The 114189-nt window shown below is 69.5% G+C and carries 104 protein-coding genes, 1 tRNA gene and 1 pseudogene (1 of these 106 cut by a window edge); 28 read left to right on the top strand and 78 right to left on the bottom strand.

Going from position 1 to position 114189, the window contains the following annotated elements:
- Positions 1–195, bottom strand: partial view of a glutamine--fructose-6-phosphate transaminase (isomerizing) gene (glmS, locus tag AB0F88_RS07510; protein ID WP_362680563.1) — the 5' portion only. The gene continues 1653 nt to the left of window position 1, outside the view; 195 of the gene's 1848 nt are visible here — the first part of the coding sequence; its start codon is at positions 193–195; the stop codon falls past the left edge of the window.
- Positions 196–381: 186 nt separating this feature from the next.
- On the opposite strand from glmS, the gene coaA reads away from it, so the two are divergent.
- A complete protein-coding gene (coaA, locus tag AB0F88_RS07505) occupies positions 382–1317 on the top strand; it encodes a type I pantothenate kinase (RefSeq protein WP_362678476.1) in 936 nt (311 codons plus the stop codon).
- A 156-nt stretch (positions 1318–1473) separates the two neighbouring features.
- On the opposite strand, the gene AB0F88_RS07500 is transcribed toward coaA, so the two are convergent.
- The 3 genes from AB0F88_RS07500 to AB0F88_RS07490 all read right to left on the bottom strand — a co-directional run bounded on the left by AB0F88_RS07500 (position 1474) and on the right by AB0F88_RS07490 (position 3462).
- The gene (locus AB0F88_RS07500; RefSeq protein ID WP_362678473.1) at positions 1474–1764 is read right to left on the bottom strand and encodes a hypothetical protein; all 291 of its coding nucleotides are present in this window, start codon (positions 1762–1764) and stop codon (positions 1474–1476) included.
- Complete coding sequence (locus AB0F88_RS07495; protein WP_362678470.1) at positions 1761–2105, bottom strand: hypothetical protein; 345 nt, start codon at positions 2103–2105, stop codon at positions 1761–1763. The genes AB0F88_RS07500 and AB0F88_RS07495 overlap by 4 nt, the downstream gene beginning before the upstream one ends.
- A 100-nt stretch (positions 2106–2205) precedes the next feature.
- Positions 2206–3462, bottom strand: a complete 1257-nt coding sequence (locus AB0F88_RS07490; protein WP_362678467.1) for a helix-turn-helix transcriptional regulator — start codon at positions 3460–3462, stop codon at positions 2206–2208.
- Positions 3463–3615: 153 nt separating this feature from the next.
- On the opposite strand from AB0F88_RS07490, the gene AB0F88_RS07485 reads away from it, so the two are divergent.
- Positions 3616–4371 carry a GntR family transcriptional regulator gene (locus tag AB0F88_RS07485; protein ID WP_362678464.1) on the top strand — a complete coding sequence of 252 codons (756 nt, stop codon included), beginning with the start codon at positions 3616–3618 and terminating at the stop codon, positions 4369–4371.
- 253 nt (positions 4372–4624) lie between these two features.
- Complete coding sequence (locus AB0F88_RS07480) at positions 4625–5203, top strand: GNAT family N-acetyltransferase (protein ID WP_362678461.1); 579 nt, start codon at positions 4625–4627, stop codon at positions 5201–5203.
- Here the strand turns inward: AB0F88_RS07480 and AB0F88_RS07475 are convergent.
- Positions 5167–6798 (bottom strand): hypothetical protein, encoded by a 1632-nt coding sequence (locus AB0F88_RS07475; RefSeq protein WP_362678458.1) that lies wholly within the window; start codon positions 6796–6798, stop codon positions 5167–5169. The two genes, AB0F88_RS07480 and AB0F88_RS07475, sit on opposite strands and share 37 nt — an antisense overlap.
- A 310-nt stretch (positions 6799–7108) precedes the next feature.
- A complete protein-coding gene (locus AB0F88_RS07470) occupies positions 7109–7942 on the bottom strand; it encodes an NAD(P)H-binding protein (RefSeq protein ID WP_362678455.1) in 834 nt (277 codons plus the stop codon).
- 89 nt (positions 7943–8031) lie between these two features.
- On the opposite strand from AB0F88_RS07470, the gene AB0F88_RS07465 reads away from it, so the two are divergent.
- From AB0F88_RS07465 to AB0F88_RS07435, 7 genes are all read left to right on the top strand, one after another.
- A complete protein-coding gene (locus tag AB0F88_RS07465) occupies positions 8032–8616 on the top strand; it encodes a TetR/AcrR family transcriptional regulator (protein WP_362678452.1) in 585 nt (194 codons plus the stop codon).
- Positions 8617–8791: 175 nt separating this feature from the next.
- Entirely contained in the window at positions 8792–9382 is a 591-nt protein-coding gene (locus AB0F88_RS07460; RefSeq protein ID WP_362678449.1) for a hypothetical protein, read from the top strand.
- 160 nt (positions 9383–9542) lie between these two features.
- The gene (locus AB0F88_RS07455; protein WP_362678447.1) at positions 9543–10490 is read left to right on the top strand and encodes a DUF389 domain-containing protein; all 948 of its coding nucleotides are present in this window, start codon (positions 9543–9545) and stop codon (positions 10488–10490) included.
- Positions 10491–10574: 84 nt separating this feature from the next.
- Positions 10575–11480, top strand: a complete 906-nt coding sequence (locus AB0F88_RS07450) for an ABC transporter ATP-binding protein (RefSeq protein ID WP_362678445.1) — start codon at positions 10575–10577, stop codon at positions 11478–11480.
- Entirely contained in the window at positions 11473–12351 is an 879-nt protein-coding gene (locus AB0F88_RS07445) for an ABC transporter permease (RefSeq protein ID WP_362678443.1), read from the top strand. Before AB0F88_RS07450 ends, AB0F88_RS07445 begins: the two co-directional genes overlap by 8 nt.
- A complete protein-coding gene (locus AB0F88_RS07440) occupies positions 12348–13262 on the top strand; it encodes an ABC transporter ATP-binding protein (RefSeq protein WP_362678441.1) in 915 nt (304 codons plus the stop codon). The genes AB0F88_RS07445 and AB0F88_RS07440 overlap by 4 nt, the downstream gene beginning before the upstream one ends.
- Before the next feature lie 2 nt (positions 13263–13264).
- Entirely contained in the window at positions 13265–13981 is a 717-nt protein-coding gene (locus AB0F88_RS07435) for an ABC transporter permease subunit (protein ID WP_362678439.1), read from the top strand.
- A 49-nt stretch (positions 13982–14030) separates the two neighbouring features.
- On the opposite strand, the gene AB0F88_RS07430 is transcribed toward AB0F88_RS07435, so the two are convergent.
- From AB0F88_RS07430 to rplM, 5 genes are all read right to left on the bottom strand, one after another.
- Positions 14031–14762, bottom strand: a complete 732-nt coding sequence (locus tag AB0F88_RS07430; RefSeq protein ID WP_362678437.1) for a hypothetical protein — start codon at positions 14760–14762, stop codon at positions 14031–14033.
- An 84-nt stretch (positions 14763–14846) separates the two neighbouring features.
- Positions 14847–26570, bottom strand: coding sequence for a putative Ig domain-containing protein (locus tag AB0F88_RS07425; protein WP_362678435.1), 11724 nt, complete (start codon positions 26568–26570; stop codon positions 14847–14849).
- A 408-nt stretch (positions 26571–26978) separates the two neighbouring features.
- On the bottom strand, positions 26979–28334 hold the full coding sequence (glmM, locus tag AB0F88_RS07420) for a phosphoglucosamine mutase (RefSeq protein ID WP_362678433.1): 1356 nt from the start codon (positions 28332–28334) through the stop codon (positions 26979–26981).
- A gap of 3 nt (positions 28335–28337) precedes the next feature.
- Complete coding sequence (gene rpsI / locus AB0F88_RS07415) at positions 28338–28859, bottom strand: 30S ribosomal protein S9 (protein WP_362678431.1); 522 nt, start codon at positions 28857–28859, stop codon at positions 28338–28340.
- Between the two features lie 69 nt (positions 28860–28928).
- Positions 28929–29372, bottom strand: a complete 444-nt coding sequence (gene rplM / locus AB0F88_RS07410; RefSeq protein WP_344746717.1) for a 50S ribosomal protein L13 — start codon at positions 29370–29372, stop codon at positions 28929–28931.
- Between the two features lie 573 nt (positions 29373–29945).
- Between rplM and AB0F88_RS07405 the strand changes: the two genes are divergently transcribed.
- The 3 genes from AB0F88_RS07405 to AB0F88_RS07395 all read left to right on the top strand — a co-directional run bounded on the left by AB0F88_RS07405 (position 29946) and on the right by AB0F88_RS07395 (position 34094).
- Positions 29946–30647, top strand: a complete 702-nt coding sequence (locus AB0F88_RS07405) for a CAP domain-containing protein (protein WP_362678429.1) — start codon at positions 29946–29948, stop codon at positions 30645–30647.
- Between the two features lie 35 nt (positions 30648–30682).
- A complete protein-coding gene (locus AB0F88_RS07400; protein WP_362678427.1) occupies positions 30683–31621 on the top strand; it encodes a hypothetical protein in 939 nt (312 codons plus the stop codon).
- 94 nt (positions 31622–31715) lie between these two features.
- Complete coding sequence (locus AB0F88_RS07395; RefSeq protein WP_362678425.1) at positions 31716–34094, top strand: hypothetical protein; 2379 nt, start codon at positions 31716–31718, stop codon at positions 34092–34094.
- On the opposite strand, the gene truA is transcribed toward AB0F88_RS07395, so the two are convergent.
- The 50 genes from truA to AB0F88_RS07145 all read right to left on the bottom strand — a co-directional run bounded on the left by truA (position 34084) and on the right by AB0F88_RS07145 (position 73339).
- On the bottom strand, positions 34084–34971 hold the full coding sequence (gene truA / locus AB0F88_RS07390) for a tRNA pseudouridine(38-40) synthase TruA (protein ID WP_362678423.1): 888 nt from the start codon (positions 34969–34971) through the stop codon (positions 34084–34086). The two genes, AB0F88_RS07395 and truA, sit on opposite strands and share 11 nt — an antisense overlap.
- 170 nt (positions 34972–35141) lie before the next feature.
- Complete coding sequence (gene rplQ / locus AB0F88_RS07385) at positions 35142–35696, bottom strand: 50S ribosomal protein L17 (RefSeq protein WP_362678421.1); 555 nt, start codon at positions 35694–35696, stop codon at positions 35142–35144.
- Positions 35697–35873: 177 nt separating this feature from the next.
- On the bottom strand, positions 35874–36890 hold the full coding sequence (locus AB0F88_RS07380) for a DNA-directed RNA polymerase subunit alpha (RefSeq protein ID WP_089210160.1): 1017 nt from the start codon (positions 36888–36890) through the stop codon (positions 35874–35876).
- A 100-nt stretch (positions 36891–36990) separates the two neighbouring features.
- On the bottom strand, positions 36991–37617 hold the full coding sequence (gene rpsD, locus AB0F88_RS07375) for a 30S ribosomal protein S4 (protein ID WP_030912875.1): 627 nt from the start codon (positions 37615–37617) through the stop codon (positions 36991–36993).
- A gap of 20 nt (positions 37618–37637) precedes the next feature.
- On the bottom strand, positions 37638–38042 hold the full coding sequence (rpsK, locus tag AB0F88_RS07370) for a 30S ribosomal protein S11 (RefSeq protein WP_012887860.1): 405 nt from the start codon (positions 38040–38042) through the stop codon (positions 37638–37640).
- A gap of 45 nt (positions 38043–38087) precedes the next feature.
- Positions 38088–38468 (bottom strand): 30S ribosomal protein S13, encoded by a 381-nt coding sequence (rpsM, locus tag AB0F88_RS07365; protein ID WP_362678418.1) that lies wholly within the window; start codon positions 38466–38468, stop codon positions 38088–38090.
- A 210-nt stretch (positions 38469–38678) separates the two neighbouring features.
- Positions 38679–38792, bottom strand: coding sequence for a 50S ribosomal protein L36 (gene rpmJ / locus AB0F88_RS07360; protein ID WP_003956441.1), 114 nt, complete (start codon positions 38790–38792; stop codon positions 38679–38681).
- A gap of 25 nt (positions 38793–38817) precedes the next feature.
- Positions 38818–39039 carry a translation initiation factor IF-1 gene (gene infA / locus AB0F88_RS07355; protein ID WP_012887858.1) on the bottom strand — a complete coding sequence of 74 codons (222 nt, stop codon included), beginning with the start codon at positions 39037–39039 and terminating at the stop codon, positions 38818–38820.
- A gap of 822 nt (positions 39040–39861) precedes the next feature.
- The gene (locus tag AB0F88_RS07350) at positions 39862–40344 is read right to left on the bottom strand and encodes a hypothetical protein (RefSeq protein WP_362678416.1); all 483 of its coding nucleotides are present in this window, start codon (positions 40342–40344) and stop codon (positions 39862–39864) included.
- A 111-nt stretch (positions 40345–40455) separates the two neighbouring features.
- Positions 40456–40905, bottom strand: coding sequence for a DUF1707 domain-containing protein (locus AB0F88_RS07345; protein WP_362678414.1), 450 nt, complete (start codon positions 40903–40905; stop codon positions 40456–40458).
- Between the two features lie 32 nt (positions 40906–40937).
- Positions 40938–41756 (bottom strand): type I methionyl aminopeptidase, encoded by an 819-nt coding sequence (map, locus tag AB0F88_RS07340; protein WP_362678412.1) that lies wholly within the window; start codon positions 41754–41756, stop codon positions 40938–40940.
- Positions 41757–41879: 123 nt separating this feature from the next.
- Positions 41880–42530 carry an adenylate kinase gene (locus tag AB0F88_RS07335; protein ID WP_362678410.1) on the bottom strand — a complete coding sequence of 217 codons (651 nt, stop codon included), beginning with the start codon at positions 42528–42530 and terminating at the stop codon, positions 41880–41882.
- A complete protein-coding gene (gene secY / locus AB0F88_RS07330; RefSeq protein ID WP_362678408.1) occupies positions 42530–43849 on the bottom strand; it encodes a preprotein translocase subunit SecY in 1320 nt (439 codons plus the stop codon). Before secY ends, AB0F88_RS07335 begins: the two co-directional genes overlap by 1 nt.
- A gap of 179 nt (positions 43850–44028) precedes the next feature.
- Positions 44029–44484, bottom strand: coding sequence for a 50S ribosomal protein L15 (rplO, locus tag AB0F88_RS07325; protein ID WP_362678406.1), 456 nt, complete (start codon positions 44482–44484; stop codon positions 44029–44031).
- A 2-nt stretch (positions 44485–44486) separates the two neighbouring features.
- Positions 44487–44669, bottom strand: a complete 183-nt coding sequence (gene rpmD / locus AB0F88_RS07320) for a 50S ribosomal protein L30 (RefSeq protein ID WP_012887849.1) — start codon at positions 44667–44669, stop codon at positions 44487–44489.
- A 3-nt stretch (positions 44670–44672) separates the two neighbouring features.
- Complete coding sequence (rpsE, locus tag AB0F88_RS07315) at positions 44673–45305, bottom strand: 30S ribosomal protein S5 (protein WP_329089955.1); 633 nt, start codon at positions 45303–45305, stop codon at positions 44673–44675.
- Positions 45306–45378: 73 nt separating this feature from the next.
- A complete protein-coding gene (rplR, locus tag AB0F88_RS07310; protein ID WP_344913778.1) occupies positions 45379–45762 on the bottom strand; it encodes a 50S ribosomal protein L18 in 384 nt (127 codons plus the stop codon).
- 2 nt (positions 45763–45764) lie between these two features.
- Positions 45765–46307, bottom strand: coding sequence for a 50S ribosomal protein L6 (gene rplF / locus AB0F88_RS07305; RefSeq protein WP_344746701.1), 543 nt, complete (start codon positions 46305–46307; stop codon positions 45765–45767).
- A gap of 17 nt (positions 46308–46324) precedes the next feature.
- The gene (gene rpsH, locus AB0F88_RS07300) at positions 46325–46723 is read right to left on the bottom strand and encodes a 30S ribosomal protein S8 (protein WP_329089949.1); all 399 of its coding nucleotides are present in this window, start codon (positions 46721–46723) and stop codon (positions 46325–46327) included.
- A 146-nt stretch (positions 46724–46869) separates the two neighbouring features.
- Entirely contained in the window at positions 46870–47055 is a 186-nt protein-coding gene (locus AB0F88_RS07295) for a type Z 30S ribosomal protein S14 (RefSeq protein WP_012887844.1), read from the bottom strand.
- Positions 47056–47057: 2 nt separating this feature from the next.
- On the bottom strand, positions 47058–47636 hold the full coding sequence (gene rplE, locus AB0F88_RS07290; RefSeq protein ID WP_329089947.1) for a 50S ribosomal protein L5: 579 nt from the start codon (positions 47634–47636) through the stop codon (positions 47058–47060).
- Positions 47636–47956 carry a 50S ribosomal protein L24 gene (gene rplX, locus AB0F88_RS07285; protein WP_362678404.1) on the bottom strand — a complete coding sequence of 107 codons (321 nt, stop codon included), beginning with the start codon at positions 47954–47956 and terminating at the stop codon, positions 47636–47638. Before rplX ends, rplE begins: the two co-directional genes overlap by 1 nt.
- Positions 47956–48324 carry a 50S ribosomal protein L14 gene (rplN, locus tag AB0F88_RS07280; RefSeq protein WP_012887841.1) on the bottom strand — a complete coding sequence of 123 codons (369 nt, stop codon included), beginning with the start codon at positions 48322–48324 and terminating at the stop codon, positions 47956–47958. The genes rplX and rplN overlap by 1 nt, the downstream gene beginning before the upstream one ends.
- A 181-nt stretch (positions 48325–48505) precedes the next feature.
- On the bottom strand, positions 48506–48787 hold the full coding sequence (rpsQ, locus tag AB0F88_RS07275) for a 30S ribosomal protein S17 (protein ID WP_326635528.1): 282 nt from the start codon (positions 48785–48787) through the stop codon (positions 48506–48508).
- Positions 48780–49016, bottom strand: coding sequence for a 50S ribosomal protein L29 (gene rpmC / locus AB0F88_RS07270; RefSeq protein WP_030912909.1), 237 nt, complete (start codon positions 49014–49016; stop codon positions 48780–48782). Before rpmC ends, rpsQ begins: the two co-directional genes overlap by 8 nt.
- Positions 49016–49435 carry a 50S ribosomal protein L16 gene (gene rplP / locus AB0F88_RS07265; protein WP_030912912.1) on the bottom strand — a complete coding sequence of 140 codons (420 nt, stop codon included), beginning with the start codon at positions 49433–49435 and terminating at the stop codon, positions 49016–49018. The genes rpmC and rplP overlap by 1 nt, the downstream gene beginning before the upstream one ends.
- A gap of 2 nt (positions 49436–49437) precedes the next feature.
- Positions 49438–50307 (bottom strand): 30S ribosomal protein S3, encoded by an 870-nt coding sequence (gene rpsC, locus AB0F88_RS07260; protein WP_344746699.1) that lies wholly within the window; start codon positions 50305–50307, stop codon positions 49438–49440.
- On the bottom strand, positions 50307–50660 hold the full coding sequence (gene rplV, locus AB0F88_RS07255) for a 50S ribosomal protein L22 (RefSeq protein ID WP_030912916.1): 354 nt from the start codon (positions 50658–50660) through the stop codon (positions 50307–50309). The genes rpsC and rplV overlap by 1 nt, the downstream gene beginning before the upstream one ends.
- Positions 50661–50736: 76 nt before the next feature.
- Positions 50737–51015 (bottom strand): 30S ribosomal protein S19, encoded by a 279-nt coding sequence (gene rpsS, locus AB0F88_RS07250; protein ID WP_012887835.1) that lies wholly within the window; start codon positions 51013–51015, stop codon positions 50737–50739.
- 11 nt (positions 51016–51026) lie between these two features.
- Positions 51027–51863 (bottom strand): 50S ribosomal protein L2, encoded by an 837-nt coding sequence (gene rplB, locus AB0F88_RS07245; protein ID WP_329089941.1) that lies wholly within the window; start codon positions 51861–51863, stop codon positions 51027–51029.
- 91 nt (positions 51864–51954) lie between these two features.
- Entirely contained in the window at positions 51955–52257 is a 303-nt protein-coding gene (rplW, locus tag AB0F88_RS07240) for a 50S ribosomal protein L23 (RefSeq protein WP_030912923.1), read from the bottom strand.
- Positions 52257–52904, bottom strand: a complete 648-nt coding sequence (gene rplD, locus AB0F88_RS07235; protein ID WP_344746698.1) for a 50S ribosomal protein L4 — start codon at positions 52902–52904, stop codon at positions 52257–52259. The genes rplW and rplD overlap by 1 nt, the downstream gene beginning before the upstream one ends.
- Positions 52901–53554 (bottom strand): 50S ribosomal protein L3, encoded by a 654-nt coding sequence (gene rplC / locus AB0F88_RS07230; protein WP_329089937.1) that lies wholly within the window; start codon positions 53552–53554, stop codon positions 52901–52903. The genes rplD and rplC overlap by 4 nt, the downstream gene beginning before the upstream one ends.
- A gap of 14 nt (positions 53555–53568) precedes the next feature.
- Positions 53569–53877, bottom strand: coding sequence for a 30S ribosomal protein S10 (rpsJ, locus tag AB0F88_RS07225; protein ID WP_030912931.1), 309 nt, complete (start codon positions 53875–53877; stop codon positions 53569–53571).
- 334 nt (positions 53878–54211) lie between these two features.
- Positions 54212–55405: an elongation factor Tu gene (gene tuf / locus AB0F88_RS07220; RefSeq protein WP_344913796.1), complete on the bottom strand. Its 1194-nt coding sequence runs from the start codon at positions 55403–55405 to the stop codon at positions 54212–54214.
- Positions 55406–55565: 160 nt separating this feature from the next.
- Complete coding sequence (gene fusA / locus AB0F88_RS07215) at positions 55566–57665, bottom strand: elongation factor G (protein ID WP_362678399.1); 2100 nt, start codon at positions 57663–57665, stop codon at positions 55566–55568.
- 36 nt (positions 57666–57701) lie between these two features.
- On the bottom strand, positions 57702–58172 hold the full coding sequence (rpsG, locus tag AB0F88_RS07210) for a 30S ribosomal protein S7 (protein WP_012887827.1): 471 nt from the start codon (positions 58170–58172) through the stop codon (positions 57702–57704).
- A gap of 2 nt (positions 58173–58174) precedes the next feature.
- Positions 58175–58546 carry a 30S ribosomal protein S12 gene (gene rpsL / locus AB0F88_RS07205; RefSeq protein ID WP_012887826.1) on the bottom strand — a complete coding sequence of 124 codons (372 nt, stop codon included), beginning with the start codon at positions 58544–58546 and terminating at the stop codon, positions 58175–58177.
- Positions 58547–59199: 653 nt separating this feature from the next.
- Positions 59200–63087 carry a DNA-directed RNA polymerase subunit beta' gene (locus AB0F88_RS07200; RefSeq protein WP_362678397.1) on the bottom strand — a complete coding sequence of 1296 codons (3888 nt, stop codon included), beginning with the start codon at positions 63085–63087 and terminating at the stop codon, positions 59200–59202.
- Positions 63088–63114: 27 nt separating this feature from the next.
- Entirely contained in the window at positions 63115–66582 is a 3468-nt protein-coding gene (rpoB, locus tag AB0F88_RS07195; protein ID WP_362678395.1) for a DNA-directed RNA polymerase subunit beta, read from the bottom strand.
- 443 nt (positions 66583–67025) lie between these two features.
- On the bottom strand, positions 67026–67550 hold the full coding sequence (locus tag AB0F88_RS07190) for a hypothetical protein (protein ID WP_362678393.1): 525 nt from the start codon (positions 67548–67550) through the stop codon (positions 67026–67028).
- Positions 67547–68074 (bottom strand): hypothetical protein, encoded by a 528-nt coding sequence (locus tag AB0F88_RS07185; RefSeq protein ID WP_362678391.1) that lies wholly within the window; start codon positions 68072–68074, stop codon positions 67547–67549. The genes AB0F88_RS07190 and AB0F88_RS07185 overlap by 4 nt, the downstream gene beginning before the upstream one ends.
- Positions 68075–68333: 259 nt before the next feature.
- Positions 68334–68720: a 50S ribosomal protein L7/L12 gene (rplL, locus tag AB0F88_RS07180; RefSeq protein ID WP_344746616.1), complete on the bottom strand. Its 387-nt coding sequence runs from the start codon at positions 68718–68720 to the stop codon at positions 68334–68336.
- 84 nt (positions 68721–68804) lie between these two features.
- The gene (rplJ, locus tag AB0F88_RS07175; protein WP_362678388.1) at positions 68805–69329 is read right to left on the bottom strand and encodes a 50S ribosomal protein L10; all 525 of its coding nucleotides are present in this window, start codon (positions 69327–69329) and stop codon (positions 68805–68807) included.
- 309 nt (positions 69330–69638) lie between these two features.
- On the bottom strand, positions 69639–70469 hold the full coding sequence (locus AB0F88_RS07170) for an LppX_LprAFG lipoprotein (protein WP_362678386.1): 831 nt from the start codon (positions 70467–70469) through the stop codon (positions 69639–69641).
- A 144-nt stretch (positions 70470–70613) separates the two neighbouring features.
- Positions 70614–71327: a 50S ribosomal protein L1 gene (gene rplA, locus AB0F88_RS07165; protein ID WP_362678384.1), complete on the bottom strand. Its 714-nt coding sequence runs from the start codon at positions 71325–71327 to the stop codon at positions 70614–70616.
- A gap of 176 nt (positions 71328–71503) precedes the next feature.
- A complete protein-coding gene (gene rplK / locus AB0F88_RS07160) occupies positions 71504–71935 on the bottom strand; it encodes a 50S ribosomal protein L11 (RefSeq protein ID WP_362678382.1) in 432 nt (143 codons plus the stop codon).
- A 146-nt stretch (positions 71936–72081) separates the two neighbouring features.
- Entirely contained in the window at positions 72082–72870 is a 789-nt protein-coding gene (gene nusG / locus AB0F88_RS07155; RefSeq protein WP_344746620.1) for a transcription termination/antitermination protein NusG, read from the bottom strand.
- Positions 72871–72942: 72 nt separating this feature from the next.
- Positions 72943–73191 (bottom strand): preprotein translocase subunit SecE, encoded by a 249-nt coding sequence (gene secE, locus AB0F88_RS07150; RefSeq protein ID WP_329089906.1) that lies wholly within the window; start codon positions 73189–73191, stop codon positions 72943–72945.
- Between the two features lie 75 nt (positions 73192–73266).
- Positions 73267–73339: transfer RNA gene (locus tag AB0F88_RS07145), tRNA-Trp, on the bottom strand.
- Between the two features lie 245 nt (positions 73340–73584).
- On the opposite strand from AB0F88_RS07145, the gene AB0F88_RS07140 reads away from it, so the two are divergent.
- Entirely contained in the window at positions 73585–74790 is a 1206-nt protein-coding gene (locus tag AB0F88_RS07140; RefSeq protein ID WP_362678379.1) for a pyridoxal phosphate-dependent aminotransferase, read from the top strand.
- Between the two features lie 133 nt (positions 74791–74923).
- Here AB0F88_RS07140 and AB0F88_RS07135 read toward each other — a convergent pair whose 3' ends face one another.
- Both AB0F88_RS07135 and AB0F88_RS07130 read right to left on the bottom strand, forming a co-directional pair.
- Positions 74924–76963 carry an NB-ARC domain-containing protein gene (locus AB0F88_RS07135; RefSeq protein WP_362678377.1) on the bottom strand — a complete coding sequence of 680 codons (2040 nt, stop codon included), beginning with the start codon at positions 76961–76963 and terminating at the stop codon, positions 74924–74926.
- Positions 76960–79104, bottom strand: a complete 2145-nt coding sequence (locus tag AB0F88_RS07130) for an AAA family ATPase (RefSeq protein ID WP_362678375.1) — start codon at positions 79102–79104, stop codon at positions 76960–76962. The genes AB0F88_RS07135 and AB0F88_RS07130 overlap by 4 nt, the downstream gene beginning before the upstream one ends.
- Positions 79105–79603: 499 nt before the next feature.
- Between AB0F88_RS07130 and AB0F88_RS07125 the strand changes: the two genes are divergently transcribed.
- Positions 79604–80623 carry an adenosine deaminase gene (locus AB0F88_RS07125; protein ID WP_362678373.1) on the top strand — a complete coding sequence of 340 codons (1020 nt, stop codon included), beginning with the start codon at positions 79604–79606 and terminating at the stop codon, positions 80621–80623.
- Between the two features lie 167 nt (positions 80624–80790).
- On the opposite strand, the gene AB0F88_RS07120 is transcribed toward AB0F88_RS07125, so the two are convergent.
- The 3 genes from AB0F88_RS07120 to AB0F88_RS07110 form a co-directional block, all read right to left on the bottom strand.
- Positions 80791–81756 (bottom strand): hypothetical protein, encoded by a 966-nt coding sequence (locus AB0F88_RS07120; RefSeq protein ID WP_362678371.1) that lies wholly within the window; start codon positions 81754–81756, stop codon positions 80791–80793.
- A complete protein-coding gene (locus tag AB0F88_RS07115) occupies positions 81743–82315 on the bottom strand; it encodes a sigma-70 family RNA polymerase sigma factor (protein WP_362678369.1) in 573 nt (190 codons plus the stop codon). Before AB0F88_RS07115 ends, AB0F88_RS07120 begins: the two co-directional genes overlap by 14 nt.
- A gap of 127 nt (positions 82316–82442) precedes the next feature.
- Positions 82443–84587: a hypothetical protein gene (locus tag AB0F88_RS07110; RefSeq protein WP_362678367.1), complete on the bottom strand. Its 2145-nt coding sequence runs from the start codon at positions 84585–84587 to the stop codon at positions 82443–82445.
- Between the two features lie 397 nt (positions 84588–84984).
- Here AB0F88_RS07110 and AB0F88_RS07105 point away from each other — a divergent pair, with 397 nt between their 5' ends.
- From AB0F88_RS07105 to AB0F88_RS07085, 5 genes are all read left to right on the top strand, one after another.
- A complete protein-coding gene (locus tag AB0F88_RS07105) occupies positions 84985–85695 on the top strand; it encodes a class I SAM-dependent methyltransferase (RefSeq protein WP_362678365.1) in 711 nt (236 codons plus the stop codon).
- A 235-nt stretch (positions 85696–85930) separates the two neighbouring features.
- A complete protein-coding gene (locus tag AB0F88_RS07100) occupies positions 85931–86440 on the top strand; it encodes a hypothetical protein (RefSeq protein WP_362678363.1) in 510 nt (169 codons plus the stop codon).
- A 155-nt stretch (positions 86441–86595) separates the two neighbouring features.
- Positions 86596–87282, top strand: coding sequence for a response regulator transcription factor (locus tag AB0F88_RS07095; RefSeq protein ID WP_362678361.1), 687 nt, complete (start codon positions 86596–86598; stop codon positions 87280–87282).
- A complete protein-coding gene (locus AB0F88_RS07090; protein WP_362678359.1) occupies positions 87282–88691 on the top strand; it encodes a HAMP domain-containing sensor histidine kinase in 1410 nt (469 codons plus the stop codon). Before AB0F88_RS07095 ends, AB0F88_RS07090 begins: the two co-directional genes overlap by 1 nt.
- Before the next feature lie 417 nt (positions 88692–89108).
- Positions 89109–89300: a hypothetical protein gene (locus AB0F88_RS07085; RefSeq protein ID WP_362678357.1), complete on the top strand. Its 192-nt coding sequence runs from the start codon at positions 89109–89111 to the stop codon at positions 89298–89300.
- A gap of 257 nt (positions 89301–89557) precedes the next feature.
- Here AB0F88_RS07085 and AB0F88_RS07080 read toward each other — a convergent pair whose 3' ends face one another.
- From AB0F88_RS07080 to AB0F88_RS07070, 3 genes are all read right to left on the bottom strand, one after another.
- The gene (locus AB0F88_RS07080; protein ID WP_362678355.1) at positions 89558–90703 is read right to left on the bottom strand and encodes an acetyl-CoA C-acetyltransferase; all 1146 of its coding nucleotides are present in this window, start codon (positions 90701–90703) and stop codon (positions 89558–89560) included.
- Between the two features lie 200 nt (positions 90704–90903).
- On the bottom strand, positions 90904–91731 hold the full coding sequence (locus AB0F88_RS07075; RefSeq protein ID WP_362678353.1) for a class F sortase: 828 nt from the start codon (positions 91729–91731) through the stop codon (positions 90904–90906).
- A gap of 13 nt (positions 91732–91744) precedes the next feature.
- Positions 91745–92656, bottom strand: a complete 912-nt coding sequence (locus AB0F88_RS07070) for a hypothetical protein (RefSeq protein ID WP_362678351.1) — start codon at positions 92654–92656, stop codon at positions 91745–91747.
- An 862-nt stretch (positions 92657–93518) separates the two neighbouring features.
- Here AB0F88_RS07070 and AB0F88_RS07065 point away from each other — a divergent pair.
- From AB0F88_RS07065 to AB0F88_RS07040, 6 genes are all read left to right on the top strand, one after another.
- On the top strand, positions 93519–94193 hold the full coding sequence (locus AB0F88_RS07065) for a DUF2291 domain-containing protein (RefSeq protein ID WP_362678349.1): 675 nt from the start codon (positions 93519–93521) through the stop codon (positions 94191–94193).
- Positions 94190–95800 (top strand): sugar ABC transporter ATP-binding protein, encoded by a 1611-nt coding sequence (locus AB0F88_RS07060; RefSeq protein WP_362678347.1) that lies wholly within the window; start codon positions 94190–94192, stop codon positions 95798–95800. The genes AB0F88_RS07065 and AB0F88_RS07060 overlap by 4 nt, the downstream gene beginning before the upstream one ends.
- Entirely contained in the window at positions 95797–96909 is a 1113-nt protein-coding gene (locus AB0F88_RS07055; RefSeq protein ID WP_362678345.1) for an ABC transporter permease, read from the top strand. The genes AB0F88_RS07060 and AB0F88_RS07055 overlap by 4 nt, the downstream gene beginning before the upstream one ends.
- Positions 96910–97144: 235 nt before the next feature.
- Complete coding sequence (locus AB0F88_RS07050) at positions 97145–97735, top strand: 2Fe-2S iron-sulfur cluster-binding protein (RefSeq protein WP_362678343.1); 591 nt, start codon at positions 97145–97147, stop codon at positions 97733–97735.
- Complete coding sequence (locus tag AB0F88_RS07045) at positions 97732–98763, top strand: xanthine dehydrogenase family protein subunit M (protein ID WP_362678341.1); 1032 nt, start codon at positions 97732–97734, stop codon at positions 98761–98763. The genes AB0F88_RS07050 and AB0F88_RS07045 overlap by 4 nt, the downstream gene beginning before the upstream one ends.
- Positions 98760–100862, top strand: a complete 2103-nt coding sequence (locus tag AB0F88_RS07040; protein WP_362678340.1) for a xanthine dehydrogenase family protein molybdopterin-binding subunit — start codon at positions 98760–98762, stop codon at positions 100860–100862. Before AB0F88_RS07045 ends, AB0F88_RS07040 begins: the two co-directional genes overlap by 4 nt.
- A 155-nt stretch (positions 100863–101017) precedes the next feature.
- On the opposite strand, the gene AB0F88_RS07035 is transcribed toward AB0F88_RS07040, so the two are convergent.
- The 3 genes from AB0F88_RS07035 to AB0F88_RS07025 all read right to left on the bottom strand — a co-directional run bounded on the left by AB0F88_RS07035 (position 101018) and on the right by AB0F88_RS07025 (position 105750).
- Positions 101018–102079 (bottom strand): glycerophosphodiester phosphodiesterase family protein, encoded by a 1062-nt coding sequence (locus tag AB0F88_RS07035; protein WP_362678338.1) that lies wholly within the window; start codon positions 102077–102079, stop codon positions 101018–101020.
- 1370 nt (positions 102080–103449) lie between these two features.
- On the bottom strand, positions 103450–104283 hold the full coding sequence (locus AB0F88_RS07030; protein ID WP_362678336.1) for a class F sortase: 834 nt from the start codon (positions 104281–104283) through the stop codon (positions 103450–103452).
- 12 nt (positions 104284–104295) lie between these two features.
- Positions 104296–105750 carry a hypothetical protein gene (locus tag AB0F88_RS07025; RefSeq protein WP_362678334.1) on the bottom strand — a complete coding sequence of 485 codons (1455 nt, stop codon included), beginning with the start codon at positions 105748–105750 and terminating at the stop codon, positions 104296–104298.
- A 260-nt stretch (positions 105751–106010) separates the two neighbouring features.
- Between AB0F88_RS07025 and AB0F88_RS07020 the strand changes: the two genes are divergently transcribed.
- Complete coding sequence (locus tag AB0F88_RS07020; RefSeq protein ID WP_362678332.1) at positions 106011–107156, top strand: acyl-CoA dehydrogenase family protein; 1146 nt, start codon at positions 106011–106013, stop codon at positions 107154–107156.
- 92 nt (positions 107157–107248) lie between these two features.
- On the opposite strand, the gene AB0F88_RS07015 is transcribed toward AB0F88_RS07020, so the two are convergent.
- Positions 107249–107788 carry a hypothetical protein gene (locus AB0F88_RS07015; protein ID WP_362678330.1) on the bottom strand — a complete coding sequence of 180 codons (540 nt, stop codon included), beginning with the start codon at positions 107786–107788 and terminating at the stop codon, positions 107249–107251.
- Between the two features lie 101 nt (positions 107789–107889).
- Here AB0F88_RS07015 and AB0F88_RS07010 point away from each other — a divergent pair, with 101 nt between their 5' ends.
- The gene (locus tag AB0F88_RS07010) at positions 107890–108051 is read left to right on the top strand and encodes a hypothetical protein (protein ID WP_362678329.1); all 162 of its coding nucleotides are present in this window, start codon (positions 107890–107892) and stop codon (positions 108049–108051) included.
- Positions 108052–108076: 25 nt separating this feature from the next.
- On the opposite strand, the gene AB0F88_RS07005 is transcribed toward AB0F88_RS07010, so the two are convergent.
- From AB0F88_RS07005 to pdxH, 5 genes and pseudogenes are all read right to left on the bottom strand, one after another.
- Entirely contained in the window at positions 108077–108853 is a 777-nt protein-coding gene (locus tag AB0F88_RS07005; RefSeq protein WP_362678327.1) for an alpha/beta fold hydrolase, read from the bottom strand.
- Between the two features lie 53 nt (positions 108854–108906).
- A complete protein-coding gene (locus AB0F88_RS07000; protein WP_362680560.1) occupies positions 108907–111132 on the bottom strand; it encodes a SpoIIE family protein phosphatase in 2226 nt (741 codons plus the stop codon).
- A 126-nt stretch (positions 111133–111258) separates the two neighbouring features.
- Positions 111259–111954: pseudogene (locus AB0F88_RS06995) on the bottom strand (metal-dependent transcriptional regulator); the annotation flags it as partial.
- Positions 111955–112085: 131 nt separating this feature from the next.
- Positions 112086–113360: an MFS transporter gene (locus AB0F88_RS06990; protein ID WP_362678326.1), complete on the bottom strand. Its 1275-nt coding sequence runs from the start codon at positions 113358–113360 to the stop codon at positions 112086–112088.
- Positions 113361–113416: 56 nt separating this feature from the next.
- A complete protein-coding gene (gene pdxH / locus AB0F88_RS06985) occupies positions 113417–114043 on the bottom strand; it encodes a pyridoxamine 5'-phosphate oxidase (protein WP_362678325.1) in 627 nt (208 codons plus the stop codon).
- Positions 114044–114189 lie beyond the last annotated feature (146 nt).

The raw sequence follows: 114189 nt of genomic DNA, 5'->3' as shown, positions 1-114189 counted from the left end.
CGGCGGCACGGGCCGCGAGACCAGCGCCGAGCGGAGGTTGGCCAGCTTCCCCGCCCGCTTCTCCACGGCGAGGCCGTCCGCCCCCACCAGGGCGATCCCCGCCGAGTCGTACCCCCGGTACTCCAGCCGGCCCAGACCCTCGACCGCGACCTCGACCGCCGACCGCTGTCCCGTATATCCCACTATTCCGCACATTGTCATACCCCCTCCCTGAGAGATCGGCCGCCGCGTCTATCGAGAACCCCCCGGACAGCCCAAGAATCCCGACCGGTACCCGGCGGGAACCCACTCCCGGCGGATCGACACCCGGCGGAAACCCGCTCCCGGCGGATCAACACCCGGCAGGAGCCCGCTCCCGGCGGATCAGTAGGCTCTCTGAGCATGGCCAACGGTTTGGACACCGCGACACCGTACGTGCAGCTGAGCCGGGCACAGTGGAGCGAACTCCGGAAGAACACCCCCCTCACGCTCACCGTGGACGAACTGGAGGAGCTGCGCGGCGTCGACGATCCGATCGACCTGGCCGAGGTCACCGACATCTACCTGCCGCTCACCCGGCTGCTCAACCTCCACTTCACCGGGGTCAGGCAGCGCAGCGCGGCACTCAACACCTTCCTCGGCGGCGGGCGCCGGGAGGCCCCGTACGTGCTGGGCATCGCCGGAAGCGTCGCGGTCGGCAAGTCGACCACGGCCAGGCTGCTGCACACCCTGCTGGCCCGCTGGCCCGAGCACCCCCGGGTGGACCTGATCACCACCGACAGCTTCCTCCTTCCCAACGAGGTCCTCACCGCCAGGGACATCATGCACAGGAAGGGCTTTCCCGAGAGCTACGACCGGCGGGCCCTGGTCAGGTTCGTCGCCGACGTCAAGGCGGGCCTGCCGGAGGTGACGGCCCCGGTCTACAGCCACCTGGAGTACGACATCGTGCCCGGCGCGACCCAGACCGTGCGCCGCCCCGACATCCTCATCGTCGAGGGCCTCAACGTCCTGCAGCCGGCCCCGCCCACCGCCCTCGCGATCAACGACTACTTCGACTTCTCCATCTACGTGGACGCCAAGGTCGAGCACATCCGCGACTGGTACGTCGACCGCTTCCACAAGCTCCGCCGCACGGCCTTCGAGGACCCGAAGTCCTACTTCAGGTATCTCGCCGACCTGTCGGAGGAGGAGGCGACCGACTTCGCCAAGAACGTCTGGCGCGACATCAACGAGCGCAACCTCGTCGAGAACATCGCCCCCACCCGGGGCCGGGCCGACCTGGTGCTGCACAAGGGCGCCAACCACTCCATCCAGCGCGTCCGCCTCCGCCGAATCTGACCTTCTTCGGCGCTCCGCGCTGTGTTCTGTGGGGCTCCGCCCCACACCCCGGGCGAGGGACCTGCCGGCCCCTCACACTCCCCGGTCACCAACCGGTTCCCCGGCTTCGAGGCGTGGCGGCGCGGGTCCCTCCAGATCCCGCGCCGCCACGCCGGCCTATCGGGCTCTCCCGGACAGCAGGGCCGTCCAGATCGCCCGGGTCTCGGTGATCGACCAACGATGGCTCTCGTGCACCCGGTGATCGCCGTCGAGTTGCGTGGTGCGCCGGATGAAGCCCTGCCCGCCGCCCTCGCACAGCTCGTACACCGTGGCCCGGCACGCGCACGTCCACGCCACCGGCCGCACCCGTTCCGGCATGCCGTACGACGTGCGCCAGTCGAGCCGCGTGTGATCACGCTGCGCCAGCCCCAGGTGAGGGCTCAGGCACGTTTCATCCAGCCGGATCACGGCACCCGCTCCGGGGTCACCTCGGACAGCGGATATGCCCGCTGGAGTTCTTCGCGGCGATGGGCGACGCACCGTGCCGCCGTGATCGGATCGTCCACGCCGTACGCGGTGTAGAGCCGCCGTCCTGTCTTCCACGACAGGTGGCCTGTCCACCACCGGTAGACCGTGCCGTCCGTCCAGACGAGGAGCTCACGCCAGACCGATACCACGGCGACGCCGAACCCGTGGTGGACGTCGGCATGAACACCAAGAGCCGCGAGCTCGATTCGCAGTTTCTCCGCGACGGCGCAGGAGTCGCGGGAAGTATCGAAGCTCACCGCTTCCGAAGAGATGGTGACCATGCCCGCAAGCATCACGGAGAGTTACGGTCGACTCCAGATACGTGATGTGGCAGTTGAAGATCACGATCATGGGATCTGCCACGCGAGGTGGCAGTTCGTGTCAGGACTCGACTCCCAGGAAGCTCGCGATCTCCGCGCGCTCGGGCCGGAGCGCCCGCGATCGGTCCTCGATGAGCTGATCGACCACGCGCCGGGCGAACGACTGGTACCTGAGCCAGTGCGGCACCCGCGTCCTGAGGTCATGGAGGATCGCCCACGATTCGGCCGCGTTGCTCTCGGAGGCGTGAGCGCTCGCCACGTCGAGCATGTGGCGATGCCGGGTGCTGCTCGCCAGCCTGCCCGACGGCCGCACTCCCTCGTGGATCTCCAGAGCCCTGGCATTCCTCCCCTGGACCACTGCGTACTCGACGGCCTTGATCTGGATCAGCTCCGGGGAGAAACCCGCGAAGGTCGCCGAACCCCGAGCCGCCCACAGCGGAGGAGCCTCCAACTCCCGTCCCTCGATGCGATGAGCCCCGGCCCTGGCGAGGGCCAGCATCTCGTCGGCATCGCCGCCCTCGTTGTTCCGTACGGCCGCCGCCGACCCCCACAGCAACAGCCACCCCCAGGTGGCGAACTGCGCCGGGGTACCGGTCGAGAATCGCGGCTCGATGGCCTCGGCGGTCGTCATGGCGGCCCGGCGGGAGTCGTCCAGGCGTCCCTCACGGAGGAACAGCCAGCACTCGTTGAAGACGTTCCACGCGCCCAGCAGCGGATCATCCGCTCGCTCGGCCGCCGCGATCCCCTCGGAGATCGCCTGGTAGGCGAGGTCGTACTGCTGAAGCTGGATCAGTGCCTGCGCGGAGAACTGGAAAGTCTGCGAGAGGAGCGTCAGCGCGGCGCGTTCCTCGCCCCTGCCGTGCGCGTCGGCCAGCAGCGAGCGGGCCTCCAGAAGCAGCGAGGGAATCGTCTGCACGACCGCACGGTAGTCGTCCTCCCGGTAGAGCCGATTCGCCGCCAGGAACGAGGCGCGCACCGACTCGTACGTGACCTGGCCGTCAAGGTCGGGCAGCTGGACTCCGGTCAGCCCGCGCACCGGCTTGAGGGTCCGGCGCAGCGCGAAGAGATCGGCGTGCACGGTCTCGTCCAGTGGCGACACCGGTTCGGGAGAGGGCTGGAACAGGTCGGAGGTTCGCACGTCCAGCGCCTGGGCCAGCTTGCGCAGTGTCGAGACGCGGGCACTCTTGCGGTCGCTCTGTTCGAGCTTTCGGATGGTGGACACACTGACGCCCGAGCGCTCTTCCAGGTCTTCTTGCGTGAGCCCCTTGCTCACCCGGATGCGCGCCAGGTTGTCACCGAGGGCTGGTTCCACCGCCATGATCCAGAACACCTCAATCCGGAGTCGGCCTGCCTCCAGGGTAATCCCGGCCGTTGGCCTCCTTCCGGCGGAAGCGCCACTGTTCCCTCAAGGCGAGTACGCCGGTTACTTGTCGTATACGACACTGGCAAGCATGATGCGTGGAGGAAGCGCATGACCGGCCACGCCTACGAGCACGTCACTGCCGAACTGCGGGACGCGATCCTCCGTGGCGACCACCCGCCAGGTACCAAGCTTCCCCGGCACGCCGACCTCGCCGCCCGGTACGGCGTCTCCGACATCGTGATCAGGCAGGCGATCGACGGACTCAAGACCTCGGGCCTGGTCGACACCAAGGGGCGCGGCGGGACCTGGGTCCGCGAGCGGCCCGTCACCAGGCGCATTTCCATGGACCGCTACCGGGCCGACGCGGGCCCTCAGGAGACACCGCAGACCTCGTTCACCACGGATGCCGGGATCACTTGGGCGGAGTACCGGCTGGACAAGGCGTTCCGGTGGATCGAGGCCGATGAGCGCCTGGCCGGTCTGTTCGGTGTCGAGCCCGGCGCCCGGGTGCTGGAACGCCGGTTCGTCTTCTACGCCAAGGGCGTCCCCTCGCAGATGTCCCGGCCGTGCCTGCTCGCCTCCGATGTGGAGGGCACACCGGTCGCGGACCCGAGGAACGAGCCGTGGCCCGGTGGCACCATCGGCCAGTTGCGCACGCTCGGCATCGAGATCGACGAGATCACGGAGGAGACGGCGGTCCGCATGCCGGCCCCGGACGAGTCCGAACGCCTCGGGATCGGCTCCGGGGTGCCCGTTTTCTCGATCACCCGGCTGATGCGCTCCCGTGGACGCGTGGTCGAGGTCGCGGACCCGATCGTCATCCCCGGGGATCGTGCGGTCCGGGTGGACCACATCGACCTGTAGATCCGAAAAACGACGGCCCCGAGGTTCGGCGTATCGCGCTCGTCGAGCGGCCGGGAAACGAGGAGATCGGCCGGAGCCTCCCCTGGCCCGCGGACCGGATGCGCGACCTGGTCCTCTACCTGGAGCACTCCCGGCAGATCGGATGACCACGGCGATCCGATCCCGGCCCTCGTGACAGCGGCCTTCCCTGCTGTTTCGGGCAAGGCCCCGCGGATAGTTTTCGAGACGAGAGCGGGTGAGGAAGGCGGGTGCCGTGGGCAGGACAGCGAGCGGTCGCGTGATCGTGGAGGTTTTGGGCCCGGAGGAGGGCGAGACGATCACCGAGGAGGTCGGCGCGGCCTACCGGGAGGCGTTCGGTGCCCCGCCCAACGGCGAGGGGCCCGCCGAGTTCGAACACCAGCGAGCCTCCTACGCCGACCTCCTCAGGCGGCGGGGGTTCCGGCTGTCGGTCGCCCGGCAGGACGGGCTGCTGGTCGGCTTCGCCTACGGGGCGTTCCTGCGGGAGGGGGGCCGCTGGTGGAACGGCGTACGCGATCCGCTCCCGGCCGGGTTCACCGACGAGTCCGGTTCCCGCACCTGGCACCTGGTGGATCTGGGCGTACTGCCGGGCCACCGCGGGCGCGGCATCGCCGGACGGCTGACCGAGGCGGTGCTGGCGGGGTGCGGGGCGCAGCGGGCGGTGCTGGCCGTGGAGCCGCGGTTGAAGGGCAACCAGCGACTCTACCGATCATGGGGCTGGCGGCAGGTCGGGAGCGTGGACGCCCCGGCGTCGTCCGTCAACGACGTCTACGACATCTACGTCCTGGAAGACCTTCCCGCGGGCAGACCGTAGGAGCGCAGCCGCTCGTCCAGGCGCACCACGGGGTCGGTGCGGTTCCAGGGTGACAGGGCCTGGCGGGCTTCGGCGGTGGCCGCGACCAGTCGCGGGGACCGGTTGCGGCTGGTGAACTCGGCGGCCAGGGCCAGCTCCGTGCAGGCCTGGCCGATCTCACGTTTCTGGGCGAACGCGCGGCTGAGATACAGGTGACCGAACGCCAGGTTGCGGGAGAAGGCCGTCCCTATCGAGGTCATCGCCTCGCGCGCGCAGGCGATCGCGTCGTCGGGTTCACGCATGTCGAGGTGGCACAGGGCGCGGGTCAGCGTGAGCATGGCCGGACCGAAGAAGTACGTCAGTCTCCGGCCGGGGTCGTCCTGCGTGGAGTCGTCCAGCCCCGAGCGGGCGGCCGACAGCGCGGTACGGCACCGCGCGTGGTCCCTGGCCCGGTTCTTGCCGTTCTCGCGACGCGCGATTCCCGCGTAGGCGCGGGCGCCGACGTCGTTGGCATAGGCGATCAGTATGGGACTGCCGCCCCGCTGCGCCCAGGCGAGTGCCCCGAGGGCGTGCTCGACTCCGAGACGTGGGTCGCCGGACCAGGTGGCCAGGTGACTCCACTGGGCGAGCACGTAACTGGACATGAGGTCGTCATCGGCTTCATGAGCGGCACGCCGGGCCTGGCCGTAATAGTGCTCGGCTCCGGCGAAGTCACCGGAGTTGAACAGCAGCCACCCGATGAAACGGGATATGTCGGCGAGCAGCGACATCAGTCGCCGGCGCAGGTCCTCGTCGGCGGCGCCCGCCAGGAGCCGGCGGACCAGCCCGTGCTGGGCCAGAGCCGTCTCCAGCACGGCCTGGGGACCCAGGATGTCCTCCTGCCTGATGGCGTGACGAAGGATCGTCTCCACGTGCCCGACCACCTCGCCGTCGACCCGGGAGGGCGCCTGGGAGGCCGACGTCAGGCGTTCGAGGGCGTCGCGGTCCAGGTGGGCGAGAAGGGGGGAGGCGTGCGCCGCGGCGGCCGCGGAGGCGACCACGGCCAGTAGGTCGCGGCGTTTCATCCCGTCCGCCCACTGGGTGAGAGCGGCGACCAGATAGCCGAACTCCTGCTCCCGCAGAGCCGCGACCGTGAGAACCCGATCGGCCTCGTGGCCGGGCGGCCGTGTCGGCAACCCGTCCAGAAATGAGGCGATATCGGTAACGGTGAGTACGGGCCGGGGAACGGGCCGGTCCTTGGCCGCCGGGTGCCTGCCGGCGCGGTCGTCGTCACGGCTGTGGTCCTCCCCATGGACCAGGTCCCCGGCCCGGCACCGGTAGATGCGGGCCAGGCGTTCCAGTCCGGAGATGGGAGGCTCGTTGCCGGTCGCCGAAGGCCAGGCCTCCCACGCCCCGAGCCGGCGTTCGCTGAGCACGTCGTCTGGCCAGCGCAGGTTCCATAGTCGGACCACCTCGGACTGCGTGTATCGGTGTGCCTCGCGGAAGCCGCGCAGCGGATTGAGCTTGAAACGGAGCTGGTAGTCCGCGGCGATCTGGCTCCACGTGGCCCCGTGCTCGCGCATCTGGGTCGTGAGAACGTCCATCTGCCGCTTGAGGCTGCGGGGTCTGGGTGGCATCGCTCGCCCCTTCCGGGCGTCACTCCCCCGAGGCGGTTGTTGTTTTCCAAACGCTACGGCATTGGTTACGCCAAGTGACGGCCGATTCAAAAACCGGCGACCAGATCGCCGGTTTTGGTCACGGATCACGCCGGTGGCCGGCGGTCGCGTCATCCGGCCCCGCGAAACCCCCGTTTTGACCGCGTTCTTCGCGGGTCCGCGGTAGCGGACGGTGACAGCGGGGCCGCCGGAGCAGCGGCACGTCAGGAACCCGGCGCCTCCGCCCGAGGAACGCGGATGGGCCTCCCCCGTCGCCGACGCCGCGGGCGGTTCACCTGAAGGCGTCGGCGTTGCGTCGCGCCCACTCGGCGAAGGCGCGGGGGGCGCGGCCGAGGATCCGTTCCACGTCGGGGCTCACCCGCCGCTCGGCGGCCGACGGCTCGCCCAGGATGGCGAGGGTGCCGTCCACGACCGGCTCGGGCATGAACCGCAGCATCTGCTCCCTGGCCTCCTCGCGGCTCTGCTCGACGAACCGCACCGGCGTGCCCAGCGCCTCCCCGATCGCCCGGGCCCGCCGGCGCGGGGTGATCGGCGCCGGGCCGGTGAGCTCGTACGTGTGACCGGCGTGCTCCCCTTTGCGCAGGACCACCGCCGCGACCTCGGCGATGTCGGCCGGGTCGACGACCGGCAGCCCGACGTCGCCGAACGGCGCGGCGACCGTCCGCCGCGAGCGGATCGTCTCCGCCCACGCGAACGCGTTGGAGGCGAAGCCTCCCGGCCGCAGGACGGTCCACTCCAGACCCGACCCCCGGACGGCGTCCTCCAGCACCCGCAGGGGAGCGTGGGAGCCGGACTCCGGCCGCGTCCCCGCGGCCTGGGAGGACTGCAGGACGACCCGCCGGACCCCGGCCGCCCTCGCGACGTCGAGGATGCCCTGCGGGTTCAGGTGCTCTCCGGCACCGGCGACGAGGAGGAACAGCGCGTCGGCCCCGTCGAGGACCGGCCGGAGGCTCTGCGGGTCGGCCAGGTCGGCCCGGTGGTGCGTCACGCCCTCCGGCATGCCGGAAGGCCGTCGCGAAACCGCCGCCACCCGCTCCCCGGCCTCGGCGAGCGCCCGTACCAGCACCCGTCCGACGTTCCCGGTCGATCCCGTAACCACGATCATGAAAGTCCCGCCCGTCGTAAGCGAGTTAGTTGACTGACTAAAAGGACCATAGCCAGCAGCCGCCCCGGTTGTCTACACTCGTTAGTGAGATGACTGACTCAGTGAGAAACGACCGCGCCACGAAGCGGGGCAAGCGGGAACGGCTCGTGGCCGCCGCGTCCCAGGTCCTGCACGAGCAGGGTGTCGAGAAGACGACGCTGGCCGACATCGCCCGCGAGGCCGAGGTCCCCCTGGGCAACGTCTACTACTACTTCAAGACCAAGGACCAGCTCGTCGAGGCGGCGATCGAGGCCCACGCGCTCGGCTTCCGGGCGATGACCGCCTCGCTCGACCTGCACACCGGTCCCCGGGACCGCCTGAAGGCGCTCCTGCGCGGCTGGATCGACCAACGCGAACTCACCGCGCGATACGGCTGTCCCACCGGGAGCCTGTGCTCGGAACTCGACAAGCGCACCGACGGCCTCGACCGCGCCGCGGCCGAGGTCATGCGGTTGCTGATCGACTATGCCGAGCGGCAGTTCCGGGAGATGGGCCGACCCGACTCCCGCGAGCTCGCGGTCGCCCTGGTCGCCGCCTACCAGGGCGTCGCGCTCCTCACGAACACCTTCCGGGACCCCGAGCTCATGGCCGGGGAGGGCCGCCGCCTGGAACGCTGGATCGACTCGCTCACCTGATCGCCCGCGCCGACGACGGGACGTCCTTCCCCGCCGGACGGCTCCACGGAGGAAGGCGCCGTTCCGGCCGCCGCGAAACCAACACCCGCCGAAGGTAAAGCTTTCATCCGCGTGCGTTCATATATCGCGAAATAGTGCCAAAGACCCGCTAGTCAAGGGGGTTAGTATCCAATATGTGAGCATCCCATCCCGTGGGCCGCTGAAGTTGAGCGTTGGCGCGAGCACCGGCATGAAGATCGGCGCCATCCTCCTGACCGTCCCTTTCGTCGGCCTCCCGCTGTCCGCGATCTCGGAGCTCGAACGGGCCGTTCAGCTGTCCACCGGAGGCTCCGCTCTCGGCTTCCAGCTCCTGATGGTGCCCTTCGTCGTGGCCCTGGTGGTCTTCCTCGTCGTCCTCCTCGGCATCTTCCGCTTCCGGGCGGAGCTGGAGGGAGGCGTCGTGGAGGTCCACGGCGCGTTCACGACGCGCAGGGTGGACCTCGCGCGGGCCCGCGTCTGGCTGGACTCCTTCCCCGAGTGCTCAAGGGCCCGCGACCTGACCGGCCGCAGGCTCCCGTACCTGTACATGTACGCCCAGGAGCCGGGAGGCCGCAAAGTCCTGCTGCGGCTGCGCGCGGCGCGCGCCTTCCTGCCGCCGCACGAGCTGGCGGCCCTCGCGGACGCCATCGAGTCGGGCCGCCGGACCGGGCAGGACGCCGAGCGGGCCTCCCGGACGGCCGACCTGCTCCGGCGCCTGAGTGCCGACCCCGCCGTCAGGGTGCCCTGAGAGGTCCCCGGGAGAAGTCCGTTCCCGTTCCGGCAGGACGGCCCCGGCGAGACGACATCCGGTGAACGCCCCGGGTACGACCAGGACAAGGCGACCTCCGGGAGACAGTCCTCCGCTTTCGGGCTTCAGCGGGCCGGGACACAGGTCCTAGGGTTGGCCCGTGCTGCATCTACGCGTGATCAGTCCGCCGGAGCTGTCGGACAAGGTGCTGGAGGTGCTCGACGAGTGCGTCGGCGTCGTCAACATCGTGGTGTTCCCCGGTGCCGCGCGCTCCCCCGCCGGTGACCTCCTCCAGTTCGACATCGCCCGCGAGGCCGCCAACGAGGTGATCGAGCGCTTCCAGGAGCTTGGCCTGCACACGAAGGGCTCGATCGCGGCCGAGGAGGTCGACCTGGCGATCTCGGAGGTGGCCGAGCGCGCCAAGGAGGAGGCGCCGGGCGACAGCGACGACGCGGTGGTCTGGGCGGAGTTCGCCCAGCGGGTCGACGAGGACACCCGGCTCACCTGGGCCTTCCTGGCGTTCCTGACGATCGCCACACTGCTCGCGGCGATCGGCGTGATCGTCAACTCGCCGATCCTCATCGTCGGCGCGATGGTGATGGGGCCGGAGTTCGGCGCGATCGCGGCAGTCTGCTTCGGCCTGCTCCGTACCGACAGGGACCTCATCGGCCGCGCGGCCAGGACCCTGGTCCTGGGTTTCACCGTCGCCGTCGTGATCACCTTCGTCTGCGCGCTGACCGCGCGGGGGCTCGGCTGGATCGGGGTGGGCTCGCTGACCGGGCACGAGGAGATCGAGTTCATCGTCAAGCCCGACAGGTGGTCGTTCATCGTCGCGCTGCTCGCCGGCGCCGCCGGGGTGCTCTCGGTCACCGCGGGCAAGTCCTCGGCCCTGGTCGGCGTCTTCATCTCGGTCACCACGGTCCCGGCCGCCGGATACTTCGCGGTCGCCGCCGCGCTGGCCCGCTGGGGCGACATGACCGCCTCGGCCGTCCAGCTCGGGGTGAACGTCGCGGGCATGGTCATCTCCGGCGTGGTGACGCTCCTCGTGCAGAAGGCCTACTGGTCCCGGTTCGGGATGAGGCTGCCGGCCCGCCCGAGTGGGAGTTAGCGGCTGAGAATTGCCCATTCGGACGAGGCGGGACTCCTTCCCGTGACGGAGGTGCGCGCCTGTGGCGACGGATAGTGTCCGAGCATGACTATCCTCGCCACCGAGGGACTAACCAGACGTTTCCCCCGGGTGACGGCGCTCGACCAGCTCACCGTCACCGTCGGCCCCGGTGTGACCGGTCTGGTCGGCGCCAACGGCGCGGGCAAATCCACGCTGATCAAGATCCTGCTCGGTCTGCTCGAACCCAGCGCGGGAAGCGCCCAGGTGCTGGGCATGGACGCGACGACCAGGGGGGCGGAGATCCGCCGGGTCGTGGGTTACATGCCGGAGCACGACTGCCTGCCGCCCGACCTGTCCGCCACCGAGTTCACCGTGCACATGGCCCAGATGTCGGGCCTGCCGCGCACCGCGGCCCGCGAGCGCGCCGCCGACGTCCTGCGCCACGTCGGGCTGTACGAGGAGCGCTACCGGGCGATGGGCGGCTACTCCACCGGCATGAAGCAGCGCGTCAAGCTGGCCCAGGCCCTGGTGCACGACCCGCGCCTGATCCTGCTGGACGAGCCCACCAACGGCCTCGACCCGCGGGGCCGCGACGAGATGCTCGCGCTGATCCGCAGGATCGGCTCCGAGTTCGGCATCAGCGTGCTGGTCACCTCCCACCTGCTGGGCGAGCTGGAGCGGGTCTGCGACCACGTCATCGTGATCGACGGCGGCAAGCTGCTGCGCTCCTCGTCCATCGGGGAGTTCACCCAGATCACCCAGACCGTGACCGTCGAGGTCGAGGAGGGGCAGGACGCGCTGGCGGCCCGGCTGACCGAGCTGGGCGAGACCGTCACCCCGCACGGCAGGCTGCTGCTCGTCCACGTCCGCGCGCCGGAGACCTTCGACGCGCTCCGCGACGCCGTCTGCGAGCTCGACCTCTGCCTCGTGCGCGTGGAGCAGGGCCGCCAGCGCATCGAGGACGTCTTCAGGGAGCCGGTCAATGTCTGAACCCACGGGTGTCATCCACGACATCGGATACCGCCACTACGAGGGGCCGCGGCTCGGCCGCGGCCACGCCACCGCCGCGCTGACCGTGCACAGCCTGCGCGGGATCTTCGGGCTCGGCCGCACCGCCCGCTCGAAGATCATCCCCTTCGCGCTCCTGGGCGTCATGCTCCTGCCCGCGGTCGTCTCCATCGCGATCATGGCGCTGGCCAAGCAGGAGGGGATGCGCTACACCGAGTACGCCGTCGTCATGCAGGCCGTGCTCGCGATCTTCCTGGCCTCGCAGTCGCCGTACGCCGTCGCGCCCGACCTGCGCTTCCGGGTGCTACCGCTCTACCTGTCGCGCCCGGTGACGATCCGGGACTACGTCGGGGCGAAGCTCGCGGCGATGACGACCGCCATGTTCCTGCTGCTGGCGGCACCCCTCACCGTGCTCTACATCGGCGAGGTGGTCATCGACCTGCCCGGCGACACGCACACTGCCGAATACCTCACCTCCATGGCCGGCGCGGTCTGCTACGCGCTGCTGCTGGCCTGCCTCGGCGTGGCCATCGCCTCGTTCACCCCCAGGCGCGGCCTGGGCGTGGCCGCGGTCATCGCCTTCTACCTGCTCGCCTCCGCCACCTCGACCGTGCTGTTCGCGACGCTGGAGTCGATGGGCGACGACACCACCGCCGCGTGGGCGTGGCTGATCAACCCGTTCTTCCTGGTGGACGCCGCCGTGCACGTCGGGATCTTCGGGGCGACGCCCACCGCGGGCGTCATCTACCCGCCGGACGGCGGATCCCTGGTCGCGGGAGTGATCATGATCGCGCTGATCGCCCTGTCCGTCACGGCCCTGATCGCGCGCTACCGTAAGGCGGCCTCCCGATGAAGATCGAACTGGCCCAGGTGTCCCGCTGGTACGGCAACGTGGTCGCCGTCAACGACATCACCATGACCGTCGGCCCCGGCGTCACCGGGCTGCTCGGCCCGAACGGCGCGGGGAAGTCCACGCTGCTGCACATGATGGCCGGGTTCCTCGCCCCCTCGGGCGGCACCGTCACCCTCGACGGCGACCGCATCTGGCGCAACCACGAGATCTACCGCTCCATCGGCCTGGTCCCCGAGCGCGAGGCCGTCTACGGCTTCCTCACCGGCTGGCAGTTCGTGCTGTCCAGCGCGAGGCTGCACCGCCTGCCCAACCCCGACGACGCCGCGCGCAAGGCGCTCGCCCTGGTGGAGATGGAGAGCGCCAAGGACCGCAGGATCGAGACGTACTCCAAGGGCATGCGCCAGCGCGTCAAGGTGGCCGCGGCCCTCGTCCACGATCCGCAGGTCCTGCTGCTCGACGAGCCGTTCAACGGCATGGACCCGCGCCAGCGCCTGCACCTGATGGACCTGGTCCGCGCCATGGGCACCGCGGGCAAGACCATCCTGTTCAGCTCGCACATCCTGGAGGAGGTGGAGCGGGTCGCCCAGCACATCGAGGTGCTGGTGGCCGGGCGCCACGCCGCCTCCGGGGACTTCCGCGAGATCCGCCGCCGGATGACCGACCGCCCGCACCTGTTCAGGGTCCGCTCCAGCGACGACCGCCGCCTGGCGTCCGCGCTGATCGCCGACGCCTCCTCGGGCTCGGTCTCGCTGACCGAGGCGGGCCTGGAGGTGCACGCCGTCGACTTCCGGCGCTTCACCCGGCTGCTGCCCAGGGTCGCCAAGGACGCGGACATCCGGATCCTGCAGGTCTCCCCCGCCGACGAAGACCTGGAGAGCGTCTTCTCCTACCTGATCAACAGGAGCAGCTGACCATGAACGGTGTCATCGCCGGAATCTCCTACCGGGCGCTCCTCGGCCGCCGCCGGATCTGGCTGCTGATCATGCTGCCCGTGGTGCTGGTCGCCATGGCCGCCCTGCTGAGGTTCATCGGCGCCGCCGACGAGCGGACCGCGGTCACGCTCATGCAGACCTTCGCCATCGGCACCATGCTGCCGCTGCTCGGCCTGATCGCGGGGACCGGGGTGATCGCCCCCGAGATCGACGACGGCACGATCATCCACCTGCTGTCCAAGCCGATCTCCCGCCCGGTGATCGCCCGGACCAAGTTCGTGGTCGCCGCCTCGATGCTCGCGCTGTTCGCCGCCGTGCCGACCTTCGTCGCGGCCTACCTGCTGGTCAACCTCGAATCCGGCATCGCGTACGGCTTCGCGCTCGGCTCCCTCATCGGCGGGATCGCGTACGCGGCGGTGTTCATGCTGCTGGGCGTGCTGACCCGGCACGCGGTCACGATCGGTATCGTCTACGCGCTCGTCTGGGAGGGTGTGGTCGGCAACTTCGTCCCCGGCGCCCGCAGGTTCTCCATCCAGCAGTGGGCCCAGACGATCGCCGACCAGCTGTCGTCCTCCGCGTTCTTCTCCACCGAGATCACCCTCGGCTTCGCCGTCCCCGCCCTCGCCGTCGTCACCGTCGGCGCGGTCGTCTGGGCGGGCATACGCCTGCGGAGCTTCTCCCTCACCGGCGACGAGTAGCCCGTCCGGAGGGCGTGCACCCCGTTTCGAGGAGTGCACGCCCGAGTCGTCACGAGGGCGGCTGCCGCAGGTGGCGGCCGCGCCTGGAACGGCGGACGAACAGCAGCCCGGCCAGCGCCAGGACCAGCAGACCGGCACCCGCGCCCAGGCCCACGTACCCGAGGCGGCTCGACACGGGGTGGGCCCTCGCGTGCGCGGCCTCGGCCGCCGCCGCGCCGGCCGGCAACTGGTCGGAGTGGGTGGCGCAGACGATCGGCCTGTCGCTTCCCTCGGTGTTCGCGCAGGCGATGCTGGCCAGGCGCAGGAGGTCCTCCGGGGTGGCCCCCACCTCCGCGACGGTGTGGAAGGTGGCGTCCTTGCCGGGCGGCACGTCGGCGCTCCAGCGGACCTGCCCCTTCGAGGCCGAGCCCCCGCCGTCCGCCGAGACGAACCTGAGGCCGGTCGGCAGGGTCTGGGTGAGTTCGAGGTCGCGCACGCGGGTCGCCCCGGTGTTGCGCACGGTGACGGCGTAGGTGAGCCGGTCTCCCTCCTCGGCGGCGGTCCGGCCGTTGTCGATGCTGATGCTCAGGCTGGGGACGCCCCCGGTCACCGCCTTACCCGCCTTACCCGCCCTGCCCCCGGCACCCCCGGCGCCCCCGGCGTTCCCGGGGTCCTCGGGGTGCGGTTCGAGGGCGGCCACCGCCGATGACGGTGTGGCGAGGGCGACGACCAGGGCCACGCCGAGCCCGCAGCGGACCGCGGCGCGCAGCGTACCGGTGGAAGGACGGATCATCGATGTCATGGCTTTCTCCTTCACGTTGCTCGCGTACGGGATGAGTGGTGTGCGATGGGACGTCCCCCGGGAACGGCGTGGCGTCATGTGGCGTCATTTGGCCGTCGCGACATAGGTGAGCGTCCCCGAATAGGTGCCGACCTGGACGAAGGGGATGTAAGCCTCGAAGTCGGTGCCGATGGCGTCCCCGTTGGGGGCGGACGCAACCGGCTGGTCGTGGACGAGCACCGGGACGGTGGTCGAGAGGGGCTGGAAGGCCGACGCGCCGCTCTCGCGCACGCGCAGGTTCCCGATCGGGATGGTGGAGTCGTTGCCGGGCTGGTCGGAGGTGAGCTCGGGGGACGCCGCCCGCACGGTGACGGTGTAGCCGTCGAAGCTGTTCGTGATGACCGTCATGGTCACGGCCTGGTTGTCGCGGACCGTCGAGTCCGGTTTGCCGGTCAGGGTGAAGGCGCTGGTCAGGTCGATGAGGGTGATGCTGGTGGGGGTCACGGCGATCTGGACGGAACAGCCGGGGTCGGTGCCGCCGGCGGGGCAGGTGCTGCCGACGGTCGCCGAGGTGACCTGGTTGTCGAGGACCGCGTCGCCGGTGGTCTCGTGGGTGACGACCACGCTGAAGGTGACGACCGCGCTCGCCCCCACCGGTAGCTCTCCGGTCCAGCTGAGGACGCCGGCGGCGTAGGTGACGGTGCCGACGCTGGCCGTCGCGTCGTTGTTGTAGTCGGCGTCGTCGAGCAGCCCGGCCAGCGCGTCGGTGAACGCGGCCTCGGCGTACGGGGACTCACCGGTGTTCGTGGCCGTGATCGTGTACTGGACGGTGACGGCCGACACCACGTCACCGCTGTTGTCCGCGGTCTTGGTGATGGTGAGGCCGGGAGTCAGGACGGTGACGGTCGTGGTGCAGAGGGGGTCGTCTCCCCCCTCGGGACAGGTCGCCCCGGCCGTGACGGAGCTGACGGTGCTGGTCATGGTCTTGTCGCCCGGCGGAGGGTAGAGGGTGGTGACCGAGTAGGTGATCGTCGCGGTGTCCCCGATGGGCAGGGCGCCTCCCCAGCTGAGGACGCCGGCGGCGTAGGTGACGGTGCCGACGGTGGCGGTCGCGTCGCCCGCGTAGACGGCGTCGTCGAGCACCCCGGTCAGCGGCTCGGTGAACGCGGCACCGAGATAGTCGGTCTCGCCGGTGTTGACCAGGGTCACCGTGTACTGGACGGCCTGCCCGGCGACGACGGTGGCGGTGTCGGCGGTCTGCGTGATCGTGAGCTGCGGTACCAGGACGCGTACGAAGGTCGTGCACGCCGGGGCGCTGCCGCCCACCGGGCAGGTGCTGCCCGGTGCGGTGGAGGACACGCTGCTGGTCAGCGCCTTGTCACCGGGGTCGGGGTCCTTCACCGTGACGGAGTAGGTGATCGTGGTGCTCGCGCCGGTCGCGAGGGACCCGACCCAGGTCAGTTTCGGCTCGGTGTAGTCGAAGACGCCGGTGGAGGCGCTCGCGTCGTTGTTGTAGACCGTGTCGGGGAACAGGCCGTCCAGCGCGGCGACGACCGAGGCGCCGGCGTAGTCCGTCTGCCCGGTGTTGGTGAGCGTGATCGTGTAGCCGATCGTGCCGCCGGGGGTCGTGGTCGCCGTGTCGGCGGTCATCACGATGCTCAGCGCGGGGATCAGGACGGTGACGGTCGCGCCGCAGGCCGGGTCCGTGCCGCCTGCCGGGCAGGTGCTGCCGGGCACGGACGAGGAGATGACGCTGGTCATGCTCGTGTCACCGGTGTTGGGGTCGGCGGCCCTCACCGTGTAGGTGACGGTCGCGGTCGCCCCGACCGCCAGGTCGCCGGTCCAGGTCAGTGTGGTTCCTGCGAGGCCGAGCGCGCCGGTGGTGGCGGTCGCGTCGTCGTTGTAGGTGGCGGCGTCCAGCACCTCGGCCAGGGAGTTCACGACGCTCGCGCCGGAGTACGGGGTCTGGCCGGTGTTGGCGATCGTGATCGTGAACCGGGTGACGCCGCCCGGGGTCGTGGTCGCCCGGTCGGCGACGATGGAGGTGGTCAGCCCGGGGATGAGGACGGTCACCGTCGAGGTGCAGGCCGGGGCGCCGCCACCCGCCGGGCAGGTGCTGCCGGGCGCGGACGAGGCGGTGGTGTTGGCGAGCACCCGGTCGCCGGCGTCCGGGTTGTTGACGGTGACCGAGTAGCCGATGGTCACCGTCGCCCCGATCGCCAGGTCGCCGGTCCAGGTCAGGGTCTGCCCGGCGAGGCCGACCGTGCCGGTCGAGGCGGTCGCGTCGCCGTTATAGGCGGCGTCGTCCAGCACCGCCGCCAGCGGGTCGGTGACGCTCACACCGGTGTAGGCCGTCTGCCCGCTGTTGGTGGCGACGATCGTGTAGCCGACCGTGCCGCCGGGGGTCGTGGTCACCGCGTCGGCCGTCTTGACGATGGTCAGCGCCGGGACGAGCACGGTGACGAGCGTCGTGCACGCCGGGACGGTTCCGGTGGACGGGCAGGTGCTGCCCGGCGCGTCGGAGGAGACCCGGTTGTTGATCAGCTTGTCGCCGGGATCGGGATCGAGCACGGTGACCGAGTAGGTGATCGTCGAGGTCGCGCCGATCGCGAGGTCACCGGTCCAGACCAGGTTGGAGCCGGTGAGGGTGACGGTGCCGCTCGTGGCGCTCGCGTCGCCGTTGTAAGTGGCGTCCGTGAGCACCTCCGCGAGGCTGTCGGTCGCCGTCGCCCCCGTGTACGGGGTCTGGCCGGTGTTGGCGACCGTGATCGTGTAGGTGATCGTCCCGCCGGGCGTGATCGTCGTCCGGTCCGCGCTCTTGGAGACGTCCAGGGCGGGGATCAGCACGGTCACCGTCGAGGTGCAGGCCGGGTCGGTACCGCCGACGGGACAGTTGGTACCCGGGGTGGCCGAGGTGGCGAGGGAGGTCATGACCTTGTCCCCCGGGTCCGGGTTCAGCACGGTGAGCGAGAAGGTGGCGGTCGCGGTGGCGCCGACCGCGAGCGGGAGCGTCCACTTCACCGCGCGGTTCTGCGGCACGAGGACGAAGCTGCCCGCCGAGACCGCCCCGTCACCGTTGTAGACCGCGTCGTCCACGGCTCCGATGAGCAGGCCGTCCACGACGAGGTCGACGTAAGGTGTCTGCCCGGTGTTCGTGGCCGTGACCGTGTAGCTCACCACCTGGTTCGGGACGGCCGTGGTGACGTTCGCCACGTTCGTGATCGTGACCCTGGAGATCGGGACGTCGCTGAGGCAGCGGGGGTCGGTGCCGCCGGCCGGGCAGGTGCTGCCGGAGGTGGCCGAGGTGACGGCGTTGACCAGCCGCTCGTCGCCGGTGCCCGGATCGTCGACCGTGACGCTGTAGGTGACCGTGACCGCCTGGCCGGGGTTGAGAGCTCCGGTCCAGGTCAGGTTGGGGCTGGTGAAGGTGACGCCACCCGTCGTGGCGCTCGCGTTCCCGTCGTAGGCGGCGTCGTCCAGCACCCCGCCCAGCGCGTCGGTGAACGTCGCCGCGGCGAAGGGCACCTGCCCGGTGTTGGTGGCGGTGATCGTGTAGGTGACCGTCGCCCCGGGGACGGCCGACGTGGCGCCGGGCGTCTTCACGAGCGTCAGGATGGGGGTGAGGACGAGGACGCTCGCCCCGCACGCCGTGTTCGTGCTGGAGGGCGGGCAGGTGCTGCCCGCCTCGCTGGACGCGACCTGGTTGGCCAGGAGCTTGTCACCCGTAGCGGGATCGGTGGTGGTGACCGAGTAGGTGACGGTCGCGGACGCCCCGACCGCCAGGTCTCCGGTCCAGGTCAGCGTGGTCCCGGCGAGGCCGACCACGCCGGAGGTGGCCGCCGCGTCACCGTTGTAGGTCGCCTTGTCCAGCACGCTCGCCATCGCGTCGGTGACGACGGCTCCGGTGTACACGCTGTCTCCGGTGTTGGCGATCGTGATCGTGTACGCCACGGAGCCGCCCGGGATCACCGCGCTCCGGTCCGCGACCTTGGTGATCGTCAGCCCCGGGGTCAGCACGGTGACCGTGTTGGTGCAGCCGGGATCGGTCACCGCGGGGCAGCTGCTGCCCTGCGCCGTGGAGAGCGTCGTGAGAGTGATCACCTTGTCCCCCAGGTCGGGGTTGTTCACCGTGAGGCTGCCCGTCAGCGTGACGCTGCCGCCCACGGGGACGTCCCCGGTCCAGATCAGCCCCGTCACCCCTCCCGTGCCCAGCGTCAGCGTCCCGGAGCTGGCGGTCTGGTCGCCGTTGGGGACGGCGTCGTCGACGCTTCCGGGCCCGGCGAACAGGACGCCGATCCCGGAGTAGGGTGTCTGCCCGGTGTTGGTGATCACCGTGGTGTAGTAGATCACTTCGCCCGGCAGGTAGGCCGGCTTGTTGGACGAGGTCACGATGGCCAGGCTCGCCACGGTCACCGTCTCCGTGCAACGGGGGTCGGTGCTTGCCACGTCGCAGTTGCCGCCCACCGAGTCCGAGACCAGGGTGTTGGTGAGGATCCCGTCGCCCGAGGCCGGCGTGTTCGTCGTCACCGAGTAGGTGACCGTGGTCGACCCCTCGGCCGGAACGGTCCCGGTCCAGGTCAGGTCGGGTGCATCGTAGGTGACGTCACCGGTGCCGGCCACGGCGTCGTTGTTGTAGGTCGCGTCGTCCAGCACCCCGGCCAGCGAGTCGGTGAACGTCGCGTCGACGTAGGGCGTCAGCCCGCTGTTGCTGATCGTGACGGTGTAGGTGACCGTCTCGCCCTGCGCGGCCGAGGGGGCGCTCGCGGCCTTGTCGAACGTCAGCGTGGTGGCGTCGGTGATCGGGACGCTGTCGACGCAGCGCAGGTCGGTCCCGCCGGCCGGGCAGTTGTTGCCCGGAGTGGCGGAGGTGACGGCGTTCACCAGGTTCAGGTCGCCGGTCGCCGGGTTGTCGACGGTGGCCGTGTAGGAGACGGTCGCGGTCGCACCGGGCGCGAGATTTCCCGTCCAGATCAGGTCGGACCCGGTGAGGCCGACCGTTCCACTCGTGGCGGTGGCGTCCGCGTTGTACGCGGCGTCGTCCAGCACCCCGGCCAGCGCGTCGGTGAACGTCGCCCCCGTGTAGGGGAGCGGTCCGGTGTTGGTGGCGACGATCGTGTAGGTGATCGTGGTCCCCGGCACCGCCGTCGTGGGATTCGAGGTCTTGGTGATCCTCAGCGAGGGGACGAGCACGGCCACGGTGCTGGTGCACCGGGTGTCGCCGCTCGCCGGTGTGCAGTTGACGCCGGTGGTGGGCGAGGAGATCGTGTTGATCATCGCCTTGTCCCCGGGGTCGGGGTTGCGCACGGTGACCGTGTAGGCGATGGTGGCGCTCGCACCGACCGCGAGGTTCCCGGTCCAGGTCAACGTGGATCCGGCGTAGCTCACCGTGCCGGTCGTGGCGGTGGCGTCCGCGTTGTAGACGGCGTCGTCCAGCACCCCGGCCAGCGGGTCGGTGAACGTCGCGCCGGTGTAGGGCGCCTGCCCCGAGTTGACGACGGTGATCGTGTATCCGACGGTGCCTCCCTGGACGGTGGCGGCCCTGTCGGCGGTCTTGGTGATCGTCAGACCGGGGACGAGCACGTTGAGCGTGGCGGTGCAGCGGGGGTCGGAGCCGCCGGACGGGCAGTTGTTGCCCGGGGCGGCGGAGACGAGGGTGCCGGTGACGATCAGGTCGCCGGTGGGCGGGTTCTTGAGCGTGAGGGTTCCGGTGACGGTGACGACTCCCCCGACGGGGATGCTCCCGGTCCAGGTGAGGCTCGTGGCGTTGAGCACAAGCGTCCCCGAGCTCGCGGTCTGGTCCCCGTTGGGGACGGCGTCGTCGAGGGTGCCGGCGGTGAGGACGGAGACGGAGATCCCCGTGTAGGGAACCTGTCCCGTGTTGGTGAACGTGGCGTTGAGGGTGATCGTCGAGCCGGGGGTCGCCCCGGCCTGGGTGTAGCTCTGCTCCAGCACGAGACGCGCCACCGCCACCTGGACGGTGCAGCGCGGGTCGGTGCCCCCCGACGGGCAGTTGCTCCCCGTGGTGGACGAGACGGCGGTGCTGGAGAGCAGGGCGTTCCCGGTGACGGGGTTGTCGACCGTGACGGAGTAGGTGATCGTGGCGCTCGCGCCCACCGCCAGGTCGCCCGTCCAGTTCAGATCGGACCCGGTGAGGCCGACCGTACCGCTCGTCGCGGTCGCGTCCCCGTTGTAGTCCGCGTCGTCCAGCACCCCGGCCAGCAGGTTGGTGACGGCGGCACCGACGTACGGCGTCTGCCCGGAGTTGGTGACGGTCACCGTGTAGTTGACGGTGGCCCCGGGTGCCGTCGTGGCGGTGTTCGCGCTCGCGGCGATGGTCAGCTCCGGCACCAGGACGATCACCGTCGAGGTGCACGCCGGGTCGGTGCCGCCCGCCGGGCAGGTGCTGCCCGGCGTGGACGACACCGCGACGTTGCGCATCACCCTGTCGCTGAGGTAGGGGTCGTTCACGGTGACCGAGTAGGTGACCGTGGCGGTCGCGCCGACCGCCAGGTCACCGGTCCAGGTCAGGTCGGACCCGGTGAGGCCGACCGTGCCGCTCGTCGCGGTCGCGTCGCCGTTGTAGGCGGCGTCGTTGAGCACCTGGGCCAGCTGGTTGACGACCTGCGCCCCGGTGTAGGCGGTCTGCCCGGTGTTGGTGACCGTCGTCGTGTAGGTGACCGTGCCGCCGGGGACGGTCGTCTGGGTGTCGGCGGTGTTCGTGATCGTCAGCTCCGGGATCAGGACGGTGACCACGCTGAAGCAGCCGGGCGCCGTCGCGCCGACGGCCGGGCAGGTGCTGCCGGGCGCGGCGGACGTGAAGGAGCTGCTCATGACCTTGTCGCCGGTGTCGGGGTCGTTGACGGTCACCGAACCCGTGATGGTGACCGTCGCGCCGATCGCGATGTCCCCGGTCCACAGGAGCGAACCTTCCGGGGTCACGTCGATGCTGCCCGAGCTCGTCACGATGTCACCGTTGTAGGTCGCGTCGTCGAACACGTCTGCGACGGTGAACACGGCGCTGATGCCCACGTAGGGGGTCTGCCCGGTGTTGACCATCGTGAGCGTGTACGGCACGACTCCACCCGGGGTCGTGGTGCTCGACGGGGTCGTGACGGTCATCGTCAGCTGCGGGACGAGGACCGTCACGCTGCTGGAGCACCGGGCGTCGCCGCCGCCCGACGGGCAGTTGCTGCCGACGGTGGCCGAGGTGAGGGCGTTGGTCAGCGTCTTGTTCCCGGTGCCGGGGTCGGCGACGGTGACCGAGTAGGTGATCGTGGCGCTCGCGCCGACGGCCAGGTCGCCGGTCCAGGTCAGCGTGGAGCCCGCGAAGCCGACCGAGCCGCTGGTCGCGGCGGCGTTCGCGTTGTAGACCGCGTCGTCCAGTACCCCGGCCAGCGCGTCGGCGAACGTCGCGCCGGTGTACGGCGTCTGCCCCGAGTTGGTGACCGCGACCGTGTAGTTCACGACCGAGCCGGGGGTCGTGGTCAGCGTGTCGGCCGTCTTGACGATCGTCAGGCCGGGGACCAGGACCGTGACGACGGTGAAGCACCCGGGGCCCTGGTTGCCCGCCGGGCAGTTGCTGCCGGGCGCGGTGGAGACCGCGGAGGTTCTCAGGACCCTGTTGCCGGTGTCGGGATCGTTGACGGTGACCGACCAGGTGACGGTGAGCGTCTCGCCGACGGCCAGGTCACCGGTCCAGGTGGCGGTGCCGTCCGGATTGACGACGATGGTTCCCGTCGTCACGGCGAGGTCGTCGTTGGGCGTCGCGTCGTCCAGCATGTCCAGCGGGGAGACGGTGATACTCGTACCGACATAGGGGGTCTGGCCGGTGTTGGAGGCGGTGAACGTGTAGTTCACGACCGAGCCGGGTGTGGTGGTGGCCACGTCCGTGACGCTGCTGATCGTCAGTCCCGGGATCAGGACGGTGACGGTGGCGACGCACTGCGGGCCGGGGTTTCCCGGCGGGCAGGTGCTGCCGGGAGTGGCCGAGGAGACCGTGTTGGAGACGATCCTGTTGCCGGTGTCGGGGTTGCGCACCGTGGCCGAGTAGGTGATGCTCGCGCTCGCGCCGGGCGCGAGGTTGCCGGTCCAGGTCAGGTTGGGGGCGGTGTACGACAGGTTGCCGGTCGTCGCGACGGCGTCGGCGTTGTAGACGGCGTCGTCGAGCAGGCCGGCCAGCGCGTCGGTGAACGTCGCACCGGTGTACGGGGTCTGGCCGTTGTTCGTCACCGTGACCGTGTATCCGATGGTCCCTCCGGGGGTCGCCGTCGAGACGTTGGCGACCTTGACGATGGACAGCCCGGACACGGTCACGGTGGCCGAGCAGCGGGTGTCGGCGCCGCCGGCCGGGCAGGTGCTGCCGACCGTCGAGGAGGTCACCGCGTTGGCCAGCACCTTGTTGCCGGTGTCGGGGTTGTTCACCGTGACCGAGTAGGTGATGGTCACGGTGGCTCCGGCCGCCACGTTGCCGGTCCAGGTCAGGGTCTGGCCGTTCAGGGACACCGAGCCGCCGCTCGCGGTCGCGTCGCCGTTGTAGGTCGCGTCGTCGAGGACGCCCGCCAGCGGGTCGTCCAGCGTCGCGCCGGTGAAGGCGGCGGTACCGGTGTTGTTCACGGTGATCGTGTAGTTGACCGTGCCGCCCGGGACCGCCGAGGAGGCGCTGGCCGTCTTGACCATGACCAGGGCCCCGGCCGCGATCACCAGCGTCGCGGACCTGGTGTCCGCGACGCCGTTCGCGTCGACCACCCGGAAGGTGACCGTGAAGCTGCCCGTCGTGGTCGGGGTGCCCGACAGGACGCCGGTCGAGGCGTTCAGGGTCAGACCCGGCGGCAGGCTGCCCGCGCTGACCGACCACACGTACGGCGTCGTACCGCCGCTGACGGTCAGCGGGACGCTGTAGGCGACCCCGACCTGTCCGGGCGGCGGCGCGGCGAACGTGAACGTCGGCAGCGCCGCGATCGTCACGCTCACCGTCCTGGTGTCGCTCTGGCCGAAGGCGTCGACCACCCTGACGGAGAAGGAGAAGACGCCTCCCGCCGTCGGGGTGCCCGACAGCACGCCGGTGGAGGTGTTCAGCGTCAGACCGGGGGGCAGACTGCCCGCCGTGATCGACCACACGTACGGCGCGGTGCCTCCGGTGACGGTCAGCGGGATGCTGTAGGGGATGCTCACCTCGCCGTTGGGCGGCGCCGGGAACGTCAGCACCGGCGGCGGCGCGATGACCAGGGTGACCGCCCGGGTGGTGCTCACGTTGCTCGCGTCCGTCACCATCGCGGTGAAGGAATAGGTGCCACCCAGCGTCGGGGTGCCCGACAGCACGCCGGTCGAGGCGTTCAGGGCCAGGCCCGGCGGCAGGCTGCCCGCGCTGACCGACCACGTGTAGGGCGTCGTACCGCCGGTGACCGTCAGCGGGACGCTGTAGGCGACGTTCACCTCACCGGCCGGCGGCGGCGCGAAGGTGAAGGCGGGCGAGGCGTTGGGGACGACCGCGGCGGAGGGCAGGGACGCCGGACCCGGGCCCGCCGCGTTCACGGCGGTGACGGTGAACGTGTACGAGGTGCCGGGGGTCAGGCCGACGACACGCTGGGTGGTCGCGGTGCCGGCGAACGTCTGGGTGGGCTGCGCGACGCCGCCGATGTAGGGCGTGACGACGTAGCTCGTGATGGCGCTGCCGTTGGTCGCCGGCGCCGTCCAGGTGAGGTTCGCCGAGGAGGTGCCCGCGGTGGCCGCGGTGATGGTGGGCCGGCCGGGGACGTCGTAGGGGACGACCGCGTTGGAGGCGGGGCTGGCCGAGCCGGTGCCGACCGCGTTCACCGCGGTGACGGTGAAGGTGTAGGTCGCACCGGCGGTCAGCCCGGTCAGCGTCCTGCTGGTGGCCGAGGCGTCGAAGGACACCGGGGTCTGGACCACGCCGTTGCGGATCGGGGTCACGATGTAGCCGGTGATGGCGCTGCCGTTGGCCGCCGGCGCCGTCCAGCTCACCGTCGCGCTGGTCGTCCCGGCCACCGCGGTGGGCGCGGCGGGCGTCCCGGGGACGGAGGTGTAGGTGTAGGCGGCCTGCGCGTCCAGCCCTTCGGTGACGACGTTGACGTTCACCGCGCCGGCCGAGGTCCTGGCGGGCATGGAGGGGATGGTCAGGGTGCCGTTGCCGTTGTTGACGAAGCAGCCGACGGTGACCCCCGAGGGGCACGGCAGCAGGACGACCGGGGTGCCCGCCTGTTGCTGGGCGGTGGTGCCGATCTCGATGGCGGTGGCGTTGGAGATGTTCGTACCGCTCACGGTCACCGTGTTACCGCCGGAGATCGTGCCCGAGTTCGAGCTCAGGGAGATGCCGCCGGGCGTCGCCGGCAGCGTGCCGACGGTCGTCGTCGCCAGGTAGGCCGGATTGGCGTCGTTGGACGACGCGGTGACCACGGTCCCGCTCTGGATCTGCGCCGGCGTGACGCCGGTCCCGGTGACGATGCCCACCACGGTGAGCGGCGGTAACGTCGTCCCGTCCGCGAACGGGGTGGCGAAGTTCGTGCAGGTTATGGAGCGCGACGACGGAGCCGAGCAGACCCACCCGGTGCCGTACGCCCCCACCGGCACCGTCCCGGCGGGCAGGGTCTGGGTGATCGTGATCGGCGCGGTCTCATCGAGACCCGCCGCGACACCCGCGACCACGCTGTAGGTGACGGGGTCGCCCGGCTGCAGCGTCGCGGCGTTGTAGCTGGTCTGGGAGACGGTCAGCTCGGGAACCGCGCTGATCGTGGCCACCCTGGCGTTGTCGACCTCGTGGAAGTCGGTGATGCCGCCGGTGGAGGCCACCCAGCCGAACGCCAGCTGCCGGGGGATCCCGGCCGAGGTCAGCCAGCTCGCCGGGAACAGGCTCGTGGAGACCGCGGGGAGGGTGCCGGTCAACGTCCTGGACGTACCGTTCACCAGGGTGGTTATCACTCGGTAGCTGTTGGCCGGGATGGCCATGCCGGCGGCGGTGGTGAGAATCGTGTTGGTGGGGTTGATGCCGACCTGGACCGGGACGGGCGTGCGGGCGGTCGATCTCAGTCCGAGAACGGGGGCGCTCGTCGAGGTGGCCGTGCTGTTGATCGCGCAGTATCCGACGGTGCCGTTGCCCGGCCCGCGGACGACGACCTGGCCGGGCACCCGGACGCCGCCCGACCCGATGTAGGCGGGGTTCGTGCAGCCACTTCCCTGGTAGGCGCTGTTGCTGAAGTTTCCGTACACGTCGAAGCCGATGCCGAGATAGCCGTACGCCAGGCCGGGGAGGGAGGAGAACGAGGTGTAGCCGAGCGCACCGCCCGACTGGCCGATGTTGGCCGGAGGCGTGGATGTGGCGGGGTTCACCGCGGCCAGGACGAAGGTCATCCCGTCGGCCGCCGACCCGCCGTACTGGTAGGTGTTGAACGTCACGTCCAGCCCCTGCGAGGTCGGCACGCTGGCGGCGCCGAGGAGCCCGCCGACCTTGGTGGTGGCCGCGTCCGTCAGGCGCAGCTTGCCCGAGCCCTGTTGGTCCCGGTTGGCGTCACAGGTGTGCAGGGCGCCAGTGCTGTTGTTGCCGGAGGCGGTCAGGCACGCCATGTTCGTGCCGCCGCTCGGCAGCGCGGGCAGCACCACGGCGCCGAGCCCGTTGGGCGTGTTGTTGTGGAAGGGCTGGTCGAACACGATCGTGCCGGCCGCCGACGCGGCCATGGGAGCCGGCGCGTTCAGCGCGCCGGCGGCCGCGCTCAGGACGAGCAGCTGGGCGAGTGCCCGCCTGTACCTCGGCAGCGGGCCCCCGATCAGGCCTGTGAACCGGCCGGGCGCCCCCGCCGGGCGTGGCACGTCACTCATCACGACCACCGGACGCACACGGGCCGGCCGTCCCCGCCTGATCGGGAATGCCGCCGAGAACAGCGAGAAGCGAAAGCACGGCGCGGCACCCCTTCGATCGATCACGATGTCGGCGGCCTCGCGCCGCGTGGGCATCGTGACGACCGGAGCGGCCGGATGGCCGCCGGGGCTTGTCGCCATTCGGCACGATGAGCGGTTTCCTGGAGGGAACCCCTCCTCAACCACTAAAAGTGTCTGATCAACGACTCAGAGTGTCAATCAATGCGAAGTGTGGCGTGGCGTCGGACAAGCTGGACACAACGGGCCGTGAGCACGAGACGCATCAAGCGCGGCAAAACGGGTGCTACGCGGGCCGCGCACATGACAAAGCACGGCCCGCACCAAAAGTGCGGGCCGTGCTTCGATCGTTCAGACGCAGGCCGTGCGGACGACGTCGGCCAGCCTGCCGGCCAGCTGCTCGGCCTGTTCCGCCGAGGCGGCCTCGACCATGACGCGGATCATCGGCTCGGTGCCGCTGGGCCGGATCAGCACGCGCCCGGTCTCTCCCAGCTCCGACTCCGCGGCGCTGACCGCGGCGGCCAGCTCCGGAGCCGAGGCCTTGGACCGGTCGACGTCCTTCACGTTGACCAGGACCTGCGGCAGGCGGGTCATCACCGAGGCCAGCTCGGCCAGCGACTTCTTCTCCCGCGCCACGACCGCCAGCAGGTGCAGCGAGGTCAGCAGGCCGTCCCCGGTGGTGGCGTGGTCGAGCATCAGGACGTGGCCGGACTGCTCGCCGCCGAGGTTGTAACCGCCGGCCCTCATGGCCTCCAGGACGTAGCGGTCGCCCACGGCGGTCTCGACGACGTCGACACCGGCGTTCTTGAGCGCGATCTTGAAGCCCAGGTTGGACATGACCGTGGCCACCACGGTGTCGCCGACCAGCGTCCCCTCGGCGCGCATGGCCATGGCCAGCACCGCCATGATCTGGTCGCCGTCGATGATCTCACCGGTGTGCGAGACGGCCAGGCAGCGGTCCGCGTCGCCGTCGTAGGCGATGCCCACGTCCGCGTTGCGGGAGACCACGATCTGCTGGAGCTTGTCCAGGTGGGTGGAGCCGACCCCCGCGTTGATGTTGAGACCGTCGGGGCGCGCCCCGATCGTCTCCACGGTGGCTCCGGCCCGCAGCAACGCCTCGGGAGCCACCATGTGGGCGGCGCCGTGGGCGCAGTCGAGGACCACGTTCAGGCCGTCGAGACGGCCGTTCACGGTGGACAGCACGTGGGACACGTAGCGGTCGGCCTCACCGTACGCCTCGCGTACGCGGCCGACCGAGGCACCGACAGGACGCTCCCACTTCTCGCCGAGCCGCTGCTCGATCTCGTTCTCCACCGCGTCGGGCAGCTTGTAGCCGCCTCGGGTGAGGAACTTGATCCCGTTGTCGGGGGCGGGATTGTGGGAGGCGGAGATCATCACGCCCATGTCGGCTCTGAGAGCCGTCGTCAGGTAAGCGACCGCCGGGGTGGGCAGCACGCCGAGCCGGAGAACGTCCACACCAGACGACGCGAGGCCGGCGACCACCGCGGCCTCCAGGAATTCTCCTGAAGCCCGAGGGTCCCGGCCCACGACGGCGACGGGACGGCCCCGCCGCCCGACGCTGGTACTGAACGCCCCGGCATCGCCGAGGACATGAGCCGCGGCCACGGACAGGTCCATGGCGAGCTCGGCCGTGAGGTCGCGTCCGGCGACCCCACGTACCCCGTCGGTGCCGAAAAGGCGCCCCAACGCTTAACGCTTGCTGTACTGCGGAGCCTTGCGGGCCTTCTTGAGGCCGTACTTCTTGCGCTCGGTGGCGCGGGCGTCACGGGTCAGGAAGCCGGCCTTCTTCAGCGGCGGGCGGTTGACCTCGACGTCCAGCGCGGTCAGCGCGCGGGAGAGACCCATGCGCAGGGCACCGGCCTGGCCGGTCACGCCGCCGCCGTTGATGCGGGCGATGACGTCGAACTGCTCCTCGGCACCGAGCACCACGAAGGGCTCGTTGACGATCTGCTGGTGGACCTTGTTCGGGAAGTAGTTCTCAAGCGTACGACCGTTGATCGTCCACTTGCCGGTGCCCGGCACGATGCGGACGCGGGCCACGGACTCCTTGCGGCGGCCCGTGCCGTACGAGTTGCCGGTGGTGATGGGCTTGCGGACGGCGACGTCGCCGCTGGCGGTGGACTCGGAGGTGTACTCGGAGGGGAACTCCTCCGCGGAGTACGACTCCTGCTCGGCCTCGACGGGCGTCTCGACACCGGTGGACTCAGCCACGGTTCTCCTCTAACTTTCCTACTCGGCGTCGGCCATCGGCCAACGCTGCTGGCGACAAGCAGCTAGTGACTACTGGGCGATCTGAGTGAGCTCGAAAGACACCGGCTGCTGCGCCTGGTGCGGGTGCTCGGAACCGGCGTAGACCTTGAGCTTCTTGATCATCTTCCGGCCGAGGGCGTTCTTGGGCAGCATGCCCTTCACGGCCTTCTCGACGGCGCGGTCGGGACGCTTGTCCATGAGCTCGCCGTAGGTCATGGAGCGCAGACCGCCCGGGTAGCCCGAGTGGCGGTAGGCCTTCTTCTGCTCAAGCTTGTTACCGGTCAGCGCGACCTTGTCGGCGTTGATGACGATGACGAAGTCACCGGTGTCGACGTGGTTGGCGAAGGTCGGCTTGTGCTTACCGCGAAGCAGGATCGCGACGTGGCTGGCCAGCCGGCCAAGCACGATGTCGGTGGCGTCGATGATGTGCCACTGACGCTCGACTTCGGCAGGCTTGGGTGTGTACGTGCGCACGGTCGTATGCCTTCTTTGGTCGCGTCTTCGGCGCTGTCGGAGAGGACAGCAACATGGTCGGTAGGTGCGGGCACACGACAGCCCGGACCTTCCGTCTCCAGGAAAAGAGGAGATGACGCCGGACGCGCCGCGTATCGGTCTGCAAGAGGAGACCAATTCGCACACAACGAACTAGCAGGATACCGGCACGGGAGAGTGCTTGCAAAACGACATGACTCTCCGCCGGTACCCCCTGCAGTCTACCCGCCCGGGGGCGGTGCCCGGGAACCGCCACTCGGGACGACGGGATCCGACGGCCGCGCAAGGCGCCGTCACCAGGGCGGGAACCCGGCGGCGCGGCCTCTCCCCGTATCCCCGGGGAAGGGCGTCGGCATCTCCGGGGAAGGACGCCTACGTCTCCGGGGAAGGACCGCCGGACGGCGATCTCGGGACCGCCGCTCCAAAACCTTCACGGAACGGTTCCAACATGTTCTCAGCATTCCCTTCTTCCTCACCGCAAACATCCCTATCTTTGATAGCGGTATGTGGCAGCTTCCTCACCCCGGGCATACCCAGCGAGCGCGCCTGCGTCGCATGGGGGTGTTCGCGTGCCTGCTGGCGGTTCTGCTGGTCGGCTTCATCATCGGCCGGGGCAGCCGCGACGGGAACGTCGCGGACCAGATCTACCTCAACGACACCGGGCCGACGAGGCCCGCGCCCAGCGGCGCCCTGGCCGGACAGGTCGAGCGCGCCCCGCTCGCCCGGGTCGCCCGCGCCTCCGCCGCCCCCACCGCCCCCCAGGACCGGCGCCCGCGCCCCACCCCGAGCGCCGACGCGCCGACCGGCGGCTCCGGCAAGGACGGCCCCTCCCGCTACCTGCTCAACGGCGACGGCGGCGACGGCGCCACCTCCGTCCTCGGCGCGATGGAGCGCGAGGTCGTCCGGCTCGTCAACGTCGAGCGCAGGCGGGCCGGGTGCGCGCCGCTCAGGATCGACAGGCGGCTGACCGCCTCGGCCAGGAGGCACTCGGCCGGCATGGCGGCCGCGGGAAGCCTCTCCCACAACTCCGCCGACGGCACGTCCCCCTGGGAGCGGATGGAGGCCACCGGCTACCGCGACGGCGGCGCGGAGAACATCGGGCGCGGCTACACCTCTCCCGACGAGGCGGTGCGCAGCTGGATGGGGACCAGCGGCCACCGGCGCAACATCCTCAACTGCGAGCTCACGGCCACCGGAGTCGGGGCCTTCCAGGGTCCCGACGGGCCCTGGTGGACCCAGGACTTCGGATACTCCTGAGCCGACAGGCTCCGATACCGGGCTACGCTCGGCGCATGGGTTTTCCCGTGGAGCCGCCGCGCCGCCAGCCTTACAACCGGCCTGACGCGTCGCCGCCCGCACAGGGCCAGCACTGGTTCGACGCCTCGCCGAACAACCGCGCCGCCGAACCCCCCCAGGAGGCCTCCCGGCCCACCGGGCCGCGGGAACGCCCCACGGAACCGTCCGGGGAACGGCCTCGCCGGGAGATGTGGAGCCCGTACGACGAGGGTCCCCGTTCACGCCGCCCGATCTTCATCGCGGCCGGGGCGTTCGCCGCGCTGGTCGCCGCGGGCATCGGCCTGGCCGTGCTGGCCAACTCCGACCCCGACCCGGTGCCCGGCGCGACGAGCCCCACCGCCGAGGCTCCCCTCATCCCGCCCGCCGACACCGCGGAGGGCAAGTTCGGCTTCGCCACCTCCCGCGCCGGCGACCCGCACCTTCTCACCCTGAACGAGGTGTTCAAGCGCAAGAAGGTGAAGATCGGCGGGCAGACCTACCTGATGACCACGCGCAGGACCGACAAGAAGTGCGACAAGGCGGTGGTCGGGGAGAAGCTCCAGAAGGCCCTCACCGCGGCCAAGTGCAACCAGCTCCTGCGGGCCAGCTTCCGCGACGCCTCAGGGAAGATCATCGGCACCGTGGGAGTCGCCAACCTCAAGACGTCGGCGGGGGCGTCCAAGGTCGTCTCGGTCGGCTCCGGCAAGGAGCGGGAGGAATACCTCAAACCGCTGCCAGGTAAGGATAAGGTCACCAAACTTCTCGGCACCGGTGAGGCGTTCGTGGGCGAGTGGCGCCACGGGCACTACGCGGTGATGGTCTGGTTCCAGTACAAGGACGGCCACCTGCCGAAGAAGACCGAGGTCAAGAAGCTGAACCAGGCGGCCTTCGGCGCGGCGGACGCGACCGTCACCCCCGCCCTGGAGGCGCGATCACTGACCGGAAAACGCCCTTGACCATGGGGTCATAACGGCGTTTTACGGCATGAATCCGGCAGACGATACGGCCATACCCGCATGACGATCTCCGGCTGTCGCTAGGCTGCGTCGTATGCGTGGCCAGGAATCCGGGTCCGAGCACCAACGTGAAGCCGAGGGTTCGGCAGCACCGGCGACGCCGCCGCCGAGTTTCGGCCAGCCCTCGCCCCACGTGCTGCGGACCGATCTCACAGGTGACGAGCAGCCCCACAGCCCTCCGGCGTGGCCGGAGGTGACCCCCGGGGCGGCTCAGCCATGGACGGTCCCCGGCGACGGGACCCCCTACGACTGGTACGCCCAGCCGGAGGCCGACCCGCCCGCCCCCTGGCCCGGCCCCTCGCACGCCGCGCCGCGGCCGGAGCCGCTCCCTTCCCCGGAACCCTCCGGCCCCCCGCGGCCCGGGTCCTCCTCCGATCCCGCCGGGCCCGGGTTCCCGCCCGGCCCCTCGGGGAGCGCTCGGCCGGATCTCCCCTCCGAGCTCTCAGGTCCGCGGCCCGGGTTCCCGCCCGCTCCCTCGGGCCCCACCTGGTCGGAGTTCTCCCGGCCCAATCCGGTCCCGCCGGCCCCTCCGGCGTGGATCGACTCCCCCACGCCCCCGGAGCCCTCCCCTCCCGCCTGGCCGGCCCCACCGGCCCAGGGCGACCCCTCGGGCCCGTCCTGGCCCGGCGCCCCCACCCCGGACACGAACTCCCCGGCCTGGCCGCCCCCGCTCCGGGACGAGGCCACCTCACCCGCCTGGCCGACGGAACCGGCCGCCCCTTCGCGGCCCGGCGGGATCGGCGAGGGCGGGCCCCACGAGCACGGGGATTCCGCGCCGCGAAGCGACCAGCCGCTGTCCACCGCGCCCATCGTGCCGGGCGCACCGCCCTGGCAGCCGCCGCCCGCCTTCACGGCCGCGGCCGCGGGCATGCAGGTCTGGCCCTCGTCCGGGCAGGAGGCCCCCTGGCCCGCCGCGACCGGCGAGCCGGTGTGGACCGACCCCGAGGAGAGCGCCGCCCGCCCGGGAGAGCCCGGCGACGTCGCCGTGTGGCCGCCGGACGCCGCCCCCCGTCAGGAGCCGGGTGAGAGCGGCGACACCACGGTCGACGTCCGCGCCACCGGGCCCGTCGCGCCGGGGCATCCCGAGCGGGGAGACCTCCTGGACGACGGCCCCGGCCTCGCACCCCGGCAGGACCCGCCCGCCCCGCAGTTCCCCCCTCAGCAGGCTTCCGCGCCTCCGCAGGGCTCCCCTCAGCAGGCTCCCGCGCCCCCGCAGGGCTCCCCTCAGCAGGCTCCCGCGCCCTCACCGGCCGGCCCGCCGGACGAGACCCCTCCCGTCCTTTCCGGTCCCGCTCCGGCGGTTGTGCCCCCTACGTCCCCCACATCCGCGCCCGTGGCACAGCCCGTCACCCAGCCCGCCGCACGGCCGGGACCGGAGCCGGTCTCGCCGGTGCCCGCGCCTCCCCTCGACCAGGCCGCCCGCGACCGGACACCGTCCCAGGCCGCCGATCCCGGCCCGGAGGCCGCGCAGCCCTTCCCCTCCTCGGACCAGGCGACCCCGCCGGGCGGCATCCCCGTCGTCACCGGCGTCGCCCCGCCGTTCCCGGTCCTCCCGCCCCCGCCGGCGACCTCCGCGCCGGCGGGCGAGCCGACGGCGGTCCTCGGGTCCGGACCGGCGACGACGCGCGGGGCGTTCACCCCGCTCTCGGCGTTCACCCCCGAGCCCCCGCCCCCTCCCCCCGCGCCGGCCCGCAGCAGGGCGAGCACGACGCTGATCGCGGCCGTGGTCGCGGTCGTGGTGGTCGGCATCGGCACCGGCGCCTTCTTCGCCTACCAGTCGTTCAGCGCCAAGCAGTCGGCGAACGCGACGGACCCGATTCCCAGCTCCGGAACCCTCGACCCCACCGACGACCTGGACATCACCGGCGAGCCGGAGCCGATCAACACCACGATGCTCAACTCCGAGAAGACCGACCCGGGCACGATGACCGTGGCCGCCGCCTTCGGCAAGAAGGTGTCCGTGGCCGGGACGACGTTCACCAGGGTCAAGACCGACGTCACCGAGCAGTGCCACAAGGCCGCGTCCGGCAAATTCGCCGGCACCCTGCGCAACCAGGAGTGCCGCCGGGTGCTGCGGGCGACGTACGTGGACAGCAAGCGGCGGTACGCCGTGACCACGGGGATCGCCGTGCTGCCCACCCGCGAGTCCGCGGTCGCGGCCGACAAGGCCAAGAACCTCGGCAGCAACCTCTGGTTCCGCGGCCTGCCCTCGGCCGCCGGCACGGGCGGCGAGCGGGTGCACATCGCGGGCGGCTACGCGGCCGGGATGGTGTGGGGCCGCTACATCGTGTTCAGCTACGCCACCTTCAGCGACGGGCACACGCCGACCGCCAAGGAGAAGGGCCTGGGCAAGGTCAGCGGCGCCTTCCGCGACCAGACCGCGAAGGTCGTGGAGCGCCGCGTCACGAGCTGAGCGTCCGCACCCGGCGGGTCTCCGCGGCCCGCCGGGCGAGCTCCTCGGCGCCGGGATAGCGCACCTCCTCCAGGCAGAGCCCGTGCGCGGGCGCGACGTGCACCCCCGAGTCCCGTACGGCCCTCGCCAGCACCCCGCCCGGCCAGTCGACCGGGAGCCGCCCCTCGCCGACGGGCAACAGCGATCCGACCAGCGCCCGGACCATGGAGTGGCAGAACGCGTCGGCCGTCACCGTCGCGACGACGAGCCCGTCCTCGCGGGCCCAGTCGAGCCGCTGGAGCTCGCGGATCGTGGTCGCGCCCTCGCGTTTCTTGCAGAACGCGGCGAAGTCGTGCTCGCCGAGGAGCGCGGCGGCGGCCTCGTTCAGCCTGTCCACGTCGAGGGGCCTGTTGTACCAGACGACCTCGCGGCGCCGGAGCGGGTCGACCCCGCCCGGGGCGTCGGAGATCCGGTAGGCGTACCGCCTCGACAGCGCCGAGAACCGCGCGTCGAAGCCCTCAGGAGCCACCGTGACGAGACGCACACGCACATCGGGCGGCAGGACCCCGGCGAGCCTCCTGCGCATGGCAGAGAGCCTCTCGGCGAGCTCCGCCGCGGATCCCGGCTCCGGGCCCTCGCCCTCGGCCGCCCCCCGGCGGCCGCGGCCGTCCAGCGCGCCGAGCGCTCCGGGGTCCAGGTCGACGTGGGCCACCTGACCGCGGGCGTGCACGCCCGCGTCGGTCCGCCCGGCCACGGTCAGCGCCGGGGGCTCGGCGAGCCGCAGGATCCTGCCGAGCGCCTCCTCGATCTCCCCCTGGACCGTCCGCCGCCCGGGCTGCTTGGCCCAGCCGGAGAAGTCGGTGCCGTCATAGGCGAGATCCAGCCTCAGCCGTACCACGATGGTTCCTTTCTGGAACTCTCACGGGCTCACGTGTTCACGTGGCCCCCGGGCCTCCCGGGCATTCCCGGGAGAGCGTCCGGAGACCTTCCGGGAGACCGCCTGGAGAACGGAAAGGGCCCGGCGCCCCCGCTGAGGAGGTGCCGGGCCCGTTCACGGGGCCTGAGAGATCAGGCGTTGTCCTTCTTGGCCTCGGTCTCCTCGGCGGGAGCCTCGGTCGTCTCCTCGGAGGCCTTCGTCTCCTCGGTGGTCTCGGCCTTGGCCTCGTCGGCCTTGGTCTCCTCGACCTCGGCCTCCTTGGTCTCCTCCGCCTTGGGCGCGGTGGCCTGGGCGGCGGCCGGGGTCTGGCCGACCTTGACCGCGTTCAGCGGCTCGGACACCAGCTCGATCACGGCCATGGGGGCGGCGTCGCCCTTGCGGAGGCCGATCTTGGTGATCCGGGTGTAGCCGCCGGGACGCTCGGCGAAGGTCGGGGCGATCTCGGTGAAGAGGTGGTGGACGACGCTCTTGTCCTTGACGATCGTCAGCACCTGGCGACGGTTGTGCATGTCGCCCTTCTTCGCCTTGGTGATCAGCTTCTCCGCCACCGGACGCAGACGCTTCGCCTTGGCCTCGGTGGTCTTGATCCGGCCGTGCTGGAACAGCTGGGTGGCGAGGTTCGCCAGGATCAGCCGCTCGTGGGCCGGGCTGCCGCCGAGACGGGCACCCTTGGTGGGCCTAGGCATAACGTTCTCCTTGGGAGTAAACCCGCCCCGGCCGTACGAGGTACCGGGGTCGGGCCGGGGGCCGGAGGGCCCCCGTCATCGTGAAACTCGGTGACACCGGAGGTGACGAGGGTCACCCGGTGTCGCGGGACGCCCGCGAGACGCCGTGAGGCGTGACGCCGTGGGACGTCCCGGAACTCAGTACTGCTCGGTCTCGACGTAGGCGCTGTCGTCGTCGTCGTAGCCGCCGCCGGCCACCGCGCTCGGGTCGAACCCGGGCGGGGAGTCCTTGAGCGCGAGCGTCATCTCGTGCAGCTTCTGCTTGACCTCTTCGATGGACTTGGCACCGAAGTTCCTTATGTCGAGAAGGTCCTGCTCGCTGCGGGCCACGAGCTCACCCACGGTGTGGATGCCCTCGCGCTTGAGGCAGTTGTAGGAGCGGACCGTGAGGTTCAGCTCCTCGATCGGCAGCGCCAGGTCGGCGGCGAGGGCCGCGTCCGTCGGCGACGGGCCGATGTCGATGCCCTCGGCCTCGACGTTCAGCTCGCGGGCGAGACCGAACAGCTCGACGAGGGTCTTACCGGCGGAGGCCACCGCGTCGCGGGGCTTCATGCACGGCTTGGTCTCGACGTCCAGGATCAGACGGTCGAAGTCGGTGCGCTGCTCGACTCGGGTCGCCTCGACCTTGTAGGTGACCTTGAGCACCGGGGAGTAGATGGAGTCGATCGGGATGCGGCCGATCTCCTGGCCCGGCTGCTTGTTCTGCGCGGCGGAGACGTAGCCGCGACCGCGCTCGACGGTCAGCTCCATCTCCAGCTTCGCCTTGCCGTTCAGGGTGGCGATGCGCAGCTCGGGGTTGTGCACCTCGACACCGGCCGGGGGCGCGATGTCGGCGGCGGTGACGTCACCGGGGCCCTGCTTGCGCAGGTACATCACCACGGGCTCGTCGTGCTCGGAGGAGACGACCAGGTCCTTGAGGTTCAGGATGATGTCGGTGACATCCTCCTTGACGCCCGGCACGGTGGTGAACTCGTGCAGCACACCCTCGATGCGGATGCTGGTCACGGCCGCGCCCGGGATGGACGACAGCAGCGTGCGGCGCAGCGAGTTGCCGATGGTGTAGCCGAAACCCGGCTCCAGCGGCTCGATGATGAACTTGGACCGGGTCTCCTCGAGGGACTCCTCAAGGAGGGAGGGACGCTGAGCGATCAGCATGGTGAGATCTCCCTTGCATGGCGGCGCCCGCTATTTGACGCCGCTCGAACAACAGCATAGGTGCCGTACGGCGAATCGCCGCACGGCACCTGAAGAGCCGCTACTTGGAGTAGAGCTCGACGATCAGCTGCTCCTGGACCTGGGTGTCAATCTGCTGACGGACCGGGAGCTGGTGGACCAGGACGCGCAGCGCGTCCGGGACGACGCCCAGCCACGCCGGGTACGTCTTGTCACCGGCGGTGGCGCGGGCCACCTCGTAAGGCAGGAGGTTGCGCGACTTCTCGCGGACCTCGACGATGTCGTGCTCGCGCACGCGGTACGACGGGATGTCGACCTTCTTGCCGTTCACCAGGATGTGGCCGTGACGGACCTGCTGGCGGGCGGCGTCGCGCGACTCCGCGAAACCGGCGCGGTAGACCACGTTGTCGAGACGGCTCTCCAGGATCTGGAGGAGGTTCTCGCCGGTCTTGCCGGTCTTGCGGTTGGCTTCCTCGTAGTAGTTGTGGAACTGCTTCTCGAGGACGCCGTAGATGCGGCGGGTCTTCTGCTTCTCACGAAGCTGGAGCTGGTACTCAGACTCCTTGGGACGGCCGCGGCCGTGCTCACCCGGCGGGTAAGGACGGATCTCGATGGGGCACTTCGCGGACTCGCACTTCTTGCCCTTGAGGAAGAGCTTGGTCTTCTCCCTGCGGCAGAGCTTGCAGTCCGCACCCGTGTAACGAGCCATTTTCTATCTTCTCCTGGGCGTCAGACGCGACGGCGCTTGGGCGGACGGCAGCCGTTATGCGGCACGGGGGTGACGTCCTGGATGGACCCGACCTCGAGGCCGGTCGCCTGCAGCGACCGGATCGCGGTCTCACGGCCGGAGCCGGGGCCCTTGACGAAGACATCGACCTTGCGCATGCCGTGCTCCATGGCGCGGCGGGCGGCGTTCTCCGCGGCCATCTGCGCCGCGAACGGGGTGGACTTACGGGAGCCCTTGAACCCGACGTGGCCGGCGCTGGCCCAGGAGATCACGTTCCCACTCGGGTCGGTGATCGAGACGATCGTGTTGTTGAACGTGCTCTTGATGTGGGCGTGCCCGTGAGCGACGTTCTTCTTTTCCTTGCGGCGCACCTTCTTGGGTGCACCCTGGCGGCTCTTAGGAGGCATTCTTTGCCTTCACTCCTGAGGTCTTCGGTCCTGCGGCTACGCGGACTACTTCTTACCGGGCTTCTTCTTGCCGGCCACGGTCTTCTTCTTGCCCTTACGGGTGCGTGCGTTGGTCTGCGTGCGCTGACCGTGCACGGGAAGGCCACGGCGGTGCCGAATGCCCTGGTAGCACTGAATCTCGATCTTGCGACGGATGTCGGCCTGAACTTCGCGACGGAGGTCACCCTCGATCTTGTAGTTCGCCTCGATGTAGTCGCGCAGCGGCACCAGCTCTTCGTCGGTCAGCTGGTGAACCCGCAGGTCGCCGTTGACGCCGGTGGCCTGAAGGGTTTCGAGCGCACGAGTGCGGCCGATTCCGAAAATGTAGGTGAGAGCGATCTCCAGCCGCTTGTCGCGGGGGAGGTCTACACCAACCAGGCGAGCCATGGTCGGGCATTCTCCTTCGTTATGGCGGAGGTCCTGCGCCTCACTTCCCCTCCCCATGCCCGGGGTGAGGGCCCCGGCCTCCGACCGGGGGTCTCCTGCGGGGTACGGCGCGAGCCGCCGACGCAGGTGTGAGACACGATTACGTGAAAGCCCCACATGGATCGAGTCCGCCTCTTAGGAGCGGACTCTCACGGGGCCTTGTTGGAGCGACTAGCCCTGACGCTGCTTGTGGCGCAGGTTGTCGCAGATCACCATGACGCGACCGTGCCGGCGAATCACCTTGCACTTGTCACAGATCTTCTTGACGCTCGGCTTGACCTTCATAGTCCTATTCGTCCCTCAGACGCGCTTACTTGTATCGGTAGACGATCCGCCCACGACTGAGGTCGTAGGGGCTCAGTTCGACGACAACCCTGTCGTCAGGAAGGATCCGGATGTAGTGCATCCGCATCCGCCCGCTGATGTGGGCCAGGACCTTATGGCCGTTGTCGAGTTGCACCCGGAACATCGCGTTCGGGAGCGACTCAACCACAGTGCCCTCGATCTCGATGGCGCCGTCTTTCTTGGCCATGTCCCTCGCGTTTCACTGATCGGTCGTCTGAGGCTTCGGAACACTAAGCAGCCGCGACCCAGCGCTTCGATGAGAGCGGCGGTTGCGAAACCGCCGATGCGCAATGGTCATAGTGAACCGAAGAAGGAGTGTACGGCACCGGGCGAGGAAATGCGAAACACACGGCCGGTACCTTGACACAACCGCTACAAAGGATACCGCAGATCCCGAGCGGGACGGACGGCACGGCTCGACGCGCGAATACTCGTCCGCCCATTGTGGCATGTCCGGCCAGGTCAGGCCAGCATCCCGGCGTCCACTCCCCGCTCCTGGTCCGCCGCCGGCCCGTTCCCCGTCCGCCCTGACCCTCCCCCGATACGCCGCCGTCCCGCTCCCGGCCGTTCCCCGTCAACCCCGGCCCTCCCCCTGTGCACCACCGGCCCGCTCCCAGTCCGCTCCCGGCCTGTTCCCGTCCGCCCCGGTCCGCGCGGCGGGGCTCCATCCGGGTGATCGCCTCCGTCAAGACCATCCGGCAGGACCCCCGGGGCAGGGAGCCCGCATGAGCGTCCCCGTCGCTCCGTCGTCCCGTCGCCCCTCGGCACCGGGGAACCCCTGGCACCGGAAAACCCCGGGCACCGGAAAGCCCCCCGGCGACCCGGCGCCGGGGGGCTTGCTCGACCAACCTTATCGATCAACGTTTCCCGATCGACTTCTCTCGGCCGACGCTTCTCGACCAACACCCTTTGATCAACACCTCTCGGCCAACGTCCCGCCGAAGGGCCCCCGCCCCCACCGGATGACCTTGACCACTCGGACCGTCCCCCCGGAAGGCGTGGGGAGGGATCAGAAGGCGTCACCCCAGCGGCCGCAGTCGTCGAACTTGTTGCCGCCCTCGCAGACCCGGATCTTGAAGTCGTCGAAGCCGTTGCTCTTCTTGAACCCGCCGAACTTGTTGAAGCCGGAGTTGCCGAAGGTGCTGAACACCTTGCTGTGCGAGCCGAACTTGTCGTGCCACTTGAACCACACGTAGCTGCGCTGGCGGTCGCGGTCGCGGTCGAACAGGTTGCCGTAGAACCAGTAGCGGCCGCCGCTGCTGGTCCAGTAGCCCTTGAAGTAGGAGCGCTTGCCGAAGCTCTCGCCACCGCCGAAGCCCGAGTAGTAGGGGCCGAAGAAGTGCTTGCTCGACGTCTGCGCCTCCTGGACCGCGACGGCGGACCCGGCCGGTGCCTGCGAGGCCGAGGCCATCGCCGACGGGGCGGCGAGGACACCCGCGGCCAGCGAACCTGCCAGCGCCGCTCCGACCAGGGCTGTACGGATCTTGCTCATCGAATCTTCCTCCTGTGAACCGGGGTCCGGCTGTCCGGACACCGCTCACGTTATGAAGATTCAATCCCTCCTTCTGCGGAGGAATGCACACTCAACGCCCAGCGTGCACTATTACGGGTTCCTTCCCCGCCCCAGGACCGTGGCGATCGTCGTCACCAGCAACACCACGCCCCACGGGCCCATGACCCACAGGGGCCACGGGTACGGGAAGTCGTCGCCGGTCGCCCCGACGATGAGCCAGATCATCCAGTTGATGCCGCTGGCCATCGCCCAGACGGACCAGGCGGCCGCCAGACCCTTGTCCTGCGCGCCCTTCACGCTGCTCGCCTTGACGCGCTCAGGGGCCCGGGAAGGGGCCTCGGGGAGGCGGCGCAGGTCGACGTCGGGAAGGTCGGAGGTGAGGACGGCGAGCTCGCCGTACGTCTTGCTGGTGTAGAGCTGTTCGAGGCGCTCGTCGAACTCCTCCGTGGTCAGTCGGCCCTGGGCGTAGTGCTCCCTCAGGACCGAGGCGACCTTGTCGCGATCTCCGTCGGAGGCTCGCATCTCCGGACCAGCCGCCATGTCAACCACATCCGCTCGCCGGCGGGCACGAATCAGCCCGCGTCTCCCAACAGGTCGGCAAGCCGCTCTTTCCCCCCGTCAAGGGCGGTCAATACCCAAGGTCCATTATGTGTCACGGCAACGCTGTGTTCGAAGTGTGCGGAGACCTTTCCGTCGATCGTGACCACGGTCCAGTCGTCGGCCAGCACCTTGGTCCGGTCCGTCCCGAGGTTGACCATCGGCTCGACGGCGAAGCACATGCCCGGCTCGAACTTCGGGCCCCGGCCGGGCTTGCCGTGGTTGGCCACCCACGGGTCCATGTGCATCTCGGTGCCGATGCCGTGGCCGCCGTACTCCTGCGGGATGCCGTAGCGCCCCTGGGAACGGACGTACTTTTCCACCTCGTGCCCGATGTCGGACAGATGGCGGCCCACGGTGAGCGCGGCGATGCCCCGCCACATGGCCTCCTCGGTGACCCGCATCAGCTCGGTCAGCTTGGGATCCACCTCGCCGATCGGGACCGTGATGGCCGAGTCGCCGTGCCAGCCGTCCAGGATGGCGCCACAGTCGATCGAGATGATGTCGCCCTCCTTCAGCGGGCGGCGGTCACCCGGGATGCCGTGGACGACCTCGTGGTTGACCGAGGCGCAGATCGTCGCGGGGAAGCCCTGGTAGCCCTTGAAGGAGGGGATCGCCCCCTCGTCCCTGATGGCCTTCTCCGCGATCGCGTCCAGGTCCAGGGGCGTCATGCCCGGCTGGACGCTCTCCCGCAGGAGCTGCAGGGTACGGCCGACCACGAGGCCCGCCGCCCGCATCTTCTCCACCTGCTCGGGCGTCTTGATCTGGATTCCATGCTTGTTCTTCTTGAACACGTGCACACCCCCTGGGGTGGTTCAACGGGCGGTCCGGGAGCCCAATTCCCCCGATTCTGCCCTAAATGACAGCACGCCACCCATGAGAAACCCATGGGTGGCGTGCTCGGTGCTATCGCTTCGCTAGCCGATGAAGGGGTTCAGAGCCTCCATCGCGCGCTGGGTGACCTCTTCCACCGGACCGGTGGCGTCCACGCCGACCAGGATCCCCTCGTCGGCGTAGAAGGAGACCAGGGGAGCGGTCTGCTCCTGGTAGACCTCCAGGCGGTGCCTGACGGTCGCCTCCTTGTCGTCGTCCCGCTGGTACAGCCGGCCGTTGCAGGCGTCGCAGACGTCGTCCTTCTTGTCATCGAAGTCGACATGCCAGATGCGACCGCACTGGCTGCAGGTCCGGCGTCCCGCGAGCCTGCGGACGACCTCCTCGTCATCGACCACGAGCTCCAGGACGATGTCCAGACCGACCTCGAACTCGGCGAGGATCTTCTTCAGGATCTCGGCCTGGGGCACGTTCCTGGGGAAGCCGTCGAGCAGGAAACCGTCCTGCGCGTCCTTCTCGGCGAGGCGGTCGCGGACCATCGCGATGGTGACCTCGTCGGGCACGAGGTCGCCGCGGTCCATGTATTCCTTGGCAATCTTGCCGAGCTCCGTGCCGCCCGAGACGTTGGCGCGGAAGATGTCACCTGTCGAAATCTTCGGGATCGACAGGTTCGATGCGACGAACTGGGCCTGTGTCCCCTTACCCGCTCCGGGGGGCCCGACCAGGACGAGGCGCACTACTTCAGGAAGCCTTCATAGTTGCGCTGCTGCAGCTGGCTCTCGATCTGCTTCACGGTGTCGAGGCCGACACCAACCATGATCAGAATGCTCGTCCCTCCGAACGGGAAGTTCTGACTCGCGCCGACGAGCGCCAGCGCGACGATCGGCACCATGGAGATCAGGCCCAGATACAGCGCGCCGGGAGCGGTGAGTCGCGTGAGCACGTAGTTCAAGTACTCAGCCGTCGGGCGACCCGGGCGGATGCCCGGGATGAACCCACCGTACTTCTTCATGTTGTCGGCGACTTCAACGGGGTTGAAGGTAATCGACACGTAGAAGTACGTGAAGAAGACGATAAGCAGGAAGAAGGTGATCATGTACGTCGGGGTGGTCCCGCCGCCGCCGAACTCCTGCGAGATCCACTGGATGATCGGGTGCGGCTCCTCCTGGGTGTTCGAGAAGAGCGTCGTGATCAGCTGCGGAAGGTAGAGCAGCGAGGAGGCGAAGATGACCGGGATGATGCCGGCCTGGTTGACCTTCAGCGGGATGTAGGTCGACGTCCCGCCGTACATCCTGCGGCCGACCATGCGCTTGGCGTACTGCACCGGGATCCGGCGCTGCGCCTGCTCCACCATCACGACCAGGGCGATCATCGCGATACCGACGACGATGACCACGGCGAAGACGAAGGCGCCCTTCTGGCGGGCGATGTTCAGCAGCTCGGACGGGAAGACCGCGATGACCTGCGTGAAGATCAGGATGGACATGCCGTTGCCGATGCCGCGGTCGGTGACCAGCTCGCCCAGCCACATGACGACGGCGGTGCCGGCCGTCATGGTCAGCACCATCGTGACGATGGCGAAGACGTTGTCCTTGTCGAGGAGGATCTCCTCGCGACACTGCGGGAACAGCTGGCCGCTGCGGGCCAGGGCCACGAAGGCGGTCGACTGCAGCACGGCCAGGCCGACCGTCAGGTAACGGGTGTACTGCGTGATCTTGGTCTGTCCGGCCTGTCCCTCCTTCTTGAGGGCTTCCAGGCGCGGGATGACCACGACGAGCAGCTGAAGAATGATGCTCGCGGTGATGTACGGCATGATGCCGAGGGCGAAAACTGAAAGTTTCAGAAGGGCGCCGCCGCTGAACAGCTGCACCATTCCGTAGATGTTGCCCGCGTCCCCCGCCTGCGCCTGGGTGAGACAACGGCTGATGTTCTCGGTATGCACACCCGGAGTCGGCAGGACCGACCCAAGTCGGAACAGCGCGATGATGCCCAAAGTGAAGAGCAACTTCTTACGCAGGTCCGGCGTACGGAACGCTCGGGTAAATGCGGTCAGCACGGTCCCTCCTGCGCGCCTGAAAGGCGAGGTCGGTCAGCGATGGTGCGGGGGTGTTCCATCTTTGCCATATCCAGTCAATGAGCCCAAGGAAATGAGTCGAGGCCCACTGTCCAGCGAACTCTAACGCACTACGGGCGCGGGAGCCCATTACGAGCCCCCGCGCCGCGTGATGATAACGCCTACAGCTCGGAGACGGAGCCCCCGGCAGCGGCGATCTTGTCCTTGGCCTTGGCCGAGAAGGCGTGCGCCTCCACGTTCAACGCCACGGAGATGTCACCGGTTCCCAGAACCTTGACGAGCTGGTTCTTGCGAACCGCGCCCTTGGCGACGAGCGTGTCGACGGTGACGTCGCCGCCGTCGGGGAACAGCTCGCCGAGCCTGTCAAGGTTGACGACCTGGTAGGTCGTCTTGAACAGGGCGTTGGAGAAGCCCTTGAACTTGGGGAGGCGCCGCTGCAGCGGAACCTGGCCACCCTCGAAGCCGAGCGGGACCTTGTTCCTGGCCCTCGTGCCCTTGGTACCACGACCCGCCGTCTTGCCCTTGGACGCCTCGCCGCGGCCCTTGCGGACCTTCGACTTGTTGGCGCCGGGGGCCGGACGCAGGTGGTGGATGCGGAGCGGAGTGTTCTCTGCCATGTCTAGTCGACCTCTTCCACGGTGACGAGGTGCGTCACCACGGTGACCATGCCGCGGATCTCCGGGCGGTCCTCCTTGACAACGACGTCGCCGATTCGCTTCAGACCGAGCGAGCGCAGCGAGTCACGCTGGTTCTGCTTGCCACCGATCTTGGAACGGACCTGGGTAATCTTCAGGCGTGCCATGGACTAGCTCACCGCCTTCGCGGCCGCGGCCTCCGCGAGACCCTCGGCGCGAGCCTTGAGCATCCGCTTGGGGGCGACGTCCTCGATCGGGAGACCACGGCGGGCCGCGATCTCCTCGGGGCGGCTGAGGCCCTTCAGGGCCGCCACCGTGGCGTGCACGATGTTGATCGGGTTGTCCGAGCCGAGCGACTTGGACAGCACGTCGTGGATACCGGCGCACTCCAGCACGGCGCGCACCGGGCCACCGGCGATGACGCCGGTACCGGGCGAGGCCGGACGCAGGAAGACGACGCCCGCGGCCTCTTCACCCTGCACGATGTGCGGGATGGTGCCCTGGATGCGGGGCACCTTGAAGAAGTGCTTCTTGGCCTCTTCGACACCCTTGGCGATCGCCGCGGGCACTTCCTTGGCCTTGCCGTAGCCGACGCCGACCATGCCGTTGCCGTCACCGACGATGACGAGGGCGGTGAAGCTGAAGCGACGACCACCCTTCACGACCTTGGCCACTCGGTTGATCTTCACAACGCGCTCGATGTACGAGACGCCCTTGTCAGCGTTTCCACCGCGGCGATCGTCACGACGACCGTCACGCCGCTCGCCACCGGCGGCGCCACCGCGACGCGGAGCTCCAGCCATTAGTGGTTCCTCTTCTCATTCGTAAGACGGGCCATCGGGTGCGATCCTGGATTGCGATCCTGGGACGGAGTCATCAGAACTCCAGTCCGCCTTCGCGTGCGCTGTCTGCCAGCGCCGCGATGCGGCCCGCGTAGCGGTTGCCACCCCGGTCGAACACGACCGCGGTGATCCCGGCTGCCTTGGCCCGCTGAGCGAGAAGCTCGCCGACCTGCTTGGCCTTGTCGGTCTTGGCGCCCTCCGCCGAGCGCAGGGAGGCGTCCATGGTGGACGCGCTCACCAGCGTGTGGCCCTGGGTGTCGTCGACGATCTGCACGAAGAGGTGCTTCGTGGAGCGGTTGACGACCAGGCGCGGACGCGTGGCCGTACCGGCCACCTTCTTGCGGACTCGGCCGTGGCGGCGGGCCCGCGAGACGGCGCGGGCGGCCGTGTGCTTGCCGAACGCAGTCTTGCCAGCCATGCCTACTTACCAGCCTTTCCGACCTTGCGGCGGATAACTTCACCCTGGTAGCGCACGCCCTTGCCCTTGTACGGGTCGGGCTTGCGCAGCTTGCGGATGTTCGCGGCGATCTCGCCGACCTTCTGCTTGTCGATGCCGTCCACGTGGAACAGCGTCGGCCTCTCGACGCGGAAGGTGACACCCTCGGGGGCGTCGACGATCACCGGGTGGCTGAAGCCGAGAGCGAACTCGAGCTGAGTCGGGCTCTTGGCCTGCACGCGGTAACCGACGCCCACGATCTCCAGGGTCTTCGAGTAACCCTGGGTAACACCGGTCACCATGTTGGCGACCAGGGTGCGGGACAGGCCGTGCAGCGCACGGACCTTGTTCTCGTCGTTGGGGCGGGTGACGTTCAGGTTGCCGTCGTCACCCTTGGCGATCGCGATGGGCTCCGCGACCGTGTGTGAAAGCGTGCCCTTGGGACCCTTGACCGTGACGTCCCGGCCGTCGATGGCGACGTCCACTCCGTTCGGTACGGGGATGGGCAGCCGTCCGATTCTTGACATGCTGTTCGTTCTCCCCTCTACCAAACGAAGGCGAGGACTTCCCCGCCCACTCCACGCTTGCCGGCCTGCTTGTCCGTCATGAGACCGCCGGACGTCGAGATGATCGCGACGCCCAGTCCGCCCAGGACTCGGGGCAGGTTGTCCTTCTTTGCATAAACCCGCAGGCCGGGCTTGGAAACCCGGCGCAGGCCCGCGAGGGACCGCTCACGGGTCGGCCCGAACTTCAGCTCCACCACGAGGTTCTTTCCGACCTTGGCGTCTTCGACGCTCCAGGACTGGATGTAACCCTCCTGCTGGAGGATCTCGGCGATGTGCGCCTTGATCTTCGAGTACGGCATCGCCACACTGTCGTGGTACGCCGAGTTCGCGTTTCGCAGACGCGTCAGCATGTCTGCGATCGGGTCCGTCATCGTCATGGCCGGTGGCCTTCCTCACCGCGGTTTCCACAGGGGACCTACGGTGCGGTCATGGGCGCCTGTAGGCGGCGCCCGGTGAATACGACTTCTATGTGCGGCCGGTGCCTCGCGCGGGCCCGTGATCGCTCACGGGGCCGCGCGGAGGGCTACCAGCTCGACTTGGTGATGCCGGGCAGCTCGCCCCGGTGCGCCATCTCGCGGAAGCAGATGCGGCACAGGCCGAACTTCCTGTAGACGGCGCGGGGACGACCACAGCGCGAGCACCGAGTGTACGCCCGGACCTCGAACTTGGCCTTACGAGCAGCCTTGACCTTGAGCGACGTCTTCGCCATGATCAGGCCTCCTTGAACGGGAATCCGAGCTGCTTCAGCAGCGCCCGGCCCTGGTCGTCGGTCTTAGCGGTGGTCACGACCGTGATGTCCATACCACGCTGGCGGTCGACCTTGTCCTGGTCGATCTCGTGGAACATGACCTGCTCGGTGAGACCGAAGGTGTAGTTCCCGTTGCCGTCGAACTGCTTGGGCGACAGACCGCGGAAGTCACGGATGCGGGGCAGCGCCAGCGAGAGCAGCCGGTCGAGGAACTCCCACATGCGGTCACCGCGAAGCGTGACGTGCGCGCCGATCGGCATGCCCTCGCGCAGCTTGAACTGGGCGATGGACTTGCGGGCGCGGACGACCGCCGGCTTCTGGCCGGTGATCACGGTGAGGTCGCGGACGGCGCCTTCGATGAGCTTCGAGTCACGCGCGGCCTCGCCGACGCCCATGTTCACCTTGATCTTGGTGATGGTGGGCACCAGCATGATGTTCTCGAACTCGAACTGCTCGTTCAGCTTCGCGATGATCTCTTCGCGGTAGCGCTGCTTGAGGCGCGGGAGGGCCCGCTGTCCGGTCTCGGTGGTGTTCGCGGTCATCAGTTGTCCTCACCCGTCTCCTCGGAAGCGGCCTTGGCCGACTCCTTCTTGGCGGGCTTGTCGTCCTTGGCAGGCTTCTCATCCTTGAGCTTCTTGACGTTGCTCACGTGGATGGGAGCCTCCATGGTCTGCACGCCACCGGTCTTGGCGCCGCGCGGACCCTGGTTGGTCTCCTTGGCGTGCTTCTTGACCAGGTTGACGCCCTCGACCACCACACGCTCGTCGCGCGGGTGGGCGGCGATCACACGGCCCTTGGCACCCTTGTCCTTGCCGGCGATGACCAGGACGAGGTCACCCTTCTTCACATGAAGCTTCGGCATTACAACACCTCCGGCGCGAGCGAGATGATCCGCATGAACTTCTTGTCACGCAGCTCACGTCCGACGGGACCGAAGATGCGGGTGCCCCGGGGGTCGCCACTGTCCTTGATGATGACGGCGGCGTTCTCGTCGAAGCGGATGTAGGAACCGTCGGGACGGCGGCGCTCCTTGACAGTGCGGACGATGACGGCCTTGACCACATCGCCCTTCTTCACGGTGCCGCCGGGGATGGCGTCCTTGACCGTGGCGACGATGATGTCACCGATTCCCGCGTAGCGCCGGCCCGAGCCACCGAGCACACGGATGCAAAGGACTTCCTTCGCACCGGTGTTGTCGGCGACCTTGAGCCGCGACTCCTGCTGGATCACTTGAACTCCTGTTTGTCTCGCTGGTTCTCACCCGTGGGTGAGCCTTGCGGAACCTGATGGGTCTTTTTCCCCCGGCGACAGCCCTTCTCAGGACCGCCACCGCAGGCGGGGCGAAGATCGCTTCGCCCCCTTGGACGCCGTCGTGGGGGGTGACGGTGTCACCCCCCACGAGGCGCGTTGCCTACTTGGCCTTCTCGAGGATCTCGATGACCCGCCAGCGCTTGCTGGCGGACAGCGGCCGGGTCTCCATCAGGAGGACACGGTCGCCGACACCGCAGGTGTTGGCCTCGTCGTGCGCCTTGTACTTGGTCGTCCTACGGATGACCTTGCCGTACAGGGGGTGCTTGACGCGGTCCTCGACAGCGACCACGACAGTCTTGTCCATCTTGTCACTGACGACCAGACCCTCACGGGTCTTGCGGTAGTTCCGCGTCTCGGTCGTGGTTTCCGTGGCCTCAGCCATCGATCGACTCCTTCTCTACCGTGACGATTCCGAGCTCCCGCTCGCGCATCACGGTGTAGATACGGGCGATCTCGCGGCGGACGGCACGCAACCGCCCGTGGCTCTCCAACTGGCCGGTCGCTGCCTGGAAGCGGAGGTTGAACAGCTCCTCCTTGGCTTCCTTCAGCTTCGTGACCAGGGTGTCCTGGTCTTCCACCCGCAGCTCACCGGCGGTCAGGCCCTTAGCCATCACGCCTCACCCACTTCACGCTTGACGAACCGGCACTTCATCGGCAGCTTGTGCATCGCACGACGCAGGGCTTCGCGAGCCACCGGCTCGGCGACACCCGAAAGCTCGAACATGATGCGGCCGGGCTTGACGTTGGCGATCCACCACTCCGGCGAACCCTTACCGGAACCCATGCGGGTCTCGGCGGGCTTCTTCGTGAGGGGGCGGTCCGGATAGATGTTGATCCAGACCTTTCCGCCACGCTTGATGTGACGGGTCATCGCGATACGAGCCGACTCGATCTGGCGGTTGGTCACGTAGGAGTGCTCAATCGCCTGAATGCCGAACTCGCCGAACACGACCCTGGTGCCACCCTTGGCGGCTCCGTGACGGTCGGGCCGGTGCTGCTTGCGGTGCTTGACCCTGCGCGGGATCAGCATGGTCAGCTCCCTTCAGCACCCGGCTGCGCAGCCGGGCCGGTCTCGGGGGCAGCCTGCGAGGCCGCCTCGTTCCTGGGGGCGGAGGCGCGGTCGCCACGGCCGGCACCGGCGCCACGACGGGCGCCACCGGCGCCGCCGCCACGACGGGGACGGTCGCCGCCACCGGCACCGGGGCCACGACGGTCGTCGCGGTCACGACGCTGGCCGGCACGAGCACCGGCGGCGGCCGCCTCGCGCTCGGCGCGGCTGGTCGGAGCCTCACCCTTGTAGATCCACACCTTCACGCCGATGCGGCCGAAGGTGGTACGGGCCTCGTACAGGCCGTAGTCGATGTCCGCGCGGAGGGTGTGCAGGGGCACGCGGCCCTCGCGGTAGAACTCCGAACGGGACATCTCGGCGCCGCCGAGACGACCGGAGCACTGCACCCGGATGCCCTTGGCGCCGCTCTTCATCGCCGACTGCATCGCCTTGCGCATGGCACGGCGGAACGAGACACGGCTGGACAGCTGCTCGGCCACACCCTGGGCGACGAGCTGAGCGTCGATCTCAGGGTTCTTGACCTCGAGGATGTTCAGCTGGACCTGCTTCTTGGTCAGCTTCTCGAGGTCACCGCGGATCCGGTCCGCCTCGGCGCCGCGGCGGCCGATGACGATGCCCGGACGGGCGGTGTGAATGTCGACCTGTACCCGGTCGGTGGTCCGCTCGATCTCCACCTTGGAGATGCCGGCCCGCTCCATGCCCTTCTTGAGCATGCGGCGGATCGCCACATCCTCGGCAACGTACGACTTGTAGAGCTTGTCGGCATACCACCGGCTCTTGAAGTCGGTCGTGATGCCGAGGCGGAACCCGTGCGGGTTAACCTTCTGACCCACTAGCGGGTCCTCCCCTTCGGCTCGCGGGACTCCACGATCACGGTGATGTGGCTGGTCCGCTTGTTGATCCGATAGGCACGACCCTGAGCACGGGGACGAAACCGCTTCAGCGTCGGGCCCTCGTCGACCCAGGCACGGCTCACGAAGAGCGTGTCACGGTCGAGCTTGAAGTTGTGCTCCGCGTTGGCAATGGCGCTCGAGAGCACCTTGTACACGGTCTCGCTCGCCGACTGGGGAGCGAACTGCAGCACGGCCTGCGCCTCCGAAGCGGGCAGCCCGCGAATGAGGTCCACCACACGGCGGGCCTTCATGGGCGTGTGGCGCGCGAACCGCGCCTGAGCCCTGGCTTCCATCGCTTACTCCTCTTACCCTTCGTTTTGGTCGAGTCCGTTTCGCCCGGTGAGGCTTGACGTCCTCGTCCTGAGGCGCTTATCGCCGGCTGCGGCGGTCTTCCTTGACGTGGCTGCGGAAGGTTCGCGTGGGAGCGAACTCACCGAGCTTGTGGCCGATCATCGACTCGGTGACGAACACCGGGACGTGCTTACGGCCGTCGTGAACGGCGATCGTGTGACCAAGCATGTCGGGCACGATCATGGAGCGCCGCGACCACGTCTTGATGACGTTTTTGGTGCCCTTCTCGTTCTGGACATCCACCTTCTTCTGAAGGTGGTCGTCCACGAAGGGACCCTTCTTAAGGCTACGTGGCATTTTGGCTGCTCCTACCGCTTCTTCCGCTTGGTACGACGGCGGATGATCAGCCGGTCGCTGGCCTTGTTCGCCGCACGGGTACGTCCCTCGGGCTTGCCCTTGGGGTTGACGGGGTGACGACCGCCGGAGGTCTTACCCTCACCACCACCGTGCGGGTGGTCGACCGGGTTCATCGCGACACCGCGAACGGTGGGGCGCTTGCCCTTCCACCGCATACGGCCGGCCTTGCCCCAGTTGATGTTGGCCTGCTCGGCGTTGCCGACCTGGCCGATCGAGGCCCGGCAGCGGACGTCGACCTGGCGCATCTCACCGGAGGGCATACGCAGCGTGGCGTACTGGCCCTCCTTGGCGAGGAGCTGGATCTGCGCGCCGGCGGACCGGCCCAGCTTGGCGCCACCGCCCGGACGGAGCTCCACCGCGTGGATGAAGGTACCGGTCGGGATGTTGCGCAGCGGGAGGCAGTTGCCCGGCTTGATGTCGGCCGTGGGGCCGTTCTCGATGTTGTCGCCCTGCTTGAGGCCGGTGGGGCAGAGGATGTAGCGCTTCTCCCCGTCGGCGTAGTGCAGCAGCGCGATGCGGGACGTGCGGTTCGGGTCGTACTCGATGTGAGCGACCTTGGCCGGGATCCCGTCCTTGTCGTGACGCCGGAAATCGATGATCCGGTAGGCGCGCTTGTGGCCACCACCCTGGTGACGGGTGGTGACTCGGCCGTGGACGTTACGGCCACCCTTGCTGTGCAGGGGTGCAAGCAGCGACTTCTCGGGCGTGCTGCGCGTGATCTCGGCAAAGTCCGAGACGCTGGCGCCGCGGCGACCCGGGGTCGTCGGCTTGAGTTTACGGATGCCCATCTTTTTCGTTCATCCTTCGTCGGTTAATCCGGTCGAATGCCCCTCACCAGGCGGCGAGGGGCTTTCTCCCTGTACTTACTGAGCGAGCGCGTCAGCCGATCTGGCCGAAGATGTCAATCCGGTCGCCCTCGACCAGGCTGACGATGGCTCGCTTGGTGGCCGGGCGCTGGCCGTAGCCGAACCTGGTCCGCTTCCGCTTGCCCTGGCGGTTGATGGTGTTGACGCTGGCGACCTTGACACCGAAGATCTTCTCAACGGCGATCTTGACCTGCGTCTTGTTGGCCGTCTTCCGCACCAGGAACGTGTACTTGTTGTGCTCGTCGATCAGGCCGTAGCTCTTCTCGGAGACAACCGGCTTGATGATGATGTCGCGCGGGTCGGCGATCTTCTCCATCAGGCGTCTTCCTTCCCGCTCTTGCTCAGACGCGCCACGATCTGGTCGTACGCGTCCTGAGTGAAGACGACGTCGTCGTAGCAGAGCACGTCGTAGGTGTTGAGCTGCCCGGCGTCCAGAAGGTGGACCTCGGGAGCGTTGCGCAGGCTCAGCCAGCTGAGCTCGTCACCCTCGTCGACGACGACCAGGACGCTGCGGGCCTTGGTGAGCCTGCGAAGCGACTCGAGAGCCGCCTTGGTCTTCGGGGTCTCCCCCTCGACCAGACCGCTGACCACGTGAACGCGGCCGCCGGTCGCCCGGTCGGACAGGGCCCCGCGCAGGGCGGCGGCCTTCATCTTCTTGGGAGTCTTCTGCGAGTAGTCCCGCGGAACCGGGCCGTGGACGGTGCCACCGCCGGTGAACTGCGGGGCGCGGGTCGAACCCTGGCGGGCGCGGCCGGTGCCCTTCTGGCGGTACGGCTTCTTGCCGCCGCCTCGGACCTCACCGCGGGTCTTCGCCTTGTGGGTGCCCTGCCGGCGAGCGGCGAGCTGGGCCACGACGACCTGGTGGATCAGCGGGATGTTGACCTTCGTGCCGAAGATGTCCTCCGGCAGGTCGACGGTGCCGGCCTTCTCACCGCGTACGTCGAGGACGTCAATGGTGCTCACTTGGCAGCCCCCTTCTTGGCGGCGGTGCGGACCAGGACCAGGCTGCCGTTGGCGCCGGGGATCGCACCCTTGATCAGGATGAGGCCCTTCTCGGCGTCCACGGCGTGGACCTTGAGGCTCTGGACGGTCGTGCGGACGTTGCCCATCCGGCCCGCCATGCGCACGCCCTTGAAGACGCGGCCGGGGGTGGCGCAGCCACCGATGGAACCGGGCGAGCGGTGCTTGCGCTGCGTACCGTGCGAGGCGCCGAGGCCCTTGAAGCCGTGGCGCTTCATGACACCCGCGAAACCCTTGCCCTTGCTCTTGCCCGTCACGTCGACGAACTGGCCGGCCTCGAAGGTGTCGGCGAGGAGCTCCTGGCCCAGGGTGTAGTCGCTCGCGTCGTCGGTGCGGATCTCCGCGAAGTAACGGCGCGGGGTGATGTCGTGCTTGCGCAGGTAGTCGCCGAGCGGCTTGTTGACCTTCCGCGGGTCGACCTGGCCGAAGCCCAGCTGGACGGCGGTGTAGCCGTCCTTCTCGGCGGTGCGGACGCGGGTCACGACGCACGGGCCAGCCTCGACGACGGTCACCGGGACCATCCGGTTGTCCGCGTCGAAGACCTGGGTCATGCCGAGCTTCTTGCCCAGGACGCCCTTGATCTTGTTAGCCATGTCAGTGCGTTCCCTCAGAGCTTGATCGAGATGTCAACGCCGGCGGGAAGGTCGAGTCGCATGAGCGAGTCGACCGTCTTCGGCGTCGGGTCGATGATGTCAATCAGCCGCTTGTGCGTGCGCATCTCAAAGTGCTCGCGGCTGTCCTTGTACTTGTGCGGCGAGCGGATGACGCAGTACACGTTCTTCTCGGTCGGCAGCGGCACCGGGCCCGCGACCTTGGCGCCAGTCCTTGTCACCGTCTCGACGATCTTCTTGGCCGAGACGTCGATGACCTCGTGGTCATAGGCCTTGAGCCGAATGCGGATCTTCTGTCCCGCCATAATGGCCTCGGTGTCCTTCACTGTCGTCTGAAAAAGTTACGTGCGGCCTGTTGCCGCTGTGTCATGGCCGGGTCCGTCCGGGACGGTCCCGCCACGTCGTGCCGGAGCACGTCTCGCCCTGGGGCGGCGTTCTCCGCACATGCCCCACGTAGCAGACGCTGTGAGTCCGCGCTTTCTTCCGTGATCTGGCAATTAGTTCGGTCATCCTTCGGCCGAACCAACTGCGAGATCACGGTTCGTGGGGTCCTGCCGGGGTCCGCGCCCTGCGGCGCGGTCCCCTCGTGGGGAGGCGGTCGGCCCTGCGTCGAGGGCCGACCGCCACTCCGCGATCGTACTACTTGATGATCTTCGTCACTCGACCCGCACCGACGGTGCGGCCACCCTCACGGATGGCGAACTTGAGACCGTCCTCCATCGCGATGGGCTGGATCAGCGCGACGTTCATCTCCGTGTTGTCGCCGGGCATGACCATCTCGGTGCCCTCGGGGAGGTTCACCACGCCGGTCACGTCGGTCGTACGGAAGTAGAACTGCGGGCGGTAGTTGTTGAAGAACGGGGTGTGGCGGCCGCCCTCGTCCTTGCTCAGGATGTAGACCTGGGCCTCGAACTCGGTGTGCGGGGTGGTCGTGCCCGGCTTGATGATGCACTGGCCGCGCTCGACGTCCTCGCGCTTGATGCCACGGAGGAGCAGACCGACGTTGTCGCCCGCCTGGCCCTCGTCGAGGAGCTTGCGGAACATCTCGACACCGGTGACCGTGGTGGTGGTCTTGGTCTCCTTGATGCCGATGATGTCGACAGTCTCGTTGACCTTGACGATGCCACGCTCGATACGGCCGGTGACGACCGTGCCACGACCGGTGATCGAGAAGACGTCCTCGATCGGCATCAGGAACGGCTTCTCGGTCTCACGGGTCGGCTCGGGGACGTTCTCGTCCACGGCGGTCATGAGCTCGATGATCGAGTCGCCCCACTTGGCGTCGCCCTCGAGCGCCTTCAGCGCCGAGACGCGGACGACCGGCAGGTCGTCGCCGGGGAACTCCTGGGCCGAGAGAAGCTCGCGGACCTCGAGCTCGACGAGCTCCAGGATCTCCTCGTCGTCCACCATGTCGGACTTGTTGAGGGCCACGACGATGTAGGGGACGCCGACCTGGCGGGCCAGGAGGACGTGCTCCTTCGTCTGCGGCATCGGACCGTCGGTGGCGGCGACCACGAGGATCGCACCGTCCATCTGAGCCGCGCCGGTGATCATGTTCTTCACGTAGTCGGCGTGACCGGGGCAGTCCACGTGGGCGTAGTGGCGCTTCTCGGTCTGGTACTCGACGTGCGCGATGGAGATCGTGATACCACGAGCCTTCTCCTCGGGCGCCTTGTCGATCTTGTCGAACGGGGTCGCCTCGTTGAGGTTCGGGAAACGCTCGTGGAGCACCTTGGTGATCGCCGCGGTCAGAGTGGTCTTGCCGTGGTCGATGTGCCCAATGGTGCCGATGTTTACGTGCGGCTTGGTCCGCTCGAACTTGGCCTTGGCCACTGCTCTCTCCTTAGAGATTCTGACGTGACTTGCGTCTTCATATTCGGGCTTGGGGAGGCCGGTTCCTCTCGGAACCGGCCGGCGAGAGGTATCTCGCCCCGCACCCCTCCGGTAGCGGGGCGACGATCTCCTCGCCTCCCGCACTCGGAACGGTGCTGAGCTACTCGCCCCGCACCTTCGCGACGATCTCCTTGGCGATGTGCGCAGGCACTTCCGCGTAGGAGTCGAACTGCATGCTGTAGCTCGCGCGTCCCTGCGTCTTGCTACGGAGGTCTCCCACGTAGCCGAACATCTCAGAGAGCGGCACGAGCGCCTTGACGATCCGGGCGCCGGAGCGCTCGTCCATCGCCTGGATCTGCCCGCGGCGACCGTTGAGGTCACCGATGACGTCACCCATGTAGTCCTCGGGCGTGGTGACCTCGACGGCCATCATCGGCTCCAGGATTACGGCGTCCGCCTTGCGCGCGGCCTCCTTGAAGGCCATCGAGCCAGCGATCTTGAAGGCCATTTCGGACGAGTCCACCTCGTGGTAGGCACCGTCCTGCAGGGTGACCTTGACCCCGACCATGGGGTATCCGGCGAGAACACCGAACTCGGCCGCCTCCTGGGCGCCCGCGTCGACCGAGGGGATGTACTCCCTCGGGATGCGGCCACCGGAGACCTTGTTCGCGAACTCGTAACCGTCGTTGCCCTCGCCCAGCGGCTCAATGTCGATGATGACCTTGGCGAACTGGCCGGAACCACCGGTCTGCTTCTTGTGGACGTAGTCGACCTTCTCCACCTTGCGGCGGATGGTCTCCCGGTAGGCCACCTGAGGCCGGCCGATGTTGGCCTCGACCTTGAACTCGCGGCGCATCCGGTCGACGAGGATCTCCAGGTGGAGCTCGCCCATACCCCAGATGACCGTCTGCCCGGTCTCGTCGTCACGACGGACCTGGAAGGACGGGTCCTCCTCGGCCAGACGCTGGATCGCGGTGCCCAGCTTCTCCTGGTCACCCTTGGTCTTGGGCTCGATGGCGACGCTGATGACCGGCGCCGGGAAGTTCATCGACTCCAGGACCACGGGGTGAGCCGGGTCCGACAGGGTGTCACCGGTGGTGGTGTCCTTCAGGCCCATGACGGCGACGATCTGACCCGCGACGGCCGACGGGCGCTCTTCGCGCTTGTTGGCGTGCATCTGGTAGATCTTGCCGATCCGCTCCTTGCGGCCCTTCACCGAGTTGACCACGGCGGTGCCGGTCTCGAGCGTGCCCGAGTAGATGCGGATGTAGGTGAGACGGCCCAGGTGCTGGTCGCTCATGATCTTGAAGGCGAGCGCGGAGAAGGGCTCGTTGACGTCGGCGTGACGCTCGATGACCTCCTCCTCCTTGCCGACCGCGTGGCCCTTGAAGGCCGGGATGTCGATCGGGGCGGGGAGGTAGGCGACGATCGCGTCGAGCAGGGGCTGGACGCCCTTGTTCTTGAACGCGGTGCCGGTCAGGACCGGGTTGATGGCGCTGGCCAGCGTGGCGCGGCGGATGGCCGCGACCAGCTGCTCCTCGGTGGGCTCGACGCCCTCCAGGAAGAGCTCCATCAGCTCGTCGTCGTTCTCGGAGACCGTCTCGACGAGCTTGTCACGCCACTCGCGAGCGATCTCGGCGTGCTCGGCCGGGATGTCGACGGTCTCGTACATCTCGCCCTTGGCCGCCTCGGCGCTCCAGAGCAGGCCCTTCATCTTGACCAGGTCGATGACGCCCTTGAAGTCGGCCTCGACGCCCCAGGGAAGCTGGATGACGGCGGGGGTCGCGTTCAGGCGGCTGATCATCATGTCGACGCAGCGGTGGAACTCCGCGCCGACCCGGTCCATCTTGTTGACGAAGCAGATCCTGGGCACTTCGTAACGGTCGGCCTGACGCCACACCGTCTCGGACTGCGGCTCGACACCGGCGACGCCGTCGAACACGGCGACGGCACCGTCGAGGACGCGGAGCGAACGCTCCACCTCGATCGTGAAGTCCACGTGGCCCGGCGTGTCGATGATGTTGATCGTGTGGCCGAGCCATTCGCAGGTCGTGGCAGCGGAGGTGATGGTGATACCACGCTCCTGCTCCTGCTCCATCCAGTCCATCGTGGCTGCGCCCTCGTGGACCTCACCGATCTTGTAGTTGATACCGGTGTAGAACAGGATGCGCTCGGTCGTCGTGGTCTTGCCCGCGTCGATGTGGGCCATGATCCCGATGTTACGGACCTTGGCCAGGTCAAGAGCGGTCGTGGTGGCCACTTCTCTCGCGTCCTCGTCGTCTCGTCGAACCCGCTGTTACCAGCGGTAGTGGGCGAAGGCCTTGTTGGACTCGGCCATCTTGTGGGTGTCCTCGCGCTTCTTGACGCTTGCGCCGAGGCCGTTGCTGGCGTCGAGCAGTTCGTTCATGAGGCGCTCGGTCATGGTCTTCTCGCGGCGGGCGCGGGAGTACTGCACCAGCCAGCGCAGGGCCAGGGTGGTGCTGCGCGCCGCGCGCACCTCGACCGGGACCTGGTAGGTCGCGCCACCGACACGGCGGCTGCGGACCTCAAGGGTGGGCTTGACGTTGTCCAGCGCGCGCTTCAGGGTGACGACCGGGTCGTTGCCGGTCTTCTCCTTGGCGCCTTCGAGGGCGCCGTACACGATGGACTGGGCGATGGATCGCTTGCCGTCCAGGAGCACCTTGTTGATGAGCGCGGTGACCAGGGGCGAGTTGTGAACCGGGTCAGCCATGAGCTGACGACGGCCAGGAGAACCCTTGCGAGGCATTCCTACTTCTCCTTCTTCGCGCCGTAACGGCTACGGGCCTGCTTGCGGTTACGGACACCCTGGGTGTCGAGCGAGCCGCGGATGATCTTGTAGCGAACACCCGGCAGGTCCTTCACACGACCACCACGGACGAGCACGATGGAGTGCTCCTGGAGGTTGTGGCCGACACCGGGGATGTAGGCCGTGACCTCGATACCGTTGGTGAGCCGGACACGCGCGACCTTGCGGAGGGCGGAGTTCGGCTTCTTCGGGGTCGTGGTGTAAACGCGCATGCAGGTGCCGCGTCGCTGAGGGCTGGCCTTGAGCGCCGGGGTCTTGGTCTTGGTGACCTTGTCCTGGCGGCCCTTGCGGACCAGCTGCTGAATCGTGGGCACCGCGTCTCCGTTCGTGCTAGCCGGTAATTCGAATGTGGTGCATTTTGCAGGTACTGCCGGTGTCATGACCTGCGGTTCTTTCATCCCCTCCGACCCACGCGGTCGGGCGTGTCGCGTAGGTTCCGCGCCACATCCCGGTTAAGGCCGGTCCGGTGGAGGAGGCCACGCGGCGCCTCTGCCGACTCCCCAATGGGAAACCTGTCGACGCGCACGCATGAAGGCCCATGAAGACATGGGCACGAAGGAAAAGACTACCCAGCCCAACGCAACACGTCAAAACGGTTGCACCTGCCAGGCGCCGGCGTTCGTGTCATGACTCCCGCGATCGGTTTCCGACCGACCGCTTCTGGGTCCGTGTCGAGTTTACCCGCCGCGGAGCACTTCTCCGGCCGTTCTCCGCATTAACGTACGGCTTTCGCCGCAACATTCCGGTCAAGAAAGGTCCACATCCCCAGCTACCGGGCCTGCGGGAAGGAAAAAGCGCCGGCGCCGGAGAAAGCCAGGTGGTGGAGGGGACGGAACGACGGCAGGCAAGGCCAGGGGCGGGGGGACGACGGCGGGGAAGGCCAGGAGACGGGGGCAGAACGACGGCGCCCGGCCCCCTTCCGGGGACCGGGCGCCGTTCGTGACCACTCTCGGCAGGCTGCGACCGCTTAGCGGTTGTACTGCCCGAAGTCGTACTCCTCCAGCGGCACGGCCTCACCGGAGCCCGAGCCGAAGGTGTAGTCGGCCGCGGAGCCGTCGTAACCGCCGACGGTGTACATGGCGGCCTTGGCCTCCTCGGTGGGCTCGACCCGGATGTTGCGGTACTGGGGCATGCCCGTACCGGCCGGGATGAGCTTTCCGATGATGACGTTCTCCTTGAGGCCGAGCAGCGAGTCCGACTTGGCGTGGATCGCCGCGTCGGTGAGCACTCGGGTCGTCTCCTGGAAGGACGCCGCGGACAGCCAGGACTCGGTGGCGAGCGAGGCCTTGGTGATGCCCATCAGCACCGGGCGTCCGGAGGCCGGCGTGCCGCCCTCCGCCACGCACTCGCGGTTGATCCGCTCGAAGCGCGGCCGCTCGACGAGCTCACCGGGCAGCATGTCGGCGTCGCCGGACTCCAGCACGTTCACGCGCTTGAGCATCTGCCGCACGATGATCTCGATGTGCTTGTCGTGGATCGACACACCCTGTGAGCGGTAGACCTGCTGGACCTCCGCCACGAGGTGCAGCTGCACGGCCCGGGGGCCGAGGATGCGCAGCACCTCGTTGGGGTTGACCGCACCGGCGATCAGCTGCTGGCCGACCGTGACGCGCTGCCCGTCGGAGACCAGCATGCGCGACCGCATCGACACCGGGTACGCGACCTCCTCGGAACCGTCGTCCGGGACGATCACGATCTTCCGCGTCTTGTCGGTCTCGTCGATGCGGACCCGGCCCTCGGCCTCGCTGATCGGGGCGACGCCCTTGGGGACGCGCGCCTCGAAGAGCTCCTGCACACGGGGCAGACCGTGGGTGATGTCGGCGCCCGCCACACCACCGGTGTGGAAGGTCCGCATCGTCAGCTGGGTGCCGGGCTCGCCGATCGACTGGGCGGCGATGATGCCGACCGCCTCGCCGACGTCCACGAGCTTGCCGGTCGCGAGCGAGCGGCCGTAGCAGGTGGCGCAGACACCGATCTTGGCCTCGCAGACGAGCGCGCTGCGGGTCCTGACGGTCTCCACACCGGCCTCGACCAGCGCGGTGACGTGGATGTCGTTGATGTCGACGCCCACCGGCACGATGATCTTGCCGTCCACCTCCACGTCCTCGGCGAGGATGCGGCCGTGCACGTTGCTCTCGGCGTTCTCCGCCTTGACCAGGTTGCCCTGGGCGTCGCGCTCGCCGACGTGCAGCGGGACGCCGCGGTCGGTGCCGCAGTCGATCTCGCGGACGATGACGTCCTGCGCGACGTCCACCAGACGACGGGTCAGGTAACCCGAGTCGGCGGTCCGCAGCGCGGTGTCCGCCAGACCCTTCCGCTGGCCGTGGGTGGAGATGAAGTACTCCAGCACCGACAGGCCCTCGCGGAACGAGGCCTTGATCGGACGCGGGATCGTCTCACCCTTGGTGTTGGACACCAGACCACGGATTCCGGAGATCTGCCGGACCTGCATCAGGTTTCCTCGGGCGCCCGACTGGACCATCATCCAGACCGGGTTGGTCTTCGGGAACGCCTTCTGCATGTCGTCGGTCACGTCACTGGTCGCGTGCGTCCAGATCTCGATGAGCTCCTGACGGCGCTCCTCGTCCGTGATCAGACCGCGCTCGTACTCGCGCTGGACCTTGTCGGCCCTGCGCTCGTACGTCTCCATGATGTCGGCCTTGTTCGGCGGCGCGATGACATCCTCGATGGAGATCGTCACACCGGCCCTGGTCGCCCAGTAGAAACCGGCGTCCTTGAGGGCGTCGAGCGCCGCGGCGACCTCGACCTTGGGGTACTTCTCGGCGAGCTCGTTGACGATGACCGACAGCTGCTTCTTGCCGACCTGCGAGTTCACGTACGGGTAGTTCGCCGGCAGGGTCTGGTTGAACAGGCACCGGCCCAGGGTGGTCTCCAGGCGGTAGCTGTCACCTGCCTCCCAGCCCTCGGGACCGGCCCAGCCGCGGGGCGGCGGGACGTCGCCCTTCATCCGGATCTGGATCAGCGACTGGATGTCCAGCTCGCGGCGGTCGAAGGCCATGAGCGCCTCCGACACCGAACCGAAGACCCGGCCCCTGCCGACGCCGTTCTCGTCCTCGTCCTTGAGCGTGGTCAGCGAGTAGAGGCCGATGATCATGTCCTGGGTGGGCATGGTCACGGGCTTGCCGTCGGCCGGCTTGAGGATGTTGTTCGTCGACAGCATCAGGATGCGGGCCTCGGCCTGCGCCTCGGCCGACAGCGGCAGGTGCACGGCCATCTGGTCACCGTCGAAGTCCGCGTTGAACGCGGTGCAGACGAGCGGGTGGATCTGGATGGCCTTGCCCTCGACCAGCTGCGGCTCGAAGGCCTGGATGCCCAGGCGGTGCAGGGTCGGCGCGCGGTTGAGCAGCACGGGGTGCTCGGTGATGACCTCTTCGAGGACGTCCCACACGACCGGCCGGGCACGCTCGACCATCCGCTTGGCCGACTTGATGTTCTGCGCGTGGTTCAGGTCGACCAGGCGCTTCATCACGAACGGCTTGAAGAGCTCCAGCGCCATCTGCTTGGGCAGACCGCACTGGTGCAGCTTCAGCTGCGGGCCGACGACGATGACCGAACGGCCGGAGTAGTCGACTCGCTTGCCCAGCAGGTTCTGGCGGAACCGGCCCTGCTTGCCCTTCAGCATGTCGCTGAGGGACTTCAGGGGACGGTTGCCGGGACCGGTGACCGGGCGACCGCGGCGGCCGTTGTCGAACAGCGCGTCGACGGCCTCCTGGAGCATCCGCTTCTCGTTGTTCACGATGATCTCGGGGGCGCCGAGGTCGAGAAGCCGCTTGAGGCGGTTGTTCCGGTTGATCACCCGGCGGTACAGGTCGTTCAGGTCCGAGGTCGCGAACCGGCCACCGTCGAGCTGCACCATCGGGCGCAGGTCCGGCGGGATGACCGGGATGCAGTCGAGGACCATCCCGTTGGGCGAGTTGCGGGTGTTCAGGAACGCCGACACGACCTTGAGACGCTTGAGCGCGCGGGCCTTCTTCTGGCCCTTGCCGCTGCGGATCGTCTCGCGCAGGTTCTCGGCCTCGAGAGCGAGGTCGAAGTTGGTCAGACGCTCCTGGATGGCCTGGGCGCCCATGCCACCGCGGAAGTAGCGGCCGAAACGGTCGCGCATCTCGCGGTAGAGCAGCTCGTCGCCCTCGAGGTCCTGGACCTTGAGGTTCTTGAAGCGGCTCCAGACCTCGTCCAGCCGGTCCAGCTCACGCTGGGCCCGGTCGCGCAGCTGCCGCATCTCGCGCTCGGCGCCCTCGCGAACCTTGCGGCGCTGGTCGCCCTTGGCGCCCGCGGCCTCAAGCTCGGCCAGGTCGGTCTCCAGCTTGCGCTGGCGAGCCTCGATGTCGGCGTCACGCCGCTGCTCGATGTGCTGCCGCTCGACGGAGATCTTCGCCTCGAGCGACGGCAGGTCACGCTCGCGCATTTCCTTGTCGACGTGCGTGATCATGTAGGCCGCGAAGTAGATGACCTTCTCGAGGTCCTTCGGGGCCAGGTCGAGCAGGTATCCCAGACGGGACGGGACACCCTTGAAGTACCAGATGTGCGTGACGGGCGCGGCCAGCTCGATGTGGCCCATCCGCTCACGACGCACCTTGGCGCGGGTCACCTCGACGCCACAGCGCTCACAGATGATGCCCTTGAAACGGACGCGCTTGTACTTACCGCAGTAGCACTCCCAGTCGCGGGTCGGACCGAAGATCTTCTCGCAGAAGAGTCCGTCCTTCTCGGGCTTGAGCGTCCGGTAGTTGATCGTTTCGGGCTTCTTCACCTCGCCGTGCGACCACTGGCGGATGTCGTCGGCGGTCGCGAGGCCGATCCGAAGCTCGTCGAAGAAGTTGACGTCGAGCACTATGTAATCCCCTCCTCAGCTTCTAGATCAGACCTCTTCGACACTGCTCGGCTCACGCCGGGACAGGTCGATGCCGAGCTCTTCCGCGGCGCGGAAGACGTCCTCGTCGGTGTCGCGCATCTCGATGGACATGCCGTCGCTGGAGAGCACCTCGACGTTCAGGCACAGCGACTGCATTTCCTTGATGAGGACCTTGAACGACTCCGGGATGCCCGGCTCGGGAATGTTCTCGCCCTTGACGATCGCCTCGTAGACCTTCACCCGGCCCAGGACGTCGTCGGACTTGATGGTCAGCAGCTCCTGCAGGGCGTAGGCGGCGCCGTAGGCCTCCAGGGCCCAGACCTCCATCTCACCGAAGCGCTGGCCGCCGAACTGGGCCTTACCGCCGAGCGGCTGCTGGGTGATCATGGAGTACGGGCCGGTCGAACGCGCGTGGATCTTGTCGTCGACCAGGTGGAGCAGCTTCAGGATGTAGATGTAGCCGACCGAGATCGGGTGCGGGAACGGCTCCCCGGAACGGCCGTCGAACAGCTGGGCCTTTCCGTTCGCGCCGACCATCCGCCCGCCGTCGCGGTTGACCAGGGTGTTGTCGAGCAGCCCGATGATCTCTTCCTCGTTGGCACCGTCGAAAACCGGCGTGGCCATGTTGGTGCGCGGCTCGACCTCGGCGAAACCCTTGTCGCGCAGCCGCTCGGCCCAGGCCTCCTGGATGCCGGTGATGTCCCACCCTCTGGCGGCGATCCACCCGAGGTGGGTCTCCAGGACCTGGCCGACGTTCATCCGGCCGGGCACGCCCAGCGGGTTGAGGATGATGTCGACGGCCGTGCCGTCCTCAAGGAACGGCATGTCCTCGACCGGAAGGATCTTGGAGATGACGCCCTTGTTGCCGTGCCGGCCGGCCAGCTTGTCGCCGTCGGTGATCTTACGCTTCTGGGCCACGTAGACGCGGACCAGCTCGTTGACGCCGGGGGGCAGCTCGTCGCCCTCCTCGCGGCTGAACACCCGGACGCCGATGACCTTGCCCTGCTCGCCGTGCGGCACCTTCAGGGAGGTGTCACGGACCTCGCGGGCCTTCTCACCGAAGATCGCGCGGAGCAGGCGCTCCTCGGGGGTGAGCTCGGTCTCGCCCTTGGGCGTGACCTTGCCGACGAGGATGTCGCCGGGGACGACCTCGGCGCCGATGCGGATGATGCCGCGCTCGTCGAGGTCGGCCAGGACCTCCTCGGAGACGTTCGGGATGTCCCGGGTGATCTCCTCGGGGCCCAGCTTGGTGTCGCGGGCGTCGACCTCGTGCTCCTCGATGTGGATCGAGGACAGGACGTCGTCCTGCACCAGACGCTGGGAGAGGATGATCGCGTCCTCGTAGTTGTGGCCCTCCCACGGCATGAACGCCACCAGCAGGTTCTTGCCCAGCGCCATCTCGCCGTCGTCGGTGCAGGGACCGTCGGCGACGACCTGGTTCACCTCGATCCGATCGCCTTCGGCGACGATCGGCTTCTGGTTGAAGCAGGTGCCCTGGTTGGAGCGCTTGAACTTGGCGACCCGGTAGGTCGTGCGGGTGCCGTCGTCGTTCATCACCGTGACGTAGTCGGCGGAGACCTCCTCGACCACGCCCGCCTTGTCGGCGGTGATGACGTCGCCGGCGTCGGTCGCGGCACGGTACTCCATGCCGGTGCCGACCAGCGGCGCCTCGCTCTTGAGCAGCGGCACCGACTGGCGCTGCATGTTGGAACCCATGAGCGCGCGGTTGGCGTCGTCGTGCTCCAGGAACGGGATCATCGCGGTCGCCACGGACACCATCTGGCGTGCCGAGACGTCCATGTAGTCGACCTCGTTGGCGCGCAGGGACTCGAACTCCCCGCCCTTCCTGCGGACGAGCACGCGCGGCTCGAGGAACGTTCCGTCAGGGCCGATCGGCGTGTTCGCCTGGGCGATGACGTGCCGGTCCTCCTCGTCCGCGGTCAGGTAGTCGACCTGGTCGGTGACCCGGCCGTCGACGACCTTGCGGTAGGGGGTCTCGACGAACCCGAAGGAGTTGACCCGGCCGAAGGAGGCCAGCGAGCCGATCAGACCGATGTTCGGTCCTTCCGGCGTCTCGATCGGGCACATGCGGCCGTAGTGCGAGGGGTGGACGTCACGGACCTCGAAGCCGGCCCGCTCACGGGACAGACCACCGGGGCCCAGCGCGGACAGACGACGCTTGTGCGTCAGGCCGGCCAGGGGGTTGGTCTGGTCCATGAACTGCGACAGCTGGGAGGTGCCGAAGAACTCCTTGATCGACGCCACGACCGGGCGGATGTTGATCAGGGTCTGCGGCGTGATCGCCTCGACGTCCTGGGTCGTCATCCGCTCGCGGACGACGCGCTCCATGCGGGCCAGGCCCAGGCGGACCTGGTTCTGGATGAGCTCGCCCACCGTGCGCAGACGGCGGTTGCCGAAGTGGTCGATGTCGTCGGTCTCGACGACGATCTCACCGTTGGCGCCGGGCATCTCGACCTCGCCGGCGTGCAGCCGGACGATGTACTCGATGGTGGCGACGATGTCGTCCTCGGTGAGCGTGCCCTGGGTGATCTCGCTGTCGACCCCGAGCTTCTTGTTAATCTTGTATCGGCCGACCTTGGCGAGGTCGTAACGCTTGGAGTTGAAGTACAGGTTCTCCAGCAGCGTCTGCGCCGACTCCTTGGTCGGCGGCTCGCCCGGGCGCAGCTTGCGGTAGATGTCGAGCAGGGCGTCGTCCTGGCCGGCCGTGTGGTCCTTCTCCAGGGTGGCGCGCATGGACTCGTACTGACCGAACCGCTCGAGGATCTGCTCGCTGGTCCAGCCGAGCGCCTTGAGCAGGACGGTGACGGCCTGCTTGCGCTTGCGGTCGATGCGGACACCGACGCTGTCGCGCTTGTCGATCTCGAACTCGAGCCAGGCGCCCCGGGAAGGGATCACCTTGCATCCATAGAGGTCCTTGTCGGAGGTCTTGTCGACACTGCGGTCGAAGTAGACGCCCGGGGACCGGACCAGCTGGGAGACGACGACACGCTCGGTGCCGTTGATGATGAAAGTGCCCTTGCCGGTCATGAGCGGGAAATCGCCCATGAACACGGTCTGGCTCTTGATCTCACCAGTGGTGTTATTGATGAACTCCGCCGTGACGAACATCGGGGCGGAGTAGGTCATGTCCTTGTCTTTGCACTCATCGACTGAGTACTTGGGCGGCTCGAACCGGTGATCGCGGAACGACAGGGACATGGTCCCGGAGAAGTCCTCGATGGGACTGATCTCCTCAAAGATCTCTTCGAGGCCCGACTGGGCCGGAACGTCCTTGCGCCCGGCCTGGCGAGCCGCCTCGACCCGCCCCTTCCACTTCTCGTTGCCGAGCAACCAGTCGAAGGACTCGGTCTGAAGAGCGAGAAGGTCAGGAACTTCTAGCGGCTCCTGAATTCGTGCGAAAGACACACGACGGGGACCGGCGGGTACGGCGAAGGCGTTGCGCGAGGCTGCCAACAGATGTCCTTCCGAGGGCTCGCGGCGGACTGACTACACGCACGCCAGACGACCATGCATCAGAGCACCAAAAGAAGCGGGTCGTCAAAGGGCAGCGCAAAGGGGCAGTGTAGCCGAACGGCATACACCTGTCCACTTCAGTCTCGCTGCAAGCTCCACGTTGGTCGCAGCATCGCCCGTCAGAGCCGAAACGTCAAGCCCGGGAGCTGACATTTCGGCCGGGAAATGGCCGAGACCTTGGGAGTTTTCCCCCCGGGTGACCTGCGTACACCACAAGGCCGGAGACGATGCCCGACCTGGTGTGGCTGACGCTGAGTCACTCGGCGGATCGAACGCTAGCCGAGGGATCGACTGACGATCGACGCTGCCATGGCCGATGTACCCAACCGTGTGCCCAACCTAAACCAAGCCTTTACTAACAATTGGGTAAAGCGACGCGCCGATCAAGGTGGTGGAGGGTCTCCGAGCAGGGTGGAGAGCTCTGAGACCAGCCAGCGGGAATCCTTCTTGACCATGATGAATCTGGCCCGGTTCTGGCTGACGACCCGGCGGGGTTCCTTCTCGCCCTCGGGGGTCCTGACGGTGCTCATGCTCATGAAGAGCAGCACCTCGACCCTGCCGAAGTCTCCGGACTCCACCGACTCCACCCCGGCCCCGGTCACCGCGGCCTGCTGCACCGTCTTCTGCCTTCTCGCCTGCGTGGCCATGCTCCTGGCCAGTTGCCGGTAGTGCAGGCTGAGTGCCCCGGTGGTGTATCCGCCCGCTCTTGCGAAATCCTGTTCGATCGTACGATAGTCGTACGACAGCATGTCGGGGGCGACCGCGCGGGCCGCGGCGAGCGCCTCCCGCCCCGCCGTCTCGTCCGCGCGCAGCCGGCTCAGGTCGGTGAACATGATCCAGACGGCCGCCGCGAGCGCGAGCGCGACGGCGACCATGAGCCCGATCGCCAGCCGGGAGGCGCGTCTCACAGCACCAGCTCCGCTTTGGACACCAGCCAGGCTCCCCCTACCTTGGTCACTTCCATGTTCCACCGGTAGAACCGCTCCTGCGGGGCGTCCTTGCTCCCGTCCCGCCGGACCACCGCGTCGCCCACCACCATCACCTGGGCGGTGCTCCCCCTCAGCGAGACCAGCCCCGAGGCCCGCAGCGCGCCTGTCTGGAGGATCTTGTCCTTGACCGTGCTCTTCCTGAGCTCCGCGGCCGTCCTGGCGTACTCGGCCCTGGCCGCGCCCGTGGAGGTGCCGAGGATGCGCCCGATGTCGTCGTCGACGCTCCTGTAGCCGACGGAGAGCAGATGAACGGCGTGGGCCCCCGCCGCCCGCAGCGCCGCCTGCCTGTCGTCAGCGGCCGTCTGGGCGTCGCGCAGGGTGGCACCGACCCAGAGCGCGGCGGCCAGCAGCCCCACGATCAACATCCCCAGCGCCGGTCCGGCGATCCTGAGCGGGCGGCGGGAGCGGCGCGAGCGACGGGAGCGGGTGGCCGGCACTGCCATGCGTCTCTCCCATCGCACGGTCTGCGGAACGCGAGCCGGCGAGCGCGGCCGCCTCGCCGCCCGGGACGGCATGCTCCCCGATCGCCGGATCATAACCCGCCACGCGGATCCACATAACGGCCTTCGCGCACATGCCCCGGGCCGTTTCACCCCGCTTCACCCCGCCCCGCCCACCCGCCCGCGGGCCGGCCGGACGCGGAAACACGAAAAGAGCGGGCCACCGGCACCAGGTGGACCCGCTCTTTTTCGATGAAACGAACTACTTGACGGTCACCGAAGCGCCGGCGCCCTCAAGGGCGGCCTTGGCCTTCTCGGCCTGCTCCTTGTTGACCTTGCCGTCGAAGACGGACTTGGGAGCACCGTCAACGAGGTCCTTGGCCTCCTTGAGGCCCAGGCTCGTCAGGGCGCGGATCTCCTTGATGACCTGGATCTTCTTCTCGCCGGCGGCCTCGAGGATGACGTCGAACTCGTCCTGCTCCTCGACCTCTTCGACAGCGGCCGCACCGGGGGCGGCGGCGGCGACGGCGACGGGGGCAGCGGCCTTGACGTCGAAGGTCTCCTCGAAGAGCTTCACGAAGTCGGACAGCTCGAGGAGAGTCATCTCCTTGAAAGCGTCGAGCAGCTCGTCGGTGCTGAGCTTCGCCATGATGGTTCCTCCATACGGATCTGAACTACTAAAGAAAGTTGGGACCGCGGTTTGCGTTAATCCCCTGTGACCGCCTGCGCGGACCTACTCGCCGGCGCCTTCGCGCTTGGCGCGCAGAGCCTCGGCCAGCTGAGCCATGTTGGTGGGCAGCGCGTTGAAGACGGCGGCCGCGTGGCCCTGCTTCGCCTTCAGTGCGCCGGCCAGCTTCGCGAGGAGAACCTCGCGCGACTCGAGGTCGGCAAGCTTGCTGATCTGGTCCGGCGTCATCGACCTGCCGTCGACGACACCGCCCTTGATGATCAGGAGGGGATTGGCCTTGGCGAAGTCACGCAGACTCTTGGCAGCCTCGACCACGTCGCCGTTGACGAACGCGATCGCCGACGGACCCGCGAGCAGGTCGTTGAGCTGGTTGAACCCGGCCTCGGTGGCCGCGATCTTGGTCAGCGTGTTCTTCACCACGGCGAACTTCGCATTCTCACCGAGGGAAACGCGCAGCTGCTTGAGCTGAGCGACGGTGAGACCGCGGTATTCGGTCAGAACGGCAGCATTGGAGCCGTCGAAGCTGCTCTTCAGCTCAGCGACAGCCGTTGCCTTTTCTGCCTTCGCCATGGGCCTCCTTCCAGATGTGCCGCCGGGGCAAAGGGCCCAGAAAAGCGAACAAGCCCCGGCGCAGGCGCACGGGGCTCACATGAGGAGGTTAGTCCAGATGAAAACTCACATCACACCTACGCGGGCCGTCCACTGACGTGGATCCTTAAGTCATCAGGCCATGCGGCTTGACGACGACCGGCGGTCTTCGGCGTTGACAGCTTACGTCCTTCCGTCCCGAATGCCAACTCGGAGTCCCTGACGGGAGACCCGCGGAAAAGGCTCGCGCCCCCGGCCGGTGGGCCGGGGGCGCGGATCCGGGGGGAAACGTCAGTTTCCGCCGCGATGCTCGGGCAGGTCGCCCACCTGGTCGGCGGGCGGGGCGGTGATCTCCACGGGCTCGTTGAAGCCCTTGAAGAGCGCCGTCAGGTTGAACGTCGCGTCCTTCTCGGAGCCGCTGAGCGTGACCTTACGGGGCAGGCTCTGGGCGTCGGCCCAGAGGTCGAACTTCACGTTCTTGGCCTGCGAGAGCTGCTCCTGGAGCTTCTCGCGCTTGGCCGGGTCGACCAGCTGGGCGGCCTCGGCGACCGGGAAGGTGCCGCTGTAGTGCGTCGTGTCGACCCCGCCGACCGTCTCGGTGCCGACCGCCTTGACGTCCTTCGACGCGGTCAGCAGCTTGACGGTGCCCGCCAGGTCGAACTGCTGGGCCTGGTCCATGAACTTCCTGATCTCGGACTGCCCCTTGGCGTCGAGCTCGCTGAGCGACACCTTGGTCCACGGCTTGGTGGTGCCGGCGAACCTGTTGATGAGCTCGGACTTCACGTAGACCGTGTCGCCCGACAGGATGGCCCGCGCCCCGCCGGGCACGTTCTGCCCGCCGAAGGTGATCGTGTCGAGCCTGATGTCCGTGGCCAGCTGGGGCTTGCTCTGGTAGAGCATGCTGCCCTGGACCTTGCCCGCGCCCTTCTCGCCGCCGCTGGCGTCGAGAACCACGTCCGCGGAGTAGGAGGTGACCTCCTGAGCCTTCTGCGCGCTCTGCTGCACCGCGTCCGCCGCGGCGAGCTTGATGTTTCCGAGGGAGCTGGTGCCCTGTGCACCGCATCCCGCGACCGCGACGAGCGCGGCCGCTCCCAGTGCAAGTGCGGGAGCCAATCGGCGCATTTCGTCTTCCACCCTTTCGTTCCCCCGATGATCCTGATAAAGACACTACGCGTTGGCAAAGCCGACCGCGTCGTCCGGGAGAACGAAGAAAGGCCTCAACCGAATGGCCATTCGGTTGAGGCCTTCCGCGGAAGACGTCTGGTATCAGGCGTCGAGCTCGGCGGTCAGCGCCCGCGTCTGGTTGGGGTCGACCTGGATGCCGGGGCCCATGGACGTGGAGAAGACGACCTTCTTGACGTAGCGTCCCTTGGCCGCGGACGGCTTGAGACGCAGCACCTCGTCGAGGGCGGCGGCGTAGTTCTCGATGAGCTGGCGCTCACCGAAGGACACCTTGCCGATGATGAAGTGCAGGTTCGCGTGCCGGTCGACACGGAACTCGATCTTGCCGCCCTTGATGTCGGTGACGGCCTTGCCGACGGCCGGGGTCACGGTGCCGGTCTTGGGGTTCGGCATCAGGCCACGGGGGCCGAGCACGCGGCCCAGACGGCCGACCTTGCCCATGAGGTCCGGGGTGGCGACGACGGCGTCGAAGTCGAGGCGGCCCTTGGCGACCTCGTCGATCAGCTCGTCGGCACCGACGATGTCGGCACCCGCGGCGCGAGCCTCCTCGGCACGGTCACCGGTCGCGAAGACCAGGACCCGGGCGGTCTTGCCGGTGCCGTGCGGGAGGTTGACGGTGCCACGGACCATCTGGTCGGCCTTGCGGGGGTCGACACCCAGCCGCAGGGCCACCTCGACGGTGGCGTCGAACTTGGCGACGCTGGTGTCCTTGGCCAGCTTGGCCGCCTGGGCCGGGCTGTACAGGGTCTCGCGGTCGACCTGCGCCGCAGCGGCGCGGTATCCCTTGCTGCGCTTCATGTGATCACTCCTGTGGATCCGAGTGTTCGTGGTGCGGGCCAGCGCCTGGCCCCTCCACTTACTTCGATGGCTGATGGTCCGCGCGATCGGGATCGCGCTCGCCGCCGGTCCTCACCGGTCTCGCGGATGCGGTTCGCCGCCGCGAGGTCGCCGCCGAGTCCGTACGGCGGATGGTGCTAGTCGACGATCGTGATGCCCATCGACCGGGCGGTGCCGGCGATGATCTTCTCGGCCGCCGCGATGTCGTTGGCGTTGAGGTCCTGCATCTTGGTCTCGGCGATCTGGCGCAGCTGCTCCTTGGTGAGCTTGCCCACCTTGTCCTTCTGCGGGACGGCCGAACCCTTGGCGACACCGGCGGCCTTCTTGATCAGCTCAGGCGCCGGGGGCGTCTTCGTGACGAAGGTGAAGGTGCGGTCCTCGTAGATGGTGATCTCAACGGGGATGATGTTGCCGCGCTGGGCCTCGGTGGCAGCGTTGTACTGCTTCACGAATTCCATGATGTTGACGCCGTGCGGACCGAGGGCGGTACCGACCGGCGGCGCGGGCGTGGCCTGGCCGGCAGGGAGCTGGACCTTGACCAGCGCGGCGAACTTCTTCTTAGGAGGCATGCTTCTCTCCGGGTCCTTGCTTCTCTGAACGATGTTCCAGGTCCCCGCGACCGCGGGGCCCACGGCACGTGCACATCGGCCGATGCCGCGAACGTGGAACCATCCCCGCGACCGCGGGGCAGACTGATGAAGTCTACGCGACCGGTTTAGATTTTCGAGACCTGGTTGAACGAGAGCTCGACCGGGGTCTCGCGACCGAAGATCGACACGAGCACCTTGAGCTTCTGCGACTCGGCGCTGATCTCGCTGACCGTGGCGGGCAGCGTGGCGAACGGGCCGTCCATGACGGTGACGGACTCGCCGACCTCGAAGTCGACCGTCGCGGCGGAGGCCTTCGCGGTGGACTTCTTGACCTCTTCCGAGGGCTCCGGCGCGAGCAGCTTGGCGACCTCTTCGAGGCTCAGCGGGCTCGGCTTGTTGGAAAGACCCACGAAACCGGTCACACCGGGCGTGTTACGCACCGCGGACCAGGACTCGTCGGTGAGCTCCATCCGGACCAGCACGTAGCCGGGCAGCACCCGCTCCTTGACCAGCTGGCGCTTGCCGCTCTTGATCTCGGTCACGTGGTGGGTGGGCACCTCGACCTGGAAGATGTAGTCCTCCATGTTGAGGGACTGCGTGCGGGTCTCGATGTTCGACTTCACCCGGTTCTCGTAGCCGGCGTAGGAGTGGATGACGTACCACTCGCCGAACAGGCTCCGCAGGTGCCGCTTGAACTCCTCGACCGGGTCGACGTCGGGAAGGACGTCACCGTCCTCGTCGACGGCGCCGGCCGGGGCCTGCTCGGCCTCGGTTTCGGCGTCGGCGTCGGTCTCGGCGTCGACATCCTGCCCGTCGGACTCGTCAAGCGAATCCTCGGTGACGTCGACGGCCTTCTCCAGCTCGTCCTCGCGCTCTTCGCGGGGCTCGCCGGCCGACTGTGCAGACTCGGACACGGTGCTCTTTCTCTTTTCGTCGATGGCTGATGGACTCGTCCGCGGGGCTACTCGCCCGCCGGAGACCGCGACTCAGGCTCCGCCGAAGATTCTCAGCACGCCCTCGGTGAACAGCGCGTCCAAAGCCGACACGATCCCGACCATGATCAGAACGAAGACCAGGACGATGATGGTGTACGAAATGAGGTCCTTGCGCGTAGGCCAGATGACCTTACGCAGCTCGGCGACTACCTGACGGTAGAAAAGGGCGGGAGAAGTGCGCTTAGTCTTCTTCTCACCGCTCGGCTTGTCTGCGGTTTCGCCGCGCGTGTCGATCGCCACAGTCCTCACCTGAATCCATCGAGTCCAACGCACATAAGCGGCGCGCTGGACGCCTGATGCGCGGACCGCTCCTAGCAGGGCACGAGGGACTCGAACCCCCAACCGCCGGTTTTGGAGACCGGTGCGCTACCAATTGCGCTAGTGCCCTAAGACATGAACCACCATACATCGGTTGGACCGAAGTTTGTCCGTGGCTCACGGTCTTGACCGCCGGTTCACGCATGCGGCGGAAAGACCATGCCGGAGTCTACGTGTGAATGGCCACCGCGTCGAACCGACAGGCGATCGCCCAGCTCAGGGACTTTTCCCGGTGCTCGTACGGCTTGCGGGCAGGAGCGTCCGCATGGTGGATATGCGGCGGAAACATCGGCACAGGTCTGTAACCATGGAGGTATGACCCGTCCTCGCATCTCAGCGCGCATCTCCGCGATCTCCGAGTCCGCCACGCTCGCCGTGGACGCCAAGGCCAAGGCGATGAAGGCGGCGGGCCGCCCGGTCATCGGCTTCGGCGCCGGTGAGCCGGACTTCGCGACTCCCGGCTACATCGTCGAGGCGGCCGTCGAGGCGTGCCGGAACCCCCGGTTCCACAAGTACACCCCGGCCGGCGGCCTTCCCGAGCTGAAGCAGGCCGTCGCCGACAAGACGCTCCGCGACTCCGGCTACCGGGTGGACGCGGCCCAGGTCCTGATCACCAACGGCGGCAAGCAGGCCGTCTACGAGGCGTTCGCCACGCTGCTCGACCCGGGCGACGAGGTCCTGGTCGTCGCCCCGTACTGGACGACCTACCCCGAGGCGATCAAGCTCGCCGGCGGTGTCCAGGTCGACGTGGTGACCGACGAGACCACCGGCTACCTGGCGAGCGTGGAGCAGCTGGAGGCGGCGCGCACCGACCGCACCAAGGTCCTCCTCTTCGTCTCGCCGTCCAACCCGACCGGCGCGGTGTACACCCCCGAGCAGGTCGCGGAGATCGGCCGCTGGGCCGTCGAGCACGACCTGTGGGTCGTCACGGACGAGATCTACGAGCACCTCACGTACGGCGACGCCACGTTCGCGAGCATCGCCACCGCGGTTCCCGAGCTGGGCGACAAGGTCGTGGTCCTGAACGGCGTCGCCAAGACCTACGCGATGACCGGCTGGCGGGTGGGCTGGCTGATCGGCCCCAAGGACGTCGTCAAGGCCGCGTCCAACCTGCAGTCGCACGCCACCTCCAACGTCTCCAACGTCGCCCAGGCCGCCGCGCTGGCCGCCGTCACCGGCGACCTGTCGGCCGTGGCGGAGATGCGCGACGCCTTCGACCGGCGCCGCCGGACCATGGTCCGGATGCTCAACGAGATCCCGGGCGTGCTCTGCCCCGAGCCGCTGGGCGCGTTCTACGCCTACCCGTCGGTCAAGGCGCTGCTGGGCAAGGAGTTCGGCGGCAGGCGCCCGGCGACCTCCGCCGAGCTGGCCGAGATCATCCTGGAGGAGGCCGAGGTGGCGGTCGTCCCCGGTGAGGCCTTCGGCACCCCGGGCTACTTCCGCCTGTCCTACGCGCTCGGCGACGACGACCTCGCCGAGGGCGTGAGCCGCCTCGCCAAGTTCCTCGGCCAGGCCGGCTGAGCACGACGGCTCCCCGGCCGGCCGGGCGCGACCTCCGTGGGCGCCGGGCGGGCTCGGCCTCCCGGGGCGCGGGCCGCGGCGCCCTCGATGCGGTCAGTCCCGCAGGGCGTAGGTCACCGCGCCCTCGATGCGGTCAGTCCCGCAGGGCGTAGGTCACCGCACCCTCGAAGTGGGAGGCCGCGCCCTCGTTGAAGGCCCGCGCGTAGGCGGTCTCGCCGATCAGGCACACCGCGCGGGCCCCGACGGCCTCGCGGAGCGCGGTCAGGGTGTCGGCCTCGGCGGCGGGCGGCCCGAAGGTGGTCCAGATGCGCTGCGCGGCTCCCAGGAGCCAGGCCGCGCGGTGGCCGTCCTCCGCGGCGGCGGCGATCCTGGCGAGCTGGTCGATGGCGAGGACGCTGCCGACCGTGTCCCGCAGCCGCCATTTGACCTCCAGCGCCGCCCTGGCCGCCGCGGAGGCCTCCGCGACGTCCCCCCGGCCGAAGAGGGCCAGGGAGAGGACGTAGTCGTCCATGGCGCGCTGTGACAGCTCCCCTCGTACCTCGTGGCGGGAGTGCGCCTCGCGCAGGATCCTCACCGCCTCGTCGAAGTCGCCGCCGAACGTGGCGGTCAGCGCGAGGAAGGAGGGCAGGAAGAGCATCCCCGGCGAGGTGGGGTCCAGCCCGGCGGCCACGCGCAGCGCGTACGCCCGCGCGCTCTCCAGGTCCAGGTCACCGGTGAACAGGCGGGCCTCGGCGAGGGCGAGGAGGGCGTGCGCCTCGGCGTCGGCGTCACCGTGCCGCCGGGCGCTCTCGACGCCCTCCTCGGCCCTGTCGCGTGCCAGGGACATGTCTCCCCGGATGAGCGCGAGATGGGCGGCGACCCAGAGCGGCTTGGACCTGGCCCGGTCGGTGACGGGGGCTGCGGCCAGGGCGCGGTCGAGATAGTGGCGGCCCTCTCGGACGAGTCCCAGATGGCACCAGAGCACCCACAGGTCCCCGGCCAGCTCCAGGGCGCCGCCGTGGTCGCCCGCGGTGAGGCAGCGGTCGAGGGCCGCGCGGATGTTGGGCAGTTCCCCGCGCGCCCAGCAGGCCCATTCGAGCTGGTTCGGGCCGTACCAGTCGGCGCCCATGCGCCGGGCTGCGGACAGGTAGTGGTCGCGGTGCCTGCGGGTCATCAGGTCGTTCTCACCCAGCTCGGCGAGCCAGTCGCGCCCGTAGTCCCTGATGGTGTCGAGCAGGCGGTAGCGGTCGCCCACGCGGGCGACGACGGATTTGGCCGCGAGCGTGGCGAGGACGCCCGGGACGTCCGGCAGGCGCTCGTCCTCGCACACGCCGCGCGCCGCCTCCACGTCGAAGGCGGCGGGGAAGACCGACAGGCGGGCCCAGAGCAGGCGTTCGGCGGGCGTGCACAGCTCGTGGCTCCAGCCGGCGGCGGTGCAGAGGGTCTGGTGGCGGGCGGGAAGTCCCTCACCGTCGGCCAGCAGCTTGAAATGGACGTCGAGCTGGTCGGCGAGCTGGGTCGCCGACAGGCCGCGCATGTGGCTGGCGGCCAGCTCGATGGCGAGCGGCATGCCGTCGAGCCGGCGGCAGAGCCTGGCGACGGCCATCATGGCCCGATCGTCCGTGCGCAGCCCGGGGGCCACGGCCCTGGCGCGGTCGAGGAAGAGGCTCGGCGCGTCGTGGTCGGCGAGGTCGGCGGCCTCGGGAGGGGGGACGGGGAAGGGCTCGACGACCATGACGACCTCCAGCGGCAGGCCGAGCTCCTGGCGGCTGGTCACGATGATCTGGACGTCGGGCGCGCCGGTCAGGACGGCGACGACCATGGCCGCGCAGGAGTCGATCAGGTGCTCGCAGGTGTCGAGGACGATGAGGAGACGCCGGTCGGCGAGATACTCGATGAGGGACTCCAGGGCGGGGCGTTCGGCCTGGGTGTGCAGGCCGAACACTCCGGCGACGCCGTGGATGAGCAGGCCGCCGTCGCTCTCCGCGGAGAGCTCGGCCACCCAGACGCCGTCGGGGTAGTCGTCTCGGACGTTCCGCGCCGCCCGCAGGGCCAGCCTCGTCTTGCCGACGCCCCCGGGGCCGCGCAGGGTGAGCAGGCGCGTCCGGGTGAGGAGTTTCGCGATCTCTTCGAGCTCGGTGGCGCGGCCGACGAAGCTGTTCATCTCGGCCGGCAGGTTGCCGCAGCGCGTCAAGAAAGGTCTCCCTGGAGTGCGTGTTCCACGGCCTCGCGCAGGCTGATCGAACCTCCCCGCGCCTCCAGCCGGTCGAACTCCGCCCTGCCCAGGCGCCCGCGCAGCCTCAGCTCGGCCGCGCGGATCCGATTCGCGATCATGGGCGAGCGGCTGGGCGGGACACCGGCGCTCTTCCACGCGGCGGCGGACGCTCCGAACATGGCGGCGGCGAAGGTGTCGTCGGCGCACGCCTCGGCGATCACGACGAACACCTCCAGCGCCTCCATGAGGGAGATGCTGTCGCCGAACAGGCGGGCCCCGCGCAGGGAGGCGCAGGCGAACTCGATGGCCGAGGCGGTGTTGCCGAGGGCGTGCTCGGCCTGGGCCAGGAGGAGATCGAGGCGGATGAGCGTCCAGTAGTCGCCGCATGACTCGCAGAGCTCGCGTCCCTCGCGCAGGACGGAGACGGCCTGGTCGTGGTGGTCGGCGAGCATCATGGCGGTGGCGACCACGGTGTAGGTGGGCAGGAAGCCGGGGAAGACGTTGCCGGTGGAACGGTGGCGCACCCGGGCGTGCTTGATGAGCCGCAGGGCCTCGACCACGTCGCCCCTGACGACGGCCAGGTGGGCCTGGAACTGGCTGACGTAGGCCGTGGCGTAGCCGTCGGCGTCCTCGGCGGCGCATTCGGTGAGGATGCGCTCGGCGCGTTCGAGGTCGCCGCGCTGGATCGAGACCCAGGCGTGCACCCAGAGGGCCTTGACCCGCTCGGGGCTGGGGGTGTGGTCAAGATCGAGGCCGCGCTGGAGGAGGTCGTCGCCGGGTGCCTGCATGCCGCAGCACGCCCACAGGAACCACAGGTTGCCGACCAGGTCGAGGCCCTTGCGGTATTCCTGCGGCCGGGAGTAGCAGTATTCGATGGCGCCGCGCATGTTGCCGCATTCGAGGACCAGCCTGCGGTACCACTCCAGCTGGCGGCCCTGCCAGCTCATCTCGGCGCGGGCGGACAGCGCGAGGAAGTGGTCGCGGTGACGGCCCTGGATCTCGTCGGTCTCGCCGAGCCGGTCCAGCCAGACCACGCCGAACTCGCGGACGGTGTTGAGCAGGCGGTAGCGGACCCCGCCCTCGCCCTCCTCTCGGACGAGGACGGACTTGTCGAGCAGGCCGAGCAGCCCGTCGAGGACGTCCTTGGCGGCGAGGGCGCCGCCGGCGCAGACCTCCTCGGCGGCCTCGATGTCGAAGGTGCCGGCGAAGACCGAGGCCCGTGCCCACAGGAGGCGCTCCTGCGGGGTGCAGAGTTCGTGGCTCCAGCCGAGGGCGACGCGCATGGAGCTGTGCCGCCGGGGAGCGGCGGCCTGCCCGCGCGGGGTGGCGCCGGCCCTCTCGGCGTGGATCTCGCGCTCGGCCGCGGGGATCGTACGGCCTTCGAGGGCCGCGGCGAGCTCGTCGGGCGAGGTCACGTGGCCGTCGAAGGCGGCGAGCCCGGCGGTGGAGATCGGGCGGCCGTCGAGAGCGGCGGCGAGCCCGTCGAGGGTGCCGGGGCCACCTGGGACACCTGGGATACCGGGGCCACCGTCGGCCACGGCGAGCCGGATCGCCAGCGGCAGGTTGTCGAGGCGCCGGCAGAGCTCGGAGAGCTCTGCCGGATCGGCGCCGCCGAGCCTGTCACCGGCGAGGGCGGTGATCAGATGGACGGCGTCGGCGTCGGGCAGGCCGCCGACCGGGTAGAGGTGCTCGCCGGGCAGGCCCAGCCGCTGCCTGCTGGTGGTCAGGACGCGCAGTCCCTCGACCGAGCGGAGCAGCAGGCCGACCAGGATTCCCGCGGTGCCGACGACGCGGTCGCAGGTGTCGAGGACGAGCAGGGTCCGGCGCGCGAGGAACTCGTCGACCAGGGCCCGCAGCGCGGGGGTGCCGGGCTTGTGGCGGGTGCCGATCGCGCCGGCGAGCGTCTCGGCCAGGGAGTCGAGGTCGGCGGGGGCCTCCGACAGCTCCACGACGTGGACGCCGGCGGGGAACGCGGGTTCGAGGGTGCGGGCCAGCCGCAGGGCGAGGGAGGTCTTCCCGACCCCGGCGGGGCCGGTCAGCGTGACGTGCCGGACCCTTTCGAGCAGCGCGGATACGTCGGCGAGTTCCGTTTCCCTGCCGACGAAGACGTCCGCTTCCATGGCAGCCCCAGCGTCCTGACAACGTGTGCCTCCACGGTCGCATGGAGACGTGGTCCGCTGAAAGCCCGTTTCCTAAATTTCCTCGGTATAACAGGGGATCGGATATAGATGGGTGTGCCCTGAACCCGGTAACCTCCGCCCGAAATAACACCTTAAAACCTATAAATAGGCAATTGGGAAAGCCGCGCGAAACATCGGGGAGGACGAACGGGGGCCGGCGCGTTCCGTACCAGGTCCTTACCAGATCCCCACCAGGTCATCGGCGCCGTGCGGTGACGCGCCGCGGACCGGGATCGCGGTGCTCGGCGAGGCCGGCCCCGTGCGGCCGGGACCCCGTCGAAGGCCGCCCCGCCGGCTTCCTCCACCGGCTTCCTCCACCGGCTTCCTCCGCCGGTGAGGCCCCTCCCGCCCTCCCCGGCACGCGAACGGATCGTCAGGTCGAGGCCAAAAACCCCGGGCCCGTCGATCGGGGCCGCCCCGGGTACGGCACCATGTTGAAATGCCACGTCCCCTCAGCGAACTGCCCAAGGCGCACCTGCACCTGCACTTCACCGGCTCCATGCGGCACTCGACCCTCGTCGAGCTCGCCCGCGAGCACGGGCTACACCTTCCCGACGCGCTCGAGGAGGACTGGCCGCCCCAGCTGCGCGCGACCGACGAGCGGGGCTGGTTCCGCTTCCAGCGGCTGTACGACATCGCGCGCTCGGTCCTGCAGCGGGAGAGCGACGTCTACCGGCTGCTGCGCGAGGCCGCCGAGGACGAGGCCGCCGAGGGGTCGCGCTGGCTGGAGATCCAGATCGACCCCTCGGGATACGCGTCGAAATTCGGCGGGCTCACCTCGGCCATGGAGCTGATGCTCGACGCGACGCGCAGGGCCGCCGACCACGCGGGGATAGGCATCGCCGTCGTGGTGGCCGCCAACCGTACCCGCCACCCCCTCGACGCCAAGACGCTCGCCCGCCTCGCCACGCACTACATGGACCAGGGCGTGGTCGGGTTCGGGCTCTCCAACGACGAGCGGCGCGGCCGGGCCCGCGACTTCGACGGGGCCTTCCGGCTGGCCAAGCGCGCCGGGCTGCTGGCGGTGCCGCACGGCGGGGAGCTGCTGGGCGCGGCCAGCGTGGCCGAGTGCGTCGACGTGCTGGACGCCGACCGGGTCGGGCACGGGGTGCGGGCGGCCGAGTCGCCCAGGCTCATGGAGCGCCTCGCGGCCCGGGGGATCACCTGCGAGGTCTGCCCGACGTCCAACGTCGGTCTCGGGGTGGCCGAGCGCGCCGAGGACGTGCCGTTGCGGCGCCTGTTCGAGGCGGGGGTGCCGATCGCGCTGGGCGCCGACGACCCGCTGCTGTTCGGCGCCAGGCTGCTGCCCCAGTACGAGCTCGCCAGGCAGGTGTACGGCTTCTCCGATCCGGAGCTGGCCGAGCTGGCCCGCCAGTCGGTACGGGCGTCGGCGGCTCCGGACGGCGTGCGCGAGAAGCTTCTCCAGGAGATCGACGACTGGCTGGCGCCGGCGGGCTGAGCGGGCGATCCCCGGCTCCGACGCGCCACGTGACCCGCCGGCCGCCACGCTGTCCGGCCCGCGGACCCGAGCGGGCGATCCGCCCGGTGGTCGCATGTACCGCACCGGTGACGTCCGGCCAGCGGGCCCGAGCGGGCGATCTCCAGCCGCGACGCGCCGGGCCGGCGTCAGCGGACCGAGCGGGCGATCTCCAGGGCGCGGCCGAGCTCCCCGACGCCCTCCAGGCGCAGGCCGACCCGCCCCCGCTGCCAGATGAGGGTGGGCCCGGCCGGGCGAGGGCGGATCGCGGCCTGACCGCCGCTCCTGGGCAGGTAGGTGAGGCCGTGGTGGACCGGGATCCACTGCGCCCGCGAGGCGCCCACGCCGGTCTCCTGCGGCCAGGGCGGGCCGAGATCCTTGCGGAAGACGAGCTGGAGGCTGCCGTCGTACTCGTCCAGTCTGAGACCGGGCCAGAACAGCGACACCACCCTGCCGCCGTCACTCACCCTGACCTCTGTGGGAGCGCCGAGCGCGGCCGGGAGGGAGATCGGGAACGCCACCTGTTCCCGGGCCCGCTCCAGGGTGACCCGCCGCTCGCCGGGCAGCGGCTGGGGCACCCCCGAGGGCAGCGGCCCCGGGCCGCCGGTCCTGAACTCGACCCCCGCGAAACGCAGGATCTCCGCGACCGCCGCCCTTCCCGCGGGCGTCGCCCCCAGCAGCAGGGCGACCAGGATCGCGACGGCGGCGACCACCGCCCGCCGTCGCGCCCGGCCTCCGGCCCGCAGCGCCTCCCACCGGCGGCGGAGCGCGCCCGGAGTACCGGGGATCGCGGGCGCCTCGGGGACGCGTGTTCCGGGAGCGGCTGCCCCGGGAGTCGTTGCCGGCGTCTCGGGGACGGGTGCGGTCTCGGGGACGGGTGTGTCAGGGGCCGGTGTCTCGGTGGCCGGTGTCTCGGTGGCAGGTGTCTCAGGGGCAGGTGTCTCAGGGGCAGGTGTCTCAGGGGCAGGTGTCTCAGGGGCAGGTGTCCCGGAGGCGAGTGGTGATTCGAGGCGGGCCCGTACGGCCCGCGCGACGTCGGCGGAGGGCGGGGACGGGACGTCGAGGGACTCGCCGAGGGCGAGAAGCCGGGCTTCGAGGTCGTCAGGTGAGGTCACGGGCCACCTCCTCACGCAGACGGGCCAGGCCGCGGGAGGTCCGCGACTTGACGGTGCCGACGGGAAGGTCGAGCACCTGGGCGGTCTCGGCCTCCGACAACTGCAGGAAGTACCGGCAGACCACGGTCTCGCGTTCCCGTTCGGGCAGCGTACGCACCGCGTCGAGGAGCCGCGCCCTCCGGTCGGTCGCCACCGCCGCCTCCTCGGGCCCCTCGCCCGGCTCGGGAACGGCGTCCGTGAGCCGCGCGGCCAGCCTGTCGCGGCGTCCACGGGAGCGGGTCAGGTTGTGCGTCTCGTTGGCCACGATCCGCAGCAGCCAGGGGCGGAAGTGCGCGTCCCTGCGAAAGGAGGCCAGGTGGCGGTGTGCCTTGACGAACGCCTCCTGGACCACGTCCTCGGCTTCGTCGGCGGCCCCGAGCATGGCCGCGGTGCGGTGCGCGAGCGCGCTGTAGCGGGTGACCAGCACCTCGTAGGCGTCCAGATCACCGGCCAGCGATCGGGTGATCGCCTCGTCGTCGTCCGTCGGGGGCTCCTTCGCGGATGTCGTGAGAGATTTCACCGCATACGAGCCGTTTGCGGAAGCCCCTGTCCGCGGGCGTGACCGGAATCCGCTCGCCGGGTTCCGCGGGCGCGACCGGGAATCCGCCCTCCGAGGGCCGGGTGGCCTTCAGGGGCGCCTTCGGCGGTCAGTGGAGGGCATAGGCGACCGCCGCGTCCGGGTCGGCCTCGTAGCCCTCGGCGAAGACCGCGTCATAGGTCTCGTCGCCGAGCAGTTGCCTGGCCGTCCGCTCGGCGACGGTCCTCGGCTCGGACATGCCCTCCGAGCCGAAGCCCGTGAGCCCGAAGGTGGCCCACAGCCGTACCCCCGCCCCCTGGAGCCTGGCCGTGCGCCGGCCGTCGCCCTCGACGGCGGCGATCACCGCGAGCTGGTCGACCGCGAGCGCCACACCGGTGGCGTCGCGCAGGCGCCACTTGACGTCGAGCGACTGCCGGGCGGCCTCCGCCGCCTCGGCCACCCTGCCGAGGCCCAGCTGGGCGATGGACAGGACGTAGTCGCCGCAGGCGCGGGCCCAGCGCTCGCCGCGCGCGTCGCAGAGCCGCTGCACCTCCTTGAGCACCGCGACCGCCCTGTCGAACTCGCCGCGCCAGGTGACCGCCATCGCCGCGGTCACCAGGGCGAGGGGTTCGCTGACGGTGGCGGCCTCGGCCCGGCGGAAGTACTCGCGGACGAGCTCGACGCAGGGTTCGACGTCCTCCAGGGCGCCGGAGCACAGCGAGCTGCTGGCCAGCCGGAGCTGGGCGTGCCCGGCCGCCGCGTAGTCGCCCCAGTCGAGGGCCGCCGACAGCGCCGCCTCCGCCCGGCGGCGGCCCAGTTCCAGCTCTCCCCTGGCGATGGCCACGCAGCCGTCGGCCCACAGGAGCCGGGGCAGCCCGGGATCGGTGACGGGAGCCGCCTCGATCGCCCGCGTCATGTGGTAGCGGCCCTCGTTCAGCCGGCCCAGGCAGAACCAGAGGATCCAGAGCGTCCCGGCGAGCTCGACGGACGTCGGGGAGGCGGGGTCGAGGGCGAGGCGGAGGTCGGTCATGGAGAAGGCGAGCCTGGCGGCCCACTCCTCCTGCCCGGGGCCGTACCAGTCGGCCTCGGCCCTGCGCGCCAGGTCGAGGTAGTGGTAGCGGTGCCGCTGCGCCAGCCGGGTCTCCTCGCCGAGCAGGGCGAGCCGCTCCCTGCCGTACTCCCTGACCGCGGCGGGCAGCCGGTAGCCGCCGGGCACGCGGACGAGGAGGAACCTCTCCGCCAGGCTCGCCAGCAGGCCCGGCACGTCGTCCAGGTGCTCGTCGCCGCACACCCACTCGGCGGCGGCCGTGTCGAAGGCCCCCGCGAAGACCGAGAGCCTGGCCCAGAGCAGGCGTTCCCGCGGGGCGCACAGCTCGTGGCTCCAGCCGATCGCGGCGCGCGCGATCCGGTGGCGGGGGACCCGCGCCCGGCCGTGGAGGACCTCGAAGTGGTCGTCCAGGTGATCGGCGAGCCGTTCCACCGGCAGGGATCCCAGCCATCCGGCGGCCAGCTCGACGGCGAGCGGTACGCCGTCCAGCCGCCGGCAGATCCTGGCCGCGGCCACCGTACCGGCCCGGGTCGTCTCCAGGCCGGGCGCCGCGATCCCGGCCCGATCGAGAAAGAGGCGAAGCGCGTCGTCCTCCTCCGGTTCCTCAGGCTCCTCCGGGGGTTCCCTCTCCGGCTCCCCCCTTTCCGTCCCCGCCCTCTCCGGCGTCCTCTCGGCCCCCGGGCCCTCCGGCGCCGGGCCTTCCGTCCGTCGGGCGGAGGGCCCGGCGCCGGGTGCCGCGAAGGGCTCGACGGGGAGCAGCGCCTCCTGCGGCAGTCCGAGCGGCCGGCGGGAGGTCGCGATGATCCGTACGCCGGGTGCCGCCGCCAGGATCTCCGCGACGAGATCGCGGCAGGCCGGCAGGAGGTGCTCGCAGGCGTCGAGGATCAGCAGGAGTCTCCTGCCCGCGAGGAACTCGACGAGCGTGCCGGTCTGCGACCGCGCGGACCGCTCCGGGAGGCCGAGGACGGCCGCGACCGTGTGGGCGAGCAGATCGCCGTTGCGCTCGCCGGAGAGCTCCACCAGCCAGGTGCCGTCGGGGTGGTGCTCCTGCCGCTCCCGCGCGGCCCTGACCGCGATTCGGGACTTGCCGACGCCCCCGACACCGGTGACCGTGGTCAGCGGCGTGCCGTCCAGGAACTCCAGCAGCCGCCGCACCTCGCTTCCCCTGCCGATGAAGCCGTTCGTCTCCGCGGGCAGGTTCCCGCGCCACCATCGGATCTGTTCCATCGATTCGCGCTCCTTTTTCCACTCACCGGGAATCGCACCGTTTCCAAATCACGAACCGGTCGGCCCGCCATTCCCCAGAGGGGTTTCCTTGTCCCCCGGTGCAAATCTCCCCGCCGGGTCGAGGCCGAACTTCCTCCGTACGGCGTGAACCGTGGAAATGCTGGTGCTTTATGGCTGATTCGGCGGAGCCGGTAATCGGGTGGAGCACGGGGCGTGCCGCCCGGCCGGTGCTCGCCGCGAAAGAGCTCGTCGTGGAGGGACGGCACCGGGCGTGAAGCGTTTGAGGGGCCGCCGCGAGGGAAGCGCCACTAGACTCTGGCTGTCCCTGGTCGTGGCCTCGCCGCGGCCTTTCCGTAAGCGAGCTGGACGGAACCGCATGTCTGGGTATGACCGCGTAGTGCAACCCGCGGCCGGTGACGAGGCCCTGGAGAACCACCTGGGTGGGGACGAGGCCAAGAACTACCGGCAGTACGAGCTCGACATGGTCGCCCCGCACGTGGGCCGGTCCATGCTGGAGATCGGCTCCGGGCTGGGCCACTTCGCCGAGGCGTTCCTGCCTCGCCTCGACCGGCTGGTGGTCAGCGACTTCGACCCCTACTGCGTGGAGCAGCTGCAGAAGCGTTTCGAGGGCCGCGACGACATCGACGTGCTCCAGTTCGGCCTGCCGACCGAGATCCCGATCGGTGAGAAGGTCGATACCGTCGTGATGATGAACGTCCTGGAGCACATCGAGGACGACGTCGAGGCCCTGCGCTCCCTCGCCAAGGTCACCCTCCCCGGCGGCCGGATCGTCATCTGGGTGCCCGGCTACATGCAGCTGTACGGAGACTTCGACCGCAAGGTCGGCCACGTCACCCGCTACACCCCCGCCACCCTGCGCAGCACGGTCTCCAAGGCGGGCCTGGACATCGACGTGCTCAAGCCGATCAACTTCCTGGGCGGCATCGCCTGGTGGGCCGCCGTCCGCCGCGGGGGCGTCGGCTACCCCGACCCCCGCCTGGTCAAGATCTACGACCGTACGGTGGTGCCCCTGACCCGCCTCATCGAGCGCTTCGTCCGCCCGCCGTTCGGGCAGACCGTCTTCTGCGTCGCCCGCGTTCCCAAGTAGTCCCGGGCGAGCCCGAGCTAGTCCCGGGCGAGCGCCCACGTAGCCCACGGTGACCCGCGCGCGGTGCCGCTCCCGAAAGGAGCGGCACCGCGCGCGGCCTTTTCACGGCTCTCGGTTCACGGCTCTCGGTTCACGGCTCTCAGGGAATTCCCAGGATCCTCCTTCGAAGATCACAGCTCGGGACGATTGCCTGATCGACGTCTCCCCGTCGGGAGACGTTCCCGGAAGGACCACCATGAAGAGGAAACTGGCACTCGGCGCCGCGGCCATTACGGCGTCGATCATGCTGACGGGTTCCACCGCCTGGGCGACCGGCACGACACCCCCGGTGCCGGCCGGCGTGACCGCCATCGCCGACCAGCTGCTCAAGGCCGACTCCACGCTTCGCGGGCCGAGGCTGCGCTCCCACTACAACCTGTGGGTGGTCGGCATCCACGGACGGGCCACCGTCAGGGACAAGAAGTCGACCTTCATCGACTACACCTGGCAGCGCGGCGTGATCACCGCCAAGGGTGAGAACAAGCTGACCGTCAAGAGCAAGGACGGCCTCGTCTGGAACTGGAACCTCGACACGTCCACACGGTTCCGCAGGCTCGGCGTCCGCGCCGACCTGACCAAGCTGGTCGTCGGGGACGGCGTCTTCGTGATCGGCGTCCCCACCTCGACCGACCCGACGGCCGCCGCGGTGTTCGTACCGCGTGACCGCGCCCTCCTGGACCCGCCGGCCACCACGCCGGGGAGCTGACCGGGGACCCCGGAGGCTCGGCGGAAGCTGACCGTGAAGCGGTGGGATCACCGAGATGCGCCGGAATTCCACCGCTTCGCGGCGGCCTCCAATCAAGGACTAACAGCTACTAACTGGGACGAAGTACGGAATCAGTAGGCAAGAATGGGGCCTCCATGAACGAGCGCACCATCCTCGTCGTCGAGGACGACCCCAACATCCGTGACATCGTCGAGGTCGCCCTGCGCTTCCACGGCTTCGGGGTGACGGGCGTGGCGACCGGCAGGCAGGCCCTCGACGCGGTGGAGGGCGACTCCCCCGCGCTGATCGTGCTCGACGTGATGCTCCCCGACGTCGACGGTTTCGAGGTGTGCCGGAGGATCAGGGCCGCGGGCCTGCACATTCCGGTGATCTTCCTGACGGCCAGGGACACCTCCGCCGACACCGTGCGCGGCCTCACCCTGGGCGGCGACGACTACGTCACCAAGCCCTTCTCGGTCGAGGCTCTCGTCGCCCGCGTGCGGGCGGTGCTCCGCAGGACGGACGTCTCCGACGACCTTGGCGGGACGCTCAGGGTGGCGGACCTGGAACTCGACGAGTCACGCTGGGAGGCCCGGCGGGCCGGAGTCGCGCTGGACCTCTCCCCCACCGAGTTCCGGCTGCTCGCCTTCATGATGGAACATCCCGGACTGGTCCTGACGAAGCGTCAGTTGCTGGAACACGTCTGGGGCTACGGGGGTTCGTCGCAGGTCGTCGAGACCTACATCTCCTACCTGCGCCGCAAGCTCGACCCGCTCGGCCCGCCGCTGATCCACACCCAGCGCGGAGTCGGTTACGCGCTACGCCCGCCCCAGGGCACCTGATGTCGCTCAGGGCGCGGCTGCTCGCCGGCCTGCTCGCGGTGAGCACGACCCTGCTGGTGATGCTGTCCGTGACAAGTGTCCTCGTCCTGCGCGGGCACCTGATGGAAAGACTCGACGGGCAGCTGCGGGCGGCCACCGCGACCGCCGCCAAGCGGATCGTCGCCGCCCCCGGGGGCCAGCTCGCGCAGACCCTGACCGGGTCCACCTACGCCGTGGCCGCGATGAACCTCAACTCGGGCCGGGCCAGGCTCGTCAACGGGGACGCGCCCGCCGCCGCGACCGTACCGCAGCTGGTGGAGAGCCTCGGTGCCGCCCGCCTGAAGGTCCTGGCCGAGAGCGGGGAGGCGTTCGACCTGGGCACGACGGGCGACCAGGGCATGATCGCGCGGGTGGCCGAGGCCAGGCAGGGCAACCGGCTGGTGGTCGTCGCCGTCCCGCTGGAGTCCGTCGAGGCCCCGATCCGGCGGCTCGTCATCGCCGAACTGCTCACCGGCGGCGCGCTGATCCTGGTGCTGGCGCTCGCCGGCCGCGCCCTGATCACCAGGGGGCTCTCACCGCTGGCCAGGATCGCCGGGACGGCGTACCGGATGGCCGGGGAGGGCGACCTGTCGGTCCGGATGCCCGAGGGCCCCTCTGAGGTCGGGCGGATCGGCACGGCCGTGAACCTGCTGCTCGACCGGATCGCGGGGGCCTTCAGGGATCGCTGGGCGTCGGAGGAGCGCGTCCGCCGCTTCGCCGCCGACGCCTCGCACGAGCTGCGGACCCCGCTGTCCACCATCCGGGGGTACGCCGAGCTCTACCGGACCGGGGCGCTGCGCGCCGAGGACCTGCCCAGGATCATGGGCAGGATCGAGGACGAGGCCACCCGGATGGGTGATCTCGTCAGCCAGATGCTCGACCTCGCCCGCCTGGACAGGAACGCCGGGCTCCAGCTCACGGAGACCGATCTGGCCTCGGTGGCGCGCGACGTGAGCGCGGACTGCACGGCCATCGAGCCGGAGTCGCCGATCGTCGTGGACGCCCCGGAGTCTCTGACCGTCACCGCCGACGAGGCGAGGATCCGGCAGATCCTCGTCAACCTCCTGGCGAACGTGCGGACGCACACCCCCGCGGGGACGACGGCCACCGTGCGGGTCGCGCGGCGGCCGTCCGGCGGTGCGCTGATCGAGGTCTCCGACGACGGTCCCGGGATGTCCGCCGAGCAGGTGGACAGGGCCTTCGACCGCTTTCACCGGGGCGGGGAGCGGATGCCCGACGGTGCCGGGCTGGGACTGTCGATCGTCAAGGCGATCACCGACGCGCACGGCGGCTGCTGCTGGATCACCTCGGCTCCCGGGGAGGGCACCCGCGTTCACGTCGAACTTCCCGAACGCCCCGCTCCGACGGGACCGGCCGGTCCCGCCGGGTGAGTTCCGACGGGGCCGGCGGGTCTCACGGACCGGGCCCGAGCAGGCCAGGCCCCGAACCGGCCAGGCCCCGAACCGGCCAGGCCCCGAACCGGCCAGGCCCCGAGCAGGCCGGGCCTCGAGCAGGCCGGGCCTCGGCGGGACCGGCTGATCTCTCCAGGCGCGCGGCCCGGAGCCGACGGAATCGGCCGGTTTCGCTGGATACGCGCGGTCTGGAATCAGTGGCCGATAAATCGGTTGCACGGCCTCGGCGGGGCGCCGTATGTTCGACCGCATGTGGATTAACTCCTAAGAGCCGGCGTCGATCGGTCCTCGCCGATCCGCCCGCACTCAGCCATCTGGCCCCGTTCGTCTGACGCGGCAGCTGAGTTGTCCGACCCGGGATCTCACCGCGTCGTCACGTTTCCCAAGGAGTCCCATATGCGAATTCACCCTGCCCACAAACTCGCGCAGAAGCGCGACGGGAAGTCCAAGACCGCCAAGACGACCAAGCCCCGCACCCCGCTCCCCGAGCACGTCGTGCCTCCGGCGCCCCGGCATCTGCCGATGCCTCCGACGCCGATGCGGCCCACCCAGCAGCCGCGCCGGATTCCCGGCAAGGGCGGCCGCTGACCTGCGGGTCGGCCTCGCGAGGTCAACCCGCGGCCCTCTTCACGGGGCCGACCCGCGGGTCCTTTCGCGGGACCGGCCCGCGGACCCCTTCGCGAGGCCGTTCCCGCGGGTTCCTTCGCGAAGCCGGTCTGCGGGCCGTTCGCGAGAACGTGAAAGGCCCCGGTCCTGGAACTCCAGGACCGGGGCCTTCCCCGCCTCACGGGCGTCTCACGGGCCGTACGGGCTGTGCGGGCCGTACGAGCACGGCGTCAGAGGTGTCAGAGTCGCTCGATGATCGTGACGTTGGCCTGGCCGCCGCCCTCGCACATCGTCTGCAGCCCGTACCGGCCACCGGTCCGCTCCAGCTCGTGCAGGAGCTTGGTCATCAGGATCGCGCCGGTGCCGCCCAGCGGGTGGCCCAGGGCGATCGCGCCGCCGTTCGGGTTGACCTTGGCCGGGTCGGCGCCCAGGTCGTTGATCCACGCCAGCGGGACGGGGGCGAACGCCTCGTTGATCTCGGTGACGTCGATGTCGTCGATCGACAGGCCCGCCCTCTTCAGCGCCTTCTGCGTCGCCGGGATCGGCGCGGTCAGCATGTAGACCGGGTCGTCGCCGGTGAGCGCCAGGGTGACGATGCGCGCCCGGGGGGTCAGGTTGTGGTCGCGGACGGCCTGCTCGGAGGCGATCAGGATCGCTCCCGAGCCGTCGGAGATCTGCGAGGAGGTGGCAGCCGTGATCATGCCGTCGGGCTTCAGCGTCTTCAGCGACGCCATCTTCTCCAGCGTGGTGTCCGGGCGCGGGCCCTCGTCGTCCTCGACCCCGTTGATCGGGGCGATCTGGTCCTTGAAATAGCCGTTCGCGACGGCCTTCGAGGCCCGCTGGTGGCTCTCGTACGCAAACCGCTCCAGCTCCTCGCGCTTGAGACCCCACTTCTCGCACATGAGCTCCGCGCCGCGGAACTGGGAGATCTCCTGCTTGCCGTACCGCTCCACCCACTTCTCCCCGAACGGGAAGGGCATGCCCTTCTCCAGGGCGGCGGTGATGCTCGACCCCATGGGGACGATGCTCATGGATTCCACCCCGGCGGCCACGACGAGGTCCTGGGTGCCGGAGAGCACCCCCTGGGCCGCGAAGTGGATCGACTGCTGGGAGGAGCCGCACTGGCGGTCGATGGTCACACCGGCGACGTTCTCCGGAAGGCCCGCCGACAGCCACGCGTTGCGCGCGATGTCCATGCTCTGCGGGCCGAACTGCATGACACAGCCCATGATCACGTCTTCGACCGCGGACGGGTCGACGCCCGTACGCTCGATGAGCGCGCCGAGGGTGTGCGCGGCCAGATCGGTGGGGTGGACGGTGGACAGACCGCCCTTCTTCTTGCCGACGGGGGTGCGGACCGCCCCGACGATGTACGCCTCTGCCACAGTGCCTCCTGCTTGCGGAACCGAGCTGCCTGCGAAACCGAGCAATGTTCGGTTAGTAGGAGGTTACAACAGAACTTTCGCCCGCGCCCTGGGCGGGAGCCGCGCGCACGGCGGCGAGGATGATCGCGTCTTTCCCGGAACGCCGGGAAACCCGGAACGCCGGGGAACCCGGGACCCGGCCCCGGCCCGAGCGGCCCTTCTCAGGCCTTCTTGGTGCTCGTCATGGTCGCGTAGGCGATGACGTTGTCGGTGTAGTGACCGGTCGCGCGGTTGTAGGTGCCGCCGCAGGTGATCAGGTGCAACTGGGGGGTCGGCGACCGGCCGTACACCCGCTGGGTCGGAAACACCGACTTCTCGGCCTGCTCCAGGCCGCCCACGGTGTAGACGGCGACGATCCCGTCCTTGCGGTGCACCTCGATGACGTCGCCGTTGCGGATCTCGTCGAGGCGGCTGAACACCGCGCTTCCCGAGCGCGTGTCCTTGTGCCCGAGCATGATCGCGGGACCCGCCTCGCCGGGGGTGGGTCCCGAGCGGTACCAGCCGACCAGGTTCGGGTGGCCGACCGGCGGCACCTCGATGGCGCCCTTCCTGTCGAGCCCGACGGACCTGACCGGCGCGTTGACCCCGAGCCGCGGGATGACCAGGCGCACCGGGGACGAGGGCTGCATGGCCGGGGCCGCGGGCAGGCTGGGCAGAGGCGGCGGCGCGGTCGGGGGCGCCTGGAAATAGGGGTTCGCCGGTGCCGCCGCCAGATCGCGGGGCGGCAGCGTGGTGCGCTGGTCGGCCAGACCGTACTCCTCGGGCGAGGCCAGCATGTAGAGCAGGCCCACCAGCACCGTGACCACCCCGGCGATTCCGGCGAGGATGAGCACCGACCGCATCATCCGGCTGCCGGGGGGCTCCTCGTACGGCGGGCCGTACTGCTGGTGGGGGCCCGGCTGCGGGTACGGCGGCTGGACCGGGACCGGCCGGTAGTGCGGCGGCGGCCCGGGGGGCGGCCAGCCGCCCGGCGGCGGGGGGGTGGTCATCCGGCCACCCCGATCAGCCGCGACCGGCGGTGCGACGCCGCAGCATGAGCCCGCCGATTCCGGCGAGGGCCACCGTCAGCACACCGCTGAACATGATCATCCGAGCGTCGGGCCCGGCGTCACCGCCGCCGCCCGTGGAGGCGGCGCCCTTGGGGGTCTCGTCGATCTGCTCGTCGGAGTCGGGGTCGGGCACCGGGTCGGAGGTCCTGGTCCGGGTGACGGTGATGGTCGGCGTGGGGGTCGCGCTGGCGCTGGCACTGGCGCTGGGGCTGGCACTCGGGCTGGCGCTGGCACTCGGGCTGGCGCTGGGGCTGCCCGTCCCCACGGTCACCCGCAGCGCGGCGGGCGAGGCCTGGGCGGCCTCGGGGGGAGCGCAGTCGAGCAGCTCGACCTCGCTCGCGGCACCCGCCGCGCCGGTCGCCAGGAGCAGGGTGAACGCGTCGGGCTGGAAGGCGACGACCCCGGTCGCGAGGGGGGTCACCGTGACGACCAGCGGAGGCGCGGTGACCGGCTGCCCGGCGACCGGGGGCGCGGCGGTGACCAGGATCGGGCGGAGCTCCGTGGGGAGCGCCAGGACTCCCGCGGGGCTGGCGCTGATCTGCATCTCCGCGTCGGCGACGAGACTCGCGCCCGCCGGGGCCGGCGCGGACGGAGTGAGAGAGGGAAGGGCGGCCGGCGGGCTGATCTTCCAGGTCGCCACGAGGGGGGAGTTCACCACTCCCGCCGCCGGACCGGTGAGGTCCATGGTGAAGGTGTACGTCGCCGACGGTGACGGCGCACCCGCGAGCGTGCAGGTGTAGGCCACCGGTTTGGGAGCGGCGTGGATGGAGGCGAGCGCGGGAAACGCACCGAAGATGCCCGCACCCGCCGTAGCGACCACGGCCGTCTTGACCGCGACGCGCAGCCGCGTCTTGGACTTCAGCACAGTTTCTCCTCGTTCCAGCTTTGATCGACCGGCCTCACACCGGCCACCGAGGCTTACAGGTTGCGGTCAAGGTTCGGCATAGATCCTACGAACACAGACCGCGCCACGCGAGCAAGTCGGCTAAACGGACACAAATTCCCATCTATCCCACAGCAAACGACACCGTACATCGGCAAAGCCCGTCACGGCGGGTCGGATCGGACCCCGGCCGGACACGGAACGCGCGAGAGACACCTCGTGGAGCCCGGCCGAGGACCTCGCCACGAATCCGGCCACCCGACGAGCGGGCGACCCGGGGTTGGCAATCAGCGTTTGGATATATAGAAAAAACCAGGTCAAAACTGGTGCGGCCTCACTTAAAGATCACCGTACGGAAGCGCCATCGGGCAGGGTGGAACCTGTGGTGGGCCTGATTCGGACACCCCGAATGACTTTTTGGGTTGTTGAAATATTTCATCGGCACACCCACCGTGGTCATCGGCCCGTTCACCCGGCCGGGGTCTCGCGTTCGCCCGCGAGGTCGCCGCGCCGGCTGGACGGCGTCCGGCGGCTCGGCCGGTTCCCGTTCGGGAAGGATTCGGTGGAAGGCGTGCGAACGGGTATACGGGACATGAAGAGCATCACCGCGCCCTCGGCCCGGTGGGCCGCGAGGAGCACTTCGCCGCCCCGCGGGCACGAGGACCCCCCGGCGGCACGCCGCGCCGTCCGAAGGGTTCCGCCGAACGCCTTCGCCGAACAGCGGCGATCATCCCCGGGCTCTCCGGCAAGCCTTCCCCCCACCCGGCCGCGAGCCCCTTGCGGGGCTCTCTCCCCGCGGACGGATCAGCGGTCACCCTGAGGTTCACCCATCGGAAGGACTGAGATGAGCACGCCGGTTGCATCGCAGGCGCGCGGCGGGCAGGTGCCCCGCCGGCGGATCCCGGCGAGATGGATCGCCGTCGCCCTGGCGGTGGCACTCCTGGCGGCCATCGGGTTCAGCACCCAGTACCGCTCGGCGGAGTCCGTCGCGGCGGCGGGTCCCCGGCGTTTCGACCCGGCCGCTTACGGGGCGCGGATGTACGAGGACAGGGTCGTGCCCGCGATCGAGAGGAAGGCCGTCGAGCTGCCCGTACTGGTGAAGGCCATGAACACCGACGTGGAGGCGGCCGGGAAGCAGTACGGCGTCCGGCACGGCAGCGGCCCCTACACCTTCGCGGTCGAGGGCGTCGGCAGGGCCGGAGCGGTGAGGTCGGGACTGATGCACGTGACCGTGCCCGGTCTTCCCCCCGGCGCCCGGGTCTCGCTGCAGGTCGGTCCGATCATCAACGGCACGGCGCTGCGGGACGCGGTGGGGTTCATCACCTTCGGGCAGTTCCTCGACCAGGTGGAGTACGCCGACGCCGCCACCGCGCTGAACGATCAGATGCGGGAGAAACTGCTCAGGAACCTGGACGCGCCACGGCTGGAGGGCAAGAAGATCTCCTTCGTCGGGGCCTTCAGTTTCCTCACCCCCTCCGTCGTGACCATCACCCCGGTCTCGATCGAGGAGATCGCGTGAGGCTCCCGACCGTCACAGTCCTGAGCGCCCGCGACGTCACCAAGGTGTACGGGGACGCGCACGTGCTCAGGGACGTCGACTTCGACGTCGCCGCCGGCCGGGTGACCGCGCTGTTCGGCGAGAACGGGGCCGGCAAGTCGACCCTGATGAGGATCCTCTCCGGGATCGAGCACCCCACCGCCGGCCATGTCGAGCTCGACGGGGAGCCCGTCAGGTTCGTGTCGCCCCGCGACGCCGCCGACCGGGGCGTCGCGATCGTCCACCAGGGGCTCAGCCTCTGCCCCAACTTGAGCATCCAGGACAACCTGTTCCTGGCCAGGGAGATCCGCGGGGGCCCCTGGGTGATCGACCGCTCGTCCCAGCGGGCCACCACCGCGGCGATCCTCCACAGCCTGGAGGAGTATCTGGATCCCGACCTGCTGGTCTGTGACCTGACTCCGGGCGAGCAGCAGATCGTCGAGATCGCGCGGGCGCTCCTCCAGGAGGCGCGGGTACTGATCATGGACGAGCCCACCTCGGCGCTCACCGCCCCGGAGGTCGAGGTCCTGTTCCGGGTCCTCAAGGAGCTGGCCTCGAACGGTGTGGCGATCGTCTACGTCTCCTCGCACCTGGAGGAGGCACTGGAGATCGCCGACGACGTCGTCGTACTGCGTGACGGGCGGCTGGTCGCCACGGCGGACGCCGACAACGTCGGCGTCCGGTGGGTCGTGGAGCGGATGACCGACCGCGACCAGGGCGACCGGTTCCCTCGCCGCGCCGCGGTCGCCGGGGAGGAACTGCTGACCCTGCGCGACCTCGTGGTGGCCGACCCGGCCAACCCCGGCCGCCTCGCCGTCGACGGCCTCTCCCTGACCGTGGGGGAGGGCGAGATCGTGGGGATCTACGGGCTGACGGGTTCGGGCCGCACCGAGTTGCTGGAGGCACTCGCCGGCCTGATCCCCTCGCAGTCGGGCCGCGTCCTGCTCTCCGGCACCCCGCTGGAGAGCCTGGGGATCCGCGACCGCGTCGGCCTGGGCATGGTCCTGGTCCCGGGGAACCGGCAGCGCGACGGCATCGTCCAGACGATGTCGGTCGGGGAGAACCTCTCCCTGGCCGGGCTGGGCGCGTTCGTCCGGCGGCTGTTCGTCTGCCGTGACCGCGAGCGGGACGCCGTCCGCCGGATGATCGACGACATCACCGTCGGAACGGACGGCGCGGGCGGCGCAGGCGGCGCGGAGGCGTCGGCCGCGTCGCTGAGCGGTGGCGACCAGCAGAAGGTGGTGATCGGCAGGGCCCTGCTGGCCGCCCCTCGGGTGCTCCTGCTGGACGAGCCCTCGCGCGGCGTCGACGTCGGCGCCAGGACGGACATCTTCACGCTCATCGCGGCACAGGCGGAACGCGGCCTGGCCGTCCTCTTCACCACGTCGGACGCGGAGGAGGCCCTGCGCGTCCCCGACCGCCTGCTGGTGCTCGCCCGAGGGGTCCTCGTCGGCGAGTTCCGGCGCGGCACGACGACCCGGGAGGAGCTGCTGAAGGTCTCGAACGGCGGCACCTCCACCGACACGGACATCGACCGGGACACCGACCAGGACACCGGCACGAGCACGGACAGGGGCGGTGCGGGGTGACACCTCGGGAAACGCCCCCCGCACCGGCGCCGCCGGGCCACTCACCGCCGGGGAAGGCCACCGCCGAGGCCCGCCGCCTCTCCCTGGTGAACGGCCTGTTCGAGCTGCGGGCGCCCATCGCGCTCGCGGCGATGATCGTGACCTTCGGCCTGCTGTCGGACACGTTCCTCTCCGTACCGACCCTCGTCATGGTGGCCAAGCACATCGCGATCAACGCGGTGATCGCGCTCGGCGTGCTGCTGGTCGTCATCAAGGGCGGCATCGATCTGTCGGTCGGCTCGATCGCCGGGCTCTCCGGGGTCGTCGCCGGCGAGTTGCTCGAAGGACTCGGCCTCGGGTTCGCCGACGCCGTCGCCTACCCGCCCGTGTGGGGCGTGATCGTGCTCTGCGTCGCGGTCGGCATGCTCGTCGGCCTGGTGAACGGCATCGTCATCACCCGGTTCAAGGTGCCGCCTTTCATCGCGACGTTCGGCATGCTGTACGTGGCGCGGGGAATCGCGCTGCTGATCTCCGGCGGCTCGACCTATCCCAATCTGGGCGGCAACCCCGAGCTGGGCAACACCGGCTTCGAGGTCCTCGGCAACGGGCGCCCGCTCGGCCTCCCGGTGGCGATCTGGATCGCGATCCTCCTCGCCGTCGCCGTCACTCTGGTGCTCACCAGGACGCCGTTCGGACGGTGGCTGTACGCCGCGGGCGGCAACGAGCGGGCCGCGGAGCTCTCCGGGGTCCCGATCGACCGCGTCAAGACGGCCGTGTACGTGATCTCCGGTGCCTGCGCCGCGCTCGCGGGTCTCGTCATCGCCTCGGAGCTGACCTCGGCGACGCCGCTGGCCGGTGAGATGTACGAGCTCAACGCGATCACCGCGGTGATCCTCGGCGGCGCCGCGCTGGGCGGGGGGATCGGCACGGTGCGAGGCGCCCTCATCGGGGCCTGTGCCGTCGGCCTCCTCGCCGAGAGCCTGATGCTCATGGGCGTGTCGGAGTTCTGGCAGATCGTCATCAAGGGAATCGTGCTCGTTCTCGTCGTGATGCTGGACCAGGGCCGGCGGCGGTTCCAGCGGCGCGGGGCCGCCGTGTCGGCGATGGCCGCCGGCAGGCGACCGGACTGACGTGAACCGGGCTGACGCGGACCGGGCTGACGCGGCCGGACGGCCGCGCCGGCCGGGGGCGAGGCGGGGCTCCGGCCGCGCCGCGGCCACCGGTCAGTACCGGGCCGGGGTGTCACCGGCCTTGGTGGCCCTTTGGCTCCCCCGTGATTCTCGAAGCCTCACGATTGCCGCTTCTTTTAAATTTTCAGATTAATCAGAAATCCCCCCATTGTTGGGGAATTGACAGGATAAACGCATGGCAGTCGAAGCGTTCAGCAGCGAGATCACGCTGCGCATCAACGGTGCCGACCATTCCGTCTCCCTGGACAACCGGGTGACCCTCCTGGACGCGTTACGGGAGCATCTCGGGCTGACCGGGACGAAGAAGGGATGCGACCACGGGCAGTGCGGGGCGTGCACGGTCCTGCTGGACGGCCGCCGGGTGAACAGTTGCCTGACGCTCGCGGTCATGGCCGCCGGGCAGGAGATCGTCACCATCGAGGGGGTGGCCGGCCTGGCCGGCACGAACGATCTGCACCCCGTCCAGCGGGCGTTCCTCGATCACGACGGTTTCCAGTGCGGCTACTGCACGCCGGGCCAGATCTGCTCGGCCATCGGCGCGCTCGACGAGGCGGAACGGGGCTGGCCGAGCCATGTCACCGAGGACGTCGCCGCGGGCGTCGCCTCCAGCGGCGCCCTGGACGCCGAGGAGGTCCGCGAACGGATGAGCGGCAACCTCTGCCGCTGCGGGGCGTACGCCGGAATCGTCGAAGCCGTCCTCGACGCGGCCGGCGGGGGAAGCCCGGACCCGGTTCTCTCCGGCTGGAATCCCGGCGGCGCGCGATGAGGCCCTTCACCTACGAGCGCGCCACCGACCCCGGCGCCGCCGCCACCGCCGTCCTCGACGGCGCCGGCACGATGTTCCTGGCCGGCGGCACCAATCTCGTGGACCTGATGAAGCTCGGCGTGGTCGAGCCGTCGACGCTGGTGGACATCACCCGGCTGCCGTACGACCGGATCGAGCACCGGGCAGACGGCGGCGTGCTCATCGGCGCGATGGTGCGCAACAGCGATCTGTCCGGCGACCGGGGCATCAGGGAACGTTTTCCCGCGCTCTCCCAGGCGGTGCTGGCCGGGGCCTCCGGGCAGTTGCGATCGATGGCCACCACCGGCGGCAACCTGCTGCAACGCACGCGCTGCCCGTATTTCCAGGACGTCACCAAGCCGTGCAACAAGCGCGAGCCGGGTACCGGCTGCTCGGCGATCGGCGGCGACCACCGCGACCTGGGGGTGATCGGCACCTCCGTCGCGTGCGTGGCCACCAACCCCTCCGACATGGCGGTGGCGATGGCCGCCCTCGACGCCGTGGTGCACATCAGGCTCGCGGGAGGCGACGAGCGGGCGGTCCCGCTCTCCCGCTTCTACCTGCTGCCCGGCGACACCCCGGATCGGGAGACGGTGCTGGCGCCCGGTGACCTGATCACCGGGATCGAGCTGCCCCCGCCCCCGGACGGTGCGGCGATGCTGTACCGCAAGGTCCGCGACCGCTGGTCCTACGCGTTCGCGGTGGTCTCGGTCGCGGCGGTGGTCGCGACGGAGGCAGACGGTTCGCTGCGGGAGATCCGGCTGGCGCTGGGCGGGGTGGCCCCCGTGCCGTGGCGGGCCCGGGAGGCAGAGGGGATGCTGACCGGCCACCGGCCGACCAGGACGCTGCTGCTGGCGGCCGCGGACGCGGAGTTCGTGGTGGCGCGCCCCCTTCCGCGGAACGAGTTCAAGATCGGGCTGGCCGGCGACCTGATCGCGGCGAGCGTCCGCGATCTCACGGAACCGGCGGGGTCAACGGGGAACGGCTTCACTCGGGAGGAGCGGGGATGACCACTCTCGACAAGGTGGTGGGCGGGGCACCGGTCAGGATCGAGGGACGCGACAAGGTCACCGGCGTGGCCCGCTACGCGTACGAGTACCCCGTACCGGACGCCGTCTACGTCTGGCCGGTGCAATCCACGATCGTGCGGGGGCGGGTGCGCTCCGTCGACGGCTCCGCCGCGCTGGCGCTGCCGGGGGTGATCGCCGTGCTGGACAGCGGCAACGTCTCCCGGCTGCGTCCCGTGCAGGACGCCGAGCTGGCCGTCCTGCAGTCGGCCGACGTCGCCTACCGGGGACAGATCGTCGCGGCCGTGGTCGCGAACACCCTGGAGGGTGCCCGTGAGGCGGCGTCGGCCGTGCGCGTGGACTACGAGGAGGAGGACCACGAGGTCGTGCTGGATCCCGGCAGCCCGCGGATCTCCTCTCCGGATAAGGTCAACGCGGGGTTGACAGGGACGGTCGAGTGGGGTGACGCCGAGCGCGCCCTGGCGGCGGCGCCGGTCGGCGTGGACGCCGCCTACACGACCCCGGCCGAGCACGCCAGCCCGATGGAGCCGCACGCCACGATCGCGTTCTGGGAGGGCGAGACCCTGACGCTCTACAACTCCGACCAGGCACCGTGGATATCGGCGACCGCGATCGCCCGGCTGTTCGGCCTTCCCGAGAGCGCGGTGAGCGTCGTCGCGGACCACGTCGGCGGCGGTTTCGGGTCCAAGGGGGCGACCCGCCCGCCGACCGTCCTGGCGGCGCTGGCCGCCCGCGCCGTCAGGCGACCGGTCAAGGTGGCGATGACCCGGCAGCAGATGTTCCCGCTCGTCAGCTACCGGACGCCCACCGTGCAGCGCGTACGCCTGGGGGCCGAGCGCGACGGCAGGCTGACCGCGGTGTGGCACGACGCGCTCCAGCAGAGCTCGAAGCTCGTCGAGTTCACCGAGCAGACGGTCTCGCCCAGCCGCGTCATGTACGCCACGCCCAACAGCCACACCGTCCACCGGCTGCTGCGGCTGGACGTGCCGAGCCCCTCGTGGATGCGCGCCCCCGGCGAGGCTCCGGGGATGTTCGCCCTGGAGTCGGCGATGGACGAGCTGGCGTACGCCCTCGGGATGGACCCCGTCCAGCTGCGGATCGTCAACGAGCCCTCGGCCGACCCCGAGTCGGGACTCCCGTTCAGCAGCCGCAACCTGATCGCCTGCCTGCGTGAGGGGGCGGCACGCTTCGGCTGGGCCGACCGCGACCCCACGCCGGGCGTCCGCGAGGACGGACGGTGGCTCGTCGGGACCGGCGTCGCGTCGTCGACCTACCCCGTCTACACCAGGGCGTCCACCGCGGCCGCCTACGCCGAGCCCACGGGCAGGTTCGTGGTCGAGATCGCCGCGGTCGACATCGGCACCGGCGCCCGCACCGCGCTCACCCAGGTCGCCGCCGACGAGCTCGGCGTGCCGATGGACCGGGTCACGGTCAGGGTGGGCCGCAGTGTCTTCGGCCCCGCGACACTCGCCGGGGGGTCCATGGGCACCGCCTCCTGGAGCTGGGCGGTGAGCAAGGCCTGCCGGGCGCTGGTCAAGGATCTCGACGAGCGGTCCGGCGTGGTCCCCCCGGAGGGCCTGGGGGCACGGGCGGACACCGCCGAGGATCTCGCCGCGTGGAAGCGTTTCGCACGCCACTCGTTCGGGGCGCAGTTCGCCGAGGTCAGGGTGGACCGCGACAGCGGGCAGGTCCGTGTCGAGCGGCTGCTGGGGGTCTTCGCGTGCGGCCGGATCATCAATGCCCGGACGGCGCGCTCGCAGTTCCTCGGCGGCATGACGATGGGGATCTCCATGGCCCTGCACGAGGCCCTGGAGCTGGACCCCCGGTTCGGCGACTTCGTCAACCGCGACCTGGCCGGGTACCACATCGCGGCGAACGCCGACGTCCGCGGGATCGAGGCCCACTGGATCGACGAGCAGGACGACGAGCTCAACCCGGTCGGCGCCAAGGGCATCGGCGAGGTGGGGATCGTCGGCACCGCCGCGGCGATCGCCAACGCCGTCTTCCACGCCACCGGCTTCCGGCAGCGCGACCTGCCGATCACCCTTGAGCGGGTACGGGCGGCCATGCGCACCGGATGACGGGAGACGCGTCGTTGAGGTCTGCGTCGTTGAGGTCTTGCGGGGGCGCGTCGATCTTGCCAAGGGCGCGTCCTTGCGGGGGGCGCGTCGCCCGATCAGACCCGGCGCGTCTCAGCCTGTCCCGGCCTCTCCGGCGCGTCTCAGTCCGGCGCGTCTCAGCCTCTGGTGCGCAGCTGGTCCCGTACGGCGCGCGCCAGGCCGGGGTCGTCGGCGATCACCCCGTCCACGTTGAGCCTGCACAGGCGCTTCAGCCACCTCTTCACCTCTTCGGTGGCGCGCCCGCCTGAGGTGTCGCCCCTGAGCTCCGCCCGGAGCCGCGCGGCGAGCTTGCGAACCGTCGTGGCGTGGACCAGGAGCCCTTGCTGCTGGGCGTTCCTGACGAGCGCGACAGGCGACACCGGCCTGCCGTCGAGACCTCCGGGATCGCCGGGACCGATCCGCTTGGTGACCACCCCGATGCCGTCGGCGTACTCGGCGACCTCCCGCAGCCCCTCCGGGGTGACCATGTCGTCATAGGTGAGCGGGTCGCCGGTGCCCGCGAGGTCGTACGGGGCGCCGGTCGCGCCGACGAACTGGATGAGCCGCAGCCGCGTGAGGGGACGCAACCTCTTGAGGTTCCCGGTCTCGAAGGACTGGATGAAGGCCGGGTCCCGCTCGTCGTCCCAGCCGTACCGCGCGAAGGTCTCCAGCAACGGCTCCTCGAGCGGCAGCCCGATCGAGGCGAAGTAGGTGGGGAACTTGGTCTCGGCGTAGACGCCCACCCCGTGCCTCTGCGCGAGCTGGACCACCTCGTCGAGCGTCGGGATGCGCTCTGTCCCGTCGTACGCGGTGTTGTCCCGCCGCTCCTTGGGGAAGCGTTCCCTGGCGCGGAGGGTACGCAGTTCCTCCAGGGTGAAGTCCTCGGTGAACCAGCCGGTGTGCCGGATGCCGTTGATGACCTTGGACGTCCTGCGGTCCGCGAACTCGGGATGCCTGGCGATGTCGGTGGTCGCCGAGAGCTCGTTCTCGTGCCGGGCGACCAGCACGTGGTCCTTGGTCGAGACGAGGTCGGGCTCGATGTAGTCGGTGCCCATCGAGATGGCGACCGTGTACGCGAGAAGCGTGTGCTCGGGACGGAACGCGCTGGCGCCGCGGTGGGCGATGACGATCGGCGCGACCTCGTGGCGGCCGAAATGCCTGGCCTCCGGGTTCGCGGCACGCCCGGCCGAGGAACTCACGGAGCGTCCGTCCGTGGAGGTCGCGGGCCGCCCGGCCGTCGAGGCACCGGATCGTTCGTCCGCGGGGCTCGCGGATCGCGTGCCCGTCGAATCGGCGTGGTGGAGGACACCGATCGCGGCGATCCCTATGAATACGGCCAGCACACCGGCCCGCGCCTTGCTCACCTGTGTACACCCCTCGCTCCGGTTCAGCGGGGGAGACACATTCGCATAAACGGCTATACCCGGACCGGACATGCGATTAACGATCAGAAGCGATTCTGACCGAGATAAGACCACATGACCGTCTCCTGGAGTATTTCCCTAGATATGTCCCGGTATTGTCGGCCACAAAAAAAGAGTGAGCGATCGATCACTCACTCCTCGGTGCGGGAAGGGGAAACCCGGGTCAACAGACGGCCACGCGTCCCTGTTTCCGGACCCGGCCTCGGCCTCACCTCCCCGCATCGGCCTCAGACGGCGACCCGGCAGCTCACAGGTCCCAAGCTCGGAGGGCGAACCGGCCCTCCACCCGCCCCTACCGCCGAACGGGCACCGTACCGGCTCCCGGCGACGGGCGGGTGTCCCGCATCACCGCCCGCGCCCGCCCCGTCCCTCGCCCGACCAGCCGTTTCCGTGCCGGTGGCCCCGCCGGTATCCGTACCCGTGACGATGGCGCCGCTCGCCCTGCCTGGCCCACGCCGGCCGCGCGAACTCCCGATCCCGGTGGCGCCGGGCGTCAGACCCGTGCCGTCCGAACCCGTGGCCTCCGCGCCATCCGGCCTCCGGACCTCTCCGTCCGGACTCCCGGTCTCTGCCGCGCCCGAACCCCCATCTCTCGCCGCGCTCGCCCTCCGGATCCCGCCGTCCGAACCCGCGGTCGCCGTGGTGTCCCCGCCCCGCGTCCCACCGCCCTGCCGCCCTGGCCCGGTGCCGCCCGCCGTCCGAATGCCTCGGCCGCCCGAAGCCCCAGTTTCCCTTGCGCTCGATGCTCGTCCTCGAACGCTCGGCCGTCCGTCCCCCGTTGCCCCAGTTCTTGGTCGTCCACCCCCCGGCGTGCTTCGGCGTCGAATGCGCGGGACGCTTGGCACCCCAGCCCGTGGATCGCTCGTTCCCCGACTTCGAGTGCTGGACCGCGCCGAGGGCGGCCACCCCTATGAGTACGGCTACGACCCCGGCCCGCACGATGCTCACCTGGGCACACCCCCGCCTTCTGATCATTCGGGGGGTTGTCTCCTGTTGTACGACTCCCTACCCGGATTGCCGGGGAGGCTAACGACCAGCGGCGGGCGGCGAAGGGGCCGTGACCTGCCGGTTCGGCGAGCATCGCGCCCGGCTCGGGAGGGTGCGGCACACCGCGCCCGGCTCGCGGGCCGGGCGGTACGGCGCGGTCAGGCGCGGCGGGTCTTCGACAGGGTCGCGTAGACGATGATGTTGTCGGTGTAGTGACCGGTCCTGCTGTTGTAGACACCACCGCAGGTGATCAGCCGCAGGGTCGCCTCACCGGTGTTGCCGTAGACCCGCTTCGACGGGAAGGCCGCCTTGCTGACCTGTTCCACCCCGTCGACCGTGAACTCCGCGAGGCTTCCGTCGGACCGGGAGACCTTGATCTTGTCCCCGCGCTTGACCTCCTTCAGCCGGCTGAAGACGGCGGCGCCCTTCTTGGTGTTCACATGCCCGAGCACCACCGAGGGCCCCTGCTGCCCGGGGATCGGGCCGTGCTTGTACCAGCCCGCCTGGTTGGGCCTGCTCAGCGGAGGCGTCTGGATCTCCCGCTTGGAGTCGACGCTGAGCGCCATCAGCGGGGCCAGCACGCCGATCTTCGGGATGGCCAGCCGCCGGGGTTTCACACCGTCACTCTTCAACGGCTCCGGAGGCATGATCACCGGCAGCGGCGGCGCCGCCGTGGGCGCGGCGGCCGTCAGAGGAGCGTCGAGCCCGCCCGGCCCCACGGAGGACGGCGTCACTCCCGCCGGCTGCCGGCCGGCGGCCGGGACCTCCTGGATCTGGATGTTGCTGTCCGCCGCCTGCGGCACGGGCGGGCCGTACGGCTCCTCCTCCAGCGCCGGAGTCAGGTACGTGAGCAGACCCGCCATGATCGCGGCCACCCCGCCGAGCGACCCGGCCACGAGGAGCCCGGCCATCAGCATGCTCCCCTTGGGCTTGGGAGCCGGGCCCCGGCCCTGGTAAGGGTCGGGACCGCCCTGCACGGGTCCTTGATACATCCGGCGCCTCCTTCAGCTGTCCCTCTGGCCGCGCGCGTGTGCCGCCCGCCGCCTCATCAAGACCACACCACCCAGTGCGCTTCCCGTCACCATCGCCGTGCCCGCGCCGAGAAGCCCCAGCCCGGAGCCTCCCTGAGGAGCCTCACCGGTCTGCGCCCCGCCGCTGGGCGTGATGATCACCTGCGGCGCGGTGGGCGTGGGCCTGGTGGGGGTGACGGTGGCGGTCACGGTCAGGGTCGGTTTGGGCGTCGAGGTCGTCGTGCTCCTGGTGGTGCTGTTCGTCCCGCCCGACTGGTCGCCGTTCTGGTTGCCGTTCGAACTCGGGCTGGCCGAGGGACTGACCGAGGGGCTGGCCGAAGGGCTAACCGAGGGGCTGGCCGAAGGACTGGCCGAAGGGCTAACCGAAGGGCTGGCCGAAGGGCTAACCGGCGGAGAGGCGCCCGGCTCGGAGATCGTGACGTTCACCCAGCCCGGCGCGCTGACGAGCGTGCAGGTGGCCCTGTACTCGTCCGGCGGGTTCTTCAGCTCCTTCGTGATCACTCGGAAGGCGTCGACCTGCGCGAACTTGCCGCCCTCCAAGTTCGTGACCTTGATGGTGTGCTCGCCGTACTGGAGGCCGTTGAACCTCCACAGCGTGAGCCCACCCTGGTGCGCGGCGTTCGTCGGCGTGCCGTCGGCGTTCTTCGAGGCGTCGACGAAGGACGGCGTGGCGTCAAAGCCGTCGATCTTGAAGCCGACCTTCCCCGCCTCCGTGCTACGCCGGGCGATGTACTCGATCCCGGTACCGGTGAACGTGAACTCGGCGAAGGAGTTCACCCTGTCCGTACGGTGCAGGTCGCGGCCGTGGTCGCCGATGCTCAGCGGCTCGTCGTTCAGCTCGTACCAGTCGCCTGCCCCGTGGTACCCCACCCGGAAATTGCCGTTGTCGTCCTTCTCGTCGTTGTTGACCACGACCTCACCGGCCGGAGGCATGAAGTCGACGAACAGCTTCCGGGGACTGACCTTGAGCGTGCCCGCCCTGTCGGTGTGCGCGGAGTCGGAGATCCCGTCGGGGAGCTTCAGGATCTTTCCCGGCTGCAGCTTGCCCGGCTGTTCGACGAAACCCTTGGGCTGCAGCTCACCGACCCAGCTCCCGGAGAGCTGCACGTTCCCGGTGACGAAAACCTTGCCCCCGGGGCCGAAGTAGCCTGGCGAGCCGAACCTGGCCGGGTCGTTGTTCTTGTAGTTGAGGGCCCAGCCGATGCTGAGCGGTTCCCCGACCGTGAGCGTGGTGGGAATCGACACCTTGGTCCGGAGGTTCACCACGCTGGTACCCAGGGCGATCCCGCCCGTACAGCTGTAGTCGACCACGAGTTCGGCGTTGCTGGCGCCGGACGCACCGGTGGGCAGCGCGACCAGCGCACCGCCGAGAAGGCACAGGGCCGAAACCGCGAGAGACCTACGGAGCCCAGATCGCCACCGAACCACCACACACTCCGATCACGAAGGCTGCCGTCAACGGGCATACCCATAGCACACCGAGGGTAGATCGTACGGTTTCCACCATCTTCGCCGCAGCGAGATCGCGGGTGGATCCGAAGACCGTGGCGCACTTGTGATCTGGATTTACCTCCACATACCTCCGCGAGTCGCGGGAACGCGACGGGTCCGGGTGTACCTGCTGGTAACAGAATCGTATTCTGTGTCACGAGCCGTCACGAATCGTCGCGAGTCCTAGGAGGCACACCATGCAGCGAGACCTCTTCGAGGAGGAGCACCAGCTCTTCCGGGAGACCGTGCGCGAGTTCCTGGCCCGCGAGGTGGCCCCCCACCACGACCAGTGGGAGAAGGACGGCATCGTCCCCCGCGAGGTGTGGAAGAAGGCCGGAGAGATCGGGATGTTCGGCTTCGGGGTGCCCGAGGAGTTCGGCGGAGCCGGAATCACGGACTTCCGCTACAACGCGGTGATCGTCGAGGAGGTCATCGCGATCGGCGCGTCCGGCCTGGGCTACTCGCTGCACAACGACGTGATGGCGCCGTACTTCGTGGACCTCACCAACGACGAGCAGAAGGCTCGCTGGCTGCCCGGGTTCACCTCCGGCGAGCTGATCACGGCCGTCGCGATGAGCGAGCCCGGCGCGGGCAGCGACCTGCAGGGCATCAGGACGACCGCCGTGCGCGACGGCGACCACTACGTGGTCAACGGCCAGAAGACCTTCATCACCAACGGCATCAACTCCGACCTGGTCGTCACGGTCGCGAAGACCGACCCGGCCGCGGGCGCCCGGGGGATCTCACTGCTCGTCGTCGAACGGGGCATGGAGGGCTTCACCCGGGGTCGCAACCTGGAGAAGATCGGCATGCACGCCCAGGACACGGCTGAGTTGTTCTTCGACAACGTCAGGGTCCCCGCGGCCAACCTGCTGGGCCCCGAGGAGGGGCAGGGCTTCTTCCAGCTCATGGCCAACCTGCCGCAGGAACGCCTGTCGATCGCGGTGATGGCCGTGGCGGCGGCGGAGACGGTCCTGCGCACGACCATCGAGTACTGCAGGAGCCGCACCGCCTTCGGCCGGAACATCGGCAGCTTCCAGAACACCCGGTTCGTGCTGGCCGAGCTGGACACCGAGGTGGACATCGCCCGCCTCTACGTGGACAAGTGCATCCTGGCCCTCAACGCCGGGGAGCTCACCGCCGTGGACGCCGCCAAGGCGAAGTGGTGGACCACGGAGCTGCAGACCAAGGTCATCGACCGCTGTCTCCAGCTGCACGGCGGCTACGGCTACATGATGGAGTACCCCGTGGCCAAGGCCTGGGTCGACAGTCGCGTCCAGACCATCTACGGCGGCACCACCGAGATCATGAAGGAGATCATCGGCCGCTCCTTCGGCTTCTGAGAGCGGCCTCCGACACAGCCCTCCGAGACGACCTTCCGAGACCGGTCTCCGACACAGCCTTCCGAGACCGGCCTCCGAGATCGGCCGGCCCCTCACTCCTCGGTGATGTCCTCGATCTGCACGGCCACCCCGTCCTTGATCGTCACCTTGGCGAAAAGGGCGCCGCGCTTCTCGATCGCCTTCTGCAACTGCTCCACCGAACAGCTGTACGGGGCCTCCCCCTCCTTGCAGACCAGCCCCCGCGCGTCGCGCACGACCGTGTACGGCAGCAGGAGGGCTTTAACCTCCTGGTCGCTCTCGGAGGTCACGGTGATCCCGTCCACACCGCGCAGGGCGATCTGCCCCCTTGTCGTGGCGTCGACGTCCCTGCTCCCGGAAAGGCTCACCGACGGTGACGCCGTGACGAGGGCGTCGTCGCCCGCCGACGCGGAAGCGGACGGAGAGGGCGTAGAGGACGGAGAGGGAGCGGCGGAGGCCGCGGGGGACGGGGAGACGCTCACGGTAACGGTGGCCGTGGCGGTCACCGACACGCCGGACGCGCCGGGCGCGGCGCTCCCGCCCGAACATGCGGAGAGGCCTGCGGCCAGCGCTGCCACCAGCAGGGCGCGCGTTACCTTCGATGTTCTGTTCACGAGAGGTAACGATCCCATGGGTTGGGGATCGCGTTTACCAGCCGCACGGGCGGCTCCGCCGACGCATACTGGTCAGCGGAGACTTCCCCGAGGTGGTGACGATGGACAGCGGACTGATTCTGCTGATCTTCCTGGCGTTCCTGTTCGCCTGGGGCCTGAACCGGGTGCGCCGCGCCCTCCGGCTCGGCCCGGTCGCCTACGTCGGCGTCATGGTCGTGTTCGTCATCGCGATGCTCGCCATCTGGGGACAGACCATCCGCTGACCACCTTCCGCCGGGCCCGGCGCCCCTACCGGGACGACGCCTCCAGCAGCACGCTCGCGACCAGCTCCGGGTCGTCGGTCATCGGCAGATGCCCGCAGCCCCTGAGCAGCTTCACCCGCTGCCCCGACCACCTGGCCGCCCGGATGGCCTGCCGGCGCGGGAGCAGCCGGTCGTGCTCGCCCCAGGCGATCGTGACCGGCGCCTTCGGCGGCGCGGGAGGCATCAGCCCCGCGAACGAGGCGAGGGTCTCGTCGAAACCGGAGGAGTCCCCGAGCGACTGGAGGGCGGCGAGCAGCGCCTCGGGCGTGAGCCTCACCGGATGGGCGACCAGGACACCGGCGCAGAGGATGCGGCCCAGCGGATCCTCCGCGAGGGCGGCGGCCCGTTCGGGGGGAAGGCGGCGAGCGGAGACCCTGATCGCGCGGAGGACGGCTCGCGTGTACGCGAGCTCGCTGCGGTTCCAGAATCCGGCGGGAGAGAGCGCGGCGGCCGAGCGGACCGCCCCGCGCGAGGCCAGTTCGAGGGCGACGTAACCGCCCAGGGAGCTGCCCGCCACGTGAGGGTCGCGCAGGCCGAGCACCTCGAAGAAGGACTCGATCGCATCGGCCAGGCTTTCCGCCGTGTACGGCGTGCCGGGCGGCAGCGGCGGCGAGACGCCGAAACCGGGGAAGTCGACGGCGATCACGTCCCGCTCGGCGGCGAGCCTGTCGAGCACTGGCAGCCATGCCTGCCAGTGATGCCCGATCCCGTGCAGCAGGACCAGCGGGGAACCCGTCCCGCGCCGTTCGAACGCCAGCTCCATACCCCCGAGTCAACCACCGATCGGGGAGGTGTTCCAGCTCTGCCGCGTCTGGTTCAGCGCGACCTGGTGGGGATCTCGAACCAGACGGCCTTGCCCTCCTTGGTGGGGCGGGAACCCCAGCGCCTGGCGAGCTGGTCGACGAGGTAGAGACCCCGCCCGCCCTCGTCGTTCTCCCCCGCGCTGCGGATGCGCGGCAACCGGAGATCCTGGTCGAAGACCTCGACCCAGACGGACTCCCTGCCCCGGCGGAGCCTGAGCGTGAACTCCTTCTCGTTGACGATCTCGTCTTCGAAGCCGGGGACGTCCCAGGACTCGTCGAACGGCAGCGGAGGGCCGTCCATCGTCAGCTCCCTGCGCGGGATGCTGGCACTGGCGGCGTGCAGCACGACGTTGGTGACGACCTCGGAGACCAGCAGGCAGGCGAGCTCGGCGCGCTCCTCGGGGACGTTCCAGCCGATGAACGCCTCCGACGCCATCCGGCGCGCCTCCCCGACCATGATCGGCTGAGCGGGGAAGGTGCGCTCCTCGACGGCGAGGTCCTCGGAGGCGGACCTGAGCACGAGGATGGCCATGTCGTCGTCGATCTCGCCGGGCACCGCGACGGTGGCGGCGTCGGCGAGGCGCTCGACGGAGGCGTCGCTGATCTCGATGAGCTTGCCGCAGAGCTGCGCCAGCGTCTCCTCGACGTTGGGCGGCCTGCCGTCGGCGTCGCGGATGGGGCGGCGATCGACGAGCCCGTCGGTGTAGAGGAGCAACGCGGCCCCGGGGGGCAGCGTCCGCGTCTCCTCCTTGTAGACCAGGTCGGCGTGCATGCCCTTGGCCCGCACCCCCAGCGGCTGGCCGACCTCGTGGATGTCGAGCTCGGTACAGGTGTCGCCGATGAGCAGCAGGGGGGGCGCGTGGCCGGCGTTGGCGAACGACAGCTGCCGCGACCAGGCGTCGTACACCAGGTACTGGCAGGTGACGATGGGCGGGACGCTGATGTCGGTGCCGCTCTCGTCCTGCTCGGGGGTGGCGATGATGCGGGTCCACTCGTCGAGCCTGGCGAGGATCTCCGCGGGCGGCTTGTCGTCCTGGGCGAAGGCCCGCAGGGCCGCCCGCAGCTGCCCCATGACCGCCGCGGCCTTGGCGCCCCTGCCCTCGACGTCGCCGATGACGATGCCGACCCGGCCCGCCGACAGCGGGATGACGTCGTACCAGTCACCGCCGACCTGGGTCTGGATGCCCTGTCCGTGGCTGGCCAGGGGGGCGGCCGGGTAGTAGCGGACCGCGATGTCCAGCCCGTCGAGCTGCGGCAGCGCGCGGGGCAGCAGGTGCTTCTGGAAGGACTCCGCGGTGTGCCGCTCCTCCTCGAACAGCAGGGCGTTGTCGACGGCGAGCGCGACCCGGGTGGCGATGGCCCCCACGAAGTCGCGGTCGAAGGCGTCGTAGTGCGGGCTGCGCCGGTCGGTCAGGTTGGACAGCCCCAGGTACATCAGCCCGAGGGTCTCGCCGCGCACGCACAGCGGCGCCACGATGGCCGAGGTCATGCCGATCTCGGCGGCCAGGCGGGTGTTGGCCTCACCCGGGCTGGGGTAGTTGGTCTGGGAGAAGTCCTCGACGAGGATCGTCTCCTGGCGGCGCAGCGCGATCTCGGCGTAGTGCCCCACCGGGTAGCGGATCTCCGCCCCGAGCGGCGCCCAGGTGTTGGGCGGCGGGCTCCAGCCCTGGACGTGGGTGGAGACCCTGCGGGTCAGCCGCCCCTCCTCCATCAGCTCGATGAAGCAGTGGTCGGCGAACTGCGGGACGAGCATCTCGGCGACGCGCTTGAGCGTCTCCTCGACGTAGAGCGATCCGGCGAGGCGCTCGCCGATCCGCTCCAGCAGGCCGAAGCGGTCCTTCTCCCGCTCGTTGCTGCGCATCGCCTCGCGGGCGGTGATGACGATGCCCGTCACCGCTCCCGAGGGGTGCCGCAGCGGCACGGCCTGTGCCCGTACGTAGATGATCGTGCCGTCCCCGCGCCTGACGTCGAACGTGCCCTCCCAGACGCCGCCCTTGAGGACGTGCTTGGAGAGCTCGACGGCGAGCGGGTGATCCTTCTCCATGATGCCCAGGGAGAGGGACTGGTCGCGGGGCCCTGATGTGCCGGGGCGCCCGAACAGCCTTTCCGCGAACGGGTTCCAGTAGAGAAGGTTGCTGAACCTGTCGGTGACGACCACCGCCATCTCAGCGTGATCCAGGACGGAGCCGGCCGTAAGGTGATCAGCGGCGTCCTGGGAAACATCCCCCCACCGCTTCATCCGGTGACCGCCCGTCGTGGGCGGGTGTGTGCAAAGCGAACCACGGTTGCTCCTGCAGTCTCGGCCTGGGAGCGGAGGGACTCCCGAACGGGATCCAACCGAGCTAAGGGGCCTCGGTCCGCGAGTGGAGACGAAAACGTGCGCGGCAATCTCTCGCGGGAGATCCGCAAGAAAATTGTCCGCCTCGTCGTCACCTGTCACCCGCACACCGTCGTCGCTCGCCGCGAGCGTCACCTCGCGTCCGGGTTGTATCCCAACTTGCTTGAGTTTAAGCATCACAGCCGGATCGCTTTGCACTTGTTCGCTAATTCGCCGCACGACAACGGGTATATCTCTGGGTCCGGCCATCGCCGACATCGACGGCAGCGACTCCGGCTTCCCGCCGGGAGCGCCGACGACGCCGAGTTCGTCGAGGCCGGGTATCGGATTGCCGTGCGGATCCTCGGTGGGGTTGTTGAGCAGGCTGACGAGCCTGGCCTCCACGGATTCGGACATGACGTGCTCCCAGCGGCACGCCTCGATGTGCACCTCTTCCCAGGGCAGACCGATGACCTGGGTGAGCAGGCACTCGGCGAGGCGGTGCTTGCGCATGACGCGGGTCGCGAGCGTGCGCCCCAGGTCGGTCATGGTCAGGTGGCGGTCGCCCTCGACACGGACCAGGCCGTCGCGCTCCATCCGGGCGACCGTCTGGCTGACGGTGGGTCCGCTCTGCTGGAGGCGCTCGGCGATGCGCGCGCGCAGGGGGACGATGCCCTCCTCCTCCAGCTCGAAGATCGTACGAAGGTACATCTCCGTTGTGTCGATCAGGCCGTGTGCGGTCAAGGTTCCTCCCGTCCTCTCTCGATGCTACGTCCATCGCGCGGTGTTCCCGGGAGGGCGGCGCGGGACCTCGGAAGTTTGAGAAGACGACCCTATTGGGAGAACAGCCCACGATGACAAAGGTCGGCAACGCGCTAGGACGCCAAATCCTTCCCTAGCTGCCCAAACGCTCCGCGCGACGGACGATATTTTCTGAAGGCGGGAACGGCCAGACCCACGGCGACCACGGCCACCGCGCAGGCGATCCCGCCGCCCACCCAGGCCCAGGTGGCGCCGAGCCACGAGGCGGTGCCCCCGGCCCGCAGGTCCCCCAGCCTGGGGCCTCCCGCGACGACCACCATGAAGACCCCCTGCATCCTCCCGCGCATGTCATCGGGCGCGTGGGTCTGCAGGATCGTCTGCCGCCACACCGCGGAGACCAGGTCGGCGGCCCCGCCGAACGCCAGCAGGGCGACCATCAGCCACAGCTGCTCGGCGAGCCCGGCCGCGGCGACGGTGAGCCCCCACGCCGCGATCACGTACGTGAGCGCCAGTCCCTGGCGCCGGACCCGGCCCACCCAGCCCGACAGCAGGCCGCCGAGCACCGAGCCGATGGCGATGCTGGCCGACAGCCAGCCGAACGCGACCAGGGAACCGCCGAACCTTTCGTCCACGATCTCCGGGAACAACGCCCTGGGCAGCGCGAACGCCATGGCGATCAGGTCGACGACGAACGACATCAGCACGACCGGGTGCCCGGAGACGTAGCGCAGGCCGTCCACCACCGACCGCAGTCCCGGGCGGGTCACCTCGCCGACAGGTTCGAGCCTCGGCAGCCGTACCGCGGCGTAGAAACCGGCGCCGAACAGCAGCGCGTCGATCAGGTAGGCGGTGGCGAAACCGCTCTGGGCGAGTACGACCCCGCCCACCAGGGGCCCGATGACGGTGCCGAGGCCGCCCACCAGGAAGTTGAGGGTGTTGGCCGCGGGGATCAGGTCGGCGGGGACCAGCCTGGGGATGATCGCGCCCCTGGTCGGCCCGGTGATGGCGAACCCGGTGGCGTGCACGGCCACGGTGGCCAGCAGCAGGCCGACGCCGGTCGAGCCCAGGGCGGCCTGGACCAGGAGCGCGAGCGTCCCCGACCAGGCGATCAGCGCGCCGATCATGAGGAGTCTGCGCCGATCGACCGCGTCGGCGATCGCGCCTCCCCACAGGCCGAAGACGACCAGGGGGATCAGGTTGGCGGGGCCCAGCATGCCGACCCAGAAGGACGACTTCGTGATCTCGTAGATCTGGGCGCTGACGGCCACGGAGGTGAGCTGGAATCCGATGAACGACACGCCCTGACCTGCCCAGAGCCGCCGGTAGGCGGGTATGGCGAGGGGACGCGTATCAGCCGCGTGCCTGCGGACGAAGTCCCCGAAACCCACCCCGTTACCTCTCTACCTGACATACATGGATATATCAGTAAAGAGCGGGCAGAGTCTCAGGGGGCCAGGCGTTCGACGATCCAGGTGGCGCCGGAGCGCCGGTAACGGAGGCGGTCATGCATGCGGTCGGTGCGGCCCTGCCAGAACTCCACCTCGGACGGCACCACGCGCAGCCCGCCCCAGAATTCGGGGATCGGCGGATCCTCGGGCCAGCGCTCCGCCAGCTCCTCGTAGCGGGCGTCCAGCTCGTCCCTGGAGTGCACGACCGCCGACTGCCGCGACGCCCACGCGCCGATCCGCGACCCGTAGGGCCGGGACCTGAAGTAGGCGGCGGACTCCTCGCGCGGCAGTCTCACCACCGTGCCCTCCACCCGCACCTGGCGGCGGATGGAGTGCCAGGGGAACAGCAGGGCGGCCCGCGGGTTCTCCGCCAGGTCCCGGCCCTTGCGCGACTCGTAGTTGGTGTAGAAGACGAACCCGTTCTCGTCGTAGCCCTTGAGCAGCACGGTCCTGGCCGTCGGCCGTCCACCCGCCGAGGCGGTCGCCAGCACGGTCGCGTTCGGCTCGGGAAGCCCGGCGTCCACGGCCTCGCCGAACCAGAGGGCGAACTGCGAGAAGGGGTCGGGGGCGAGGTCTGCCTCGATCAGGGGCAGCCCCTGGTACGTGCGTCGAAGGCCCGCCATCGAAGGCGGTCGCGATGTGGCATCCACGGGAAGGTATTCTCCCGTGCCGAGCAGGAAGCCCGCGCGGCGCCCCCCACCTGGGGCGATCGCGTTCCGGCGGGTCCGGCGGCACACCGCCTCGGCCCAGGGGGTTGAATATGACCCGC

It is taken from the genome of Streptosporangium sp. NPDC023963 (genome assembly GCF_040639135.1).
Taxonomy (GTDB): domain Bacteria; phylum Actinomycetota; class Actinomycetes; order Streptosporangiales; family Streptosporangiaceae; genus Streptosporangium.
This window is presented reverse-complemented; position numbering and strand designations above follow the sequence as displayed.

What these genes read in the sequence shown, in the direction of transcription:
- coaA (WP_362678476.1), top strand. Translation starts at nt 382, where the DNA reads ATGGCCAACGGTTTGGACACCGCGACACCGTACGTGCAGCTGAGCCGG.
- AB0F88_RS07495 (WP_362678470.1), bottom strand. Translation starts at nt 2,105, where the DNA reads ATGGTCACCATCTCTTCGGAAGCGGTGAGCTTCGATACTTCCCGCGAC.
- AB0F88_RS07490 (WP_362678467.1), bottom strand. Translation starts at nt 3,462, where the DNA reads ATGGCGGTGGAACCAGCCCTCGGTGACAACCTGGCGCGCATCCGGGTG.
- AB0F88_RS07485 (WP_362678464.1), top strand. Translation starts at nt 3,616, where the DNA reads ATGACCGGCCACGCCTACGAGCACGTCACTGCCGAACTGCGGGACGCG.
- AB0F88_RS07475 (WP_362678458.1), bottom strand. Translation starts at nt 6,798, where the DNA reads ATGCCACCCAGACCCCGCAGCCTCAAGCGGCAGATGGACGTTCTCACG.
- AB0F88_RS07470 (WP_362678455.1), bottom strand. Translation starts at nt 7,942, where the DNA reads ATGATCGTGGTTACGGGATCGACCGGGAACGTCGGACGGGTGCTGGTA.
- AB0F88_RS07465 (WP_362678452.1), top strand. Translation starts at nt 8,032, where the DNA reads ATGACTGACTCAGTGAGAAACGACCGCGCCACGAAGCGGGGCAAGCGG.
- AB0F88_RS07450 (WP_362678445.1), top strand. Translation starts at nt 10,575, where the DNA reads ATGACTATCCTCGCCACCGAGGGACTAACCAGACGTTTCCCCCGGGTG.
- AB0F88_RS07445 (WP_362678443.1), top strand. Translation starts at nt 11,473, where the DNA reads ATGTCTGAACCCACGGGTGTCATCCACGACATCGGATACCGCCACTAC.
- AB0F88_RS07440 (WP_362678441.1), top strand. Translation starts at nt 12,348, where the DNA reads ATGAAGATCGAACTGGCCCAGGTGTCCCGCTGGTACGGCAACGTGGTC.
- AB0F88_RS07435 (WP_362678439.1), top strand. Translation starts at nt 13,265, where the DNA reads ATGAACGGTGTCATCGCCGGAATCTCCTACCGGGCGCTCCTCGGCCGC.
- AB0F88_RS07430 (WP_362678437.1), bottom strand. Translation starts at nt 14,762, where the DNA reads ATGACATCGATGATCCGTCCTTCCACCGGTACGCTGCGCGCCGCGGTC.
- AB0F88_RS07425 (WP_362678435.1), bottom strand. Translation starts at nt 26,570, where the DNA reads ATGAGTGACGTGCCACGCCCGGCGGGGGCGCCCGGCCGGTTCACAGGC.
- AB0F88_RS07405 (WP_362678429.1), top strand. Translation starts at nt 29,946, where the DNA reads ATGGGGGTGTTCGCGTGCCTGCTGGCGGTTCTGCTGGTCGGCTTCATC.
- AB0F88_RS07400 (WP_362678427.1), top strand. Translation starts at nt 30,683, where the DNA reads ATGGGTTTTCCCGTGGAGCCGCCGCGCCGCCAGCCTTACAACCGGCCT.
- AB0F88_RS07395 (WP_362678425.1), top strand. Translation starts at nt 31,716, where the DNA reads ATGCGTGGCCAGGAATCCGGGTCCGAGCACCAACGTGAAGCCGAGGGT.
- rplQ (WP_362678421.1), bottom strand. Translation starts at nt 35,696, where the DNA reads ATGCCTAGGCCCACCAAGGGTGCCCGTCTCGGCGGCAGCCCGGCCCAC.
- AB0F88_RS07380 (WP_089210160.1), bottom strand. Translation starts at nt 36,890, where the DNA reads ATGCTGATCGCTCAGCGTCCCTCCCTCCTTGAGGAGTCCCTCGAGGAG.
- rpsD (WP_030912875.1), bottom strand. Translation starts at nt 37,617, where the DNA reads ATGGCTCGTTACACGGGTGCGGACTGCAAGCTCTGCCGCAGGGAGAAG.
- rpsK (WP_012887860.1), bottom strand. Translation starts at nt 38,042, where the DNA reads ATGCCTCCTAAGAGCCGCCAGGGTGCACCCAAGAAGGTGCGCCGCAAG.
- rpsM (WP_362678418.1), bottom strand. Translation starts at nt 38,468, where the DNA reads ATGGCTCGCCTGGTTGGTGTAGACCTCCCCCGCGACAAGCGGCTGGAG.
- rpmJ (WP_003956441.1), bottom strand. Translation starts at nt 38,792, where the DNA reads ATGAAGGTCAAGCCGAGCGTCAAGAAGATCTGTGACAAGTGCAAGGTG.
- infA (WP_012887858.1), bottom strand. Translation starts at nt 39,039, where the DNA reads ATGGCCAAGAAAGACGGCGCCATCGAGATCGAGGGCACTGTGGTTGAG.
- AB0F88_RS07350 (WP_362678416.1), bottom strand. Translation starts at nt 40,344, where the DNA reads ATGAGCAAGATCCGTACAGCCCTGGTCGGAGCGGCGCTGGCAGGTTCG.
- AB0F88_RS07345 (WP_362678414.1), bottom strand. Translation starts at nt 40,905, where the DNA reads ATGGCGGCTGGTCCGGAGATGCGAGCCTCCGACGGAGATCGCGACAAG.
- rplO (WP_362678406.1), bottom strand. Translation starts at nt 44,484, where the DNA reads ATGGCAGAGAACACTCCGCTCCGCATCCACCACCTGCGTCCGGCCCCC.
- rpmD (WP_012887849.1), bottom strand. Translation starts at nt 44,669, where the DNA reads ATGGCACGCCTGAAGATTACCCAGGTCCGTTCCAAGATCGGTGGCAAG.
- rpsE (WP_329089955.1), bottom strand. Translation starts at nt 45,305, where the DNA reads ATGGCTGGAGCTCCGCGTCGCGGTGGCGCCGCCGGTGGCGAGCGGCGT.
- rplR (WP_344913778.1), bottom strand. Translation starts at nt 45,762, where the DNA reads ATGGCTGGCAAGACTGCGTTCGGCAAGCACACGGCCGCCCGCGCCGTC.
- rplF (WP_344746701.1), bottom strand. Translation starts at nt 46,307, where the DNA reads ATGTCAAGAATCGGACGGCTGCCCATCCCCGTACCGAACGGAGTGGAC.
- rpsH (WP_329089949.1), bottom strand. Translation starts at nt 46,723, where the DNA reads ATGACGATGACGGACCCGATCGCAGACATGCTGACGCGTCTGCGAAAC.
- AB0F88_RS07295 (WP_012887844.1), bottom strand. Translation starts at nt 47,055, where the DNA reads ATGGCGAAGACGTCGCTCAAGGTCAAGGCTGCTCGTAAGGCCAAGTTC.
- rplE (WP_329089947.1), bottom strand. Translation starts at nt 47,636, where the DNA reads ATGACCGCGAACACCACCGAGACCGGACAGCGGGCCCTCCCGCGCCTC.
- rplX (WP_362678404.1), bottom strand. Translation starts at nt 47,956, where the DNA reads ATGCCGAAGCTTCATGTGAAGAAGGGTGACCTCGTCCTGGTCATCGCC.
- rpsQ (WP_326635528.1), bottom strand. Translation starts at nt 48,787, where the DNA reads ATGGCTGAGGCCACGGAAACCACGACCGAGACGCGGAACTACCGCAAG.
- rpmC (WP_030912909.1), bottom strand. Translation starts at nt 49,016, where the DNA reads ATGGCTAAGGGCCTGACCGCCGGTGAGCTGCGGGTGGAAGACCAGGAC.
- rplP (WP_030912912.1), bottom strand. Translation starts at nt 49,435, where the DNA reads ATGCTGATCCCGCGCAGGGTCAAGCACCGCAAGCAGCACCGGCCCGAC.
- rplV (WP_030912916.1), bottom strand. Translation starts at nt 50,660, where the DNA reads ATGGAAGCCAGGGCTCAGGCGCGGTTCGCGCGCCACACGCCCATGAAG.
- rpsS (WP_012887835.1), bottom strand. Translation starts at nt 51,015, where the DNA reads ATGCCACGTAGCCTTAAGAAGGGTCCCTTCGTGGACGACCACCTTCAG.
- rplB (WP_329089941.1), bottom strand. Translation starts at nt 51,863, where the DNA reads ATGGGCATCCGTAAACTCAAGCCGACGACCCCGGGTCGCCGCGGCGCC.
- rplW (WP_030912923.1), bottom strand. Translation starts at nt 52,257, where the DNA reads ATGGAGAAGATCGCCGACCCGCGCGACATCATCATCAAGCCGGTTGTC.
- rplC (WP_329089937.1), bottom strand. Translation starts at nt 53,554, where the DNA reads ATGGCTAACAAGATCAAGGGCGTCCTGGGCAAGAAGCTCGGCATGACC.
- rpsJ (WP_030912931.1), bottom strand. Translation starts at nt 53,877, where the DNA reads ATGGCGGGACAGAAGATCCGCATTCGGCTCAAGGCCTATGACCACGAG.
- rpsG (WP_012887827.1), bottom strand. Translation starts at nt 58,172, where the DNA reads ATGCCTCGCAAGGGTTCTCCTGGCCGTCGTCAGCTCATGGCTGACCCG.
- AB0F88_RS07185 (WP_362678391.1), bottom strand. Translation starts at nt 68,074, where the DNA reads ATGGCAGTGCCGGCCACCCGCTCCCGTCGCTCGCGCCGCTCCCGCCGC.
- rplL (WP_344746616.1), bottom strand. Translation starts at nt 68,720, where the DNA reads ATGGCGAAGCTCAGCACCGACGAGCTGCTCGACGCTTTCAAGGAGATG.
- rplJ (WP_362678388.1), bottom strand. Translation starts at nt 69,329, where the DNA reads ATGGCGAAGGCAGAAAAGGCAACGGCTGTCGCTGAGCTGAAGAGCAGC.
- AB0F88_RS07170 (WP_362678386.1), bottom strand. Translation starts at nt 70,469, where the DNA reads ATGCGCCGATTGGCTCCCGCACTTGCACTGGGAGCGGCCGCGCTCGTC.
- rplA (WP_362678384.1), bottom strand. Translation starts at nt 71,327, where the DNA reads ATGAAGCGCAGCAAGGGATACCGCGCCGCTGCGGCGCAGGTCGACCGC.
- rplK (WP_362678382.1), bottom strand. Translation starts at nt 71,935, where the DNA reads ATGCCTCCTAAGAAGAAGTTCGCCGCGCTGGTCAAGGTCCAGCTCCCT.
- AB0F88_RS07140 (WP_362678379.1), top strand. Translation starts at nt 73,585, where the DNA reads ATGACCCGTCCTCGCATCTCAGCGCGCATCTCCGCGATCTCCGAGTCC.
- AB0F88_RS07130 (WP_362678375.1), bottom strand. Translation starts at nt 79,104, where the DNA reads ATGGAAGCGGACGTCTTCGTCGGCAGGGAAACGGAACTCGCCGACGTA.
- AB0F88_RS07125 (WP_362678373.1), top strand. Translation starts at nt 79,604, where the DNA reads ATGCCACGTCCCCTCAGCGAACTGCCCAAGGCGCACCTGCACCTGCAC.
- AB0F88_RS07110 (WP_362678367.1), bottom strand. Translation starts at nt 84,587, where the DNA reads ATGGAACAGATCCGATGGTGGCGCGGGAACCTGCCCGCGGAGACGAAC.
- AB0F88_RS07100 (WP_362678363.1), top strand. Translation starts at nt 85,931, where the DNA reads ATGAAGAGGAAACTGGCACTCGGCGCCGCGGCCATTACGGCGTCGATC.
- AB0F88_RS07095 (WP_362678361.1), top strand. Translation starts at nt 86,596, where the DNA reads ATGAACGAGCGCACCATCCTCGTCGTCGAGGACGACCCCAACATCCGT.
- AB0F88_RS07090 (WP_362678359.1), top strand. Translation starts at nt 87,282, where the DNA reads ATGTCGCTCAGGGCGCGGCTGCTCGCCGGCCTGCTCGCGGTGAGCACG.
- AB0F88_RS07085 (WP_362678357.1), top strand. Translation starts at nt 89,109, where the DNA reads ATGCGAATTCACCCTGCCCACAAACTCGCGCAGAAGCGCGACGGGAAG.
- AB0F88_RS07075 (WP_362678353.1), bottom strand. Translation starts at nt 91,731, where the DNA reads ATGACCACCCCCCCGCCGCCGGGCGGCTGGCCGCCCCCCGGGCCGCCG.
- AB0F88_RS07065 (WP_362678349.1), top strand. Translation starts at nt 93,519, where the DNA reads ATGAGCACGCCGGTTGCATCGCAGGCGCGCGGCGGGCAGGTGCCCCGC.
- AB0F88_RS07050 (WP_362678343.1), top strand. Translation starts at nt 97,145, where the DNA reads ATGGCAGTCGAAGCGTTCAGCAGCGAGATCACGCTGCGCATCAACGGT.
- AB0F88_RS07045 (WP_362678341.1), top strand. Translation starts at nt 97,732, where the DNA reads ATGAGGCCCTTCACCTACGAGCGCGCCACCGACCCCGGCGCCGCCGCC.
- AB0F88_RS07040 (WP_362678340.1), top strand. Translation starts at nt 98,760, where the DNA reads ATGACCACTCTCGACAAGGTGGTGGGCGGGGCACCGGTCAGGATCGAG.
- AB0F88_RS07030 (WP_362678336.1), bottom strand. Translation starts at nt 104,283, where the DNA reads ATGTATCAAGGACCCGTGCAGGGCGGTCCCGACCCTTACCAGGGCCGG.
- AB0F88_RS07020 (WP_362678332.1), top strand. Translation starts at nt 106,011, where the DNA reads ATGCAGCGAGACCTCTTCGAGGAGGAGCACCAGCTCTTCCGGGAGACC.
- AB0F88_RS07010 (WP_362678329.1), top strand. Translation starts at nt 107,890, where the DNA reads ATGGACAGCGGACTGATTCTGCTGATCTTCCTGGCGTTCCTGTTCGCC.
- AB0F88_RS07005 (WP_362678327.1), bottom strand. Translation starts at nt 108,853, where the DNA reads ATGGAGCTGGCGTTCGAACGGCGCGGGACGGGTTCCCCGCTGGTCCTG.
- AB0F88_RS07000 (WP_362680560.1), bottom strand. Translation starts at nt 111,132, where the DNA reads ATGAAGCGGTGGGGGGATGTTTCCCAGGACGCCGCTGATCACCTTACG.
- pdxH (WP_362678325.1), bottom strand. Translation starts at nt 114,043, where the DNA reads ATGGCGGGCCTTCGACGCACGTACCAGGGGCTGCCCCTGATCGAGGCA.